Below are 114,368 nucleotides of genomic sequence, written 5' to 3' on the forward strand. Positions count from 1 at the left end.
AGCGCTCATAGGATGCGGTCGAACGTGGGCATAAGAACTTGGAGTTGCAGTGCAGGAGACTTCTGACATCGTGCAGCCGACTTCTGAAACTGACACCGGCGGCATTTCGGTGGGGTCGGGGGTATTCGGTGTAGCGGGATTGCTGGGCAATGCCATCGGGGGCTACCTGGGAGGACGTGCCGATACGTTCTGGGTGACCGTGCTTGCGGTGATCGCAATGTCGGCGGTGGCTGCGCTCGCGCTGTCCGAAGGGTCCGCGGCGGTGGTGTTTCCCGCGCTGGCCGTGTGGGGTGCTGCTCAGATGGCCGCGCTTCCGATCGTGACCACTGCTTTGGTCGCACTGGGCGGGGGGTTCGCTGCGACACTCAACGTCGCACTGGTCAACCTCGCCATCGCTGCAGGCGGATTCGTCGGTGGTGCCTTCGCCGAGTCCGCGATCGATCTGTTGCCCTGGCTGAGTGTCGGTGGCTTCGTCCTGCTTGCGGCGACACTGGCGGCTCGGCATCTGAGGGCATCAGACGCGCCGGCCGATCGCCAAGAAATTGTTTAGCGATCAAAACGGGCTGACGGTATGGTTGATCGATTGACGATCGACGTGCCCGTCGGGCCGGTAGATTGACGGGCGATATCCTCATCGGACCGGTTCCGAGCACAGGATCTGCCCTGCAACTTCTCTACGGAGTGTGAATGTCGTTCGAGATCGTCGACCTCCCCGAAACGTGGGTCGCCGGTCTTCCAGTCCGGAGCCCCAAACGAGCACTGGGCCGGATCAACGACCCCGCTTTGGATCAAGCGTGGTCTGCTGTGCTCAACCAAGATACTTCCGGACCGTTGGCTTCGATTTATACCGACTTCGCCCCTGGTATCGGTTCGTACAACACACAGATAGTCGGTTATGTGTGTTCCTCGCTCTCTCAGGTTGCGCGCGGGCATCTTGTCGCAAAAGTCCCTGCTGCGAAATATGCACGATTTTCCGCAGTGGGTTCTTTCCCCGAAGTTCTCACTCGGCTGTGGATTCAGATAGATCATGCGGAGGAGCAGGGTGAGATAGTGCGATCGTTCACGGGCGATTACGAGTTCTATCCGCACGCGTACAAGATCGATCTCTATCTGGCAATCACTGTTCCAGGTGGTGCGTCATGACCTTCCGGGTGACTGCGCGCAGTGCCGAACTGTTCAGTGGATTGGTAGCCCCGAGAGTGGAACCCGGTGCGGAAGCGAGCGGGAGCGAGTGGATGCGCTTCTTGCGAGAACGTCTGCGCGAGAAGCACATCGGTGCGAGTCAAGTCAGCACGGTGTACGTGCCGGATCCCCACGGCACGGTCAATGCCGTTGTCGCTGTGTCGATCGATTCACCAGCCGACGTCGACATCGGTGATGTGTTCGTGTCGATACCTACCGGTGTGTTCGCCGTCTTCGTGCCCAGTGGTTCGTTGGCGGACCCGATCGAGGACGTATGGACTCAAGTCGACGAATGTGTGGCGTCCGGGGGTATTTTTCGTGCGTACAAAGAGGAAGTCGAAGTCGTTACAATTTCCGGAGAAGTGGAACTTTTCATTTCAATCGTTTTGTGAACCGAAGCGTCTTCATGTAATTGTCGCTTTCGAATCACAAAGTCGGCACGAAACCGGTTACCATTGCCGAGCGCAGCCAGCCCGCTGGGCGTCGTGAATTCGCACATCACGTCGTCCGGTCGACGGCCGGGCGGCGTGTCCAGGGCGTCGATGTCATCGCAAGGTCGACAGAGCAGGGGTGCAGCAACATGGTGAGACAACTCAGAGCAGAAGCAACGCGCGCGGCCGCGCTACGCGCCGCGGCAGACCTCTTTCTCGAGGTGGGGCATGCCAATGCCACGCTCAGTCAGGTTTCCGCGCAGTCCGGCGTCACCAAGGGTGCGTTGTACTTCCACTTCGCGTCCAAGGAAGAACTGGCCCGCGCCATCGTCGACGAAGGCCACGAGCGGGTATCCACTGCGTGTGCAGGCCTGGTCGACAGCCGAAGCCCGGCGCTCGAATCGGTCATCGGAATCTCGTACTCGGTACTCGAGCTCGCGGCCTCGGATCCACTGGTTCGAGTCATGTACCGGTTGCAGATGGAGATCGACGGTTCGGACACCGCACGCGGCAGTGTCTTCGGCACTTGGGGAAACATCTTCGAGCACCTCTTCGAGCGAGCGATCGAGCACGGCGACGTCGCCGATCATCTCGATGCCGGGAACGCAGCGCTGCTGGTGTGCGAGATGCTCGCCGGCGTTCTGATGGTGTCCGAAGCCCAGTCTCGTCTCGAAGATGCGCCCTCGCGCATGGAGAAGGTGTGGAACACCGTGCTTCCCTCACTCGTGCCCGCCGACAAGCTTGCCTACTTCCGCGAATTCGCGGCTCGCAGCCTGTCCAGCTTTGTGCGCGAGAACATCTCCTCGGCTTCGGTCAACGTCTGAAACTCGTGATCGGGTAGGCCTTGTCGAGGTCCTCGATGCCGGGGCACACTTGTGATATGGAACACACTGCTCAGAAGTCGAGAATGTCGGACAACGAACTTCGCAAGGCGATCGGCACCTTGCAGCAGCGTGCGGACGACGCACGCAAGCGTGGCGCGGAAGACGACGCCACTCGCATCGAGCGCACGGTCGCCGATTACCGAGACGAGATGTCGCAAAGATTGTGACAACCCTCTCGGGTGTCACCGCGTAGGGTCGAAAACGACCTGAACGTGGCGACCGGTGGGGGATACAGGCTTCGATGGCTACTTACGATCTACGCGGCAAGAAGACGTTGATCACGGGCGCGGGAAGCGGAATCGGCCGGGCGACGGCCATCGCTGCCGCAGAAGTGGGCGCGGAGCTCTTCCTCACCGATATCAACGTCCAGGGGTTGGCCGAGACCGTGGACATGGTCGGCCGCGCGGGCGGTACCGTCAGCCACTCTCTGCCCTTCGATGTGTCCGATTTCGAAGCAGTCACCGCGTTCGCGGACGACATTCACGCCGAATTCGGCAGCCTCGACGTGGTGATGAACATCGCCGGCATCTCGGCGTGGGGAACCGTCGAGAACCTCGAGCACCGACACTGGAAGTCGATGGTCGATGTCAACCTCATGGGCCCCATTCACATCATCGAGAAGTTCTTGCCTCCCATGGTCGACGCCGGACGCGGTGGCCACCTGGTCAACGTCTCCTCCGCGGCCGGTTTGATCCCGCTGCCGTGGCACGCTGCCTACAGTGCCAGCAAGTACGGTTTGCGCGGTGTGTCGGAAGTGCTGAAGTACGACCTCAAGCGCCACGGGATCGGCGTCAGCCTGGTGGTGCCGGGCGGCGTGAAAACCGGTCTGGTGCAGACACTTCAGATTGCCGGCGTCGATCGGGACGATCCGCGTGTGCAGAAATTGCAGCACCGATTCGAAAAGCGTGCCGTCGAACCGTCCGTGGTCGCCGACGCCATTCTCACCGGTATCGCCAAGCGCAAGTACCTGGTCTACTCGTCCAACGACATCAGGTTCGGTTACTGGGTGTCTCGGAAGTTCGCGCCGCCCTACGAGTTCGTCCTGCAGAAGGCAAACGATCAGTTCTCCAAACTGCTCGAGCCGCGTCGGGTCGGGGGTTCGTCCACATCGACGTCCAGTCTGCGTGCACCCGGACCTGAGTGAGACAACTCGTCGTGCGGATTGGCCAGAGCGCAGCCGGCGAGAGACAGACAGCCACAACCGATACATCCGGTCAGGTTGTCGCGCAGCCTGGTCAATTGCTCTATCCGAGAGTCCAATTCGCGGTGCCAGCGCGTCGAGAGGCGAGCCCAGTCCTCGCGCGTCGGCGTCCGTTCGTTCGGAAGCTCGCTCAATGCCTGCCGAATGTCGGCCAGTGGAATCCCGACTTTCTGCGAAATACGAACGAAGGCCACCCGCCGCAGCGTCTCGCGGTGAAATCTGCGTTGATTGCCGGAAGTTCGGCGGCTGGTGATCAGCCCTTGTTTCTCGTAGAAGTGCAATGCGGAGACGGCCACTCCACTGCGCTCGGAGAGTTGGCCGGGAGTCAGCTCACGGACGTTCCACTCGGGCATCGGCACGACCTCGACATTACTTCAGGTCTTGGATTTCGGCGGTGCGCGACGAATGGGTTTACCGTTCGTTCATGACTGTCGATGCGGCCCCGGGCCCGTTGGGTGCCAACTCCGAGGTCGGGCAGCTCCGAACCGTGATGCTGCACCGGCCGGGCGACGAGCTACGACGCCTCACTCCTCGCAACAATGATCAACTATTGTTCGACGGTCTGCCGTGGGTCGACAGGGCGCAGGACGAGCACGACGCGTTCGCCGAACTGCTCCGCAGCCGCGGCGTCACGGTATTGCTGCTCGGCGAGTTGCTCACCGAGGCCATGACGGCCAGTGGCGCGGCACGAATGCAGGGGATTTCCGCTGCCGTCGATGCCCGACGCCTCGGCCGGGCGCTGGCCGAAGATCTGGCCCAGCATCTGCGGAGAGTGCCGGCCGCAGATCTCGCGCAGATCCTCATGGCCGGAATGACCTTCGACGAACTGCTGGAGGCGGAAACGGGGGAGCCGCGACTGAGCGGTGCGTCGTTGGTCCGGCGGATGCACCACGGCGGCGACTTCGTCATAGATCCGTTGCCGAATCTGTTGTTCACTCGGGATTCGTCGTTCTGGATCGACGATCGCGTCGCCATCACCTCGCTCGCGCTGCCTGCGCGGGTTCGCGAGACGTCACTCACCGACCTGATCTACGCGTTCCATCCGATGTTCAGAGGGGCGCGACGGGCGTACGAGTCGCGTATCGCTCCGGTCGAGGGCGGTGACGTATTGCTTCTCGCTCCGGGCGTGGTGGCCGTCGGTGTAGGAGAGCGCACCACCCCCGCAGGTGCAGAAGCGTTGGCGCGCAGCCTCTTCGAGGACGACCTTGCACACACAGTGTTGGTGGCACCCATAGCGCAGGAGCGGGCGTCGATGCATCTGGACACGGTGTGCACCATGGTCGATACCGATGCGGTGGTGATGTACCCGGCCATTGCAGACACGTTGTCCGCGTTCACCATTCGCCGTGAGGACAACGGAGTCACCATTCGCGGCGCGGACCCGTTTCTCGAGGCCGCGGCCGAGGCGATGGGAATCGGCAAACTGCGACTGATCGATACCGGACTCGACCACGTCACTGCCGAGCGTGAACAATGGGACGACGGGAACAACACGCTGGCCATCTCGCCGGGGGTCGTCGTCGCGTACGAGCGCAATGTCGAGACGAATGCCCGGCTCGAGGCGTCGGGCATAGAAGTACTGCGGATCTCCGGATCGGAGCTGGGTTCGGGGCGGGGCGGTCCGCGCTGTATGTCGTGCCCGGTGTCCCGGGAAAGGCTGTAGCGCGCTACAGGACCGAGTGCACCTTCTCGGCCGGCCGGGCGAGCACGGTGCCCTTGTCGGTGACCACGATCGGGCGTTCGATGAGAATCGGGTGTTCGATCATCGCTGCGATCAGCGTGTCGGCGTCCGCGTCGGCGAGTCCCAGCTCCTTGTAGATGCTCTCGCGTGTTCGGATGGCCTGACGTGGTTCGAGTCCCGCGTCGGCCAGGAGCGTACGGAGCTCGTCCTCGGTGGGAGGCGTCTCGAGATACCGGATGACGCGCGGCACCACACCGGATTCCTCGATTGTCTTCAGGACCGTGCGAGAGGTGTTGCACCGGGGATTGTGGTAGATCGTCGCGGTGGTGGTCATGTTTGCAATCTTCCCACGCGGGTAGCCAACCCCACAGATTTCATGTAACGAACGGGAGTGTCTTTATGACCGACAAGCGGATTGTCATTGCAGGTGGGCACGGCAAGATCGCCCAACACCTGACGCAGGTGTTGACGGCGCACGGTGATCGCGCGGTGTCGCTGATTCGCAACGAAGACCACGTCGACGCCGTTACTGCTCTCGGTGCGTTGCCGCAGGTGATCGACCTCGAATCTGCGTCTGTGGACGAGCTGGCGGCCGTGCTCGAAGGTGCCGATGGCGTGGTGTTCGCTGCAGGTGCCGGACCCGACAGTGGCCCCGAGCGCAAGGACACCGTCGACCGCGCGGGTGCCGTTCTGCTGGCCGATGCGGCCGAGAAAGCCGGCGTTCGACGCTATGTGTTGATCAGCTCGTTCGGTGCGGGGGAACCGGTCGCCGACGATCTGGACGACGGATGGAAGGCGTACATCAACGCCAAAACTGCTGCGGAAGACGATGTTTCGGCCCGAAGCGGCTTGGACTGGACGATTCTGCGACCGGGCAAGCTGACGGACGAGGATGCCAGCGATTCCGTGTCGCTCACCGAACCTCCGCTCGAGCCCGGTGAGGTGACGCGAGCAGACGTAGCAGCCGTCATCGCGCAACTACTCGATTCCGGCGCAGCGGTGCGCAAGACTCTGATGCTGACATCGGGGTCGACTTCTATCGTCGACGCTGTCGACGCGCTGGGATAAGGCACGTCCTGTGCGCGTTCATATCGACTCGTCGAACACGACTCCGGTGTTCGAGCAACTGAGGATGCAGATCCTCGGGCTGGTGCGATCGGGCGATCTGATTGCCGGTACCAAGATTCCGACGGTGCGAGGCCTTGCGGAAGAGCTGAAGATCGCACCCAATACGGTTGCGAAGACGTATCGAGAGCTCGAGCAGCAAGGGGTGATCGAGACACGCGGACGATCGGGTTCGTTCGTCGCCTCGGGCGGCGACCCTTCCCGTGACATCGCGGCGCGGGCTGCAACGGAGTTCGTGAAGACAGTCCGGTCCATCGGTTTGGACGACGACAATGCGCGGTCGTTTCTCGAAGCTGCCCTGAGGGGAGCCGCGAATGCCGGGAACAAGGGCGATGAAAGTGACAAGGGTGGCCGCCATCGGCTGAGTTGACGCTTCAACTTACTTCTGACATCGTAATGCGGCCCATGTAGTCGTGTCAGAAGGATCATCCATGAACTCCACCCTTGTCCGCGACGCTGTCGCACTCGTCGCCCGTATCGGTTTGGGAGTCGTCTTCATCGCTCACGGCTGGCAGAAACTGAACACTTTCGGTCTCGACGGTGCAGCGGCGAGCTTCGAGATGATGAACGTTCCGCTCCCCACCGCTTCCGCCTACTTCGCCACATTCGTCGAACTCATCGGTGGCGGAGCATTGATCTTGGGGATCTTCACACCGGTGGCCGGTCTGCTGCTCTTCCTGAACATGCTCGGTGCAGCAATCTTCGTCCACTTCGAGAACGGCGTCTTCGTCACCGACAACGGCTACGAACTGGTCGTCGCACTCGGCGTCGGCGCTCTGCTCCTCGCCGCTTTCGGTGCCGGACGCATCAGCATCGACGGACTCACCAAAGGCAAGACAGCACTGCTTTCCTAGGTCATTCCGCAGGCTGCACTCCTGCCTTGCCTAGGTCAACGCCAGCTCGGCAGCCACAGCTGTTGCTGCCACATCTCCGGCGTGATCGGCATGGCTGTGAGGATCGGCCACAGCCAGACGAAATTCGCGATCACCACGGCGAGGTACACCGCTACCAGCAGTAGCCCTGTACCTCGTCGTTCCGCCGACGCGGTTGCCTTGCCGACGATGTCGCCCAGAACCAACGCGAAACCCATCACCATGAACGGCGCGAGCGCCACCGCGTAGAAGTAGTACATCTGCCGGTCCAGAGTGGTGAACCACGGCAGCAACGCGGCGGAATAGCCCACCAGCACAGCGGCATAACGCCAGTCGCGCCGCACCAACACCGACCAGATCACCCAGGCCAGCATCGGCAACGCCAACCACCACATGGCGGGTGTCCCGATGAGCATGATCGCCTTCACACACGAGGATGCCGAGCATCCGGACACGCTCTCGCCGTCGGCAAAGTAGTAGAGCATCGGGCGCAGGCCCATCGGCCACGTCCACGGCTTCGATTCCCACGGGTGCCGGTTGCCGGCCGAATTGGTCAGTCCCTCATGGAATTGCAACACGCTGCTGCTGTAGAACCAGAGGGACCGCAATGCGTCGGGCACGAACGAGAACGGACCTCCCACGCCGACGCCGTCGCCCACCTCGTGCCGGTAGACACCGGTCTCGGAGGTGAACCATGCCCACCACGTCATCAGATACACCGCGATCGGAACGACCACCAGGGCGTAGAGCGCAGGCCCGATATCGCGCAATGCGGCTCCCCGCCAGGGTCGCTCGACGCCGTACGAGCGACGTGCGGCCACATCGAATGCCACACTCAGCAAGCCGAAGAACGCGATGAAGTACAAGCCCGACCACTTGGTTCCACAGGCGAGGCCCAGCATGACGCCGGCTCCGAATCGCCACCATCGCACACCCATTCGCGGCCCGAGCGCACTCGCGTGGATCCTGCCCTCGTCGCGCACTTTCGAAAGCCGTTGTCGCATGTCGTCCCGGTCGACGATCAGGCAGCCCAGGGCGGCGGTGACGAACAACGCGAGAAAGATGTCCAACATGCCGATGCGACTGCTGACGAAGGTCACCCCGTCGACGATGAGCAGAATGCCGGCGATCGCACCCACCAGTGTCGAGCGTGCGAGGCGTCGAACGATTCGAATCACCAACAGCACCAACAGGGTTCCGGCCACTGCCGACGAGAAGCGCCAGCCCCAGCCGTTGTAACCGAACAGTGCTTCCCCGACGGCGATCAGTTGTTTGCCGACCGGTGGATGCACCACCAGGCCGTACGCCGGATTGTCCTCGATCCCTCCGCCGGTGAGAACTTGATAGCCCTGCGGGGCGTAATGCTTCTCGTCGAATACCGGGGTTCCCGCATCGGTGGGATAACGCAGCATCGTGAATCGCGTGATCGCACAGATTGCCGTGATGACGAGAGTGACGATCCACCCGCGCCTGGCATCGGTGTCGTGGAACCAGTCGCGCGCGGCAACGGTGGGCCCGGGACTGACCATCGACCGGTCGCCGGAGCGCACAGAGGTCAACAAGGTCACGTACCGATCGTAGGCGTTGATCAACGGTGCGTGACGGGCCGCGCCGCCGCATGCGGGACACTGGAGGCATGCTCATCCTTGCCGCCACCCCGATGGGCGACGTCGGTGATGCCTCGCAGCGCCTGCGTGACGCCCTCGGCAGTGCCGATGTCGTCGCTGCCGAGGACACCCGGCGCACCAAACAGCTCGCATCCTCGCTCGGGGTGGTGATTGCGGGCAGGGTGGTCAGTTTCTACGATCAGGTCGAGACCGCCCGCCTTCCGGCGCTGGTCGAGGCCGTGGCCGACGGCAAGACGGTGCTGTTGGTCACCGATGCCGGAATGCCGTCGGTGAGCGATCCCGGCTACCGTCTCGTGGCCGCCTGCGTCGACGCGGATCTGCCGGTGACCTGTCTGCCCGGTCCGTCGGCGGTGACGACCGCGCTCGCGTTGTCCGGTCTACCGGTCGAGCGGTTCTGCTTCGACGGGTTCGCGCCGCGCAAGCAGGGACAGCGACGCACGTACTTTCAGTCGGTACTCGCCGAACCACGTGCCATCGTCTTCTTCGAGGCCCCTCATCGGCTCGTCGCGTGCCTCGACGACGCCGTACACGTACTCGGTCCCGATCGCCGCGCCGCTGTGTGCCGAGAGCTCACCAAAACCTACGAGGAGGTCCGACGTGGGGGCCTGGGGGAGTTACTCGACTGGGCGAGGGGCGGGGTACGCGGTGAGATCACCGTCGTACTCGAAGGAGCGATCGCCGTCGCCGAGGAACCCGAGGACCTCGTTGCCGAGGTGGAAACGCTGGTGGCGTCGGGCATGCGCTTGAAAGACGCCTGCGCCCAGGTGGCGGTCGACGGCGTCTCCAAACGAGCGGTCTACGAAGCTGTCCTGGCGGCCCGGCAGGCGGAGTAGCTGCTCAGCCCGTCACTTGTTGACGAAGTCCCTCGGTGGCCGCTTCGAGAATCGTCTTGGTGCCCTTCTTGACCAGGAAGCCGGGCAGTGGAACCTTGGGGTCGACCGTCAGCTCGAACTCGACGTGGGTGCTGTTTCCCTTGGGCGTCAACGTGTATCGGCCTTCTTGGGCCTTCTGCTGGGTGCTCTCCACCAGGCTCCACGACACTTCGTTCTCGCTCCAGGTGTATTCGACCAACTGCTCGTCGTTGACACCGATGATCGAGACGTTCATCTTGACGTGGTTCGGCCTACCGTCCTCGAAGCGATCGACCACCTCGCACTTCTTGTGCACCGGAGACCACGAAGGGATGCCTTCGACGTCTGCGAGGACGTCGAGAATTGTCGCTGCGTCGGCGTCGATGTCGACGGACTTGTTCACTGTGACTGCCATGGGGAGAAGGTATCTCAGCTTTCTGTACTGGGGCTGACGTTACGGGCGAACTCGCCGATGGCGCGCAGCGCGCGGCGGGCTTCGGGGACGAAATCGGCCGCCTGAAACACGTGGACCTGATCCTCGTACACCTGGAGTTCGCAGTCGACGCCGGCAACCGCAAGGCGCTGAGCCATGAGTTCTGCGTCGGCATAGACCATTTCGGTGGAACCGACCTGAATCAATACCGGCGGCAGGCCGGTGAGGTCGCCGTCGACGGGGGAGACCCGCGGCCCTCGTTGGCCTTCGACGACGATGCGGGCATCGACGCGATCGGCCAGTGCCGTCAGTGCGGGAACAGCGGTGGACGGAAAGACCGAACACTTCGACGCGTTCTCGTGCTCGAGTTTGCGAGCGGGGTCCATATCGGTCAGGGGAGACATGGTGAAGATTCCCGCGGGTGCGGGCAGGCCTACGGTGCGCAGCGCCAGGGTGACCATGAACGCGAGATATCCGCCGGCCGAGTCGCCGCCCAGGACGATCTGCTCCGGGCGATAACCGGAATCGAGCAGGAAGCGGTAGGCGTCGACGCCGTCCTCCACGGCATGGTTGATCGGATTGCGCGGCATCATGCGGTAGTTCACCGACAGCACGGAGCCGTCGATCTGTTTCGACACTCGCGAGGTCATTCTGCGGTGGGTGCGCAGGCCGCAGCAGACGAATGCGCCGCCGTGCAGATACAGGACCACCCGATCGGTTCCGGTGCCCTCGGCGCGAATCCACTCGGCCTCGCACTCGGCGAGCATGACGCGACTGCGCGTGGTGCCGCTGATCTGCGGTACGAGCAGCCCCGCGTAATCGACCAGCCCCATCGGCCACGGAAGAGAAGGAGCCTGCGCCCACACCGTCAGGAACGGACGCACCGTGAACTGCAGGTATTTGGACAGAATCTGCGACTGCAGGCTTGCTCCGCGGATATCACTGCGGCGCGCGGTGGCTGCCGAGTCGGTCGTTTTCACTACGGTGAGCGCCGGATTCATAGCCGTCGCCTCCATCCCCGTTGGCGGTGCTCGGCGCGTCTGCGCCGTGCGTCGAGATCCCCGTTCTATTTGGAACCCCTGGTAACGGACAATAGCGGGTGGGTTTTCACGTCCGCACGTAAGGTCGTGTTCTGAGTCACATTCGGTGCCGTACCGTGACACAAAACAAATGGAAAAGGGACAGCTCATGGCACTCATGCCCATCACCGAATCGATGTTTCTGATCGCCGAGTCACGGGAGCACCCGATGCACGTGGGCGGTCTGGAGTTGTTCGTTCCGCCGGGCGATCCGCACGACTTCGCCGACGAAGTGCACCGCAAGTTCACCACCGGCGAGGTGCACGAGCTCTTCCGCAAGCGGCCGTCGCGTCCGGTACAGATCATGGGCAATCTCGCCTGGGCCTTCGATCAGGACGTCGATTTCGAGTACCACGTTCGTCGCACGGTGCTGCCTGCACCCGGGCGAATTCGCGAACTGTTCCAGTTCCTCTCCCTCAACCACAGCGCACCGCTGGACCGCTACCGACCGATGTGGGAGCTGCACATCATCGAGGGGTTGGCCGACGGTCGGGTCGCGCTGTACACCAAGGTGCATCACTCACTGGTCGACGGCGTGAGCGCCTTGAAGTTGATGCAACGAACCCTCAGTACCGACCCGGAGGATCGAAGCGGAGTCGCCACCTGGGATCCCTCGTTGTTCCGCAAGCGCAAGAAGCAGGCCGCCGAGGGGCAGTCCGGGCGATTGGCGCAGCTGGGCGGTGGGCTTTCGCTGGGGCGCAAGATCGTCGGAGACCTGGTCGACTTCGCACCCGCGACGGCTCGAATCGGGCTGCGCGCGTTGAAGAAAGAAGGGGCGCAGCTGCCGTTGCAAGCGCCGAGGACGATGTTCAACGTGCCCATCGGTGGGGCGCGCCGATTCGCTGCGGAGAGCTGGTCGATCGAGCGCATCCGCGCGGTCGGTACGGCGCTCGATGCCACGCTCAACGACATGGTGCTCGCCATGTGCGCCGGCGCTCTGCGCGCGTACCTGATCGATCAGAACGCGTTGCCCGAGGAGCCTTTGATCGCGATGGTCCCGGTCTCGCTGCGCAAGGAGGGGGACGACAAGGACTCGGGTAACTCGGTGACGACCATCCTGTGCAATCTGGGCACCGACGAATCCGACCCGTTGCTTCGTCTCGAACGCATCAAGGAGTCCACTGTTCGGGGCAAGCAGATGATGGGTGAGCTCAATACCCTCGAGGCGCTCGCCGTCGGCGCAATCACCATGGCCCCGTTGCTCTTCGGTCCGGTCCCGGGATTCGTCGACTACACCCCGCCGCCGTTCAATGTGATCATCTCGAACGTGCCGGGTTCCAAGGAGGATCTGTACTGGAACGGCGCGAAACTGGACGGCATCTACCCGGCGTCCATCGTGTGCGACGGTCAGGCCCTCAACATCACTGTCGCCAGCAACGGCGATTCGTTGAACTTCGGGCTCATCGGGTGCCGGCGAAGTGTGCCGCGCCTGCAGCGCATGCTGACGCATCTGGAGAACACGCTGGAGGAGCTCGAGAAAGCGGCGTAGCCGCAGTGGTGCGGTCAAGTGCCCTGGGCGGGACACAACCGCACCACTGCCGCAGGCACTACTCGTACTTCGGGAACACCGGCGTCGGGGTCGGTAGCGCTGTGCCGGGCACCGAACGTGTTGCGATGTCGGTGAATTCGCGGTTCGACGCGCCGAGCAGGTCGAGGATGCGCGACGCGGAATCGGGCATGACGGGCTGCGCCAGAATGCTCACGATGCGCAGTACCTCGATCGTCACGTACAGCACGGTGGCCATGCGATCGGGATCGGTCTTACGCAACACCCACGGCTGCTGCAACGAGAAGTAGCGGTTCGTCTCGCCGAGTACCGACCAGATCGCTTCGAGCGCGGAATGAAGTGCCTGCACATCGAATTCGCGTCGACAGATGTCGAGCAGTGCATCCGCCCGGGCGAGCATCGCCTCGTCCTCGGCGGTGAACTCGCCCGGTGTCGGGAGTGCTCCGTCGAGATTCTTGGCCACCATGGTCAGCGATCGCTGCGCGAGGTTGCCGAGTTCGTTGGACAGATCGGCGTTGACGCGGGCGACGATGGCCTCGTGGCTGTAGCTGCCGTCCTGGCCGAACGAGACCTCGCGCAGGAAGAAGAAGCGCACCGGATCGAGACCGTAGTTCTCCACCAGAGACTGCGGGTCCAGGACGTTGCCGAGGGACTTGGACATCTTCTCGCCCTTGACGTTCAGGAAACCGTGCACGAACACCCGCTTGGGTAGCTCGATGCCTGCGGACATCAAGAAAGCGGGCCAGTAGACGGTGTGGAACCGCGTGATGTCCTTGCCGACGATGTGCAGATCGGCCGGCCAGAACTTTCGATACGACTCCGATTCGGTGTCGGGATAGCCGGCACCGGTGAGGTAGTTGGTCAGGGCGTCGACCCAGACGTACATCACGTGCGCGGGGTCGCCGGGTACCGGCACACCCCAGTCGAACGTCGTGCGGGAAATCGACAGGTCGCGCAAGCCGCCCTTGACGAAATTCACGATCTCGTTGCGACGGGTGTTGGGCGCAATGAAATCCGGTGCAGCGTCGTACAGCTCGAGCAGTTTGTCCTGGTACTGCGACAACTTGAAAAAGTACGACGGTTCCTCGGTCCATTCGACGGGAGTGTTGGTCTCGGTCGCGACGCGGGCCCCGTCCTCCATCAGGGTGGTCTCGGCCTCGGTGTAGAACGCTTCGTCCCGTACCGAGTACCAGCCGGAGAACGCGTCGAGATAGATGTCACCGTTCGCTTCCATCCGTCGCCACAGTTCCTGGCTCGCGGCGTGGTGGTCGGCGTCGGTGGTGCGAATGAAGCGTTCGTACGAGATCTTCAGCAGGTCCTGCGCGGTCTGGAACGCGTTGGAATTGCGTGCCGCGAGCTCACGAACGTCGATGCCCTCGGTCTGCGCGGTCTGCTGCATCTTCAAGCCGTGCTCGTCGGTTCCCGTCAGGAATCGCACGTCGTAGCCGTCGAGGCGCTTGAAGCGCGCGATGGCGTCGGTGGCGATGTACTCGTAGGCGTGCCCGATGTGGGGGGCACCGTTGGGATACGCGATGGCGGTGGTGACGTAGAAGGATGGCCGTGAGGCTTCAGCTGGCGCAGTCATGGTGCGCCTACTCTATCCAGCGTGAGCAAAGACCGTCCCGCACCACCGTTGCCCGAGTCCGTCGGCGCCCTCGTCGATGCGCACACTCACCTCGATGCCTGCGGTGCCACCGACGCGGCGAGTGTGGCCGCAATCGTCGATCGGGCCGAATCCGTCGGCGTCACGCGTGTGGTGACGATCGCCGACGATCTCAAGGCCGCTCGCTTCGCCGTCGACGCGGCGTCCTGGGATCCGCGGGTGTGGGCCGCGGTGGCCATCCACCCCACTCGCGCCAACGTGCTCGACGACGCTGCCAAGAGCGAGATCGAGCGATTGGCGTCCGATCCCCGCGTGGTTGCCGTCGGAGAGACCGGGCTGGACTATTACTGGCCCGGGAAGCTCGACGGTTGCGCGACGGTGGCCGAGCAGCACGACGGCTTTCGGTGGCACATCGATCTGGCGAAACGTCTGGACAAGCCGTTGATGATTCACAATCGCGAGGCCGACGAGGACCTGCTGGCCGTTCTCGTCGCAGAGGGTGCTCCGGAAACGGTGATCTTCCACTGCTTCTCCGGCGGTCCCGAGACCGCGAGGGCGTGCGTCGACGCCGGCTACGTCCTCAGTTTCTCCGGGACGGTCAGCTTCAAGAACGCGCACGCACTGCGCGAGGCCGCGCTCCTCGTGCCCGACGAGTTGGTGCTGGTGGAGACGGACGCACCGTTCCTGACTCCACATCCGTACCGCGGCGCGCCCAACGAGCCGTATTGCCTGCCATACACCGCCAGGGCGCTGGCCGAGGTTCGAGGTCAGGATCCTGCCGAGCTGGCGGCGCACGCGACTGCCAATGCCGAGCGGGTCTACGGCCTGTAGCTGCTGAAGTTGCGACCCAGGTACTAATTCGTTACCGTACCGTGACCGAACTCGGCGTTTCGCGTGCCGGGTCACGCTCGCAACTGCCAGGAAACACGAAACTTTGTCGACTATCAGACGCCTCAACTCCGCTCGTTCGACCACGCTCTACCTGGTCGTCGCGGCCCTGTTGATGACTCTCGTTGCCGGTGGTGTGATGGCCGTGAGCCGTCACAAGACCGTGACCATCGACGTCGACGGCGACATGATCTCGTTGAGCACGATGAAGACCGACGTCAACAGCGCTCTCGTCGACGCCGGCTACACCCCGTCGGACAAGGATCTCGTCGTTCCCGCGCCGGACTCAGATCTGAGCGACGGCGACACCGTCGTACTGCGTCGAGCCCGTGAGCTCACGTTGAACGTCGACGGCAAGCCCGAGAACATCTGGACCACTGCTCTGACTGTCGACGAAGCCCTCCAGCAGACGGGCCTGGCCGAGGACGTGCATGTGTCGGCGTCTCGCTCCGAGCGGTTGCCTCTCGACGGCACCGAGCTCGATGTGGCGCTGCCCAAGGAGGTCTCCCTGGTCGATGGAGGCAGTCCGGCAACGCCGCTCACGCTCGCGGCACCGACCGTGCGCGAGTTCCTCGAAGAGGCCGGCAAGCCGCTCGAGGAGGCGGATACCGTCACCCCCGATCCGGACGCCACCGTCACCGACGGTGTCGAGATCGTCGTCACGCGCGACCGCACCATCACCAAGACCGAGACCACCGACGTCGATGCCCCGGAAGAGCGCATCGAGGATCCGACGATGAACATGAGCAAGACCGTCGTCGAGAACCCCGGAGCTCCCGGTATCTCCGACATCACGTGGAAGATCAACATGGTCAACGGGGTCGAGGCCGGACGCGAGAAAGTGGACGAACTGGTCAAGGTGCCCGCGCAGCCGAAGACCGTTCGCGTCGGAGCCAAGCCCGGCACCGAGGTGCCCCCGGTGGAGAACGGTGCGATCTGGGACGCACTCGCGCAGTGCGAGGCAACCGGCAACTGGGCCATCAATACCGGCAACGGTTACTACGGCGGCGTGCAGTTCGACCAGAACACCTGGGAACGCCAGGGTGGCCTCAAGTACGCACCTCGCGCCGACCTCGCCACCCGCGAGGAGCAGATCGCGATCGCGTCGGTGACCCAGAAGTCCCAGGGCTGGGGCGCATGGCCTTCCTGCACCTCGCGCCTGGGCTTACGCTAGCTCACGTAGAGTTTCGCCCCGTGTCCGAACATGTGAGGGGAGCTGCGGCTCTGCTCGGCCCCGCCGAGGTCCGCTCTCTCGCCGCCGAGCTCGACGTTCGGCCCACCAAGCAACTCGGGCAGAACTTCGTGCACGACGCCAACACAGTGCGACGCATCGTCGCCTCCGCCGGTGTCGGTCCGCAGGACACGGTCCTCGAAGTCGGTCCCGGACTCGGGTCGTTGACTCTCGCGCTGCTCGACGTGGCCGACGCCGTCATCGCGGTCGAGATCGACCCCAAGCTGGCCACCCGATTGCCCACGACAGTGGCCGACCGGGCCCCGACGCTGGCAGACAGATTGACGGTGATCGAGGCCGACGCCCTGCGCATTCGCGCCGCGGACATCGCCGGTGAGCCGACTGCCCTGGTGGCGAACCTGCCGTACAACGTCGCGGTTCCGGTCCTGATCCATCTGTTCTCGGAATTGCCGAGTCTTCGTGTCGCGGTGGTGATGGTCCAGGCCGAGGTGGCCGATCGTCTTGCCGCAGTACCGGGGAGCAAGATCTACGGCATTCCCAGCGTCAAGGCCAGGTTCTTCGGCGACGTCAAAAGGGCGGGCGCAGTGGGCCGTTCGGTGTTCTGGCCGGTGCCCAAGGTCGAGTCGGGTCTCGTTCGCATCGATCGTTACGCCGAGCCGCCCTGGCCGATCGATATGGCACATCGCAAGGCTGTCTTCGCGGTGATCGACGCAGCATTCGCGCAGCGGCGCAAGACGTTACGGGCAGCACTGTCGGGATGGGCCGGCTCTCCGGTGGCCGCTGAACGACGCCTGCGCGAGGCCGGGATCGATCCGACGGCTCGGGGTGAAACCATCGACGCCGCAGCTTTCGTCCGGTTGGCGGCCACCGAAGCCTGAGGCTCTACAGGTGGATGTCCTCGAGCGCAGTCAGCTCGGTCCACGTCGACGCCCCTTCCCGGGCTGCAGCGACGGGAGCGTAGCGATCTGCGTCGATCAGTGTGCCCAGCTCCAGCCCGGTCATCGATCCGATGTCGGCCACCGGAACCTGGTACGTCCGATACGGGCCGAGAGGCGGGGGATCGGTCTCGAGTCGTAGCGGCTTGTCGAGTATCGGGTCGAGGGAAGGCGACTGGTCCAGCACGTAGCCGGTGCACGCCGAACTCGAATTCTGCGACCACACCGCGATTTTGAAGAACTGCCGCGGAATGGCGACGCTTCGGTAGAGGGGGTCGTCGTCGGCGAAGATGCAGCCACTGAACACCGAAAGCCGTCGACCGTATTGCTCGGCGTAGCCCAGTACGTAATCCTCGAGCCCCAGCCACAGTGTCTTGGACTGATTCAGCGTGGCCGTCTGCGGCGCGCACACCGTGTAGTGAAAGGTGTCCTCGTTGGCGCGCCTGGCCACCGACAGCTCGCCCCACACCGGATCTCGCCTGCGCACCAGATGCCCGCGGTCGAGGTCGTTGTTCTTGTACAACTCGTTGCCAGCCTGCTGTGACGCCGGGAGCCGATCGTCGAGTCGCCAATTGTCTCCGCGCCCCACATCCTGCAGGCTCGCGCCGTCGATGTTGACGCCGGTGACCGCGGCGAGGCGTCGAGCAGGATCCATGGACACCGAGAAGTGGGTGTACGGCAGCACCACCAGGCCGGTGCGATCGGGCAACGGGACGTCGATGTCGGCCAGGAAGGTCGGGTCGAAACCGAGTGGTGTGGTCATCGGCTCATTGATTCACGTCTCGGTTACCGGTGAGTGAACCGCGGCGAGGTAGCGCCGATTGAGCCTCGCATGTCGCTCGGCCACGACGCGGCACTCCTCGAGTAGCTCGGCAGGGCCGAGCACGGTGAAGTCGGTGTCGAACGCCGCCAACCATCGCGCAATCGAGGGTAGTGTATCGCCCGACAGCACAACCGCACAGGTGAGCTCGTCGATGGATTCGATTGCGCCCCATTGCTCGTCGACCATCGGTGCGATCGTTTCGATCGGGGCGTGAAAGGCAATCCTCGCCTGTACCTGCGTGAACGCGCGATCGATGCCCTTGGATACGAACGCCGCCGCCCCACCCTCCGGTAGGTCGCGCGGAGTGAACCGGGGGCCGGTCGGGATCTTCGGGATCATTCGATCCACCCGATACGACCGCCAATCCTCCCGCAGCACATCCCACCCCAGCAGATACCACCGCGCTCCCGCCCGCACCAGGCTGTACGGCTCCACCTCACGTCTGGATTCGGAACCGTCGTGCTTGCGGTAATCGAAACGGAGCCGCTCGTGCCGATGGCACACCGCCGCCACCGTGGACAGCACCGACGCATCCACGGCCGAGCGCGGCGTGCTCTCCACCACGTCTATCCGCAACGCGTCCAGCCGATGCTGGATGCGCGACGGCATCACCTGACGCAACTTCGTCAACGCTCGCAACGACGCCTCGCCGATACCTGCCACCGACCCTCCGGCAGCCGATTGCAACCCGAACGCGACCGCGAGCGCCTCGTCGTCGTCGAGCAGCAGCGGCGGCATTTCGGCACCGGGGCCGAGCTGATAGCCGCCGCCGACTCCCGGCGTCGCATTGACCGGATAACCGATATCTCGCAGCTTGTCCACATCTCGCCGCAGCGTTCGCGGAGTGACAGCGAGCCGCTCTGCCAGCTCCGCACCTGCCCAATCGCGACGGGTCTGCAGCAGCGACAGCAGCCGCAACAGCCGAGCCGACGTTTCCTTCATGAGGCCACGATGCCACGCAATGCGGACATATTCGGTCCGCTTTCCCGATCCGACACCGCCACCCAAGTCCACCAAATGTGACATCGACCCCCACAAAGGCCACTGAACGTCACATCGACTCCTCTCGGGCGCTACGTCGCGTACCCCGAGCTGGACCGTCTGGTGGTGAACTCGGCCGCTGTTTCTCCACTACTGTGGTTACTCGTGCTGTCTGTCGTTCCTACACCCGTTGTCGTTCGGGCCCCGTCGAAGGTGAATTTGCACCTCGCGGTCGGTGACCTGCGTCCCGACGGTTTTCACGAGCTGACGACGGTGTTTCAGGCGCTCTCGCTGTCGGACGAGCTGTCGGTGATTCCGGCCCCGTCGCTCTCGGTTCGGGTGCGCGGGGACGACGCGAAGGTGGTTCCCACGGACTCGCGAAATTTGGTCTGGAAAGCTGCAGTGTTGCTGGGGCGTCGAGTCGGCCGTGAGCCGTCGGTGGAGATCACCATCGACAAGGGCATTCCGGTGGCCGGGGGCATGGCGGGCGGGAGTGCCGATGCAGCCGCGACGCTGGTGGCGCTCAATGCAATGTGGCATCTCGAGCTCTCTCGTGACGAGCTGGACGAGGTCGCGGCAGAACTGGGTAGCGACGTGCCGTTCTCGTTGCACGGCGGCACGGCGGTGGGAACCGGGCGCGGTGAGAAGTTGCTACCGGTGCTCTCGCGCAACAGCTTTCATTGGGTGCTGGCGTTGGCCAAGGGCGGTCTGCAGACACCGGCGGTGTACAACGAGCTCGACGAGTTGCGTGCCAAAGGGAGTCCGCCTCGTCTCGGCGGTACGGAAGACCTGATGCATGCGCTCGCGTCCGGCGATGCTCGAGCACTCGCACCGCTGCTCGGCAACGATCTGCAGGCCGCTGCGGTGTCGCTGATGCCGCAACTGCGTCGCACCCTCCGCGCGGGGGTTACCGCCGGCGCGTTGGCAGGCATCGTCTCGGGCTCGGGCCCCACCTGTGCGTTCCTGTGCGCCGACGCCGACGCGGCGGTGTCGGTGAGTGCTGAATTGTCCGGTGCCGGCGTGTGCCGCACCGTCCGTGTTGCGAGCGGACCGGTTCCCGGTGCTCGTGTTGTCACTAATGAATCGATTGGTTTTTCCTGATGGTCAATCTCGTCAATCTCGAAAACGTCAGCAAGTCCTTCGGCGTCAAACCCCTGCTCGACGGCGTCTCGCTCGGCGTGCAGGAAGGCGAACGCATCGGCATGGTCGGCCTCAACGGAGGCGGTAAGACCACCACCCTCGAGGTTCTCGCGGGCATCGAGCCGCCCGATTCGGGTCGCGTCAGCCGGGTGAACGGCCTGCGGATGGCCGTCGTCACCCAGCGCGGGGTGTTGCCCCCCGGGTCCACTGTCGGTCAGGTCGTTCTCGATCCACTGGGCATGGCCGAGCACGAGTGGGCCGGCGATTCTCGGGTGCGCAACATCCTGACCGGTATCGGCATCGCCGATCTCGGACCGGCGGGCAGTTCGGGACTCGACGCGCCGATCGACAACCTGTCCGGTGGTGAGCGTCGACGAGTCGCGTTGGCAGCGGCCCTCGTTCAGGATCTGGATCTGCTGGTGCTCGACGAGCCCACCAACCACCTCGATGTCGAGGGCGTGCAGTGGCTGGCCGCTCATCTGGTCAGCCGCCGCAGTGCGTTGGTGGTCGTCACCCACGATCGCTGGTTCCTCGACACCGTCGCCAATCGCACGTGGGAAGTGGTCGGCGGAGGCGTCGAGGCCTACGAGGGTGGCTACAACGACTGGGTGTTCGCCCGCGCCGAGCGGACTCGCCAGGCCGATGCGTCCGAGGAGCGTCGACGCAACCTCGCCCGTAAGGAACTGGCCTGGCTGCGCCGCGGCGCACCCGCCCGTACCTCCAAGCCGAAGTACCGCATCGAGGCGGCCGAGGCACTGATCGCCGACGTACCGGCCCCGCGTGACTCCGTCGCGTTGTCTTCCTTCGCTCAGCGCCGTCTCGGCAAGGTCGTCATCGAACTCGAGGACGCGCGCCTCGAGACCCCCGACGGCCGGGAACTGGTCAAGGACTTCACCTGGCGTCTGGCTCCCGGGGAGCGCGTCGGTCTCGTCGGCGTCAACGGCTCGGGCAAGACGACGATGCTCCGCACGCTCGCCGGTGAACTGCAGCCCGCTGCGGGTAAGCGCATCCAGGGCCAGACCGTCAAGATCGGGTGGCTGAAGCAGGAACTGGACGATCTCCCCAAGAAGCTGCGGGTTCTCGACGCAGTCAAGGAGGTGGCCGAGCGCATCACGCTGGGCGACCGTGAAATATCCGCCGGGCAGCTCGCGGAGCGCCTCGGCTTCACCCCGGCGCGGCAGCGCACCCCCGTCGGCGATCTTTCCGGTGGAGAGCGGCGTCGTCTGCAGCTCACGCGAGTGTTGATGGCCGAGCCGAACGTGCTGTTGCTCGACGAGCCCACCAACGACCTCGACATCGACACCCTCCAGCAGCTCGAGGACATCCTCGACGGCTGGGCGGGCACTCTCGTCGTCATCAGTCACGACCGCTATCTGATCGAGCGCATCTGTGATTCGACCTGGGCACTGTTCGGCGACGGCAAGCTCACCAACCTGCCCGGCGGCATCGACGAGTATCTGCGTCGCCGCGCGGTTCTTGCGGCCGAGGCCACACCGGATTCGTTGACCACGGGCGCTGTGCCGCGCAAGGCGACCCGTGACGCAGCCTCGGAGCGCGCGGCCCGCAAGGAGCTCAGCAAACTCGAGAAGCTCGTGATCCGGCTCTCCAAGCGGGAGACCGAATTGCACGCCGAGCTCTCCGAAGCAGCTACGGCGCCGGACAAGCTCGTTGCGCTCGACACCGAACTCAAGCAGGTTCTCGCCGACAAGGACGTCGCCGAGGAACGATGGATGGAATTGGCTGCCGAATTGGAGTAGAGCCTGCGGCATGTGACTGGCTGCATAATGGGTCGTTCCGCAGGTTCCACTCCTGATCCGCAGTCTGCTACGAAGTTTCGCTCACGTGCGCGCAGCGCATACTGGACACATGGCATCGGTGGTCGCGGAAGTACTCGGTTCGGATTTTTCCCGTCTTCATCCCAAGGTTCAGTGGCGCTTCGGATTGCAATCCTCGGACCATCTTGCCCAGTTCGGGGTGGGCGTGATGGAGGAGATGACGCACTCTCGGTTGGTGCCGCCGCCGTTGCTGTGGGCCGGACGCAAGCGCGGACTCTTTCCTGCGGGTGTCGGTACGGACGTGCCGTTCACCATCGCCAATTACGCGTATGTGGACGAATTGGGCCGCGAGACAATGTCTTTCGTGCGCCGCTTCGCCTTCGCCGGCCGTCCGCAGGGGATGAACTCGGTGATGGTGTCCTCGGCCGAGTCCAACGACTATGCCCTGGACTACCTGGGATTTTCGTCGGACATGGTGGTGCACACCCGCTGCGAGGTCGACGACGACGGCGGACTGATTCTCGAGAGCGAAGTGCCGAGATTCCTGCTCGGCCCTTTGGCACCGAAATTGCCGAAGGTGGCGTCGGCGGTGACGATCGGTCGGGAGTGGTGGGACGCGGCGGAAGAACGCCACCGCATCGAAATCCAGGTCGAGAGCCCGGTGCTCGGCCAGCTGTTTCTGTATCGCGGATGGTTCACCGCAGAAGAGCGTCCGTGTCGACCTGCCGACATCCCCGGTGACGCGCGTCCGCGATCGGTCGAGTCTCGCGAGTAGCGCGCTACTGTTACGCGTCGAACGATCCGCGTGCGAAGGAGTCAACAGTGGCCGTTGTCGAAGCCGAGGTTTCCGGCGGTGTCGGGCACATCGTTCTCAATCGGCCGGAGGCCTTGAACTCGTTGAACGGTGCCATGATCGACGGTATTCGGGCCGCTCTCGATGCATGGCGCGACGACCCTGCGGTCACCTCGGTTCTGGTCACCAGTAGTTCACCGCGCGCGTTCTGCGCGGGTGGAGATATCAAGGCGATTCGGCAGGCCGTCGTCGAGGGCGACAACGATGCCGGTCCGCAGTACTTCGCCGCTGAATACGATCTCGACGAACTGATCGCCGACTACCCCAAGCCGTACATCGCCGTCATCGAGGCAGCGGCCTTCGGCGGAGGTCTGGGTATTTCGATCCACGGCAGCATTCGCGTCGTCACCGAGAACGCGGTACTGGCGATGCCGGAGACCGCGATCGGGTTCGTGCCCGATGTGGGATCGAGCTTCTTTCTGTCGAGGCTGCCCGGTCGTGTCGGGCGCTATCTTGCGTTGACGGGTACGCGTATCACCGGACCCGATGCGCTTGCGCTCGGACTGGCAACGCACTTCTGCCCGAGCGAGGTAGTGGACAAGCTGAAAGCCGATATTCTCGCCGGCATCGATATCGAGGACGCGCTGGAGCGTCACACCACGGCACCGTCGACGACGGAGCTGTCGTTCGACGCGGACGCGGTGGCAGCGGTGTTCGAGAAGGAGTCTCTCGTCGACATCATCGACGCGTTGCACTGTGACACACCGTGGTCGCGAACCACCAAGACTCAACTGGCGACGTTGTCGCCGACGTCGTTGATGGCCACCGACGCGTTGATCGGAGCGGGAGCCGACAGCACGTTACGTGAGTGTTTGGATCGGGAGTTGCGGGTAGCAACCTGGATCATCACCGAGCCGGACTTCGCCGAGGGTGTGCGTGCGGTGCTGGTCGACAAGGACCGTGCGCCGCAGTGGAAGCCTCTGGTGCTCGAGATGGTGCGACCAGAGGCCTTCCAACAGCTGTTGTGACCGACTGGGGTCAGCGGTAACCCTTGGCGGGGTTCTGCAGGTCCAGCACGATGGTCTGGCCGTTGGAACGCACGTGGATCTCGGGGTTCTGCAGGCCGCCCGAGACGAGGTACTCACCGAGAAGCTGCAGCAACTCGTCGGGGCCGACGGAGGTGTCGGGGGTGCGGATGTCGCCGGTGCGGCTGCCGAGCTCGTTCTGGGTCAACCGGCCTGCGATGCGCACCGAGGCGACGCCCATGGCCGTGCGACGGTCGGGTGCCTGGCCGCGGCCGAGCGACGGCGTGGAGCCGGCGGTCGATCCGTGCGACGTGGAGCGCCCGTTGGTGGGCAGGCCGTGTTCTGAGATCTGATCGCTTGTAGTCACTTCAACCTCGTTCGATTCCGTGGCGGGCTTCTCTGGACGACGTCGATCGCCGCGGGCGGGCGTTGAATCCGTGACGGACGACGTTGTTGGTGCAGGCGTTGTTGCGGACGCCTTCTCGGTGGGCGTGGACGCTACGGCCGATTTCTCGGTGGTGACGACCTCGACCGCCTTCTCGGCGGGCGCTGCCGCCGAAGAATCGGTGCGGGCACTGGTGGACGACGTGGAGTCGGACTTCGGCGGCGTCGCCAAACGATGCGCAGGAGCGCCACCGACCTTGATCCCGGCCAGTGGGTAGTTCGTTCCCTTTGTCATGTCGTCTTCCACTTCATCGTGTTCCCAGGTGGTTCCGCGCCGAGATGTCACGATCGGATATCGATCAGGACGCGTAACTCGGCGTAGAGCACGTCAAAACGTACTCTAAGTTTGTTCGGACCCTGCGAGAGTAGCATCACGATTGTTTAAGATGCCATTTTTTGACCGATGTATTTGTTTTGGATCCTTAACCACACGGCGAATCCCCAGGCCACGAACGCGGCATACACCAGGTAGAGAGCCGCGGATGGATAGAAGCCGGCCACGATGAGCAGCGGCACACCGACCACGTCCACCGCGATCCAGATCAGCCAGAACTCGGTGAGGCCGCGCGCCATCCCGAAGGTGGCGAGCATCGATCCGGTGAAGATCCACGCATCGGCCCACTTGCCGAACGAGCCCAGGTAGCCGAAGAGTTGCGCGAACACCACCGTGCCGACGACCGCGACCACGAGCATCGCAGCGCGCTCTCGGGCAGTGCCCCATCGCGGAAGCACCGCGTCCCCCGATCGCTGGGAATCTCGCATCCAGCGCACCAGCCCGTAGACACTCACGGCGATGAACATCAGCTGGCGTCCGGCCTGACCGTAGAGATCGAGTGCCTGCGGAGTGTGGAACACGCCTCCCATGAAGACGGTGAACAGCAACGCATTTCCGATGATGCCCACCGGCCACGCCCATACGACGCGTCGCATCCCGCCTATCGCCGACAGCAACCCGAAGCCGTTGCCGACCACTTCGCGCCACAGCACGGGCTGGCCGAACACACTCAATTCGGCATCGAGCAGCTCGATCAGCACCGGGACAGGAGTGGAGCCTGCGGAATGACCGACAGCACTACTGATCGCCCGCTGCGACGAGCGGCTCGAGGGTCAGCTCGGGCATTTCCTTCTGGAGGTACTGCAGTCGCCACTTGTCGCTGACCAAGGCCAACAGTGCGCCGTCGGTGCGGGTGAATATCTCGACCCCACGCTGACGACCCAGCTCGACGGCGGATGCCGCGTCGGTCCGCCTGGCCAAGGAGTAGCCGAGAGGTTCCATCCGGGCGTCGACGCCGAACTCGGTCTTCATGCGCGCGGTGACCACCTCGAACTGCATCGGTCCGACGGCGGCAAGCACCGGCGATGCGTCGCCGCGAATGTCGTTGCGCAGCACCTGAACCACGCCCTCGGAATCGAGTTGCTCGACTGCACGGCGGAACTTCTTGTACTTGTCCGCGCTGTCGACGCGCAGGGCCGAGAAATGCTCGGGTGCGAACGACGGGATCGGCGGAAACTCGACCTTCTTGTCGGAGTACAGGGTGTGGCCGGGGGCGAGTGCGGTCGCGTTGACGAGGCCGACGATGTCTCCGGGGTAGGCGTTCTCCACCGTCGTGCGGTCGCGGCCGAATACCGTCAGGGCGTACTTGGTGGTGAACGGCTTCTTGGTCTGGGCGTGCGTGACCACCATTCCGCGCTCGAAGACGCCCGACACCACGCGCATGAAGGCAAGTCGATCTCGATGAGCGGTGTCCATGCCCGCCTGCACCTTGAACACCACGGCGCTGAACGGATCGGTCACCTTGCGCACGCCGCCCGTGGCGTCTTCACGGGGTCCCGGCGCGGGGGCCAGGGCCACCAGGGTGTCGAGAATCTGCCGGACACCGAAGTTCAACATCGCCGAGCCGAAGATCACCGGCGATGTCTGACCGGCCAGGAACATCTCCTGATCGTGCTGCTGACCGCTCGAGATCAGCAGATCGCTCTCCTCGACGGCGGTGTCCCAGTCGACGCCCTCGCGTTCGGCGGCGGCCTCGGCCGACATGAATTCCTCCGGCGCGATGGTCGCGCCGCCCGCGGTGCGGGTGAATCGGATGTAGCTGCCGTCCTGCACGTCGAGCAACCCGCGGAAGTCGCCGGCGATGCCGACAGGCCAGTACAACGGCGTCGGGGTGAGGCCGATCCGCGATTCGATCTCGTCGAGCAGTTCCAGTGGTGACTGGCCCGGCCGGTCCCACTTGTTGATGACGGTGATGACCGGGATGCCGAACTGCCGGCATACCTGGAACAACTTGAGGGTCTGCGGTTCGAGGCCCTTCGCGGCGTCGATGAGCATCACTGCCGCGTCGACGGCGGTGAGCACGCGGTAGGTGTCCTCGGAGAAGTCGGCGTGGCCGGGGGTGTCGACGAGGTTGATGACGTTGGTGATCTCGGCATCGGGGGTTGTGTGGTAATTGAACTGCAGTGCAGTGGAACTCACCGAAATGCCGCGCGCCTTCTCCATCTCCATCCAGTCCGAGACGGTGGAGCGGCGGCCGGCCTTACCGTGGATGGCTCCGGCCTCGGAGATGACACGGGCATGGAGTGCGAGTGCCTCGGTGAGCGTCGACTTACCGGCGTCGGGGTGCGAGATCACCGCGAATGTTCGACGCCTCGCGACCTCGGTCTCGAGTTCCTTGGCCGGGCTGCGAGAGGGTCCGGATTCGTCAGGCACTGCCGGTCCGGACCCTTCGAGCGCTACATCGACGTCGGGGGTGCTGGACGGGGTACTCACGAAAACCTCATTCTTCTGGCAAGGGGCACCGGGCATGGTTGCCGGGAGTTCTCAGGATACGCGGCCTGTTGTGCCTCGCGGGCAGGGCAGGACTGCCTACTGTGTTCGGTGGGGCGGGACTACCTCACGAGGAGACGTGCGTTGAGCAAGTTCACCGAAGAGATGTTCGAGACGGCGAGCACCAGCAAGCGAGGTCTGGTCACCGGCGAGCCCGACGAGGCGCTCCGACAGTCCTGGGGCGAAATCCACGAGCAGGCGCGTCGGATGGCAGGCGCATTGGCCGACGCGGGCGTCGTACACGGAGATGCGATCGGCATCCTGGCCGGTCAGCCGGTGGACATCGCACCGGCGTGCCAGGCGACGTGGATGCGCGGGGCCTCGGTGACGATGTTGCATCAGCCGACTCCGCGGACCGATCTTGCAGTGTGGGGCGAGGACACCGAGACCGTCGTGCGGATGATCGATGCCAGGGCCGTCATCCTGGGAGCCCCGTTCGACATCGCCGCTCCGGTGCTCGAGGAGCGCGGCATCACCGTGTTGAAGATCGAGGACATGAAGACCGGTCGCGATATCGATCCGGTGCCGACGGCGGAGTCCGATATCGCGTTGCAGCAGCTCACATCGGGTTCGACCGGTTCACCGAAAGCAGTGCGGATCACGCACGAGAACTTCTATGTCAATGCGTACGCGATGATCGACCGTATCGAGTTCGACGTCGAGACCGACGTGATGGTCAGTTGGCTGCCGCTGTTCCACGACATGGGGATGGTGGGCTTTCTGTCGGTGCCGATGCAGGTCGGTGCCGAGGTCGTCAGCATCACTCCGCTGGACTTCCTTCGTTCACCGCTGTTGTGGGCCAAGCTCATTCACAAGTACCGCGGCACCGTCACGGCAGCACCGAATTTCGCGTACTCACTGCTCGCTCGTCGCTTACGCCAGGCCGAGGACGATCTGGACCTGGATCTGTCGACCCTGCGCTACGCCTGGAACGGAGCCGAGCCGGTCGATCCGGACACGATGATCGCCCTCGCAGAGGCAGGTGCCCGGTACAAACTGAACCCGTCGGCGCTCGCCCCGGTGTACGGAATGGCGGAAACGACTCTGGCAGTGTCGATTCCGGATCCCGATCGCGGTCAGGTGATCGACGTCGTCGACGCGGACCTGCTCGAGACTCTGGGTCGCGCGGTTCCGGCCAGCCGTGGCAACACCCGATCGCTGGCCACGCTCGGCAAGTTCGTCCCCGGGCTCGAAGGGCGTGTCGTCGACAAGGAGGGGCAGGTGCTCACCGCCCGCGGTGTCGGCATCATCGAGGTGCGCGGCAAGGCCGTCACCCCCGGGTACATCACCGTCGAGGGGCCGGTCTCGCCGCTCGACGCCGACGGCTGGCTCGACACGGGCGACGTCGGCTACATCACCGAGGAAGACCTGGTGGTGGTCTGCGGACGCATCAAGGACGTCATCATCATGGGCGGCCGCAACATCTATCCCACCGACATCGAGCGGGCGGCGGGAACCGTCGCAGGGGTGCGGCCGGGCAATGCCGTCGCCATCCGGCTCGATGCAGGAGACAAGCGTGAAAGCTTCGCTGTGGCAGTCGAAACCAACGATATCGACAAGCCGGACGAGGTCAAACGCATCGAACGCGAGGTGATCCACGCCGTGCATTCGGAGGTGGGGGTGCGGCCGCGGACCGTTGCGGTACTGGGACCTGGCAGCATTCCGAAGACGTCGAGCGGCAAGTTGCGGCGGGCCAATTCGGCGTCGCTGCTGAGCTGAGCGGGGCTGGGACCCCACACCCTTTTTGTGGGGTGCGCGCATGCTCTCGGAGACGAGAACAGGCGCGCACCTCGCACTGGGGGCGCTCGGTTCAGCGCGGGTGCACCCGGTTCTGCGCGGCTTCGAGTCCGGCGGAGAGCACGAGTTCAGCGGCGTCCGCTGCTTCTTCGACGACGACGCCGAGGTCTTTGCGCTCGACGGCCGAGAACGGCTTGAGCACGAACGACGCCGGATCCATTCGTCCGGGTGGGCGCCCGACGCCGACGCGCACCCGCAGGTAGTCCTTGGTGCTCAGATGCTGCGAGATCGAGCGCAGTCCGTTGTGGCCGCCCTCGCCGCCGCCGAGTTTGAGTCGTAGAGCGCCGAAATCGATGTCCAGTTCGTCGTGCACCACCACGATGTTCGCCGCGTCGATGGAGAAGAACCGAGCCAATGCCGCCACCGGTTGCCCCGAGAGGTTCATGAACGTGCGCGGTTTGGCGATCACCACCGAGCGTCGACCCAGACGTGCCTGCACGACGTCGGAATTGGACTTCTTGTGCGAGGAGAACGCCCCGCCGATGCGTCCGGCAAGAGCCTCCGCGACCATGAAACCGACGTTGTGGCGGGTCTTTTCGTACTGCGGGCCGGGATTGCCGAGGCCGACGATCAGGGCCGGCGCTTCGGGGTCAACACTCACGGTCGCCATTGTCTCATCACGCCCTTCGAAACGAACGACGCGCTGCTCCCGGTGTGGGAGCAGCGCGTCGTCGAGCGTGCAGGTGCGGGGATCAGCTCTCGTCGGAGCTTTCCTCGTGGCTCTCGGCCTCTTCCTGAGTCTCGGCTTCGCCTTCCTCGGAGATCGGCTCGGTGCCTTCGCCTTCGGCCTCGAGGTCTTCCTCGGACGGTGCCTCGGTGACGTTGACGAGCAGCTGCTCGGGGTCGGAGATCAGGGTGACGCCGTCAGGCAGCTCGACGTCCTTTGCGTAGTACTGCGTGTCGATCTGGTTGTCCTCGACGGAGATGACGAAGTTCTCCGGGATCTCGAGAGCGTCGGCCTCGATCTCGATGTACGTCGAGTCGGTGACGACGAGGGTGCCGGGAGCGGCATCGCCTTCGACGATGATGTTGACCTCGACGGTGACGCGCTCGCCCTTGTTCAGGACGAGGAGGTCGGCGTGCTCGATGCTGCGACGGATCGGGTGCACGACGATCGACTTGGTCAGTGCCAGCTGCGACTTGCCGGCGATGTCGAGGGTCAGCACGGCGTTGGTGCCGTCGTTACGCAGCACGGCTGCGAACGCGCGAGCGTCGATCGCGAGGTGCTGAGGATCGGTGCCGTGGCCGTAGAGAACAGCCGGAACCAGGCCGTCGCGGCGGGTACGGCGAGCTGCGCCCTTGCCGAATTCGGTGCGGACCTGCGCGGTGAGATTGTTTACCTTCGATGCCATGGTGCTCGATGCTCCTGAAATTTGATCTGTGGTTCGTGCGGCGTACTTCGTCGGGCGGTCAAGCTCGTCGGGGCGGACACGAACGAGCGCGGCCAACGGGGCCGAGCCGCGTCGATAACGGTGGATCCGGAAATCGTGGATCTACCCTCGCCGAGACAACCTGGAAGACAATACACGATGCTCCGCAGTGGCTTGATTATGTGCCCCCTGGGGCGCTCACCCGCACCACTGCGAGCGCAGCGAGCAACTCGGCAGCAACACCACGCGCCACCGAAATCGCATCATCGCGGCCACCTGCTGTTCCCATCACCACCGCGCCCTCGTGCAGCAGTGACAAACGCGTTCCCAGTTGTTCGGCTTCGGCGTATCCGGCTTCGGCGGCCAGACGTGCGAACAACGATCTGGTCCACGCCTTTTCGGCCTCGATGATCTCGAGTACCGGGCTGTCGGTGCCGCCGAACTCGGCGAACGCGTTGACGAATCCGCAGCCACGATGGTTGTCGCGCATCCACAGGTCGAGGGCGTCGTACACCCCGAGGATGCGCCCGTCACCGGGTTCTATGGCGTCGACGTACCGGGTGACGTGGTCGCACCACAGACCGAAACGGCGGGTGAGGTATCGCTGCACCAGACCGTCCTTGGAGCCGAAGCGGTCGTACAGGGTCTTCTTGGTGGTGCCGGCTTCCTCGGCGATGAGGTCCACTCCGACGGCACGAATTCCACGTGCGTAGAACAGCTCGCTGGCCACGGTCAGGATGCGTTCTCCGGCGGGGGTGAGTGGCTTGTCGAGCATGGTTACCTTCCGAAAGTGCTGGTGAGAAGCAGGTGCACTGCGAGTATACAGACCTGTGTGTTTACATCGCTCCATGAAGACAAATGTCGATGCCGTCGCAGGTACGGCCCTGGTGGTGCTGTGGAGTTCGGGATTCATCGGAGGCGAACTCGGTACCGCAGAAGCGCCCGCGCATACCCTGTTGGCCTGGCGCTACCTTGCCGCTGCAGTGCTGCTGATCGTCTGGTGCGGATACCGGCACCTGATGCCTACCTGGCATGCGGTCCGCATTCACGCGGTCATCGGCCTGTTCTGTCAGTTCCTCTACCTCGGTGCCACCATTACCGGCATCGGGATGGGCGTACCACCGGGAGTCGCCGCGTTGATCGCCGCACTGCAGCCGCTGGTGGTCGCGATTGCGTCGAGCAGGCTTTTCGGCGAACGCATCGGCGGCCGGCAGACGCTGGGACTCGTCGTCGGGATTGCGGGTGTCTCGCTGGTGGTGGTCGGAGACATGTCCGGTGCCGATCTCGCGTGGCCGGTCTACCTACTCCCCGCCGCGGGGATGCTGGCGCTGTCGATAGGCACGATCGGCCAACGGGTACTGGCACCGAAGGAGCCGATCGCGCTGGCGATGGCCATCCAATGTTCTGTCAGCGCAGCCGGTTTCATGACGTGGAGCGTGCTGGCCGGTGACGCGGCACCGCCGACGACCGCGGGCTTCGGGGCGGCAATCGCCTGGACGGTCGTGCTCTCCACGTTCGGGGCATACAGCGCGTACTTGTTCGTCGTGCGTCGCAACGGACCGACTCGCGCCAGCGTGCTGCTCTACCTGACCCCGCCGACGACCATGCTGTGGGCATTCCTGATGTTCGGCGACGCGATCACGTGGCTCGGAATCGGTGGACTCGTCGTCTCGGGGGCAGGGGTGGCTCTCTACCTCTGCGGAACCCATGTGAGCAGAACTTCGCCCCCTGCTACGAAGTTTCATGCACGTGCGAGCGCAGCGAGCATCGTGTCCAACTCCGCGAAGGTCACGAAATAGTGCGGAGACGCCCGGACGACGGCGTCGAGTCCACGGCCCGTCATGTCCACTCGCGTCGAACTGCGGGGGCTGACGGTCACCGTCACGTTCTCGGCGGCGAGTCGGTCACGTACGGCCACGGGATCTCGGCCGTCGACGGTGAACGAGACGATGCCGCTCCTGCGATCGCCGAGATCCTGCACCGTCACGCCGGGGATATCTCCGAGCCCGGCGCGCAAGTATTCGGCTCGTTCGACAACGGCGTCTTCGACCCGGTCGATACCGAGCGCCAGTAAGTAGTCGACGGCAGCGCCGAGTGCGAGCCGGGCCGCGACGTCACACTCCCAGAACTCGAAGCGCGTGGCGTCGTCGGCCATCCGGTAAGTATTTCGATCGACCCACTGAGCGCTGTGCAGATCCAAAGCAGGCGGATGCAACGTCGACGCCAATTCTGGACGCAGGTACATGAATCCGGTTCCGCGCGGTCCGCGGAGCCACTTTCGGCCGGTGGCCGAGAGGGCGTCGACACCGAGTTCGTCGACGTCCACGCGCATCTGCCCGACGGATTGGCAGGCGTCGAGCAACACCAGAGCGCCGTGGCGGTGAGCGAGATCGGCAACGGCTCGGGCCGGATTGATCAGACCGCCGTTGGTGGGTGCATGCACCACCGAGACCAGCTTCACTCGATCATCGAGCATCTGCTCGAGCGCATCGACGTCGATCCGGCCCGACTCGTCGCTCGGAATCACCTCGACAATCGCACCGGTGGTCTCGGCGCGGTGCAGGGCGCAGATCGCGTTGCTGGCGTATTCGGCTTCGCACAGCAGTATTCGATCTCCGGGGGAGAGCGGCACCGAGTAGAAGAAGTCGGTCCAGGCACGGGTCGCAGAATCGCTCAGTGCGATGCTCGACGCCGAAGCCCCGATCAATGTTCCGATCGATGTCTTCACCGCGGTGATGTCGCCCGATCGCTCGTGGGCGGCCCGGTAGCCACCGATTTCGGCTTCCCGGCGCAGGTGCGCGATCGCAGTGTCGAGGACGACGGTTGGCGGCAACGAGGATCCGGCGCTGTCGAGAAATACTCGACCCGACGCCCCAGGTGTGTCTCGGCGGATGCGGTCCTGATCGAGCATCGGTCGTCCTTCCTGTCACGAACTCTCGGCATCAGGGTTGCACAATCGGTAGCCTCGATACGACGCGGGATCACGGCGTTTTCGATCCCCGCAGCTGGGTACGTTCGGTAGCGAAGAACGTGGTGAGTGCGGAAAGAAGGAAAAGTGTCGTCCAACGAGAAGTCCCTCGAGCTGAGCACGCGCCCAGCGGCCGAGGCGTACGTGTCGAAAGTGTGTTTCAAGCTTGGTCCACCGGCGCTGATCGGTGCCGAACTCGAGTGGCTCACCGCCCTCGACGACGGATCGCGTCCTAGTCTCTCTTTGCTGGCCACTGCGCTCGGTGATCACTCCCCGCGCAGTATCTCTCCAGATTCACCCGCCCTGACGTTGCCGGGCGGAAGTGCCGTCACCGTCGAACCCGGCGGTCAAGTCGAATTGTCCAGTTCGCCTTGTACATCCGTTTCCGATCTCGCAACCGTGCTCGACTCCGATGCCCGGACGCTGCGTGGGATGCTCGAAGGCTCCGGCATCAGCATCCTCGCTGTTCCTGCCGATACTGCGCGAGATCCTGAACGTCTCCTCCTGCTGCCGAGATACTGCGCGATGGAGAACCGGTTCACCACCATCGGGCCCTACGGCAAATTGATGATGTGTAACACCGCTGCCGCTCAGGTGAGCGTCGACGCCGGTCGTGATCGCGGCGAGGTTGCTGCGCGCTGGCGAATGCTGCACGCCATCGGCCCGGCCTTCGTGGCGGCCTTCGCTCGATCTCCAGAGCTCGCGGGAGCCCCCGAGGGCGTGTGGGCGTCGCAAAGAATGCGAACGTGGCTCGAACTCGACTCCAGCAGAACCGATTCCAGTAGAACTACCTATCCCGATACCGGCGATCCGGTTGCCGACTACGCACGGTGGGCTCTCGACGTTCCGCTACTCTGCATTCAGGGTTCCGCCGAGAATTGGGAAGCACCGGCGGGCACGACGTTCGCGCAGTGGCTCGGCGATCCTGACCTCGTCGGCCGTGCGCCTACGTACGCCGATCTCGACTATCACCTGACCACCTTGTTCCCTCGGGTTCGGGCGTGCGGTCACCTCGAGATCCGTTATCTCGACGCCCAACCGGAGGGCCAGTGGGTCATTCCCGCGGCGGCGTTCGAGGCGCTGTTGTCGACACCCGAGTTGGTGGCGCGCGCTACCGAGATCGCGGCAGGGACGGCCGGGCGCTGGCTCGAGGCGGCGCGACTCGGGCTCGGTGACCGTGATCTCCGCTCGGCGGCAGTCGAATTGCTTCTCCTCGCAGCCGAGTGCGGCGGTGAGTATGCCGACTACCTGTCTGCAGGTGCCCGCCGATGTCGAGCCGGTGAGCCCCCCAGTGAGTTCGATACGGCGTCCCCGGATTTTCGAAATCGAAAGGAATCGGTGTGAGCGCCGAACAGCTCAGGAACAAGATCGAAACAGTCCTCACCCGCAGTCGCGCCCGCAGTGCAGCGCTCACCGACTGCGTGGACGAAACCGAACTGATGGCGCAGCATTCGCCGTTGATGAGCCCGTTGGTCTGGGATCTCGCGCACATCGGAAGTCAGGAAGAACTCTGGCTGGTTCGCGACGTGGGGGGTCGTGAACCGGTGCGTCCCGACATCGACGAGCTGTACGACGCGTTCAAACACACCCGGTCGTCGCGCACCTCACTTCCGTTGCTCACCCCGGAGGAAGCGCGCGTCTATGTGCAGACCGTCCGCGATAAGGCCTGGGATGTGCTGGACCGCAGTACGTTCGAGGGCAGGCCGGTCGAGAAGCACGGATTCGCTTTCGGCATGATCGCGCAGCACGAGCAGCAACACGACGAGACGATGCTCGCGACACACCAGTTACGCTCCGGACCGGCCGTTCTCGCGGCCCCCGCACCTCCTACCTCGTCGGCGCACATTTCGGGTGAGGCCATCATTGCCGGTGGATCTTTCTCGATGGGCACCTCGCTGGACCCGTGGGCACTGGACAACGAGAGGCCGGCCCATCCGGTGCACGTGCCGACATTCGCGATCGACCGAGCCCCGATCACCAACGCGCAGTTCATCGATTTCATCACCGACGGTGGTTACGAGCGTCCGGAGTTGTGGACCGAGAAGGGGTGGGCGCATCGCGTCGACGCCCAGCTCACCGCCCCTCAATTCTGGGAACGCGACTCCGACGGGACGTGGTGGCGTCGGAGCTTCGGGGTTCGCCGACCGGTGCGTCCGCAGCAACCCGTGGTGCACGTGTGCTGGTTCGAGGCCGACGCCTACGCCCGCTGGGCGGGAAAGCGTCTGCCGACGGAGGCGGAGTGGGAGAAGGCCGCGCGCGTCGATGCCGAGACCGGTACCAGCCGCGCCTATCCGTGGGGCGACACCGAACCCACTGCAGCGCACGCCAATCTGAACCAGCGGCACCTCGAACCGGCAGATGTCGGTGCATATCCGCAAGGGGCGTCCCCGGCCGGGGTGCATCAGCTGATCGGAGACGTCTGGGAGTGGACGTCCTCGGACTTCGAGGCGTACCCGGGCTTCGAGGCATTTCCGTACGCCGAGTACTCCGAGGTCTTCCTACGCGGCGATTACAAGGTGTTGCGCGGCGGCTCGTTCGGTACGGACGAGGTGGCGTGTCGGGGTACGTTCCGCAACTGGGACCATCCGATTCGCCGACAGATCTTCAGTGGATTCCGGTTGGCTCGCGATGTCGAGTCCGACTGAATGTGCCGACATCTGGGATATCTCGGATCGTCCACCTCGGTCGGGTCACTGCTGACTCGGGGGACCAATTCGCTGCGAAACCAATCGTTCGCGCCCACCGATATGCGCGGCGGGGGCACCATCAACGCCGACGGCTTCGGGGTTGCGTGGTGGGACGAGCAGACCGTTCGCAGCTACCGCAACCCGATGCCCATCTGGACCGACCCCGCTGTCGATGATGCTTTGCCGCAGTCGAAGTCGACATCGGTGATCGCGGCTGTGCGATCGGCCACCGTGGGAATGCCGGTCGAGCGCAGTGCCTGCGCTCCGTTCACCGACGAGCGCTGGGCGTTCAGTCACAACGGCGTCGTGTTCGGTTGGCCGGACACGGTGGCCGATCTGTGGTCCAGGGTGTCGCCGGTCGACGCCCTGATGCTGCCGGCCCCGACCGATGCGGCAGCGCTGTGGATCGTGTTGCGGCACCTGCTCCGTACGCTGGATCCGGAGTCGGCACTACGAACGCTCGTGAGCGAGGTTCTCGCTACCTCGCCCAAGGCGCGGCTGAACTTCCTGCTCTCGGACGGCACCAGCATGTATGCCACTGCAGTGCATCACTCGCTGTCGGTACTTCAGACCGAGGATTCGGTCATGATCGCGTCCGAACCCACCGATGACGACCCCGACTGGACGCCCATCGACGACCGAACTCTGGTCGTCGCCACGGCGTCGGAATTCACCGTTTCCCATCTCGACGAACAGGAGCACACATGAGCACGGTCGAGGTACACCTCGCAGACACGGCACTGGTGGACGAACTACGCAAGGACGTGCGGGATGGATTGACGTCCACTCCGAAGTGGCTCTCGCCCAAGTACTTCTACGACGCGCTGGGCAGCGAGCTGTTCGAGCAGATCACCGTGCTGCCGGAGTACTACCCCACTCGCACCGAGCGGGCGCTCCTGGAAGAACATGCTCTCGATATTGCCGAGGCAACGGAATCGACGATGTTGATCGAGCTGGGCTCGGGTTCGTCGGAGAAGACGAAGATCCTGCTCTCCGCCGGGGTGAAGTACGGTTCGCTGAAGAGCTATGTGCCGCAAGATGTATCCGTCACGGCGCTCGAGGGTGCCATCGAGCAGATCACACAGGAGTTCCCGGCCCTCGAGGTGCGCGGCATCGTCAGCGATTTCACCGATACGCTGCACAACCTCCCCAGCGATCAGGCACGCACGATTGCGTTCCTCGGCGGAACTCTCGGCAATTTGATCCCCGAGGAACGCAGGGAATTTCTCGGAGCCATCGCCGCCGCCCTCGATACCGGTGAGCACTTGCTGCTCGGCGTCGGACTCGTGATCGACCCGGACGTGCTGGTACCGGCGTACGACGACGCGGCCGGCGTGACAGCGCAGTTCAACCGAAACGTGTTGGCAGTGATCAACTCTCGCCTGGGTGGCAATTTCGATATCGAATCGTTCGAGCACGTCGCCCTGTGGAACGCCGAGCAGGAGTGGATCGAGATGCGGCTGCGGGCGACGTCGCCGCAGGAGGTGTACCTCGCCGATCTCGATCTGCACGTCCAGTTCGACGCCGGTGAAGACCTGCGCACCGAAATCTCCGCCAAATTCCGACCGGAGGGAATCACCGAAGAACTGGCCGCAGTGGGATTCGACGTCGAGCATCTGTGGTCCGACGCGGAGTCTCGTTTCGCGCTCATCCTGGCCCGCAAGGTCGGATAGCTCGCACTGCGCGGGCACCACTGCACGCAACGACCGCCGATCGACGGGTGTCCGTCGATCGGCGTCGATAGTGCGCAACCCTGCCCGCCGCAGCTGGTCATTCACGGCAGCCGAGAGCCCGTTGCCGCAATCGACTTCCGGCGACGCCGCACCACGGTGATGATCTCATCCACGACGCGATCGAGGTCCGCGAGCGCCGTTGCTGCCGAATATCGGAGCACCAACCATCCATCGAGTACCAACTCGTTCTGCCGTCTGCGATCGTTGTTGAACGTGGCGGGATCGCTGTGGAACTCTCGGCCGTCGATTTCTACGATGACTTGGGCCCTGTAGTCGACCAGGTCGCCGTAGAATTTGCCGACGCGTGCGTTGATCTCCATCGCGAAGTGACGAGCTGCCAGTGCGCGTGCCACCACCCGTTCCGGCTCGGATAGGGTTCGCGGGCAACATGTTCGGAGCTGTGTGCGAACAGCAGCCTTACCGTGCATTCCCTTCGACGTGCTGCACAATTCGGTGACCCGTCGCCACGGCAGGTGATGGTCGATGGCGTTGTCGAAGAATTTCTCGAGATTGGGCGTCGACAACGAGGTCGCGACGTCGACGAAGGTCTGTTCCAGTGATACGACTCGTAGGCCTCGGTGAAGCTGGACCTCCACGAGGCGTCGGCGATGAACTCGAACCCATGGCACCGACCTCGACTGGACGTTCGGGGCCACCGTGACGTCGACCAGACGCGGTTCGTACTCGATCAATCCCCACAACCACGCTGCACTTTCGTGACTCAGTACGGCCTGCGATTTCCACAGAGTCACGCCGGTGCACAGTCCGAAGTAGTCGGGTTTCTCCGTCGCGTAGACCTTCGGCAGTAGGCGCACGAGCTCACCCGACTGCGATCGCCTCGAAATCGTGCTCGTACTGATTCCTTGCGCCACCAATTGCTGCGCTGTGTATACCCCCATCGCTACACCGTTGCCGTTGCTCCGCCCACGCAACAGTGGCAATTTCGTAACTGTGGACAAGTCGATGCGTTATCCACAGGCCGGCCGGAAACAATGTGCACCGTTGCACACTACGACCGCCGATCGACGGGATCCCGTCGATCGGCGTCGGTAGCGTGCACACCTGCCCGCGCCAAGCCTCGGGATCAGGCGTCTGCCAACGCGAGTACCGGCGAAATTCGATTCGCACGTCGCGCCGGGGCCAACGAGGCACCGAGGGCGAGGAGTCCACCGCACAGCACTGTTCCGGCGATGACGGCCCACGGGAGGGTAGGGGCGGTGAGCCCGCGGGTATCGAGTGAGCCCAGCAGCGATTGTGCTGCAGCCCAACCGTATCCGATGCCGAGGACCAGTCCGAAGCCCATCGACGCGACGACCATCTGAGTGCTTTCGGACACGATCATGGACCGAATCTGCTTGCGTGTGAATCCGAGTGCGCGCAGCAGGCCGATCTCCCGGGTGCGCTGCAGAATGCTCAGCAGCAGGTTGTTCGCCATGCCGACCGCCGCGATGACGGCCGAGAAGCCGATCAGTCCGGTCATGATGCCTACCGTCACGGTGAGGACCTGGCCGACGGTGGCTTCGTCGTATTCGTTGACGAGCATCGTCCGGTAGCTGTACATCGCGACCGCGAATGTGGTCACCAACGTCACCCCGATCAGCAGTCCCACCGCGGTGCGGGTACTACGATCCGGGTAGCGAATTGCGTTGGCGGAGGCCAACCGTGCTGCGGGGCCGCGGCCCGACATCTTCCCCACAAGCCGTAGTGTCGCGGGCAGAATGCGGTACGCCCCGACCATTATTCCGGTGAACGACGCGACACCGCCGAGGAACGCCACCATGACGCCGCTGGGGTCGACCATCCCGATCAGGACCCCGAGACCGAGCAGAATCACCCCGCCGGCGACGAGCACGATCGAGAGAGCGGTGCGGACACGACGCGAGCGCGGGGCCTCCACTCCCGTGTCGACGGCACCTCCCGTTGCCTGAACGGGCGTGACATCGAGGACCTTTCGAGACCCCACGTACGACGCGACGGTCGTAGTCAGCACCACGATCACCACCGGCAGAACCACCAATGGCTGCACGACGGTGTACTGCACATCCGGCAACTGACCGGCCGAGACCGCAACGGCCCGGGCCAGGTGACTTGCGCCGATGCCGAGCACCATACCGACTGCGCCACCGAACAATCCGACGACGAAGCCCTCACGCGCCACCGATCGACGCAGGTCACGCGAGCGGGCACCCAGCAGACGCAGGAGGGCGATGGTGCGGGTGCGTCCCGCGACGATTGTCGCGAACGTGTTCGAGGTGACCACCGCCGCCACGTACAACGAGACGCCGATGAACACCAGCGCAACTGCGTACAGCGAGGTCATTGCCGCACTGTCGGTGCCGTCGTCGAAGATGTCGACGAGAAACGCCGTGGCTTGAATCAATACGACACCGAAGAACGACGCGAGCGACGTCACCAGGACGCTGGCACCGTGCTCTTTCGATGCCTGTGCAGAAGTCAATGCACTCATCGGACTGCACCTTCCATTCCCAGCATGTAGCTCGAAATCTGCTCCGGGCTCGAACGCCCCAGTTCGTTCACGATGCGGCCGTCGGCGAGGAAGACGATGCGATCGGCGTACCCGGCTGCGATGGGATCGTGGGTGACCATGACGATCGACTGACCGTACTCGCGCACCGCTGCGGCGAGGAGCCCGAGAACCTCACGGCCGGAGCGGGAATCGAGGTTTCCGGTGGGCTCGTCGGCGAAGATGAGGTGCGGCCGGGTGCCCAACGCTCGGGCGATGGCGACTCGCTGCTGCTGCCCGCCCGACAGCTGATGTGGACGGTGATTCACCCGGCCACGCAGTCCGAGGGTGTCGATCAGCTGATCGATCCAGGCCGACTCCTGCTCGCTGGGTGCGCGGCCGTCGAGCTCGAAGGGCAACAGGATGTTGCCACGAACATCGAGGGTGGGAACAAGATTGAAGGACTGGAAGATGAAGCCGACCTGCTTGCGCCGCAACGTCGTCAGAGCGTCGTCGTTCGCCGAGGTGATGTCTGCACCGGCCAGCATCAGGTGGCCCGAGCTGGCGCTGTCCAATCCCGCCATCACGTGCATGAGCGTCGATTTGCCGGAACCGGACGGGCCCATGATGGCGGTGAATTGGCCGCCGTGAATGTCGAGGGATACGTTGTCGAGCGCGCTCACCGGATTGGACGAGTCGCCGAAATGCTTGCTGACCTGGTGTGCCCTGGCAACCAGGGGAACTGTTGTCGTCATGCCCACAACGCTATGAACCTGCCGAGTCGAAGTAGTCAGGCGCGAGTCTTCGCCTCGTACATCTGCAGGATGACTTCGGCGTCAGTCTCCAGTGAGCCCATGCTCGAAGGCGTAGACCACCAGCTGCACCCGATCACGCAGGTGCAGCTTGGCGAAGATGCGGCTGATGTGTGTTTTCACCGTGGCCTCGCTCAGAAACTCCAGCTCGGCGATCTCGGAGTTGCTCAGCCCGCGGGCGGTGAGCCGGAACAGCTCCTTCTCCCGCGCAGTGAGGGTTTCGAAGGCTGCCGGGACCGTCCGAACTGGGGGCGTCGGAGTGAAATGCGCGAGCAGACCGGTCGTCGCGGATGCGGCGATCACCGAGTTGCCGGCATGAACCGTGCGAATCGCGGCGAGCAGGAATTCCGGGTCGGCGTCCTTGAGCACGAATCCGCTTGCACCGGAACGAATGGCCCGAGCAGCGCTCTCGTCCAGGTCGAACGTCGTCAGTACCAGAATGCGCGGAGGATTCTCGGAGGCCGCCACAATTTGCTCGGTCGCGGCGATACCGTCGAGCACCGGCATTCGGATGTCCATGAGCATCACGTCGGGAGTAGCCGACGCGGCGAGGTCGACGGCTTCTCGTCCGTTACCCGCCTCCCCGACGAATTCCAGATCGGTCTGCGAGGAGATGAGCATGCGAATGCCCGCTCGGAACAGCTGCTGATCGTCCACCAGCGCAACTGTGATGCGATCGGAGTTCACGTGGTGCCCTTCGTCGAGGGGGTGGTGGCAGGCAACCACGCCGATACGGTCCACGAGGAGCCGTCGCTGGTTGTGGTGCACGTGCCGCCGGAGAGACCGGCGCGTTCCTTCATGCCGGCCACTCCGTGACCGGAAGATTCCGCAGCGGGAGGTCCGGGGACCACGCTGTTGCGTACAGTCAGTTCGACGCCGGCAGCATCCGACGAGATGGCGACGGTTACCGGCTCGTTCGGATTGCCATGGCGCAGCGCGTTGGTCAACGACTCCTGCGCGATGCGATACAGCGCCAAATACGCTCCGGCACCCAACGACATCTCACCGGTGCCGATCGAGGAATCGATGCTCAGGCCGGCGGCGCGCATCTGGTCGAACAGGCGCTCGAGATCACCCGGGCCGGGGGTCGGTAGATCGCCTTGGCTGTGGCGAAGTTGCCCCAACAGCACTCGAACGTCGGAGAGCGCCTCGCGGGCAGTGTCGGAGATCGTCGTCAGTGCGGTGTCCACGGCGGCTGGGTCCACGGCACGCACGTAGCGCGCCCCGTCGGCCTGAGCGATCACCACGGCGAGGGAATGCGCCACGATGTCGTGCATGTCCCGGGCAATTCGGTTGCGCTCCTGCTCGATTGCCACTTCCTGCTCGGCTCGCGCCTGATGCACCTCGGCGAGCTCGCGCGCATGGGCCGACTCGATGGCCGAGCGGCGCGCGTAGGCGAGACGGCCGAGCGCCCAGGACAGTCCGAGCATGGCCCAGAGGCCGGCGAGGAGTAGGGCGAACTGTGCCAGGCGTGGTTCCTGGAATCCTTCTTCGGTCGGCTCTCCGAAAGGGTTGCCGTTCACGTAGGCCAGGTACAGCGCCGCAATCACCCCGCCGACGACGGCAGACAACAAGCCGAGGCGTCGAACCACATTGTCGCCGTAGGCAGCCGAGCAGTACAGAATCGCGAAGATCGCGGTATCGGCCGACAGGGGGAGCACCCCGCCGACCATCTGTAAGACGGCCAGCACCCAGGCGAGCGCCAAGGACCATCGTGGTGAACGGCGCCGGATGGCCAAGGCAACGCCGAACCCGACCAGAACACCCACACCCGCGGGACCGGCTACTCCGTTCAGGGTGGACGCGAGCAGCAGCAGAACGAAGACGACCGCATAGGCGACATCGAGCACCAGTCGTGACATCGAACGCTTGCGCAGCACTCGATCAGACTACGTGGATCAGTTGGTGCGGCGACGAGCCTTCTCGAGCGCGGCCAACGTCGTCAGCACGGTGGTCCGCTGACGTTCCAGATCCTTCATGCGTGCGCGTGCCGGTAGGCCCTGCGCACCGTCGAGCGCAGTGATCTGTTCGTCCACGGCGGTGAGCTGAGTCAGCAGCTTCTCCACGCGGGACTGCAATTCGATCGCGTCGATTCCGGTGACACCGGCCTGCGACTTCTTCGTCGGTGCCTTCGCCGGGGCGGAGGTCGACGACGGTGAGGCCGGCGCGTTCACCGCGGCAGCGGCCCTGGGACGCAACGCCTTGCGCACAGCGGCCGGATCGGGGAGCTTCTCGAGGCGAATGCGGTTGAGTACCTCGCGGGCATCGCGAGCGGTGACGCGGTACTCGCGCTCTTCCTCGTCCTCGGATGCGAGGGTGCCGCCCAGAGGCCGCAGACCGTACATACCGATGAAGTGCTTGGCGTCGTCGATGACGGCTTCCTTCTCGCGGCACAGGCCACAGCGGGGCTCGTTGCGGAAGGTTTCGACACTGTCGGTGCTACCGCACCAGACGCACCCGCCCGGCGTCCATCGAGCAATTCTGACGGTAGTAGTTCCAGCCGGGCCGTTGAGAGAGTGCGCGTCGATCACGACGAGTCATCTTAGGTGACAACGAAACCCGCCCCACACACCCCCGTCTCGCGAGCTGCATATTCCGGCCACGGACGTGACGTAGTTCATGCAGTGCGGGTGGGGAGCGGGTGGAGCGGGCTTCGTATCGAGCAAAACAGACTTGTGGGTCGGGAGCGCAGGCTGCGGAATGACCCAGAGGTACTACGCGCTGCCGTTGAACAAGCTTGTGACGGAGCCGTTTTCGAAGACCTCGCGGATGGTGCGAGCCAGCAGGGGTGCGATCGAGAGTTCGGTGAGCGTGTCGAAGCGCTTCTCGTCGCTGATGGGCAGGGTGTTGGTCACGACGACTTCCTTGGCACCGCAGTTGGCGAGGCGCTCGGCAGCCGGGTCGGACAGAACACCGTGAGTGGCGGCGATGACGACGTCGCCCGCTCCGGCTTCCTTGAGGACCTTCACCGCTCCCGCGATGGTGCCACCGGTGTCGATCATGTCGTCGATGAGGATGCAGGTGCGGCCCTCGACCTCGCCGACAACGCGGTTGGACTTGACCTGGTTCGGCACCAAGGGATCACGCGTCTTGTGGATGAAGGCCAGCGGTGCGCCGCCGAAAGAGTCCGCCCACTTCTCGGCGACGCGGACGCGGCCGGAGTCGGGGGAGACGACGGTGATGTGTTCGAGGCTGTACTTGCCGCGGATGTGATCGGCGAGCTGGCTGTGCGCGTGCATGTGATCGACGGGGCCGTCGAAGAAGCCCTGAATCTGATCGGTGTGCAGGTCGACGGTGATGATGCGGTCGGCACCTGCGGTCTTGAGCAGATCGGCGACGAGGCGCGCGGAGATGGGCTCGCGGCCGCGGTGCTTCTTGTCCTGGCGGGCGTACGGGTAGAACGGGAGGATTGCGGTGATGCGCTTGGCTGATCCACGCTTGAGGGCGTCGATCATGATGAGCTGTTCCATCAGCCAGGTGTTGAGCGGGAACGGGTGCGACTGCAGCACGAATGCGTCCGATCCGCGGACCGACTCCTCGAAGCGCACGAAGATCTCGCCGTTGGCGAAGTCACGTGCCGTCTGCGGGGTGATCTCGATTCCGAGCTCCTTGGCGACCTGCTCGGCCAACTCCGGATGTGCTCGACCAGAGAACAACATCAAGTTCTTCTGGTTGTCGATCCAATTGGGGGTGCTCACTACTGTTCGCCGTCCTTTTGTTCGTGCTGATCACGATCTGCGAGCGCCGCTGCCTGCGCAGCTTCGGTTCCGGGCCTGTTGTCGATGACCCAGCCTTCGATATTGCGTTGCTTACCACCGGAGACGGCCAGTGCGCCGGGAGGAACATCGTCCCGAACCACTGTTCCTGCACCGGTGTAAGCGCCGTCGCCCACGTGAACGGGAGCGACGAACGTCGAGTCGGAACCGGTCCGCACATGGGACCCGATTTCCGTGCGGCTCTTGTTGACGCCGTCGTAGTTGGCGAAGACGTTGGAGCAACCGATGTTGCTGTATTCGCCGATCGTGGCATCGCCGACGTACGTGAGGTGCGGAACCTTGGTGTAGTTGCCGATCGTGGCGTTCTTCGTCTCGACGTAGGCACCGAGCTTGCCGCCGGTGCCCAGGACGGTGCCGGGACGCAGATAGGTGAACGGCCCGACCGTCGCATCGGGTCCGATGACGGTCTGCTCGGCGTGAGTGCGGACCACCGACGCGCGTTCGCCGATCTCGACGTCACGCAGGGTCGAGTCGGGTCCGACGACCGCGTCGTCGGCAACGTGTGTCTTGCCGTGGAGCTGAACGCCGGGTTCGATGCGTACGTCTGCGCCGAGGGTGACGTCGATGTCGATCCAAGTGGTCGCCGGGTCCACGACAGTGACGCCTGCACGCATGTGCCGCTCGATGATGTGGCGATTGAGCACGGACGTGACGTGCGCCAGCTGAACGCGATCGTTGACCCCCACCACCAGATCTGGATCGGCGAGCTGGGTGCCGTACACGGCTCGGCCGTCGGCCTTGCTGATCTTGACCACGTCCGTCAGGTACAGCTCGTGTTGGGCATTGGCAGTGCTGAGCTTGCCCAGTGCCGTGCGTAGTGCGACGGCGTCGAACGCGTAGACGCCGGAGTTGACCTCGCCGATCAGGACCTGCTCGGGGGTTGCGTCTGCGTGTTCGACGATTTCGGCCACTTCGCCGTCGTCGGTGCGCACGATGCGGCCGTATCCGTTGGCGTCCGCGGGAAGGAAGGTCAGTACCGTCGCCGCCGCAGGACGGGGAGCACTGAGGTGCTCGTCGAGCAGTGCCTTGAGGGTGTGTCCGTCGAGCAGTGGGACGTCGGCCGCGGTGACGAGGATGGTGCCCTCGAAGTCGTCCGGAAGCGCAGCCAATCCGCACTGCACCGCATGTCCGGTACCCAACTGCCGATCCTGAACGGCGGTATGGATGGTGCGGCCGAGGGTGGCAGCGAGATCGTGCACGGCGGAGGACACTCGTTCACGATCGTGTCCGACGACGGTCACCAGGTGGTCGGGGCCCAGATCGGCGGCGGCGTGCAACGCATGGGCCAGCATCGTGCGACCGGCCAGAGGGTGCAGAACCTTCGGAGTCTTGGACCGCATTCGGGTACCTGCACCCGCAGCGAGAACGACCACGGCGGTCTGCACAGGCATTGAGCTCCTCGGGGCGATGACGCGAAACGGTTATGCACGAATGGTGTTGCTCGCTCCGCCGCCAGGACTCGAACCTGAACTATCTGAACCAAAATCAGAGGTGCTGCCATTACACCACGGCGGATAATCGACCAGCAGTGACGACAGTGGCCGACGAATCGAACGACGCCTTCGTTAGCCGCTGCGCTCCCACTGAGCGCAACGATCCTCGCATGAGAGGTGGTGGTGAGTCGAACCGCGACATATAACAGACCATCTCGGTCGTTTCCGCCGGACCCGCTCCCGCCACGGGAACCGGATGAAACGGCCATCGCTAGGGTGAGGTCGACGCCGATGTCGGCGTTCGTACGTGCACGGTCGGTAACGGAAGCGGTGTCCATGTCAGGCGCAGTCTCGGAGCCAGAACGCACACCCCGGGTTCGGATGACCGGGACCCAGCGGCGTGAGCAGTTGATCGAGGTGGGGCGGACACTCTTCGCCGAACGTGGTTACGAGGCCGCGTCGGTCGAGGAGATCGCCGGACGCGCCAACGTGTCCAAACCGGTCGTCTACGAGCATTTCGGCGGAAAAGAAGGCCTCTACGCGGTCATCGTCGACCGGGAGATGTCGACGCTGTTGGGAATGATCACCAAATCACTCGATCTCAATCGGTCGCGCATTCGCGTCGAACGTGTCGCACTCGCTCTGCTGACCTACATCGAGGACCGGACCGATGGCTTCCGCATCCTCGTTCGAGACTCACCGGCCTCTGCCGAGGACGGCAAGTACTCGTCACTGCTCAACGAGGCCATCGGACGCGTCGGCCACATGCTGGCAGGAGACTTCTCGCGCCGTGGTCTCGATCCCGAGTTCGCCCCGATGTACGCCCAGGCTCTGGTGGGAATGGTGTCGATGACGGCGCAGTGGTGGCTGGACGTGCGCACGCCGTCGAAAGAAGTGGTGGCGGCACATGTGGTCAACCTGTGCTGGAACGGGTTGACGAATCTGGAAGCGGACCCCCGACTGACCGAGGAATGAGTACAGCGTTCGGTCTCTTCGGGACGAAAGAGGGAGTATCGTCCACTTTGTCGGCCATGAGAGCTCCGTCACTCGGGGCGTGGTACTCAACCGGACCGATGCATGTTGGCAGGAGACGTAAAGCCACTCAGTGGTACCGTTCGGGCGTAATTTGCGCGGTGGCAGTACAGAATTGCGAAGGCGGATCCCATGGTCAGGCAGGCGCGCGCTGAAATAACTCGCGACACCGTGCTCGCGGGCGCAGCGAATGTTTTTCTGCGCCTCGGGTACGCGAACGCGAGCCTCAGCGAGATCATTTCTCAATCCCAGGTCACCAAAGGTGCGTTGTACTTCCATTTCGGTTCCAAGGAAGAACTGGCACGTGCGGTCATCGACGAGGGCAACGCACGCTTGACCACTGCCTGCTCACAGTTCAACGACGGCCGAATTCCCGCACTCGAGGCGGCGATCGGTATTTCCTACATCGTTGTCGACCTCTCGGTCAGCGATCCCATGGTCTCGGCGATGCTCCGCTTGAGCCATCAGATCGGCGATTACCGCGGCACCGAGGGCAACGTCATGGCCGGGTGGAGCGAATCGTTCGATCGACTCGCCGCCAAAGCCATCGCGCAGGGCGATATCGACCCCAACTCCGACTCGAAGACCATCGGATCCCTCGTACTCGAAATCCTCACCGGCGTGCACATGGTCGCGGTCGCCACCTCCACCACCGAGGAACTGCCCTCGCGCATGGAGCGCCTCTGGTACTACCTGCTGCCGGCCCTGGTGCCTACCAACAAATTGGACTACTTCCGCGAATTCGCTGCGCGTCGCGTCATTCGTTTCGGACCGTAGATCACGAGTTCTTCGCAACGAAGTCCGCAATGTCGTCCCGAAGTCGATCCGGGTACTCGCCGTTGATCGCATGTGAGGCATCGGGATAGAGCCGTACGGTCCCGTCTGGAACAGTTCTTTCCGCGGTGGCGACGGCAGCTGCTGCGTCGTGCATCACCGACCTGCCCGCGATCACGGCCAGCACCGGGACGTCGAGCGTCGCGAGCCGGTCCTCGGTGATTCGCGTCGGCTGCGGCAGTTTCAGCGAGTACCCCTGCATCCCGGCCTCGATCATGTTTGCGACGGGCACGTCCTGCACCGCCGCGCCACCTGCCGTGTAGAAGTTGAAACTGTCTCGCCACGACTTGGGCAGCCATGGGAGGGCGGCAGGGAGGGCCCGAATCGCGGTGCCCCACGGAATGTCGGCGAACGTCCGGGCCGGGTCGATCAGCGTGAGTGTGGCGAGATGCGTGCTGTCGTGCAGCGCCAGGTTCGTTGCGGTCCACCCACCGATCGACAGTCCGACGAGATGGACTTTGTCGGTCGGCAGAGCGTCGAGTGTCTGATCGAGCCACGCGGCGTGGTCCTCGTCGCTGGTGATCGGCCGTTCCTGGATGCTGCGTCCCGGCTCGCCGAGCAGGTCGACGGTGTAGACGTCGCCGATCGTCAACAAGCCGGGGAGGTTGGCGGCCCAGACCGGAGTTGCAGAGGAACGGCCGGGAAGCAGCAGCAACGGGTGCGCGGACGTTCCGGTGCCGTCGAACCGATAGACGCGGACGACGCCGTAGTCGGTTCTGATGTCGAGTGTCTCCGCCGGATCCGGCAGATCCTCGAACGCGCGGTTGTAGGCGGCGAGAAAACGGTCCTCGCTCGCCGCGCTGTTCCAGTGGCCGACCGGCGACGGCGAGCGCAGTGCGAACGCGAGGACCAGCGCGCCGACGGTCAACGCCCCAGCGGCGATCTTCGAGTATCGACGCCGTTTGTCGGTTGTTCGGTCGTTCATCCCCAGGCTCCTAACCGATCGGTAAGTAAATCAACCGTACGGTAGGCTGGCGTTCGTGGCAACGAAGGAACCGAGCTTCATCGAGCGGACTCGACGTGCGCAGCTGATCGACGTCACGATCGATGCGGTAGCCCGGCACGGCTACGCAAAGGTCTCGCTCGCTCGCATCGCAGACAATGCCGGCATCACCAAAGCGGCTGTGCTGTACCACTTTCGGACCAAGGACGCGGTGGTGGAAGCGGCGTATCGATTCGTCCTCGATGCGCTCGTCGAAGACGTGGCGGTGGCCGTCGAGGCAGTCGATGTCCAGGAACGACCCCAGGCGTATGTACGCGCGATGCTCGGACACCTCCGTGCTCATCGCGGCCACACGCGGATGCTGATCGAGAGGCTGGGAAACATCGCGCCCGAGCACACCCCGGAGCAGCGGTGGCGTCCACTGGCCGACCTCATCGACGCGTCCGTCCGTGCACGCGGGACGGACGGCGTCGATTCACGAACGCTTGCCATCATCACCGGCGGCGCGATCGACGCGATCGTCACCGAACGTCTGCACGACTCGGAGTACGACTCGGCTGCTGCTGGTGAGTCACTCACGACGATGCTCGACGCGGCTATGGGCTGAGCCTGCCCGTCTCCCGCTCGCCTTGCTCCCATAGACTCGCTTATGACTGTGCATGCGCAGCCGTCGCCTCGACTCGCTTGTAGGAGCATTGCTGTTGTCTTCCGATTCTCTGCCTGCCATCTCTCCATCCGGGCCGGCCCCGATCGTTCCCGACGCGGCGCTGCAACTCTCGGGTCTGGCCAGCGTCGCGCTGACCGATTCGGCCATGATGGCCGTCGCCGACGCGATCGGAACCGCCGAGCACACCCTCATCGGTCCGCACTCGGTTCGCCCGTTCGTCGCGGCTGCCATCGCGCAGCACACTCAGCTGTTGATCGTCACCGCCACCGGGCGTGAAGCGGACGATCTCACCGACGAACTCCGTCAGATCCTCGGCGGTGGCGTCGTGATGTTCCCGTCGTGGGAGACGCTGCCGCACGAGCGACTCTCGCCGAGTGCCGACACGGTCGGCAAGCGACTCGACGTGCTCCGCCGGCTCGCGCGCCCGGGCGACGCCGATTACGGCGATCCGCTGCGCGTCATCGTCACCACGGTCCGCTCGCTTGTGCAGCCCATGGCACCCGGTCTCGGCGAGATCGAGCCCGTGACCTTGAAGGTCGGTCTGGACATCGACTTCGACGGCCTGATCCACCGACTCGTCGAGTTCGGCTACCTCCGTGTGGACATGGTGGGCAAGCGCGGCGAGTTCGCCGTCCGCGGCGGCATCCTCGACCTCTTCTCGCCGACGGCAGACCACCCGGTGCGCGTGGAATTCTGGGGCGACGAGATCACCGAACTCCGTGCGTTTGCCGTCTCCGACCAGCGATCCCTGCCCGATCACGAAGTCGATCTCGTCATTGCTCCTCCGTGCCGCGAACTGCTGCTCACCCAGGAGGTCCGCGACCGTGCTGCGGTTCTCGCAGCCGACAACGCCGGCGACACCGCGTTGGTCGAGATGCTGGACAAGCTGTCGGCCGGCGTTCCGGTGGAAGGCATGGAGGCGTTGCTGCCGCTGCTGCAGCCGGGTGAGTTGCAATTGCTCGCCGATACCCTCCCGGCGGGAACACACGTTCTGCTCTGCGACCCCGAGCGAATCCGCACGCGTGCAACAGATCTGGTGCGCACAGGCCAGGAGTTCCTCGAAGCCTCCTGGACGGCAGCCTCGATCGGCGGAGCCGCGCCGCTCGATACCTCCACCCTCGATACCTCCAGCCTGGAAGGTGCCTCTCTCGATCTGGGTGCTTCGGCGTACCGTTCGCTGCGGCAGGTTCGCGAATCTGCGCAGGTGCACGGTCGGCCGTGGTGGACCATCAGCCCGTTGGCGTCCGGCAACGGCGAGGAAGTCGAGCTCGCGGTCGATTCGGTGCCCGAGGTTCGCGGGTCCGAGGAGGCGCTGACGGCTCTCTTCGCCACGTTGCGGGCGCACATCGCCACCGGTGGCCGCGCAGTCATCTCCGTTGCGGGCGCAGGTACCGCCACCCGCATCATCGAGCGTCTCGCCGAGGCCGAAGTGCCTGCAGCGCACCTCGATTCCGGCGCCGTACCGGTACCGGACGTAGTCAACGTGCTCTGCGGATCGCTGCACGACGGCCTCGTGTTCCCCGACGCCAAGCTCGTCGTCGTCACCGAAAGCGATCTCACGGGCAACCGGGTGGCCGCGGCGGGGGAGGGCCGCAAGCTCCCGGCGAAGCGTCGCAATCAAGTAGATCCGCTCGCACTTGTCGCCGGCGACAGCGTCGTACACGATCAGCACGGCATCGGCCGCTTCGTCGAGATGGTCGAGCGCACCATCGGTGGTGCCCGACGTGAATACCTCGTCGTCGAGTACGCACCCAGCAAGCGGGGTCACCCCGGAGACCGACTCTTCGTCCCGATGGATTCACTCGATCAGCTCTCGCGTTACGTCGGTGGTGAGTTGCCGGCACTGAGCAAGCTCGGCGGATCCGACTGGGCCAACACCAAACGCAAGGCGCGCAAGGCAGTTCGCGAGATCGCCGGAGAACTCGTTCAGCTGTACGCCGCTCGACAAGCGGCTCCCGGGCACGCGTTCGGACCCGACACTCCATGGCAGCTCGAGATGGAAGATGCCTTCGGATTCACCGAGACAGTCGACCAGATGACTGCCATCACCGACGTCAAGGCCGACATGGAGAAGGCGGTCCCGATGGACCGCGTCATCCTCGGCGACGTCGGGTACGGCAAGACCGAGATCGCGGTCCGCGCTGCGTTCAAAGCGGTGCAGGACGGCAAGCAGGTTGCCGTGCTGGTACCGACGACCCTTCTGGCGCAACAGCATCTGCAGACGTTCACCGCGCGGATGGCGTCGTTCCCGGTGACGGTGAAGGGCCTCTCCCGCTTCACCCACGGCTCCGATTCCAAAGAGGTGATGGCCGGTCTCGCCGATGGCACGGTCGACATCGTCGTCGGTACGCACCGTTTGCTGCAGACCGGCGTCGCCTGGAAGGACCTCGGCCTGGTCATCGTCGACGAGGAGCAGCGCTTCGGCGTCGAGCACAAGGAACACATCAAGTCGCTCCGAACTCACGTCGACGTGCTGACGATGTCCGCCACCCCGATTCCGCGAACGCTGGAGATGAGCCTGGCCGGAATCCGGGAGATGTCGACCATCCTCACCCCGCCCGAGGAGCGGCACCCCGTGCTCACCTACGTGGGCGCGTACAATGACAAGCAGGTCGCCGCGGCAATCCGGCGTGAGCTGTTGCGCGACGGCCAGGTGTTCTTCGTGCACAACCGAGTGAGCTCGATCGACAAGGCCGCCAAGAAGATTCGCGATCTGGTCCCGGAGGCGCGGGTGGCAACGGCGCACGGTCAGATGAACGAGGAAACCCTCGAACGCACGGTGCAGGGTTTCTGGCAACGTGAGACCGACGTGCTGGTGTGCACCACCATCATCGAGACCGGCCTCGACATCTCCAACGCCAACACACTCATCGTCGAGCGGTCCGATTCGCTCGGCCTGTCGCAGTTGCACCAGCTCCGTGGCCGAGTGGGCCGCAGCCGGGAGCGCGGGTACGCCTACTTCCTGTACCCGCCCGAGAAGCCGCTCACCGAGACCGCCTACGACCGGTTGGCGACCATCTCGCAGAACTCCGACCTGGGTGCCGGTATGGCCGTGGCGATGAAGGACCTCGAAATCCGCGGTGCCGGAAACGTTCTGGGCGCAGAGCAGTCCGGCCACGTCGCAGGCGTCGGATTCGACCTGTACGTGCGGCTCGTCGGGGAGGCGGTCGAGGCCTACCGCGCCGCTGCGGACGGCAAGCCCATCACCACCGACGAGGCTCCGAAGGAAGTACGCATCGACCTTCCCGTCGACGCCAACATCCCACCGGACTACGTCACCAGCGACCGCCTTCGGCTGGAGGGTTACCGGAAGCTGGCTGCTGCAGTCGATTCCGCGGGGATCGACGCCGTCATCGACGAACTCGTCGACCGCTACGGCCCGCTCCCCGAGGAAGTCGGCCGCCTGGTCTCCATCGCGAAGCTACGCCTGATCGCCAAGGAATACGGTTTGACCGACGTCAACGTCGCCGGAACTCAGGTGAAGTTGGCTCCGATGGACCTGCCCGATTCCAAGCAGATCAGGCTCAAGCGGCTGTACCCGAGCGCCACGTACCGTGCGACCACCGGGGTGGTGCAGTTGCCGCTGCCCCGCGTCGAAGGTGGCGGTGTGGGAGCGGCGCGCGTCCGCGATGTCGAATTGGTGCAGTTCATCGCCGATCTCATCCTATCCTTGGACGGGAAGCCATCTCGGTCCGTCCTGTTGGAGCAAACTGTGGGGGTGTAGCGGTGACGGTAGTTCTGCTCGACCCTGTTCGACCGACTCAGGTACCGGTGGATGCCGTCGAATTTCTCGGCGGCGCAGTGCAGTTCACCGAAGAGGTACCGGTGAAGGTGCGATGGCTGTTCTCCGGGACAGCTGCGCCCGACGCCATCGACCCCGTCCTGGTCAGTACCGACCGGGCCAACCCCGACGTTCAGGACCGGATTGCACGCGGAGAACGCGTCGTCGCCGCCGAGAAACTGGCCGGTGACGACATCATCGCGGCGGTGCACTTGATGGACCGTCTGCGCACCCTCGGCGGCTGGGAAGCTCAGCAGACTCACGAATCACTGCGCGGCTACCTGTTGGAAGAAACGTACGAGCTGCTCGACGCCATCGCCGCAGGAAACCTCGACGACCTTCGCGAGGAGCTCGGAGACCTGTTGCTGCAGGTGCTGTTTCATTCCAGGATTGCGCAGGACGCCGCCGAGGATGCATTCGATATCGACGACGTCGCAGCGGGACTCGTCGCCAAACTGACGCACCGCAGCCCGCATCTCGGTCGCCGGGATGCAGGACCGATCGACATCGCCGAACAAGAACGAGCCTGGGAAGAGAAGAAGGCGTCGGAGAAGGCGCGAGGATCCTGCATCGACGGCATCGCGCTGTCTCAACCGTCACTTGCCCTGGCGCAGAAGGTGATCGGACGAGCGACCAAGGCGGGCCTGCCGGACGAGCTCGTTCCGGAGGGCCTGCGCGTCGTGCACATCGGGATCGATCACTCACACGGCGGAGACAGTGCCGAGGACCTGCTGAGGCGTCGAGTGTTGGATTTCGCATCTCTGATTCGCAACGCGGAGGCGTCGGCCCGAAATGCGGGTATCGCGCCGGGTGAGATGTCTGCACTCGACTGGATCGAACACTGGGGTCTGCGGGGCTGACCCCTCATCTCTGCTTCCAGGCCCGTGAGGACAGTAGCCGCATACCGTTCAATGCCACGATGACAGTGGAGCTTTCGTGACCGGCTACGCCGATCGGCAACGGGAGTGTGCCGATCAGGTCCCACGCCACGAGCACCACGATGAACGAGGCCGCGATCACCAGATTCGCTACGACGATGCGATGGGCCCGCCTCGACAGAGCCACGACCGAGGCCAGGGCTCCGAGGTCGTCGCGGATCAGCACGGCATCGGCCGTGTCGAGTGCGAGATCGGATCCTCGGCTGCCCATGGCGACGCCGATGTCCGCCGTGGCCATCGCGGGAGCGTCGTTGACGCCGTCGCCGACCAACATCACTCGGTCGCGTCCGTCGTTCTGCAGTTGCGTGACCGCCTCGGCCTTGTTCTGTGGGAGCAGCCCTGCCCGCACGTCGACAATCCCGGCGCGCGCTGCCACTGCTCGTGCGACGCGGTCGTTGTCACCGGTGAGGAGCACCGCGCGGGTGCCGGCCAGTCGTTCGAGATCCGCGACCGTGGTGTCGGCTCCGGCGCGGACGATGTCGACGAGTCCGATCACCGCGATCGCTTCCTCGTCGACGTGCACGACGATCGCAGTCATTCCCTCAGCTTCTCGGCGGGCTGCAATTCGTCCGGCTGACGATTCCGTGTCATGCTGTGCTGCTTCGGGTTTGGTAACCGTGATGACTCGGCCGTCGACAGTCGCCGTGACTCCCACACCGGGGGCCGACTCGAAGCGCGTCGCCGTGGGTATCGAAATACCCTGCTGATCGGCGAACTCGACGACGGCAGTTCCGATCGGGTGCTCGCTTCGGCCCTCCGCTGCAGCCGCCCAGCGAAGTACCTCGTTCACCTCGAACGCCCCGAGGGTGTCGATGCACTCCACTCGCGGCGTTCCCACCGTGAGGGTTCCGGTCTTGTCGAAGGCCACCGTGTCGATCGATCGAAGTTGTTCCATGGCCACAGCGGATTTGACCAGCACACCGTTCCTGCCTGCGGTCGCCATGGCCGCGAGCAAGGGCGGCATCGTTGCCAGCACCACCGCACAGGGCGAGGCGACGATCATGAAGGTCATCGCGCGCAGCAGCGTCGATTGGAGGTCGTTGCCGAGCGCCATCGGCACTGCGAATATCAGTGCGGTGCATACGACAATGGTCTTGGAGTAGTACTGCTCGACCTTTTCGATGAAGAGTTGCTTCTTCGCCTTCGTCTCCGACGCATGTTCGACCATGGTGACGATGCGAGCGATGATCGTCTCGGACGGGTCGACGTCGATCCGAATCGTCAATGCGCCGGTGCCGTTGATGGTTCCGGCGAACACCTCGTCACCGGCGGACTTGGAGACGGGGATCGATTCCCCGGTGATCGAGGCCTGATCGATGTCGGAGGTGCCGTCGACGATGGTGCCCTCGCCCGAAATGCGTTCTCCGGGGCGCACGATCACGATGTCTCCCGGACGGAGATCGGACGCGTCGACCTGCTTTTCGTCACCGTTGTGGTCCAGCACCATTGCGGTTTCGGGTGTCAGATCGAGCAGACTTCGAATCGAATCCGCGGTGCGCCGAGTCAGGACCGCTTCGAGAGCGCCCGACGTCGCGAAGATGACGATCAGCAGTGCGCCGTCGAAGATCTGGCCGATCGCTGCCGCTCCGAGCGCGGCGACGATCATCAGCAGGTCGACGTCGAGGGTCCTCTCGCGGAGCGCTCTGAGTCCTTCGAGGGCCGGCTCCCACCCTCCCGTGACGTAGCAGGCGAGATAGAGCGCCCAGTACGTCCACACCGGTGCGTCCGCCAACTGCGCAACGAGGCCGAGGACGAAGAGTGCCGTGGCGGCCGACGCCCATCGGACTTCGGCGATATCGATGAGACGGGTTCGGCGGGAACCCGTCGATCTGCGTACGGAGGCCGGTGCCGGGGCGGTACTGATCGATGTCATGCGTCCTTCAATCGTTCGGAGGGTGCGCGCCTACCGTACAGGATTACATGAAGACCTTTACATGTGTACATAAACTATAGTTGTTCCATGGGCCACGGAGTCGAGGGACGCAGTACACCGCCTGCACAGCTCGATGCCGAATCGGCTGCCACGGTGGCCGCCACTCTTCAAGCCCTCGCGACACCGAGCAGGCTGCGCATTCTGACCCAGCTCCGCCAGGGGCCGAGCGGGGTCAACGATCTGGCCGAGGCCGTCGAGATGGAACAGTCGGCCGTATCGCATCAGCTCCGTCTGCTACGCGCCATGGGACTGGTCACCGGTACACGATCGGGCCGCAGTGTCATCTATCGGCTGTACGACAACCACGTCGCAATGCTGCTCGACGAGGCCGTCTATCACATCGAGCATCTCGGAATGTCGGCGTCGGATTTCCCTTCCGACGCCGATACCGCCTGACTCGCCGGTAATCTGCGCCAGAACAGGTGATGCGTGACGCCGCTGCTGCTGGGGATCGCCTCGTGCTCGAATCTGTCGTTCAACTCGTCGGGTGAATCCCACAGCTTCAGGCCCGCACCGAATTCGATGGGTGCGACGACGATGTGCATGGTGTCGACGAGGTCGGCGTCGAGGAATTCTCGAATACTGGTCACCCCGCCGCCGAGTCGCACGTCCTTACCGTCGGCCGCCTCCAGTGCCTGCTCCAGCACCTCAGCTGGCTCGCCGTGGACGAAGTGAAACGTGGTGTCGGAGAGAGTGATCGACGGCCGCTGGTGGTGGGTGAGTACGAAGACGGGGGTGTGAAACGGCGGCTCCTCGCCCCACCAGCCCTGCCATTCGTGGTCGGTCCACGGTCCGCGTTGGGGCCCGAACTTGTTTCGGCCCATGATTTCGGCACCGATGTTGTGGGAGAAGTCGCGCGCGAACTGGTCGTCGAGACCGCGGCTACCGCCCGAACCGGCGTTTCCCGGGAAGCTGGCGGTGCCGAAGTACCACTTCATCAGTGCCAGATGGTCGAGACCGAACGGACTCTCGACGCTCTGATCCGGCCCCGCAGCGATTCCGTCGCTCGAAATGGTGAAATTCTGTACCCGAACCAGCTGTCCCATGTGTGCTCCCGAAGTCGATGACGAAGATGTACGACGTATGGACCGAGCCGGGTTCGCACACTCACCGCCCGCCCGCGTCAATGGACCCTTGCATCGGTCAGACGTATGCAGTGCGCCATCCACGCGGGCCGCGCTTCCGCGTGGATGAACCATTGCACCGCCGAGACGTATGCAAGGGTCCATTCACGCGGACGGGGGGTGCGCGGACGGGGGACGGTCAGGCGGGCCTACTCGAACAGCGTCGAACCCCAGTATTCGGATTCTCCGACGCCCGGTGGGCAGGCGAATACCGCAGAACCCACGTGCTGGATGTATTCGTTCAGTGCATCCTTGCGGGAGAGTGCCAATTGCATCGGGACGAACTGTGTCAGTGGGTCGCGGCAGAAGGCGATGAAGAACAGTCCGGCGTCCAGGTGTCCGAAGCCGTCGGACCCGTCGGTGAAGTTGTAGCCCCGACGCAGGAGTTGGACGCCGCCGAGGTTTTCCTTCGACGCCAGACGCACGTGTGCGGTCTTGTCGATGAAGGTGCCCTCGGGCCCCTGGGATTCGAAGTCGAGTGCATCGAACTCGTCTTTCTGCCCCAGCGGCGCACCGGTTCCTTTGCTGCGCCCGATCACTCGCTCTTGTTCTTTCAGCGTGGTGCGGTCCCACGATTCGATCAACATGCGGATTCGACGGGCAACGAGGTAGGAGCCGCCGGCCATCCAGTCCTGATCGTCATCGGAAGCGACCCACACGTTCTCGTCCAGCAGCGACGGGTCCTCGGCCTTGAGGTTCGCCGTGCCGTCCTTGAACCCGAACAGGTTTCGCGGAGTCGCTTGGGTGGTCGAGGTGGACGACGTTCGACCGAAGCCGAGTTGCGACCACTTGACCGACACCGTGCCGAACCCGACGCGAGCGAGGTTGCGAATCGCATGTACGGCAACCTGGGGGTCGTCGGCGCAGGCCTGGATGCACAGGTCGCCGCCGGAACGTCGGGGATCGAGGTTGTCCGCCGGAAAATGCTGCAGATCGGCAAGCGATGCAGGTCTTTTCGAGGCCAGGTCGAATCGATCGAACATCGACGGTCCGAAACCGATCGTCAACGTCAACGACGACGCCGTCAGGCCGAGTGCTTCGCCGGTATCCGACGGCACGTTGTACTCGCCGCCGTCGATCGCGCCGCCGTCGAAGGTCTCTTCACCGCGCACCAAACGCTCGGCCATCAGGGTCCACTTCTTCAGCAGCGCAACGAAATCCTCGCGCGAATCGGTGGTGATGTCGAAGGCCACGAAGTGCATGCGATCCTGCGCCGGGGTGACGATTCCGGCCTGGTGGTCTCCGCGAAAATCGACGACGTCCGAAGTAGGTACCTCTGCTCCGGAGGCCGTCGCATGCCCTGCGAGGGCTCCGACTCCGACGAGCGCTGCACCGGTTCCGACGGCACCGAACAGGCGTCGCCGGGAGAAGTGCCCAGTCTTATTGTCCGGCAACGACACCCTGCACCTGACTCACTTCGGCGGACAATGCGTCGATCTTGTTCGACAGTTCCTGTCGCTGGGGTTCGGTCACGGTGTCGTAGAAGACGAAGCCGTCGCCGCTGCGGTACTTGGCCAGTTCGGCGTCGAGTTCTGCGAAGCGAGCATCGATCGCGGTACCGAGTTCGGCATTGCGCTCGTCGAGGATGGGACGTACCGCGGCGATGGCTGCCTGCGAGCCGTCGACGTTGGCCTGGAAGTCCCACAGGTCGGTGTGCGAGAAGAAGTCCTCTTCACCGCTGATCTTGGTCTTGGCGACCTCGTCGAGTAATCCTTGTGCGCCACCGGCAACTTGGATCGGGTCGATGGTGAAGTCTTCGGCCTTGATCTGCTCGGCCAGTTCGGTGATGTCGGCCTCGAGCTGATCGGCCATCGCGTTCGTGTCGGGCTGCAATCCCTGCGTCCACAGGTCCTTCTCGATGCGGTGGAAGCCGGTCCATTCCGCACCGGGCTCGACATCGGGCTCACGTAGGTCGATGCGCGGGTCGAGGTCGTCGGGGAAGCTCTCGGCCACGGGCTCGATACGCTCGTAATAGCTGCGCGTGATGGGGAATTGGGCCTTGGCCGCTTCGACGTCTCCGCTCTTGACGGCGGTCACGAACGAGGCCGTGGTGTCTTGCAATGCGTCGATCTGGCTGACGACGTAACGCTTGTAGCCGGCAGCAGCTTCGGTGAGGAGGCCGTCGTCGTCCGCTGTGCGAACCGAGTCGCCGGTGACGACGTAATCGGCGCGGATGCCGTCGCCGACCATGCCTGCCTTGCAGGCGGTTTGGTAGGTGCCGGGGTCGGGCAGAGCGACGATGAGCTGACGCGTCAGGCCGGGTCCGATGTTCTCGACCTCACCCATGACGCGATCGCCCTCACCGTAGACGTAGAACTCGGTGACTTTGCTGCCGTTGTTGGTGATCTGGAACGTCGAGTTACCGGTGGTGCCCTCGGATGCGCTCACCTCGCAGGACGAGTCGGCCGCTGTAACGGCGATATCGCCCGAAGCGGCTTCGGTGGAGGACTTTTCGGTGCATCCGGTAAGTACTACGGGTAGAACCGCGACCGCGGCGAGAGCGAAGGTGGAGCGACGCATGATGGTGGTGCCTTTCAGGAGTTCTGCAGTACAGGCTCGGGAGCCGCGGGAACGCGGACCGGGCGGAGGAAGAGGAACAACACGACGACGATGTAGAGCACCCACGCAATTGCCTGGAAGACAGTGGGTTCGGGCCGGAAGTTGAAGATGCCGGCTAGCACGGTGCCGTACCAGCTCGAGGCATCGAAATGATCGGTGATGTCGAACGCCACGGCGCTGCCGCCGGGGAACACTCCGCCGATCTGCAGGGCGCGGATTCCGTAGGCGAGGATGCCTGCGGCGACCACGATGAGGAAGATGCCGGTGTACTTGAAGAACACCGCGAAGTTGATGCGGACGGCCCCGAAGTACAGGAACACCGTCAGCACGGCCGCGACGACGATCCCGAGGAGCAGGCCGAGCAAGGGCCACAGGCTGCCGTTGGTGTTCTCGGCGTAGCCGACCATGAGCAATGCGGTTTCGACGCCCTCGCGGCCGACGGCGAAGAACGAGAGCGTCAGCACTGCGGCGGGCCCGACGGTCAACGCTTTCTCCATACTCGCGCGCAGCTCGCCGGAGATGTTCTTGGCGGCGGTCCGCATCCACAACACCATTGCGGTCACGATGACGACGGCGACCAGCGACGCCGCTCCCGCGATGATTTCGGCGGTGAGTCCGGTGACGGTCGACGTGCCGTAGTGGATGACGAAGAAGATCGCGGCGACCATCGCGACGGCCGCGCCGACGCCCAACCACACCCATTTGAGGGCGTCGCGGCGGTCTGCCTTGACGAGAAACGCGACGAGGATCATCACGACGATGCCCGTTTCGAGACCTTCGCGGAGGCCGATCAAGCCACTGCCGAACAACTGGGTGGTGATCGACGGCGCAGATCCTGCGGCGGCCAAGACAGACAAGGCTGATGCTCCTGAGATGCGTCGAACATTGGTTCGCCTTCCCTCTGGAAGGGTAGGCGACCCTCATGCGTGAAGGTTGACAGAAACATACACCCTGCAACCCGGTACGAACGCACGGAGAGCAGGGTTTTTATCGGTCTTTAGCTTTCTATTACCTAGCGTGTGCAGGATGGTGAGGTGATCTCCCGAATCTGCGTGCTTGCCACAGCGTCGGTCCTCCTCGCGCTCACGGCATGCGGTGGCGGTGAGCCGAAGCGTGAAATTCCCGAGGGCATCCCGCCCGGGCCCGGCACCGAGGTGCCCATCATCGAGTTCAACGCGCCCGGCCGGACGGCGGACCTTTTGCTCGCCTGGGCCGAACCGCAGACCGACGCGCTGGGCATCTCGGTGACGGCCCTCGCGTCATACGGGCACGCTGCCGCGATCATGACCGAGACCGACACCGACTGCGGAATCACCTGGACGACGCTGGCGGGCATCGGCTACATCGAAAGTCGGCACGGCACCTATCAGGGCTCGTCGGTGCAGCCCGACGGGCTCGTCTCGCCGCCGATTCGGGGAATCCCACTCGACGGAGGACCCGGCGTCGCCGAGATTCCGGACACCGACGGCGGAGTCATGGACGGAGACACCGAGTTCGACCGCGCGATGGGGCCCATGCAGTTCATTCCCGAGACGTGGAAGAAATGGGGAGTCGACGCCAACGGTGACGGCCGTGCCGATCCCGACAACATCGACGACGCGGCATTGACCGCGGCGCGTTATCTGTGTGCCCGCGGCGGTGATCTGCGGACCGCGCAGGGGTGGGAGACAGCGTTGATGGCCTACAACCTTTCGGGTCAGTATCTGCGCGACGTGCGCGATGGAGCGGCGGCGTACTCGGTGGGCACCAGGCCGTAGAAACTCCGTGCATCGCGGGCACCATGCAACAGCGGCTAGTCTTGCACCCGGCACAGTCCGCCGGTCCCCGTTACTAGGAGAAGCATTCGTGGCCATCATTGAGCAGGTCGGAGCTCGCGAGATCCTCGATTCCCGTGGCAACCCCACGGTTGAGGTCGAGGTCGCATTGGACGACGGGACATTGACCCGTGCGCAAGTTCCCTCCGGCGCATCCACCGGTGAGCACGAGGCCGTCGAGCTTCGTGACGGCGGAGACCGCTACGGCGGCAAGGGCGTCGAGAAGGCCGTGAACGCGGTCCTGGACGAGATCGCACCGGCAGTCATCGGTCTCGACGCCATCGAACAGCGCACCGTCGATCAGGCTCTGCTCGATCTCGACGGCACTCCCGACAAGTCTCGTCTCGGCGCGAACTCCCTGCTGGGTGTCTCGCTCGCCGTCGCCAAGGCCGCTGCCGAGTCCACGGGTCTGGAGCTGTTCCGTTACCTCGGCGGCCCGAACGCGCACATTCTTCCCGTGCCGATGATGAACATCATCAACGGTGGCGCACACGCGGACAGTGGCGTCGACGTGCAGGAATTCATGATCGCGCCCATCGGTGCGCCCACGTTCAAGGAGTCGCTGCGCTGGGGCGCGGAGGTCTACCACGCGCTCAAGTCCGTGCTCAAGGCCAAGGGCCTGTCCACCGGACTCGGCGACGAGGGTGGTTTTGCCCCCGACCTCGCCGGCACCAAAGCAGCCCTCGACTTGATCCTCGAGGCCATCGCCAAGACGGGTCTGAAGCCCGGCCAGGACGTGGCGCTCGCACTCGACGTGGCAGCCACCGAGTTCTACACCGCGGGTACCGGCTACGCATTCGAGCGTGAGACGAAGTCGGCCGAGGAGATGTCGGCGTTCTACGGCGAGCTCGTCGATGCCTACCCGCTCGTTTCCATCGAGGATCCGCTCGACGAGAACGACTGGGACGGCTGGGTTGCACTCACCGAGTCGATCGGCGACAAGGTTCAGCTCGTCGGCGACGACTTGTTCGTCACCAACCCCGAGCGTCTCGAAGACGGCATCGTCAAGGGTGCGGCCAATGCGCTTCTGGTGAAGGTCAACCAGATCGGCACGCTCACCGAGACCCTCGATGCAGTCGATCTCGCGCATCGCAACGGTTACAAGACGATGATGAGCCACCGGTCCGGTGAGACCGAGGACACCACCATCGCTGACCTGGCAGTTGCCGTTGGCAGCGGCCAGATCAAGACCGGTGCCCCGGCTCGAAGCGAGCGCGTGGCCAAGTACAACCAGTTGCTGCGTATCGAAGAAGCTCTGGGCGACGCGGCGCGTTACGCCGGCGAGTTGTCTTTCCCCCGGTTCAATTACGAGGGATAGCACGCAGGCACGTATCGCACGAAGTGGAGAACAATGATGGCACGGCGCGGAAGGTCCGGGACCAGTCCAGGTGGACGTGATCCCCGACCTCGCGGCCGGTCCTCCACCTCGGGTAGGCCGAAAGCCGGGGGCGTTTCTCGCGATGAGAACGCCTCCGGCCGGCAGGCCACTCCGCCGGAGCCTTCCGAGCAGGTGCGCGACGCAGTGGTCGGCGGCAAGGCTGCTCCCCGGCGCGTCGGTATTCGAAGGCCGACCATGCCCGAGCGGACATTCTTCGGACTGTCCACCGGACGAGCCGTCATTCTCGGCATCGTGGTGTGCGCGCTGGCGCTGACGCTGGCGGTACCACTGCGCACCTACTTCTCCCAGCGCAGCGAACTCGACTCGGTGCTTGCCGAGCGACGGGCCTTGGAGAACGACGTGAACAGGCTCCAGACCGAGAAGTCGCAACTCGACGAACCGTCCCGCATCGCAGCCGATGCGCGTGAGCGGCTTCGGTTCGTGATGCCGGGGGAGACGCCCTACCAGGTGCAGTTGCCCGGCGACTTCGGCAAGGTTCCAGAAGAACTCACACCCGACGCAGCGCCGACGGGCCCGTGGTACTCCGACCTGTGGAACACCGCGGTGCAGCCGCAGGGGTCGGACGAGCCGTCGGAGCCCACGTCCGCGCCGATGCCCGTCGTGCAGCCAGAACCCGCACCGGCACCGCCGCCGGTGCCACAACCAGAAGGAGGACCGGTCGGGTGAATTCCTCGGCAGTCTCGCAGGAAGATCTCGATGCGGTCGCATCGCAGCTCGGACGTGAACCGCGTGGCGTACTCGAGATCGCGTATCGATCTCCGGACGGAAGGCCGGGCGTGGTGAAAACTGCTCCCAAGCTGCCCGACGGTACGCCTTTTCCCACCCTGTTCTATCTGACGGACCCGCGGTTGACGGCCGAGGCCAGTCGTCAGGAATCGGCCGGCGTGATGCGAAAGATGACCGAGCGTCTCGGCACCGATCCCGAATTGGCTGCGGCATACCTGCGCGCACATCAGTCGTACCTGGCCGAGCGTGACGAGATCGAATCTCTTGGAACGGATTTCACCGGCGGCGGTATGCCCGATCGGGTCAAGTGCCTGCACGTGTTGATCGCACACTCGTTGGCCAAGGGCCCGGGCGTCAACCCGCTCGGCGACGAGTCGGTGGCCCTCGCCGCTGAGAACTCGTTGCGCGGCAAAGCAATTCCGGCCGATTGGCCGACCATCGAAGAACTACGTGCGGAGAAACAATGACCAGGGTTGCAGCAATAGATTGCGGCACCAACTCCATCCGCCTGCTCGTCGCCGACAACAACGGTAAGTCGCTCGCTGACGTCTCCCGTGAGATGCGAGTGGTGCGGCTCGGCCAAGGCGTCGACGCGACGGGAGCCTTCGTTCCCGAGGCTATCGAGCGCACGCGAGTGGCACTGGTCGAGTACGCGGAGATCATTCGCAAGACCGGGGCCACCGCAGTACGGATGGTTGCCACATCCGCCACGCGGGATGCGTCGAACCGCGAGGATTTTTTCTCGATGGTGCGTGAGGTGCTCGGCAAGGTCATTCCCGGTGCCGAGGCCGAGGTGATCACCGGCGACGAGGAAGCGCGGCTGTCCTTCGCCGGTGCTGTCGGCGAACTCGACTCTGCTGCAGGGCCTTTCCTGGTGGTCGACCTGGGTGGCGGTTCCACCGAGCTCGTGCTGGGCGACGCAAAAGGCGTGAAGGCGGCGTTCTCTGCGAACATCGGCTGCGTACGTTTGACGGAACGCTTTCTGCACTCGGACCCGCCCACCGCGGACGAGATCAACGGTGCGCGTGAGTACGCCCGCGAGAAGTTGGCGGAGGCGTTCGAGGAAGTGTCGATCGGTGACGCGTCGAGCTGGGTGGGCGTGGCCGGCACGATGACGACCATCGCGGCCATCGCCAAGGAACTACCCGAGTACGACGCGGATGCGGTGCATCTGTCGCGGGTGCCCTTCGATCAGCTCTTCGAGGTGTGCGAGCGACTCATCGGCATGACTCACACGCAGCGAAGTGCGTTGGGCCCCATGCATCCCGGACGGGTCGACGTCATCGGCGGCGGTGCAATTGTGTGCAGCGTGCTGGCCGAGGAATTCGAAAGACGCGGTGCCGTAAGCTCTCTGACGGTCAGTGAGCACGACATCCTCGACGGTATCGCGATGTCGATCAAGATTTAGGCAGTACGGCCCCTATAGCCCAATTGGCAGAGGCAGCGGACTTAAAATCCGCACAGTGTCGGTTCGAGTCCGACTGGGGGCACCAGAGTCCGTATGGATCCATTCTTGTCTGCGACACAGCGTATTTCGATGAGCTGCGAGGTACGGGGTGGACGCTCGCGGATGTACAACGGCCTCGCTGAGGTGCGGATCATGCGCGTTGTCACAAAAATCGTACGTCGAAAAGAATTTGTACTTTCAGAGCACGTTCATAGGAGTAAGGAACCCCTCGCGTGACATGGTTCTTCGTGACAAAATGTCACAGGTCATCACAAACTAGACGCATACGGCACAAGTCCATCAGTCCACGCGGATGGTTTTGCCGATGACCCGATCTGTCGCGGCAATGTCACCTGGTTTCGGCTCAGTTTTGCGCTCTAGTGCAGGCATTCGAAACGTTTCACGCGAAGTCGAAACCTGTTGCAAGGATGGATTTATCGCGATTCCTGAGGCTTGCCGGCGGACAGTGGTTTCTCGGACATGCAGGAGGTGCGGAGTTGCACCTTCCGTAGCGTCATGTGGTGCAGTGGACGTATCCCGCCCACCGAGGAAGGCTCCGCACATGTTCTCGTCCTTCACCCCGCCGCGCCACGTCACTATCGGGGGTGCAGCCGCCTTCGTGGGCGCCACGCCGCGAGCGATCCGCCACTACCATCAGATCGGCCTGTTGCCGGAACCGGAGCGGGGGAGCGACGATCGCCGGCGCTACGGCTATGACGAAATGATCCGGCTGTTGTGGATCCGACGGATGGCCGACGCCGGCATCGCCCTGGAAGATATCCGCAAGGCCTTCGCGGACGCGGCCGGAACGGCCGACGGCGACGTCGCGCGCATCCTCGAGTTGCTGGAGGGCTCCATCGCCGTTCGGCAGGCCGAACTCGCGCGGCAGCGGATCGCAGTGCAGCGTATGCGCGAAAAGGGAAGCAGGGTGGGCCTGCTCTCCGATATTGTCGGCGACCGCCTCGCAGACCTGCGTGAGGGGACCCTGCTGCGGCAGGACGACCTCGATACTCTGCTCGTGACCGAGCGAATCTTCGGCGCGCTCGGCGCGTCGGTACAGGCGTCACGATTCATCGCGCTGGCCGCCCGGCCGGACCTGCGAGAGCATTCCGACCGTGTCGATGCCGCCGAGGAGGCGCTCGACGACACGGTTGCCGTCGACGACCCGCGGGTAGCGGAGGTGGCGGCCGAACGGCACGCCTTCGAGACCACCCTCCGCGCGGTCATCGAGAGTTCCGAACTGGCGCAGGCCGACGACGCTCGGTTCGACACCTGGGACGAGGTGCACCCCGGTCCCTCGGACGGGCTTGCGTGCGGGTCGACGAGCCTCACCGATGCCGTCCAGATGATGCCGTACGACTTTTCTGCTGCGCGCCTGCGGTGCATGGAATTGGCACTGGAACTCGACGAGTCCGACGCGCTGTGAGTCACCGCAGTGTCGGATCGATCGAGTGCAGTTGTTCATTGTTCGCCTCAACCGAGGGCATTACGATACGGCCGGAAGAAGTCTCGTAGTTCCTGCGCGTACAGCTCCGGTTCCACGAACGGTGCGAAGTGTCCACCGCGCGGAAGTTCTTTTATACGAACGACGTTCGCGACGCGGTCGAGCCAGGCGCGGGGCGGTCGCGCGAAAAGGTCGCCCGAAAAGAACGAGAACCCTGATGGTACCTCGACGCGGCGGGCGTGCTGCTCCAACGGAATGGACGCGTTGGCGTTGTACATGCGCATCGACGATCCGATGGTTTCGGTGAGCCAGTAGAGGGTGACGTTCGTGAGGATCTCGTCTTTAGTGAAGCTGCGTTCGATGTGGCCGTCGGAGTCGGTCCACGCTCGGAGCTTCTCGACGATCCATGCGGCCAGCCCGGCCGGGGAATCGGTCAACCCGACGGCAGCGGTCTGCGGTTTCGTGCGGTGCATCGCAGCATATGCACCCTCGGTGCTGCCCCACGCGACGGACCTGTCGAGGAAGTCATGCTCCTGCGGTGAGAGGTCGGCGCGATCGCCGGTGAACACGGGCAGTCCGGCATCCATACGATGTACGGCTACGACGGACTGGGGGTCGTCGAGCGCCAGGTATCGACTGACGGCGCTGCCGATGTCGCCACCGGCGGCACCGTAACGGGAGTACCCGAGAATGCGCATCAGTTCCGCCCACAGGCCTGCGACGTCGATCGAACTCGAGGGCGGGCCTGTGGGTCGGTCGGAATAACCGTAGCCCGGCATGTCGGGCACGACGATATCGAAGGCATCGGCGGGGTCGGCTCCGTGTGCACCCGGATCGGTCAGCAGCGACACAACTTTCGAGTACCGCCAGAACGAGTCCGGCCACCCATGGCTGAGAACCACAGGAAGAACCGGGCCCACAGGTGACACAGCCCGTGCGTGCACGAAGTGAATGTTCACATCGCCGACCTCGACTCGAAATCGAGGATGTCTCGACAGAGCCGACTCCTGTGCTGCCCAGTCGAATTCGTCGGCCCAATAGTCGACGAGTTCGCGCAGATAGCCGACGTCGACACCGAGCGACCACCCGGCATCGGCGGGATCATCCGGCCAGCGTGTCGCGCGAAGTCGTGTTCTCAAATCGTTCAGCGCCGCAGCAGAAGTCGCTGAAACGAAGGGTTCGGGATGAGGTATAGAACGCGACATGGCTCATAATCTACGCGCGAGTCCAGTGGTCGTAGCGTTCAAGAACCGGTCAATGCCGCGACTATGACGTCGGTCAGTGCGTCGAGATACTTGTCGTCCACGTCGGCTCCCCGTACGGTCGAGCGCCAATACACCGGGCCGGCAATCAGGTCCAGAGCCAACTCGAAGTCGACGTGCTCGGGTATTTCTCCTCGTGCAACCGCACGTTCCAAGATCTGAACCGAACGCTCCCGCCTCGGCGTGCCGATCATTGCCTTGTGCAGTTCGCCCAGACGCGGGTTGCGGGCAGACTCGGCCACCAGGTCAGGCAGAATTCTGGAAAAGCGCGGGTCGTCGATCCAGTCGACGAACCGACCGAGCGTCGCCCGTAGATCACCTCGAAACGTGCCGGTATCCGGTGCGTCCGAAAGTCCGACGCTGAACTCGGACAGCACGGCAACCACCATCTCCTCCTTCGACGGCCATCGGCGATACAGAGCGCTCTTTCCGACCCGAGCTCGCTTCGCCACTCGCTCCATCGACAAACGGCCGTAACCTGCCTCGGAAAATTCGTCGAGCACTGCCTCGACGATCGAGCTTGCAGGCATCGCGCCCAAGACCGGAAACGCGTATTCGATGCGGTACGTCGCCATCATTACGACTGACGGCAGTCACATCCGACACTATCGCGACTACTGGAGTCCGTTGGCAGCCGCGGAAGCGATCGGCACGACGGCCGACCTCACCGCATTCGCCGGGGGCACGGCGTGATTCTCGTTCTGGGCTCGACCGGTACAACGGGAAGTCGCGTAGCTCGGGCGCTGGACGCGAGAGACGTCGGAACCCGCCTCGCCACAAGGAATCCTGTATTGCCGAACGACGTGTTCTTCGATTGGGCAGATGTCGAGAGTCACGCGCGGGCCCTACGCGGGGTCACCGGGGTGTACCTCGTCGCACCTGTTGGATCGGCCGACCCGATGACGGTCGTCGGGCCGTTCCTCGAACAGGCAGCGCAACAGGGTGTTCGACGAATCGTCGCATTGAGCTCGTCCGCATTGGACCGGGGCGCACCGGGCCTCGGCGAAATCCACGACGCGGTTGTCTCGACGGCCGCGGAATGGGCTGTCCTGCGGCCATCGTGGTTCATGCAGAACTTCATCGGCAATACCCCTCTTGCAAAGGGGGTTCGAGACGGAGAAATAGTCAGCGCAACCGGCGAGGGGCGAATTGCTTTCGTCGACGCGCTCGATATAGCCGCCGTCGCTGCACATTGTCTGACGGATCCCGAACCACACAACACCGACCACATAGTCACCGGGCCAACGGCTCTGAGTTACGGCAACGCGGCCGCAATCATCTCCGCCCAGACCGGTACCGACATCTCACATCGTTCGATCACCGTCGACCAATTGGCTCGATTGCACAGCGACCACGGCCTTCCGGTTGAGTTTGCACGGATTCTCGCCGCATTGGACGCCGACATCGCCCGAGGCACCGAGGATCGGACGACAGACGTCGTACAGCAGGTGACCGGGCACGCAGCGCGAACATTCGACGACTTCGCGAAAGCTCATTTTTCACGGATGTCGTCGGGGAAATGATGACGATCGGGGACTGGACGAACCCGCTTTCGGGTACCCGTCGGGGGCGGTAGCGGCGTTCAATCCTGGTGGACAGTTCTCCACCGCATGTATGCGGTGCGTGCACATTCTGTTGCACGCACACGGTTTTCCCCGTTTCCCACGAGCTGTGCGACCGCCATGGGGGCCAGCACGGACGTGACCGGGTCCTCGTGTCCATCGAAGTGTCCGCCTGCCTCGAGCGACACGAACCCGTGCACCAGACTCCACAACTGGGCCGCGATTTGCTCCGGGTCGTCGATGTCGATTCTTGCGGCAGTCTTCATTCGCTCGCAGGCACCCACCAGGACGCCGTATGCCTCGCGGAAGTGGTGTTGCGTGGGTGTCGGCGGCGTTGTCGCCCGATACGTTCCCCGTGTGGACAAGCCGAACATCATGTCGTAGAGGTGCGGATTGCTTCGAGCCATCTCGCGGGTGGCCAACGCCATCGCGAACAGCTGCACTCCTGGGTCGTCGTCGGAGGCTTCGGCGTCGAGCAGTGCGTCGCGGAGTGACGAGTATCCGCGAATCACCACTTCGTCGAGCAGGCCTCGTACACCGCCGAAGTGGTGGTAAACGGTGATGGTGGAAACACCGGCCTCTTCACTGATGCGTCGCACCTTCACCTCGGCGGGGCCGGATGCGGCCAGCACGCTGATTGCGGCGTCGACGAGGCGTTCGCGAGTGGGGCCGTCGGCGGGGTTTCGAGGAGTGCGCTGGGCCGCCATCTCGTCATGATCGCACAGTGATCACGGTGCCAAGCGCGAGCAGGACGATCTGTCGACCCTTGTGGGTTGACAGAACGGCTGCTATAACTTCGTTATGGTCCTGAACTTCGCTGCCCCTCCGCGCAACTCGAACAAAATGGCAATACTCGTCACACTGTGTGCTGCGGTGTTCGTCGTCAACGTCTCCACCACCATCGTCAACATCGCGCTGCCGACGCTGGTCGTAGATCTGGGCGCATCGACCCGTGACCTTCTGTGGGTGGTCGACGCGTTCAACCTGGCGTTCGCCGCGTTGGTTCTCGCCGGTGGTTCGCTGAGCGACCGATTCGGTCGTCGTCCGTTCTTGATTGCAGGATTGGCACTGTTCGCGTTCGCATCGTTGGGGGGAGCATTCAGCAGCGCACCGGATCAACTGATCGGATGGCGCGCCCTTGCCGGTATCGCCGCCGCTGTGGTCTACCCGGTGACGTTGTCGATCTTGACGAACGTCTTCGTCGAGCGGTCCGAGAGAGTAATGGCGATCGGAGTGTGGGGCGCGGCCACAGGGGTGTCGGTGGCAGTCGGCCCGGTCGTCGGAGGTGCCTTGATCGAGCACTACTGGTGGGGATCGATCCTGGTGTTCAACGGCGCGGTCGCGGTGCTCGCTCTCGTGCTGGCTTTCGCACTCGTTCCCAACTCGAGTGATCCGTCGACGCCCCCGCTCGACAAATCGGGCTTGTTGCTGTCGGTGCTGGCGCTCGGGTCCTTGGTTCACGCGATCATCGAAGGGCCCGATCGAGGATGGTCGTCTCCATCCACAGCGATCGGATTCGGTGTGGCTGCAATACTGTTGACCGTTTTCGTGATCAGGGAGTCGCAGGCGCGGCATCCGATGCTGGACGTGCGTTTGTTCAAGAACTTGCGCTTCACTGCGGCCAGCGGGGCAGTCACCAGTGCCTTCTTCGCGATGTTCGGGTTTATTTTCCTGGTGACTCAGTACTTCCAGGCGGTGCGTGAGTACGGAGCGCTCGAAACCGGTGTTCGTATGTTGCCGGTAGCTGGTTCTCTCGCCATTTTTTCCTTGGTCAGTCCGCGGCTGGCGGTGTGGATCGGAACCAAGCTCGTGGTGGCAAGCGGACTTCTGTCGTTGACGGCTGCGTTCACGTGGACGTCGACGGTCGATGTGAGCACCAGCTATATCCAGATTGCGGGCCAGATGGTTCTCCTCGGTGCAGGATTGGGTCTGATCAGCGCTCCTGCGACCGAGGCGATCATGGGGGTAGTTCCGACGGACAAGGCGGGCATGGGGTCTGCCGTGAACGACGCCACGCGTGAACTCGGCGGGACGCTCGGTGTCGCGGTGATCGGCTCGGTTGCCCTCTCCGTGTACCGGGAGGGTCTCGAGACCGCAGATCTTCCGGAGTTACTCATGGATCCGGCGCGCGAGTCGGTCGGTGCTGCACTGGAAGCCGCACGGCAGGCGGGAGAATCCTTCGGTAGTACTGGCGCGATCGCCGGTGCGCAGTTGTCCGAACTCGCGCGGGCCCAGTTCGTCGAAGGGTTCACAACCGGAAGCCTGGTTGCTGCTGCCATCACGGCTGTTGCAGCCATCCTGACGCTGGTGTTTCTTCCTGCTCACCCTGGCGACGAAACCCCTACCGACTGAGCCTCACAGCTCTGATCAGGCCACTGTGGGTTCTGTTTCGCCTTTCATGTCAACGTGATCAGGCCTGTCTGCTTGGCGTGGGCGACCAGGGCATTGGCGTGGCCGTGCCCTAAGCCGTGCTCGGTTTTGAGCCATGCAACCAGTTCGGAATGCTTCGTCAGCGGCGACGCGGCTATGGCATCGAGCCATTCGGACACGGGCCTGCCGTACTTCTTCTCGATGGAAGGGAAGTAGCTCTGTGGACCTCTGACATCGGACATTCGATGAACCAATCTTGTGGGGGACCATTGGCGTGCAATCGCTCAGACCTCGCGAAATCATCGAAGTCCGGGCTAGTGCAACGATAGGACAAGCTCAGCCACTTGCCATTCCGTCGGTCGGTAGACACCCGCCAGGGGCGCCCCATCACTCCGCGGCGCAGAGTCGATGAGCCGCGGCCTGCGTCCCGATCAGCACCTTGTGCGAGACGGAGCACCACCGCTTCCGCCCGATGCAGTCTGCCATCTCATTCCCCAGTGTCATGAAGTCTCGTGGCTGAGCGGGACCGAATCGAATTCAGTGACCTCGGAGCCCTCACACGGTTCTTCGAGTAAGAAGTCGGCTCGTCGTTGACTCGAGTCCCGTTGGAATGGCGCATCTTCCGAGGCTGTACTGCGAATTTGCCGATCGAGTTCGCGCTGACGCTTACCTCGAGGACGAATCCGTGTAGACGGTTTTGCCGTCGATCAAAGTGTGAAGTATCCGGCGGTCGAGTAGCGAAGCCACGTCTTCATCACTCGGCCATTCACCTTCCAACACGGCCAAGTCGGCGCGTTGACCGACGGCCAGTGTTCCGCGCCACAACTCTGCGCGATCCCGGATGGCGGCACCACTGGTCAACAGTGATAGAGCGTCCACGGAGGTAATGGCCTCCTGGTCTTCTGTTGGAACAGGGCCTTCCCAGCAGTGCGCGCGGGTAACAGCGTTGACTACCGCGGGACGCCAATCGGGCGGCACAACGGGTGCGTCCGACGTAATTCCTGGGCGAACTCCAGCGTGGAGAGTCGACTTGATCGGCTCAGTGCGCAAAATCCGTTCCGGTGCGAGGAATCGCACGAAGGTGCTCATGATCACGGGATTGAAACACGCGCCTATCCCGTTGGCAGCCAATGTTTCCCATCCACTGGGGTATAGCTCTGTGGTGTGGATGAGGTAGTGCCGCAATGGACTGTTCGGAGCAATCTCTGCGATCGTGTCGATGACTGTCTCGACTGTTTGATCCCCGATTGCGTGAATGGCTACCTGCAGTCCGGCGTCGTCGACGATCCTGATGATTTCGCGTAGTTCTGCGACCTTGTCGACGTCGGTGTCGCCGGTTACGACCATGTGTCCGCAGTGATGCCCGGGAGGGTTCTGATCGTGGACGGGGTCCTTGTGCCAGGTCGTACCATTTTGGGGTGTGCCGTCCGCGAAGACCTTGACGCCGGCAATTGCCAGCCTCTGTGGGTCGACGTCGCGATCGGCGTAGCGATCAGCAAGACCCGCATCCAAGTGAAACTTCACGTCGGCAGCGTTGGCTCCCCCCGTTCCGTTCGGCAGGACCAGGACCGAAATCCGCATTGTCAGATCGCCGGCTTCCGCGAGGTCTGCCAGCGCATCCAATGCCTCGACCGAACCCGAGCCGTCCAACAACGCCCGATGGCCAGGACCCAGACCAGGTTCGGTCAAAGCCGTTATTCCGAGAGCATGCAGATCCGCCTGTCCCGCGCGATAGGCGTCGAGTAGCTGTTCTCTCGGCACCGGTGGAACGACCGCGATCAACAATGAAATTGCTGAGTCGGTGAGAAACCCTTCCGGGTTCCCGTCAGCGTCGCGCTCGATGACACCACCGGCAGGGTCAGGGGTATCGGCGGTAATACCCGCAAGTGAGAGTGCAGTGCTGTTTGCTGTGAGCGAATGACCGCTCCAGTCGAAAAGTACGACGGGTGTGCCGGTGATGCCATTGACAGCGAGAGCATCATCGACATCGGCTGCGGTGAGCTTTCGTCCGATGATGAGCGCATCCCAACCGTGCCCACGGATCCAACCACTTTCGTCGATCCGGTCAGCGGTCAGAAAGCTGCTCAGCTGACCGACATCGGTAAAGATGTCGGTCCCCATTTTGACGTACGTGTGGCTGGTGACCGAATAAGCCGTGAAGTGCAAATGGCCGTCATTTATTCCAGGTATGACAGTGTTGCCGTCCAGTTCGACGATGTGAGTATCCGGCCCAATAAGATCTTCCGTGGCAGTTCCGAGCGCAACGATGTTGCCTTGCCTGATTGCAATTGCGCGAGGTCGGCTCCCTCGCCATTCCTCGGTCGCGTGATCACCAGGTCTCCAATCTGACAGATCGAGCACGGGACCACCCCGTAGCACGGTGTCGGCATAGGCAACTTCGTCAACGAGTGCAGTCATAGCTACATCGTGCGCTAGTCATCACCGGCGTCAAGCGCGAGTTTCACTGATCGAACCCTGTCGAGACGGTTCGTTCACCGAAACGATCAGGTCAGGATTTCGTGCGATCCGTGCAACGTAGCAGCGAGAAGTACCAGTGGATTCGATCGAAAAGCCGCGCGGTCGTGTCGAGTTCGATGGAAGTGGTTGGAGATGTCCGTCACGGACCGCAGTACGGTCTTACGTCGGCTCGACAGGCAACTGCCGAAACTGAGAGGAACGGGAGAGAATATATGTCCAAGGCTTACGTGAATGCGGCTTTATACACGGGGAAGTCGCCGGCGTCCTGGGCTTCGGTCATTGTCGAGAACGAGGGCAAGATATCGGCCGTCGGTGACGTGGCTTCACTCGCCGGAGACATAGCTGAGGCGGATGAAGTCATCGACCTGGGCGGGCACATGGTCATGCCAGGAATTCATGACGCTCATACCCATTTGGTCAGTGGCCTCAATCGCTGGGAAGTGGCACTGCCTCACGGCGCGGGAGAAGCCGAAATCCTGGATGCCCTGCGCAGCTGGGTTGGGCCGAGGCCCGTAGACCATCTCGGTAACCGTTGGCTGATCGGCGGACGCTATTGGCCCGACTCGTTCGGCAGTAAGGGGCCCGACCGGGCATTCCTCGACCGTGAGTTCCCTGATCAACCCGTCCTTCTACACGACAGATCGGCGCACAATGTCTTGGTCAACTCCTGTGCTCTGGAACTTGCAGGAATCGACGATGAAACACCGGATGTCGAGAATGGAAAAGTAATTCGAGATGCCACCGGGAGGGTGACCGGTGAACTCTACGAACAGGCGCGGTGGCCGGTGTTCCGCGCGCTTGGAATACACGCAGACAGTGTCATGGCACAGGCAATTCGCTACGCGCGCGATCTGAATCACAGATACGGTGTCACGTCTGTTCAGGACGCCTCGTCAACGGAGCAGCTGCTCAGGGTGATGGGCCAACTCGACGCTGCCGATGAACTACAGCTACACGTGGCGGCGCATCTGGTATGGCGGGAAGAGTCTTTCGGGATGGCCGGGCTGGATGCCCTGAATCATATGATCGAGCATCACGAGGACTACGCGTCGCACCACGTGGATACACGTTTCGTGAAGTTCTGGCTCGACGGGTCACCGATTCCGCCTTACTGGACCCATTCGTGCATCCATGACGATGGCACCGTCGACGAAGAAAACCTGCTCATACCGCAGGACGAAATGAATTCTGCCATGGTGCGCTTCGATGCTGCGGGTTTGATGGTGAAGGTCCACTGCGGCGGTGAGGGAGCAATCCGGCGAGCCTTGGATGCTGTGGAACACGCCCGTTCCGTCAATGGGCCTCATGGACCCCGGCACGAACTGGCGCACTGCTGTCTGGTCCACAAAGATGACTTCGAGCGTTTCGCGGCATTGCGGGTGGGTGCCGAGATGTCGCCCGCCGTGTGGCATCTCCCAGAACACGGGGTCAGTCACTTGTACGAATTCGACTCCGTGGCACGAGCTGGAGCAGAAATGACGTTCGGAACGGACTGGAGTATCGCCGACTCTCCGAATCTGTTCCCAGCGTTGCAGGGTGCCATCGAACACGGAGACCAATCGATCGACCTCGAGAGGGGGTTGGCGGCAATGACGATAAACGGGGCCCACGCCGTCGGGCAGAGCGACAAGCGCGGCACGATCGAAGTCGGCAAGGATGCTGACTTCATCGTGCTCGACCGGAACTTGTTCGATATCCCGACCGGCTCGATCGGCGAAACGCGGGTGCTTCGTACAGTCTTCGGTGGACGCACCGTGTACGAGGCCGAAATCTAGCTCGACGTCGTTGGCTCCCTTCGGGTTACCGAGTGCTTCGGTGTTCTCACGCAGTGACCGAACCGGGCAGGGACCATAGTGTCCATTGTTGGCTGTGCCGTTGAACTTTGCTGCGGACGAGGCAGAGGATGAGGCCACGGACGCGTAGCTTTCGGTGCCGCCGGATCGCCGGCCGGCAGCACCAGAGCAACAGGGTGTCTACCGCCGCCGTCCTAATATGGGCCAGGTAGAGCAGTGTGCAGTGCCGTCGCGGGCTCGGAAGTTCATGACGTCGGCCCCGAGACGTAATGCCCTCGAGAGCGATGGCTGTCTCGAAATCGATCGACCTGTTCGATGGGTTGCGAGGTCGCCCTCGATCATCCTGCGTTCCGTCCGCAGTAGTCGCATTCTCGGGACCCGACGACGTCTCGAGGTAGATCCGGGTCTCTGTTCCTGGTGGTTTCGGTCAGTGAAACATCGCCGTCTCCCGCTATCGAACACGTGTTGTACTCGGCACACCTCGACCGCAGATTTTTCGCTCAAAGTGGCTCGAAGACCACCGAAAAACGTTACGGCCCTATGGAGGATTCCACATGACCAAACCAGCCCGCTCTGTAGCCGCAATCGCGCCGCTCGTCCTTGCATCAGTGCTGACGTTGAGTGCCTGCGCGTCCGATTCCGGCCCGGAGGGCGACTCGGAATTCACCGTAGGGATCTCGAATCCGCAGGGCGCTCAACCTATCCTGAAGATGACTCAAGACACGTTCACCTCTGCTGCTGCACGCAACGGCATCGCGGTCAAGGCTCTCGATGCGCAGCTGGATCCCGCCAAGCAGGTAACCGACGTAGACCAGCTCGTGGCACAGCAAGTCGATCTGATCGTCGTTTATCCGCTGGACGCCAATTCGCTCAAGCCGGCTCTTCAGAGGGCGAATGCCGCAGGCATCAAAGTTGTCGGTTGGGCCGGTCTGGCGTCACCGGAATCCGATCCTGGAGTGCTTACGTCCAATGTGGACACCGGCGGCAGCTATCGCGGTTCCAAACTGCTGTCGGACTACGTCAAGGATCAACTGGGTGGCAGCGGAAATGTTCTGGGAGTCGGTCTCGGCGTGCCAGTTCCCATCCTCGAGACAATGATGTCCCAGTACGAAAAGAACACGACCGAAGGCAGCGCTATCGACTGGCTCGGACGTGTCGACGACCCCACCGATGATATTGCCGGCGGTCAGAAGGTCGTTGCGACCGCTCTTACCAAGTACCAGAACGACATTCAGGGAATCATGGCATACAACGATGCCGCCGCGATGGGAGCTTCCGTCGCAGTCAAGGCCGCAGGCCTCGAGGATGTTGTCATCGTGGGTCAAAACGGCGACGAGGATGGAATCGAAGCAGTCGAGGACGGCCGTCTCAGCGCGACGGTCGATCTTGTCCCGTGGCGCACCGGGTTGATACTCGAAGCGATCTCCCGCGCCATTCTGAACGGACAGGACGTACCTGCGTTCGTGGAAAGCCCAACCGAGCTCTACACCGCGGGCAACGCCGCTAATCGCGTGCCCTGGGCCGACGCGGCCGCAAAGATCGAGTCCGGCGAAATCACGTGTGCACAGGGCGGCGGTTGCCCAGAAAACGTTGCAAGCCTGGGCAACTGATCTCGAACGCGCACAGAGATGATTTCCGAGGAGGTACGGATGGAACCACCGCTCTTGCAGATGAAGTCTGTTCACAAACGATTCGGTCGAACTCACGCGCTGAAGGGGGTCGACTTCGAGATCCACGCTGGAGAAGCACACGCATTGTTGGGTGAGAACGGGTCCGGTAAGTCGACCTTGATGAAGATTGCCTACGGCGAAGTCACGGCCAGCAGCGGCCAGGTGTTGCTACGGGGAGAGCCCGTGAAGTTCGCCAACCCGCTTCAGGCCTCGCGAGCCGGCATCGCGATGGTCGCGCAGGAGGTGCCCGTCGTAGAAAGTCTGACAGTGGCGGAAAACATTGCTCTGGGGAACTTACCCGGCTCCCGATTCCGCATCGACTGGACCACAGCTCACCGGACCGCAACCGAGGCCTTGGGCGAGCTCGGTTCCGGAATTCGCGCTGACCGAATAGTAGGATCTCTTGGTCCGGGCGATCGTCAGGTCGTCGCCATTGCCAGGGCTGTTGCGTCGAAGGCTTCGGTTGTCATATTCGATGAACCCACGAGTTCGCTGACGGCCGAATTGACGGAATCGCTGTTCGACATCATTCGTAAAATGAAAAGCTTCGGCCTGGCAATTGCATTCATCTCTCAGCGTCTGCAAGATATCGAACCTGTGGCAGACCGCGTGACCGTGCTTCGTGACGGCGCACTGGTGAGGACGATGGACCTGGCCGAGGCCGATGAGGGCACAATAACTCGATTGATGGTCGGTAGGCCCCTCACGGACTACTTCCACCGAGAGATTGCCAAAACTCGGTCCACTTCGGACAAGCCGGCCCTGTCGGTCGGTCACCTGTCCTCTCCTGGCGTCATCGAGGATGTAGGTTTCGACGTCAGGCCCGGGGAAGTCGTGGGACTCGCCGGTCTGGTGGGTTGTGGGCGTGTCGAGGTTGTCCGTTCGATCTTCGGCGCAGATGCCGGTGTAGGCGAAGTGACGGTAGCGGGCAAGCCCTACACCCGTCGGACCCCACGCCGGTCCATTCAACGTGACCTGGCGTTCGTAACCGGCGACCGAAAAGGCGAAGGGCTGGTTCCGGCCGCAAGTGTTTTCCACAACCTGAGTCTCATCGCAAACAACAGGCTGAATCTGCTACCTATCAACAGGAGAAATCAGCGAACAGCCGCCTCCAGTGCCATGCAAGAACTCCAGGTGCGACCGGCTGACATGAGCCTGCCTGCGGGGAGCCTATCGGGCGGGAATCAGCAAAAGGTGGTCATAGGCCGATGGCTGTCGAGTGCTCCACAGGTCTTGCTGATGGACGAGCCCACGAGAGGGGTGGACGTGGGTGCCAAGTCCGAGATATATCGGCTCGTGAGGGAGCTTGCGTCGCAGGGCGTGGCTGTTCTCATAAGTTCTTCCGAAAATAGCGAGCTGCTCGGTGTGTGCGATCGCGTCATGGTGATGTTTCGAGGCCGAATTGTCGCTGACCGCCCATCCGATCAGCTCGACGAATTGACAATTGCTGAACTCGCCGCAGGAGTTATTGATGTCTGAACCAACAGTCGCCCCATCGAAAGATTCTTCCGAAGCGGAGATCGCTGAGTCCGAACGGACAGAGCGTCCGGGAATGTCGACATCCGCGGGTGCTGTGCTGAAGAACTTCCGCGGGTTCGGTGGAGCATTGGCTGCTCTTCTCATCATGGTTCTTTACCTTTCGGTGACGCAGGAGTTCTTCTTCACGAAGGCGAACATCCTGAATGTGCTGTCCGGCAACAGCGCCTTGATGATCACGGCTATCGGTCTTACCTTCGTAGTACTGTCGGCCGGTTTCGATCTTTCCGTTGGAGCAATCTATGCTGCGGCCGGGTACGTTGCATATCGGGCGCTGGAGTCCGGACTCCCAGAAATTGTCGCTCTCTTGTTGGGAGGCTTGACGGGGGTCCTGCTGGGTGGAGCCGTAAACGGAGTGCTTATCGGGCGTATTCGTCTCAACTTCTTCGTCGTCACCCTCGGCACCACATCCCTGTTCACCGGTGCGCTCAACGTCGTGACCAATGGCAAGACCAACACGATTCCCATCGAGGAGGGAAGCCTTCTTTACGCGCTCGGAAATGGCACTGTCATGACCATTCCCGTGCCGGTTGTCTTGAGTCTCACGGTTCTGTTGCTGAGTGGATACTTGCTCCGCTTCACCTCGTTCGGGCGCGCCGTCTATGCAGTGGGCGGGAATCCCGAAGCGGCACGACTGGCCGGCATCAACGTCTCGTGGGTGTACGTGTGTGTGTACGGTCTCGGAGGTCTCTTCGCCTCGGTGGCGGGCATGGTGGATGCAAGTCGACTCGCCTCGGCATCTCCGACCGCTGGTGCGAGTTTGGCTTTGACTGCTGGTGCCGCAGTTCTGCTCGGGGGCACAAGCTTCTACGGCGGTCTGGGAGGAGTTTTCGGGACGGTAGTAGGCGTGCTCCTCATTGCCGTCCTGCAAAACGGACTGGGTTTGATGGGAGTTTCCGCATTTTGGCAGGGCGTTGTCACCGGCACCGTTCTGGTCGTGGCTGTGCTGCTCGACAAACTGCAGTCTCGATCTACCTGAGGACGGCACGCCCATCCGCGGACAGTGAGGACATCCGCGATGGGCGTGCGTAGTCGGCGTGGTGGTGCACTGCATCAGCATCAGGGGTGTCGCTATGCCAGGATCGGGGCACCGATGATGCGTTCGGTTTCGTTCCACACGAACGCTCCGAGATCGGAATTGCGGCTCGAATGAACTGGTTCGGCGATCACCGGTGGGCCGGCAGCATTCCTTTGTGGCCCGATGTAGACCCCAATGAGCGGTAGATCGCGTGCCGCCATGGCCGCGACTGCGGGTGCAGCAGCGGAGTCCTTTCCCTGCACCATCGAGGAGAATGCAGGCCCGAGCACTCGGGCAGCTGCTCGCACGATGCCCGGCCGAGTATGGATCCCCGGCCGATCCGCGGTAAGGGCATCGATTGCCCCGCCTGGATGGACAACCACCGACTCGACCGAGGATTGGCCGCCCCGAAGTCTGCGGGAGAGTTCGAAGCCCAGAATCTCCGTCGCATGTTTGGACATGGCATACGCCACGCGTGGCCGGTAGGAGTCCTGAGACAACCAATTGTTCCGATCGAACGGAATGCGTTGCGTGAGTATGCTTCCCATGCTCACGACCCTGGCGGACGGTGCCCGTTCCAAGGACGGGAGAGCGAGACGGAGCAGTTCGACATGTGCAAGAACATTCGTGCCGACAGTCAGCTCCACCCCGTAAGGGCCTTGCTCGAACGATGTGGGTGCCGCAACCAAGCCTGCGTTCATCACCAGGCCGTCGAGCTCAGGGGTATCGCGCAACTCTGTGCCCGCCCGCCGAACGGATTCGACGTCCGCGAGATCCATCTCGACGACGCGGTGACGGCCGGAGTGGGGCAGGAGGCCGATGGCGTGTCGGCCTCGCTCTCCAGAACGCGCCACGACGATGATCTCGGCACCCAGTTCGGCCAACTGTTCGGCAACGAAATATCCGATGCCCGACGTAGCGCCGGTGACGGCTACCGTGCGCCCGTCGAGTCGATCGATTTCGAGCATGTGGATCTCCTTCAAGTCTTGAATTATCAAACTACTTCAAGACTTGAAATACTGCTAGCCTGCTCACGTGGACATTCTCGATGCGACTCTACGAATGCAGGAACTCGCTCTCCGGATCAACGATGATTTCTTGCCATTTGCCACACGGGAGGGCCTGACGCTCGTGACGGCGCATGCCCTGTGGAAAGTGCACCCGGAGCGAGCCGACCTGACAATGTCCGAAATGGCTGCGCAACTGGGATGCAACGCTTCCAACGCCACGTTCGTCGTCAAGCAGTTGGAGACGCGTGGTTTTGTCGAGAGGAGAGCCGACCCGGCGGACGGCAGACGCACGTTCATCGGGCTGACCGAAGACGGAGCGCGTGCCCGAAAGCGACTCGGCCGAGCGCTGACATCTGTCAGCCCCCTGAAGGCTCTGACCGAGGAGCAACGCGCTTCGTTCGTCAGCATTCTGGATGTCGTGAGCGATTGACGCCGACGCCGTCCATTTACGGGATCGTCGTGACCATGGAGTCAGTTGGTTCCGAGTAGCTCGGCCATTTTTGCGTAGAAGGTCGAGGGATCACCTGCGAGTGAGGATTTCACCATGGCGGTCCATTCGTCCACGATGATCTCGATGGAGCCGTTGATCAGGCCGTCCAGTGCTGCGCGAGGCACGGTGCGGGGGTCGATCTTCGGCCCGTCGTAGCCGGCGGCAATGTCTGTGTCGGCAGCGCCGAGAAGCACGCCCTGAACCAGAGTCCCCTGCGGGGCAAGTTCCAGGCGTACGCCGTTCGTCATGTTCCATTCGGCAGCCTTTGCGGCCGAGTAGGCACCGGATCCCGTTGTGGCGAACCAGGACAGCGCAGAGAGGATGTTGATTATCGAGCCACCACCGTGTGCCGCGAGTACTGGGGCGAAGGCGCGGATGACGTGCAGTGTGCCCCAGTAATGCGTGTCCATCTCTCGTCGAATTTCCGTCAGGTCGCCGGTGACGAGTGTGGCACCGGTCGAAATACCTGCATTGTTGACGAGCAGCGTGATATCCGACGCGAAAGACGCTGCAGCGACGACCGATTCGCTAGCGAGAAGGTCCAGTGCCACCGGCATCACCCGCTTGTCTTCGAAGTCGAGCGTCTCGGGTCTGCGAGCCGACGCGTACACCTTCTGCACGCCACGATCGAGTAGTTCCAGGACGAACTGACGGCCGATGCCGCGGTTGGCTCCAGTGACGAGGGCGACCTGGTTCGAGAAGTCCATGGGGGCCTTGCTTTCTTGTCGGGGTTCGTTCTTCGGTCCTGATCGGCCCGATATCGACAACGCTAGAACTTGACGCTAACGTCAAGGGCAAGTCCGAACCGCAGAATGTCGATCCGAGGGAGATGCGGGATGCGAATAGGCGAGGTCGCGCGCCTGGCGGGAGTGAGCACGCGGGCCCTGCGCTACTACGAAGAGCAGGGCCTACTGACGTCCGAACGTACCGTCAGCGAGCAGCGCATCTACCCCGAGTCTGCGGTCGAGCGCGTCAAGCTGCTCCAGCAATTGTTCTCGGCCGGTCTGTCGAGTCGAAAGATCCTGCAACTGCTGCCCTGTATCGACAGTGGCCAGAGTTCCCCCGAGGCCTTCGAGATCATGAGAGTCGAACGCGACCGCATCACCGCGGCGATGGCCGATTTGGTCGCCACTCGCGACGTCCTCGACCGAATGATCGATATTGCGCACAACCCGACACCTGAGCACTGTCCTGCCCTTCGAGACACCCCCTGGGCTCCGCTCGGGGCAGACGACTCTGTGGTTGCCTCGTAATCGAGATCTACCCGACAGTCGAACGGTACGGCCGGAAGAAGTCGCGTAGTTCCTGCGCGTACAGTTCCGGTTCCACGAACGGTGCGAAGTGTCCACCGCGCGGAAGTTCGCTTACACGAACGACGTTCGCGACGCGGTCCAACCACGCACGGGGCGGATTCGTGAAAAGGTCACCGGAAAAAAATGAGAACCCTGATGGCACCTCGACGCGGCGGGCGTGCTGCTGCGACGGGATCGACGCGTTGGCGTTGTACATACGCATCGACGATCCGATGGTTTCGGTGAGCCAGTAGAGGGTGACGTTGGTGAGAATGTCGTCTTTGCTGAACCTCCGCTCGATGTCCCCGTCGGAGTCGGTCCACGCTCGAAGCTTCTCGACGATCCACGCGGCCAGCCCGGCCGGGGAATCGGTCAACCCGACGGCAGCGGTCTGCGGCTTCGTGCGGTGCATCGCAGCATATGCGCCCTCTGTGCTGCCCCACGCGGCGGACGTGTCGAGGAAGCCCTGCTCCTGCCTTGTCAGTTCGGCGCGGTCGCCGGTGAACACGGGCAGTCCTGCATCCATACGGTGGACGGCCACGACGGACTCCGGGTGGTCCAGTGCCAGGTAACGACTCAGTGAGCTGCCGATGTCACCGCCGGTGGCACCGTAACGGGGATACCCCAGAATATTCATGAGCTCGGCCCAGAGGCCGGCCACTGCAATCGAATTCAGTGGGGGACCCGTGGGTGGATCGGAATATTCGTAGCCCGGCATGTCGGGCACGATGACATCGAAAGCATCCGCGGGGTCGGCTCCGTGTGCAGCCGGATCGGTCAGCAGTGACACCACTTTCGAGTAACGCCAGAACGAGTCCGGCCACCCATGGCTGAGGACCACTGGGAAAACAGGGCCCACAGGTGACACCGCCCGCGCATGCACGAAGTGAATACCCAAGTCGTTGATTTCGATCCGAAAACGAGGATGTCTCGACAGGGCCGACTCCTGCGCCGTCCAGTCGAATTCGTCGATCCAGTAATCGACGAGTTCACGCAGATACGTGACGTCGACGCCGAGTGACCACCCGGCATCGGCGGGACTGTCCGGCCATCGTGTAGCGCGAAGTCGCGTTCTCAGGTCATCCAGCGCTGCAGAAGAAGTCGTCGAAACGAAGGGTTCGGGACGAGGTCTGGAACGCGACATGAAGGGAGTCTAAGTCCGGATTGCGGCGACCGGCAGAATGACTGCTTCGCTTCCGCCAATTGCTACTGGCCGCCCATACGAGCAGGACTACATCTCACGCACTTGCTCCATGCGATACGTATTAATACGGATTTCCGAAGGAACGTCTGCATCCGACGCGATTCGAAGCGGACCCTGAAGTGAGCGAAGAGCAAAGGGGTAAATGGTGTGGTTTCGAAGGAAACAACCGAAATATTTGTCGGACGGCACGGGGGTGTCGATGACTGACGAGGGGAATCCGGCGACGCCGTTTCCCGCCAACTTGGCCCACGCAATCGCCTGGGGAGCGTCGCTGGAGTCGGTGGGGTACGAGTGGCCGCCCGAAGCTGACAGTCCGTCCGATGCCGGCGAGGTCGAAGACACTGCGCCGGAACAGTAAGAGCCCGTACAGCTGTCGATAGGTATGCGGAGCAAGTGATTCTGCGGTCGCACTTCGCTGCAGAATCCAAGAGCAGCTCCGCCGGCCTTGTGCTCCGGCAGCGAGTCGAAGGCCCCGGTGTCGGTGTAGTCGAAACAGCACCGACACCGAGAAAACCTCGTACTACCTCTACGAAGCTGTCGAACGGGATCCGTGCAGATCGATCCGCGTCATGATCCACTTCTCGAAGAATGCGAGAGCATTTTCGCTTTGCGGCAGCAGACGTCCGTATGCGACGGCCCCGGAGGTGAATCCGTGCTGTTGAAGTTCGACTGCGCCGGCATCCTCCTCCATCGTCTTCGTGTAGTAGATGGACACCCATTCCTCCAAGGCGTCTGCTGGCATCGACTCGTCCACATACATATCGGAAATGACGTCGCAGGTCGTGGGGCTCGTGGGCACCACTCGAAGAACGAACATCGCGAAGTCGTCGATTGCGACGAGCGAGTTCGGCGGCAGAAAGAGGAACTGGAAGCCGCCGGGTGAGCGTCCCTCGGGCAAGCTCTCCGATACGAGCTTGGCGGGACCGTACTGGGTATTGGCGTTTGCAAAGACACGGCTGTCGTATTCGCCGTTGCCTACCTGGAACGCTTTGGCAAAGGTCTCCGAATGGATCAGCGGGCAGTGATAGCACTCGAGGGCGTTCTCCACGAACAGTTTCCAGTTGCCGTTGATCGTCGTGGTCGTCTGCTCTCGGTACGTGAAGCGTCGGCCATTGTCGATCATCTGGTCCACGAAATCCCGACAATCCGCGATCAGGTCGACCAACGGCGCAGCGTTCACGTCCAGATTGGCAAAGACCCACGGACCCAGTGTTGTCACCGCTATCGGTAGCAGGCCGTGCTCAGACTTCTTCAACTGCAGCTCGTCACGACAGCGCGGCGCGTTCAGCAGCGAGCCGTCGAGACGGTAACTCCATCCGTGATAGCGACATTGGAGCATCTTGGACGACCCGTCCTCGAGCGCTACGGGGTGCAATCTGTGACGGCAGATGTTGACCATTCCTTTGAGTGCGCCGTCCGTGTCACGAGACACCACAACCGAGGTCCGGCCGAGCGCCGCGACGATATGGTCTCCAGGGTTGTTCAACTTCGCGAGAGGGCCGACGTACTGCCAGGTGTCCGAGAAGGCAGCGCCCATTTCATCTTCCATGAATGCGGGATCGACGTAGGCGGTTCGATGCATCGTATAACCGTCTGTCCGAGAATCGATTTCAGATATTGTCTGTGTATCGGATGTGGCGGTCATTGCAAGTTCTCCTTTGTTCGTGTGGCTTTGCTTTCCGGCGCAACGTTTCTCGGCCGGGTCGAAGTAGGTAGGAGGAATCCGACGGCCAATACCGCCGCGATGACGAGAGGAAGGTAGCTAGCCCAGCTGTCCGGCATTCCGGTTTGTAGATCCCAGTTCTTGAGAAGTAGGACAACGATCCAGGCGAGGCCCAAACCGCTCAGAGTAGGAGCTACCAGGGTCTTGAATCGGCTGTGGCCCCGTTTTTCGGTGCGGAAGAACTTTACGATCGCTGCCGAGGTGAACACCCAGATGACGATGATCCCAAGCGTCCCGATCGCCAGGAGTAGGGAGAAGAGGATGCTGATGGGGTCTTGCTTCGTCAGCCAGGCAACCAGTGTGACGCCGATTCCGATCGCGGATTGGATCAAAGAGGATCGGGTCGGTGACTTCCATTCGGGATGAGTCCTGGACAGCGCCTTCGGAAGCATGTGCTCACGGGCCAGAGAAAATTGGTATCGCGACACAGCGTTGTGTAACCCGAGGCAGGCCGCGAAAGTACTGGTGACGAAGAGTACCTTCATAGCGTCGACGAAGCTGTTTCCGAGGTAGTCCGCGCCAACCGCGAACACCATGTTCGAGGGATCGCTTTGCGCTGCGGACTGAACGTTGTCGACGCCGAAGGCCATCGCGAGTACCCAAGTGGTGACAATGTAGAAGACGCTGATCAGACCTACGCAAAGGTAGGTCGCAATGGGAATCGTTCGCTTGGGGTCCTTTGCTTCCTCGCTGTATATCGCAGTTCCCTCGAAGCCCAGAAAGACGGCAATACAAAACAACAAACCAGCACCGATGTTGCCATCGAGAGCAAGCGATGGATCGAACGGAGCCATCGACAAGCCCTCGGCACCGCCCTGGGTGATGACTGCCGCGTTCAGGACAAGAATGATCAGTATTTCGGCAATGGTAAGAAAGCCGAGTACGCGGGCGCTGACGTTGACGTCTCGGGAACCCAAGAACGCGACTATCAACTGACCGCCGAGCATGTAGTAGACCCAGGAGACATCCGGGCCGCCGAACTCCACCACGAACCGAGCGACGGTGACCGACACCAGTGCCCAGAGTGCGAGAACTACGCCGTAGTAGCTGAGTAGAGCGAGGTAGCCGGCTGCACGTTTGGCGCGGACACCGAAGGCTGCGCCGATGTACTCGTAGAAGCCGCCGGCGCTGACGACATGTTGTGACATCGCCACGAATCCGACAGCGAAGAAGAGCAGCAGGATTCCGGTAATCACGAAAAGGACTGGCACTGCCGCGCCAGGTCCATTTGCGAAGGCAAGTGAAACACCGCCGACAACGGCGGACATCGGTCCTATGCTCGCTATCACGAAGAAGGCAATTCCCATGACGCCGAGGGAGCCGGCTCTCAGGGAATGGGGGGCTGAATCGTTGCTCGAATGTGTCGAGTCGCTCTTGGTCATCGGGACCCCTTCTCGAGGGATGAGTGTGGTGAATGCGTATGGCCGCGTGACGGGCGGCCACGGTGAGTTCGTCCGGAATCGCCGGTGACATCGGGCTGCCGGGATGGGGGCGAATGTGTTCCACACAACAATGCCCCCGGGTGGTCTCCCCGTCGTCAGTAGTTTTACTGATGGTTGTCCACTCGGACCATCGGCGAACCCGTCCGGTGCCACAGCCGCTGCAAAAAAACACCCGTTCGAGGTCATGTGAAATCGGACGTCGGCTACGTAAAGTGTCTGTGGACCACGCGGCCTCGTAGGCCATATTCTTACGGAGGATCACCAATGTCGGCTGTCGTCCTGACGCGCCCACTTCGGTAATCCGGTGAACTGCGTCAGTGACCGGGCTGTCGAGGCTTCGGCAACTCGGGTTGGATGGCGAGGACGATGACGAATCCAGCGTCCTTTCCTCGCTTTTCGACGTCGTTCATCGGCCGTGAACGTGAGGCCGACGAGTTGGTGAACCGGCTCAGTGGCGGTCGTTTCGTAAGCCTGACCGGCCCGGGCGGGGTGGGAAAAACCCGTTTGATCGCGGAGTGTTTGCCGAGCTCGGTAACGCTGTTCGAGCACGGCGTCGTCACGGTCGACGCCGTGGGCATCGTCGCGTCGTCCGATCTGCGTGTGCGAGTTGCGGACGCGGTCGGTGTCCGCGACGCACAGGCGGCGAGTCCGGAGACGTTGACGAACGCGCTCCGCGGGCGTCGAATGCTACTCGTGCTCGACGGATGCGAAAGCTTCGACGACAGTGCCCGGTTGTTGGTCGAGGCGCTGCTCGAGTCGTCCGATACCTTGTCGGTACTGGCGACCACCCGACGTGCACTCCACGTAGACGGGGGCGCAATTCTGCACCTGGCGCCGCTGGCCCTCCCACCGCCCGACTACGAGCTGCCAGAAGCTTTCGGTGGGGTCGAGGACATTGCCCACTACGAAGCAGTGCGGCTGCTTATCGATCGAGCGCGGCTGGTCAAGCCACACTTCGAGTTGACATCGGCCAACGCTCGGTCGGTCGTGGCGCTCTGCCGAAGACTCGATGGACTGCCGTTGGCAATAGAGCTTGCGGCCTCCTGGGTCCGAGCGATGTCGGTCGACCAGATCATTCGACGGATGGAAACGTCTTTCGACTTCCCTCGGGCGGGTACGTCCAACATCGCGCCCAGACATCGCACACTCACGGCCTTGATCGCCGGCACTTTCGGGCTGTGCACGGATCGCGAACAGGCGTTGTGGGCGCGCATGTCCGTATTCTCGGAGTCTTTCGACCTATTCGCCGTCGAAGCTGTCTGCGGTGGCCCCCCATTGGAGAAGACAGATCTACTGGACACCATAGCGTCGCTGGTGGATCAGTCGGTCGTAGTTGTCGACGACACCCCGGGCGACAGCCGATACAGACTGTTGAGACTGACGCGCGAATATGGATCGTCGAAGCTCCTGGACGCTGACGAAACGCATGCGAGACACCGTGACCATTTCGACGAACTGATGGCCGACTACGTCGGCCGTTGGTCGGGTCCTGGTGAACTAGGGCTCTTGAGCAATCTGCGTGCTGACTACGCCAACATAACCGATGCCATCGAACTAGGGCTAGGCCGCGCAGAAACTGCCCAGGCAAGCGCGCGGATGGCGGCAGACCTGTGGGGATTCTGGTTTTCCACCGGCCGACTCACCGAAGGGCGCTCCATATTGGACCACGTCATCGAATCGCCCTTTTTGAGCACGCCATCGATCGAACGTATCCGCGCTTTGTATTCCAATGCGTATCTCAGTCTCCTACAGGACGATGCCGCCTGCGCACGTGAACTGCACAGCGCTGCATCGGCGTTGGATGATGGTCTGGGAAACGATGCACTCAACCGAGGTCTACGGCTGGAACTGGGAATGATGATAGGGCTCGCACTCGAAGAAGACTTGGATCCGACTGGCGATATGGCGGTGGCCATGTCGATTTTCGAGCAGGCCGACGATCCCCGCGCTCCGACAATGTTCATGGACGCGGTCAGTATCTCGGTGCTCTTCGCCGCACTCAGTGGTCGATCGGACTACGCACAGAAGTTGGGTTCCCGCGGACTTGCGGTGAGCAAGAGAAGAAGGGATGTGATCTGGCGGGCCTACATCGAGTATTCCCTGGGGGTGGACGCGTGGGTACAACAGTCTTTTCACGCCGCGCAAAAGCGAGCTCTGTTCGGACTGAGCACATCGCCCGATCAACTATTGGTCACGCACTGTATCGAGTTACTGGCATGGTGCGCATCCAGCCAGGCCAATTTTGCGCTTGCTGCTCGGCTGTTCGGTGCCGCAGATCGACGGTGGGATCAGGTCGGAGGGCAATTTTCGGGTTTCACTGGATTGTCACGAGTCCGAGACGAGTGTCTCACCCTGGTCAGACGCAGCCAGAATAGTGAGGAATTTTCTGCGGAGTACCGAACCGGCCATCGAATGACAGTCGACGATGTTGCGGCAATTGGCACCGAGGCATATTACAAGACCGACGCGATCCATCACCAGGACGAGCCGTCGCCGCTCACGAACCGGGAGGAAGAGGTGGCGAGGCTGATTGCCGAAGGACTCAGCAATCGCGAGATCGCGCGAACTCTGACGATTTCCCCCCGCACTGCAGAGAGCCATGTAGACCATATTCTCACCAAATTGAGTGTGTCGAGCCGTACTCAGATCGCCGCTTGGGTGCTGGGCCGTCGCTCTGCGGAGACCACTCGAAAATTGAGTACGCCCCGCAGTGGGTAGGAGTATCGATAGACGACGTCGAACCTTGCGCCCGTGGCGAAAACGCGAGAGCGGCCGTAGCTCTATCTGAGCTGCTACGAGGGGTGCCGACGAATCGACGCGAACAGAAACGTGTTTCACGGCCGTCCGCTATGCGCGGTGACGCCCAAATGTATATTCCGGCAAGGGTGCGGAAATATTCGGCTATCCGTCGTCATCGAGTCTGTATTGCGTTGGTCAGCAGGTACTTTCGGTATGTCTTCCGCCACCTTCACATGGTTACGGTCAAGCAGGTTTATCGACCGCGTGAGCCCTGCTGTGTTCCCGCAGCGTCCGGACGCGGTGAAAGTTGACCCGTTCGGGTGATGCGGAGTGATGGTCGCCACGCTTAGCGTCATCGACAACGCCGGTCACGGTGCGATCAGAGTGCAGCTGAGTCGAGGAGTTGAAGTGAGTTCCCTTGCTATAAGAAAAATTGTCGCTCATGTCGAGGAAATCCGTTCGGTCGCTGGACGATTTGATAGCGATGGACCGATTCGCAAGGTGGCTGTGTGTGCCGTCGTCAACAATCCGTATGCGGGTCAGGGCTACGTCGAGGACCTGAGCGACATCACCGACGCCTCCGCGGATATCGCGACCCAGATAGGCAAGTACGCAGTCGAGCTGCTCGGCAGCGAACCCCAGAGCTATGGCAAAGCGGGACTGGTCGGTTCCGCCGGCGAACAAGAGCACATCAACGCTGCAGTCACGTCGATATTCGGTAATGCCCTTCGCGATGCGATCGGCGGCGGACAAGCGTGGATCACGTCGGTCACCAAGCCTGCCGGTGTGGACGCGACAATCGATGTCCCGCTGGCTTTCAAGGACGAGATTTGGGTCCGAAGTCACTATGACGCCGTGACCGTGCAGGTTCCGGACGCGCCTCACGCAGACGAGCTCGTGATCATCGCGGCCGTCGCGAACCGCGGTCGGATCAATGCCCGCGTCGGCGGAATGACTCGCGCCGAGGCACTGAACAAGCAGGAGGCGTGATGACTGACCTCGCTATCGTCAACATCGGAACGGTCATTTCCGGAGACTTCGAGAACCCGCTGGTGGCCGGAGCGGACACCATCCTTGCTTCGGATGGAGTGATCACCGCGGTCGGCCGTCGTCAGGATTTGGAAGCGGAGGTGAATGCGGCCGCCGTCACCGTGGACGCAGTGGGAACCACTGTGGCCCCAGGCCTTATCGATTCTCACTGCCACGTCGTCCTCGGGGATTACACGCCCCGGCAGAAAACGGTGGACTTTCTGGCGAGCTATGTCCACGGGGGTATCACCAGCGTCGTCTCGCCCGGTGAAATCCACGCCCAGGGCCGACCGCACGACGCCGTCGGAGTGAAAGCTCTTGCTATCGCAGCAATGTCGTGCTTCCGGAACTTCCACCCCGGCGGAATGACGGTTCACGCCGGTGCCGTCGTACTCGAACCCTCGTTGACGAAACAGGATTTTGCCGACCTGCAGTCGGCCGGAGTGCGGCTGGCCAAGTTCGGGTTCGGACTGTACGAAGACCCGGCTGACGGTTACGACCAGGTGCGTTGGGCCAAGGAACACGGCATCAAGGTCATGTGCCACTCCGGTGGAGCGAGCATTCCCGGGAGCAAGCCGATCACCCCTGATCACCTGCTCTACCTGGCACCGCACGTCTGCGGGCACATCAACGGTGGACCCACGTCGCTCGACGCCGCTGGTGTCGACAAGATCATCGACGAGACCGAAATGGCGTTGCAGTTGGTGCAGGCCGGAAACCTGCAATCGTCACTCCGAATTCTCCACAAGGCGCACAGGGACGGAAAGTTCGGTCGCATCGTCATCGGCTCCGATACCCCGACGGGTACGGGCGTCATGCCTCTCGGTGTGATCAAGACCGTTGCCGAATTGTCTTCCTTCTCCGGGATCGATCCGGCGATGATCTGGGCGGCTGCTACGGGTAACAACGCTCGAACTTGGGATCTATCAGCAGGATTCGTTCGAGTCGGTGCAGCCGCTGATCTCGTGGTCATCGACGCGCCATGGGGATCTACCCGAGACGACGCACTGGGCGCGCTGAGCATCGGCGACATTCCCGGTATCACCGCGGTCATCACCGGTGGAGTGATCCGCAACCTGACCAGTCGTAACACCCCGCGCGCCGCACGGTTGCCGGTGATCAGCCCGGACATGCCGCACCTCGCGTCTGCCGGACACTGAAGCACTCGCACCCATCTACTCCAGAAAGGAACAGTGACATGGGCTTTCGAGTACAGCTCGACGTCGCTGATTGCCGGTTCGACAGCGACCTTCGGGCGGTGGCACACGCTTCGTGGATCTTCGACCGACTCAGCCACGGTGCCGACATCGACGACGTGTCATCGTGAAGCGCGTCGCGATCGTCGGTGCGTCGTTGGCCGGAGTCAACGCCATCGAAGCTCTTCGAGACCTCGATTACCGTGGAGAAATTCACCTGATCGGTGCGGAGCCCGACTTGCCGTACACACGTCCTCCGTTGTCCAAGGAAGCCTTGGCAGATGGCGAATTCGCATCGGACAGTCTTGCGCTGCGTGAACCGGGTTGGTACGCCGAGAAGGGCGTCGACCTTCACCTGGGTTCCCGAGTGACCTCGCTCGACACGAGCGAACGCGTGGTGCACGACGAGCATGGGGTGTCGCACTCCTACGACGGCCTCGTCATCGCAACCGGGAGCGGTGCACGGCAATTGCCGGCCTCCATGATCGCTCCAGCGGCACGTGACGACGTATTCACCTTGCGTACCCTCGCCGACGCTCGACGCATCACCGAGCGGCTCGATCGCGGCCGCAAATTGATCGTGATCGGCGGCGGTTTCGTGGGGATGGAGGTCGCGGCGACCGCAGCCAAGCTCGGCGTGGTCGTCACCGTGGTCGACGTCGCGGCGATGCCGATGAGCAGAGTCTTCGGTCCCACCATCGGCAAGTGGTTCAACGCCATGCACCGTCGCAACGGTGTCGACGTCCGATGCTCGACCAGCGTGGAACGAATCGAGAAGTCCGGAAGCGACGTCGTAGTAGTCCTGGTCGGAGGCGAACGGCTCGTCACCGACACTGTGCTCGTCGGCATCGGTGGCGTACCGACGGTCGATTGGCTGGCCGGTTCGGGTGTGGCCGTCGGCAACGGAGTGGAGTGCACTCCCGATCTAGGCACGTCGGTTCCCGACGTCGTCGCGGCCGGTGACGTCGCATCATGGCACAACGGCACCTTCGGCGAGGTCATGCGAGTCGAGCACTGGACCAATGCCGTCGAGCAGGGCCGACACGCCGCCGGCCGACTCCTCGGGGATGCCCCTAATTTCACGTCGGTGCCGTACTTCTGGACCGACCAATTCGATGCAAAGCTGCGTTTCTGCGGTCGAGCCAGCGCAGACGACGACATCTTCATCGAGTCCCAGAACGACAAGTCGCTGGTTGCGCTGTTCGGTCGAGCCGGAGTTCTCAGGGGAGTGGTGTGCATCAACGCTCCCCGAAAGCTCGCTCAGTACCGAACTGCGATAGGCGATTCCGAGATCTGGAACGACGTCGCGCGCAGCGCCTAGCCTTTCCATTTTCCTGTCAGTACAACTACGAAAGAACGGAAATTGCACATGAGCAATGTCAGTACCCCGACGAATGCCGATGCTCTCACGGTCATCGAACTCTTCCCGCAGGACGAGGACTGGTCCCTGCAGACGATGCGTCTGCTCGCCCAGGTTGCCGTCGGCGGGGCGGATCTCTTCGAGTGTGCGCGCACAGCAGCTCGAATCGGAAAGACCACCCAGGACAACGAGATCTGGCAACGTGAATGGAACCGGACGGCCGAAGAGGTTGCAGCGCAGGGTCGGGAAGCCCTCGAGGCCGGCGACAAGGTCACCGCTCGACGTGCGCTGTTCAGGTCGTGCAGCTACTACCGGCATTCGGAGTTCTTTTTGAGTTCCGACGATCCGCGACGCGATGCGGCGTACCGTGCGGGTACCAGCAACTGGGCACAGGCTGCCGAGCTCTCCGACGGACTCATCGAGCGCATCAGCGTTCCGTTCGAGGGCACCACGATGGACGGCTACTTCATTCGGCCGGACAACAGTGGCAAGGCCCGCGCCACAGTGCTTTTTCTGGGCGGTGCCGATTCATGGGCCGAGGAGCTGTACTTCCTCGGCGGCACCGAATTCCCGGCGCGGGACATGAACGTGGTCGTGATCGACACCCCCGGACGCGGCAGCTCGCTTCGATTCAAGAAGCTCTACAGCCGCCCGGACTACGAAGTTCCCGTCTCTGCGATCTTCGACGTACTCGAGAAGCGCGATGATGTCGACGCGGATCGTTTCGGTTTGGCCGGCGTCAGCTTCGGTGGTTACTACGCACCCAGGGCTGCCGCGTTCGAGCCCCGGGTCAAGGCGGTCGCTGCATGGTGTGGAACCTGGAGCATCCTCACCGACTTCTACGAGTGGTACCCGCCGCTCCAGGAGCAGCTGCAGTGGCTGTCGGGCTCGAAGGACGACACCGAGGCCCGAGAAAAGCTGGCCCAGTTCACCTTCGACGGAATTGCCGAGAAGCTTCAGATCCCTGTCTACGTCATGCACGGCACAGACGACATCATCATGGACATCAAGGGTGCTCACCGTTTCGTGGACGCTCTCACGAGCAACGACGTCACCTTCGATGTCTACGACGCTGCTGGGTCGCTCCACTGCAGCTACGACTACCTTTCGGTCGCAGCGGCGCGCTTGACGGACTGGTTCGTACACAAGCTCGGCGTCTAGTCGGAAACCACCCGGGTGGGTGACGGACACCGACTTCTCGCCGATCTACGGTGGAGTCAGTCGGAACGGCTTTCATCGAAGGCGTCACCTGTTCTCGTAAAACAAACCGACGAGGAGACTCATGTACGGCGTTCACAAATTGCTTTGGGATATTCGCCGAGACGGTGCCATCAAGAGCCTTTACACCGAAACTCCGGAGGTTGCTCTGGACAGTTACGGAATCGAAGGATCCTTTCGCACATTGATGGCGGATTTCGATATCAAAGGCCTCTACGAGGCGGGTGTAAATCCTTACCTGCTGTACTTCTGTGCCATTCAGCTCGAGGTCGACAGGGCCGACTATTACGCGAGGATACGAGGGGAGACGACACCATGACCAACGGCCGAATAGTCGGGGCGTTCACGGCTTCGCATTCACCCGGCATCACCGGCTGGCCGGAGCGTGCGGATCCAGAGAAGCGTCGTGCCGTCGAGAGTGGTTACGACGAAGCGCGGCAGCGAATTGCGGCGCTGCGGCCCGATGCCGTCATCGCAGTCTCCGTAGAGCACTTCACCAATTTCAATCTCGGTAATCTGCCGGCGTTTGCGGTCGCCACCGGTGACTCGTATCTGGGCCCGGTGACCGCCGAGATGGCGAAATTCGTACAGGTCGAACAGCACCAGTACCCGGGGGCCGCCGACCTCGGCAGGCACATCTACGATTTCGCGCTGCAGTCCGAATTCGATCCGTCACTGGTCGAAGGCGGAATGACGTTCGACGAGAACTTCTGTGTTCCGCTGAAGCATCTCGATCCGAGCAGCGAGTTTCCACTCGTTCCGATCATCGTCAACGGGGTCAACCCACCGTGGCCTTCGCCGAAGCGTTGCTATGACTTCGGCAAGATGCTGGCACGAGCGGTGGCTGCGCAGCAGCAGTACGAGCGAGTTGTCGTGATCGGCACCGGAGGGTTGTCCCATTGGGTCGGCCTGCCGGAGTCGGGCACCGTCAACGAAACGTTCGATCGGGATTTCCTACAGCGATTCGACAATGGCGATCCGGAACGCTTGACCGCGTACACCCAGGACGACATCGATGCAGCAGGAAACGGTGCCCACGAAATCCGTACGTGGCTCGTGGCAGCCGGTGCAGTCGAGGTCGGGTTCGACATCTTGGCCTACGAGCCGGTACCCGAGTGGCTCACCGGTACAGCTGTTGCCGCAGCGCGCATGTGAACCATTTCCATCAGTTTCAACCAACTCAACCAAGCAGGAGTAGATCAACATGAGCAAGTTGCCCAAGGTCAGCGGTAAGGATATGCGCGGCGTCATGGCGTATCCCCCCACCCCGGCGTTGCCCGGTGCCGAACGAGTCGACGCGACGAACACAGTCGATCTCGTGGAAACCGAGCGCATGATTCGCTCTTTGATCAGCGACGGCGTCGACGCCATCGCGCTGAACGGAACACTCGGCGAAATGGCCACTCTCACCATCGAGGAGTGGAAGGCATTCGCAACCTGCGCTGCCGAGACCGCACAGTCGATCGACCCGGATTTCCCGCTGTTCATCGGTGCAACCACCCTGAACACCCGCGACACGATCTCGCGTATGCGGTTTCTCGCGGACCTGGGCGTCACGGGCACGCTGCTGGGCCGCCCGATGTGGGGCGAGATGGTGGTATCGGTGATGGACAAGTTCTACCGCGACGTCGCCAACGCAGTTCCCGAGATGGCAATCGTGGTGTACGACAACACGGCAGCGTTCCGCGGCATCATTCCCCGCAGCGTGTACAAGACGCTGATCGAGCTGCCGCAGGTCGTGGCCGTGAAGTACGCCGGCGGTGCGTCGGTGGGCTTCCGCTACCACAACGACATGGCCCACACCGGAACCAGCTTCCCCCTCATGTCCATCGAGACGGACTGGTTCCCGGCATGGGAGATGTACGGCGAAGAGCTCGTCGGAATGGCGTGGTCCTCCACCACAGCCATGGGCCCCGGTCCAGTTCTGGAACTGCGCGATGCGCTCCAGCAGGGACGCTACGACGATGCCAAGTGGCTGACCGAGCGCCTGCGTTGGGCACACGAGCCCTTCCTCGTCGGGCAGGACTTCATGGAGTTCGCCAAGTACAACATCCCGCTCGAGAAGATGCGCGTCAACGAAGCCGGCTACATCAACGTCGGTAAGAGCCGCGTGCCGTACACCGAGGATCTCGTTCCCGAGGTGCACGCGCAGACCACGTCGGATCACGTGAAGCGCTACATGCAGATCCGCACCGAAATCGAAGCTCGTTTCGGCGTTCGCGCATCCAAACTGGCCGACAAGGTCTGAATCGATGACGACTGCTGAACCCTCTGATCTCGCGGATTGGGTACAGCGGACCAGGCAGGGAATCGCCGAAGGGCGATTCCCTGCCAGGGCCTTCAACGACCGGTCCGTCTATGACCTCGAGCAGAAGCGCCTCTTCTCGCGTGCCTGGTGCTTCTTGGCTCATGAATCCGAAATCCCCTCTGCGGGTGACTATGTCACTCGATTCATCGGAAACAACAGCATCATCGTCGCGCGGGGCGAAGATGGAACCATCCACGCCAACTTGAACATGTGCCGTCATCGCGGCAACGTCATGTGCAAGTCGGAGATGGGAAACTCTTCTCACTTCCGATGCTCGTTTCATGGATGGACGTACAAGAACACCGGCCAATTGATCGGTGTTCCGTACATGAAAGAGGGCTACGAAGGCCGTCTCAAGCGTAAGGACTGGGCCATGGTCCCGGTTCGCATAGACACTTACGAAGGTCTGATCTTCGGCACGCTCGATCCTGAATCGGAGTCCCTGGGCGACTATCTCGGCGATTTTCGTTTCTACCTGGACCTGTACCTCAAGCACGGGGAACAGGGCTGCGAAGTTCACGGTCCGCCCGACCATTGGTTGGCGAACACGGACTGGAAAATCTGTGCCGAGAATTTTGCAGGCGACGGCTATCACACTCCGGTTGCGCATCAGTGGGGCTTCCACCTCGGATACTTCCCGTCGTCCGGGTCGACACACAGCCAAGGTTGGGCTGCGAGTGTTCCGGGACGTGGACACGGGGTCGGCTTGGGGCACAGCCCCAACTTCCCGCCGTTCGGTGGGTTTCCGACGGAACTCGCGGAGGAGATGAAGTCGGTTTTCAGCGAAGAACAGACCGAGGTGTTCTCGAAGGTACGTACCGCCGTCGGAACGGTGTTCCCGAATCTGTCGTTCTTGATGCAGCCCTTCAGTTTGGTACCGGGTGAGCCGGGTGTGCGCTTCGTGACGATGCGTTTGTACCACCCGGTCGGACCAGGACAGATGGAAATGTACTCGTGGTGCCTCGTCCCGAAAGGCGCATCCAAGGAGTACAAGGACGCCGCATACCGGGCTTACACACTGGCTTTCGGTCAAGCAGGCACCTTCGAGCAGGACGATTTCGAGAATTGGGCCAAGGTGACCAGGTCTGCAGCGTCGACCATGGTTGTAGACGTCGACTTCCCGTACTCCATGGGCATGGACAGCGATCCGGATCCGGATTTCGCCGGCCCCGGCCACGTGGTGACCCCGTACGTGAACGACACGAATTTCCGTAATCTGTGGTCCCGGTGGGGCGATTACCTGGCAGACGAGGTGTGAGAACCATGCCTACGACAAAATCGGTATCGCGCGATATTCAATGGGATATTCAGGAGTTCCTGTACCGCGAAGCTTCAGCGCTCGACGAGCGCCGCTTCCGGGACTGGTTGGGTTATCTCAGTGATGATATTCGGTACGAGGTGCCGGTCAGAGTGACACGGGAAGCTCTGGCAGAGTGGGAGCTATCTCCGACGTCGAGAATATTCGACGACGACAGGGAGACGTTGGAAGTGCGAGTCCGACGACTCGAAACGGACTTCGCCTGGGCTGAGCAACCTCCGTCACGAACCCGCCACTACGTCACCAATATCCTTGTCGACCACACCGAGGTGCCGGACGAGTATCTGGTTTCGTCCAATTGCTTCATCTACCGCAGCCGCGGAGACGATCCGAATCCGAGCCTCTACTCGATGTTCCGGAAGGACACGGTTCGCCGCACCGAGGACGGTTGGCGTCTGGCACGCCGGTGGGCAGCGTTCGATCAGGCACTGATCAACGCACACAATCTCTCGATTTTCATCTGAAGCGGAGGGTTTCACGTGAACGACGACGCAGCCGAGCCGGTGTTCGAGAACCCCGAAATCGGGGAAGTATCGGACTATCCGATCGATGGCGGAAACGACGGGCCGATTGTCATCGCGAATGAGTTCGCTGACGTCGTCATCCGCAAGATATCGACGAGAAACGGCGTGCGATTGGATATTTGGTCACCGCGTCGTGGGTCCAGAGTGATGCTCGACGCTGTGGCACTGGACTGCCTGAGCTTCCAGGAGCCCGAGCTCATCACCGAACTACTCTCACGGAGGCCTGCGCCATGACCAGCGACACCCGTCTCGAGGGACTCAATGTTCTCGTTCTCGGAGGTGGCTCCGGCATCGGGCGAGGTGCCGCGTTGGCGTACCGAGAGTCGGGTGCTCGGGTCGTCGTCGTAGAACGATCCGCGGACAATGCGGCGTCATTGGCCGCCGAGCCCGGTATCGAGGTCATGGTCGGTGATGCCACCGACTCGGCGGTGATCTCCGAATCCATACACAGGGCGACAGCCGAAGGCGCAGCGCTCTCGAATGTGACGTGCTGCGTAGGAGTCTTCGACCATTACGCGTCGTTACGCACGTTGGACGAGAGCGACTTCGCTGCCGCAGCTCAGGAAATGTGGCGCTTGAACGTTCTCAGCGCGTTGTCGGCGGCGAGGTCGGCATGGCCGGCGTTACGGGATGCGCGTGGATCGCTGACTTTCACACTGTCCGAGTCGGCCTTCCACCCAGTCGGAGGCGGAGTGCTCTACGGAAGCTCGAAGTGGGCGCTGCGGGGCGTGATAGCTCACCTCTCTGCCGACTTCGCCCCCGAGGTGAGGGTCAACGGTGTTGCACCGGGAGGAACGTCGGGAACGTCGTTTTCCGGCCTGGCTGCGTTGTCTCAGGACACGTTGTCGGTCGCAGCCTCGGCAGGGCGTGACGAGCGAATTGCCAAGGGCACCTTGCTGAAGTCGACCCCCACGCCCCAGGACCACGGTAGCGCCTACGTCTACCTTGCCGACCCCATCGGTGCTCGGATCATCACCGGCACCGTCATAAATTCGGATGGTGGGCGCGCTCGCTGAAAAGCCGCGCTCACCATCCGCTCCATCCTTCAGCTCACTGTGGCTTCGGACGCTTGCCGATCCGCAGCCCAGATCAACTGGACAAGTTCCGCTCGTGAGCTGACACCCGCCTTCGCGTACACGCGCTTGAGGTGTTGTTTGACGGTGTTCTCGCTGATGAACGCTTTGTCCGCGATGTGGCGTGTCGAGAGCCCCTGACTGGCGAACTCGGCGATCTGTTGCTCACGGCGGGTGAGAACCGACCACACCGGCAGCTCCCTGGTAGCTCTGGAACGGGCGTGCAACGTTGTCAGGACTGCGTTCGTTCGTTCGGGCAGGCGCACCGAACGTGCAACGAACGACTTGCCGGCCGACTGGATGTCCTGGACGACAACGCGTTTCCTCTCGCTGGTGATCGACTCACATGCCTGACGGACGGCTTCTGTGACGCCGGCATCGATGGAATCAGTTCCGCCCGTAACTGTTACGGCGGTTTCGAGGTCGTTGTCGGCTGTCCGGTTGCTGTACTGCACGCGACCGTCGGTGTCGGTCAGCACCACACTGTCCGAGATACGATCCATGGCCGACTCGAACATGGCCGCCCGCTGTGCGAGCAGCGCAATGTGGTGTGCGCGTCGGAGCGCGAGTGCGAGGTGTTCCGCGATGAGCGAGGCAACCTCGAGATCGGACGCCTCGAAAGGGCGTAGGTTATCGGATCTCGCGAAATTTATCGTGCCGGTGACTGCGCCGGCGATCACTAAGGGCGCCTCGAGGGAGTGCTCGAACCCGCTGGCCTCGAGAACGGTATGCGCGCCTGATTCGCGCCACCGCGACGCGCAGATCTGCGAAGAATCGAACGGTCGGCGATGCTCGAGGACGTGAGCGAGAACCGGATCGTCGCGACGCCCTCTGTGCTCGTATTCGTGCAGCATGCTGTCGTCCACTGCCGCGTGTACGTCGAGAACGCGGCCGGACCCGGCCTGCAGTTGATAGAGCCCGATCCCGTCGGCGTCGATGATGTCGTGCACTGCCGTGAGGAATACCGAGGCGACATCGGAAAGTGACGTGGCCGACTGCATTGCGAGCGCGAAACGATGCGTTCGTAGAGCCGGGTGGTTGTGATCGTCGTCCATCTCGGTGTCCTGTCGCTGATGATGTACACCGATGGATGAGCCGACTACTTTCCCTGCTCGATCCAGTGGTGCGGTGATCGTTCGGCTACCGACAATGACATGGATCACAGCCGCCCTGCATCCGTAAATTTACCCAACCTGCTGGGAGCGATACCGAGACGGCGATGTCCGCCATGGATGGAGAGCGCTCGACCCCGAGCGGCTGCGCTCGGGTCGGATCACGCGTCGGGGACTGTTCCCACCTCAGAATCGTCCGCCGCTCATGCGAGGCGAGACTCTCCTGTCGGTGGACCGGGCGTCCATTCGACCGGCCGCCAGTACCGCATCGTCGAACTGTGCTTTCGAGACTCCGAAGCGGACGAAGATTTCCTCCTCGGGTACTCCGCCGAACGGTTGCCAGTTGTGGGCCAACTCGAGGTACTCATCGACTCTGGCTGTCGGAGACTCGGCGTCGAACGACGCGTGGGAAGTCCTCTTTCGTTCGGGTGCCCGCGTATCTCGGCTGTGCGAATTCAACACGTTTTCCTCTTTCGCGCGAATTGTTCGTCGATCTCGAACCTATGGACGCACCCGATGCGTGCGCCATCCCTGATCGGGTGGTTTCGGGGAAGGTCTCACGACCTCTGCTCGGTCACGCCGGCACTGTCCGAGGGGATCGCGGCCGGTGAGCCTGCGAGACGAGGCGGCGAGTGTCGTCTGACCACGAGAAGGAGTACGCCCGCAGCCAACCCGGCCACGGCGAGCAGGACGAACAATGCGCCACTACTGATTGCAAGGAGCGCCGCTCCAGCGAAGGACGCAGTGATGGCACCGAATCGTCCGACCGAAGCACTCATTCCGACGCCCGTCGACCTCACATTTGCCGGATATACGAATGCTGCCAATGTGTACAAGGTGCTTTGAAGTCCAGCGAAGAAGGCACCGAGAAGCAGTAGTTGCACTATCAGCGCAACCGACGACGTTTCTGGGTCGGGTCGTTGAACCGCAAGCCACAGTGCTGTGATGCCGGCTCCATAGGCGAGGACCGTCAATACCTTGCGCGATCCGAAACGTGTGATGGCGGCAGCTGCCGCGATGGTCATGACGATGCCGCCGAAGTTGTAGATGGAAATGGAGCGACTGGCAAATGCTGCGTCGAAACCGGCGTCTGCGAAGAGGGCTGGCCCCCAACTGAAGAAGGAGTAGACGCCGAGCATGCTGAGAAAGAAGACAGCCCACAGTGCAATCGAATCTCGTCTGACAGCGGGCTGGAGAAGCGCTGCGAACGACGCTCGTGCGATTGTGGAGTTCTCGCGCGCGTGCACCCGAGTGTTGTCGGTGAGGTGGTAGCCGACTTCCGCCAAACGAGCGCGGACCTGAGCCATGTCAGACCTCCGGCCGCGGTCAGCGAGAAAGAAGACCGATTCTCGCATGAACATGCCCACGACGACGGTGAACAGAAGTGGGACCGCACCGCCGACCAGGAAGAGGAAGCGCCACCCTTGAGTCGGTAGGATTTCTGCGGCGACAAGCCCTCCTGCCAGGCCACCGATGGGCACGCAGACCATGCTCGCAGCGACGGCGAGGCTTCGAGATTTCAGCGGTGACGTCTCGGCAACCAAAGCGGTGACCAATGGAAAAACCATACCGACACCCAGCCCGGAGATGGCGCGGAGCACGCCGATCGTCATCAAGTTCTGAGCTGTTGCCAGTAAGCACGTTGTGCCGGCAAAGATTACGATCGCCAGCATGGTGCACGGCTTTCTGCCGATGCGATCACCCAGCCACCCTCCGAGGCCTGCACCGATTGCCAGTCCCAGAAAACCGACCGCGAAAATCCACGAGAACGAACCGCGCGAGACATTCAGTTCTTCGGATATCTGTGGCAGAGACAACGCCAGTAGTTGATTGTCGAAGCCGTCGAGCACCACCACCACAGCTGCCAACACGATCGTCCACAAATTTCTGCGCGACAACGGCGCTCGGTCCACTGCGGACGTGAGATCGAAGTTCTCCGAGGCAACAGTCCCTGGGGGATCCGATTTCTTCATGATTTCTCCTGTGTCGTCGAGGGTGTGATTCGAGCGCTCCGAGGGATTCGCACCGTGTCGCTGGAAATAGAAGCGCGGTTCACAGGCCGGCCCAGTCGAGCGTTGGGGTAGTCAACCAAGACATTTGCACCATGGCACCGAAACGACGTCACCCGAATGGGTGGATTTTTCATACCTCGAAGTGAGTACCAAAACGAGCGGTCGGAATTCTTCAGGCAGTGGCCACCCGCGATTCGATTCCGCCGAGTGGGAGCGCCGTCGCGAAGCTACCCGATCGGGTGTTGTCCTACGCGGATCTGCACTGCGAAAGTAATGGAACCCGTTCTGCTGATCGACTGGGCAATGTCGTGCGAAAACATGGTTCGTGTTGTCCAATGAGGGCCAAAATGGAATCAGTCGGTATCTGCCTGCCGACCGAAATGCAAGGTACAGAGGCACCCACATGACCGACAGCACGCATTCACGAATGCCGCGGCATTCGACAACCTTCGTCGGCCGAACGAGTGAGCAGAACGCCTTGGAGGCAGCCCTGGCCACGAATCGGCTGACCTTCGTGATCGGGCCCGGAGGGGTGGGGAAGACCCGGCTGGTCACCTCGGTGCTGGCGAAGGGTTACGACAATACCGACACAGCGGCCGGTTCGACGTATTTCGCCGACCTTCGGCAGGTCACCGGTGTAGGCGAGTTCTGCGCTCGGATTGCCGAAGCGCTGGGGATGCGGGACGGTTCGGCCGCGGATTCAGTGTCCGTCATCGACTTCGCACGGGAGCTGAAAGGGTTGCTGCTGTTGGACAGTTGCGAGGGTATCGATCGGGAGTCCCAGCAATGTTTGCAGGAATTAGTCTGGGCTGCAACAGGACTCACGTTGGTGGCAACCAGTCGGAGGGTGCTGCGAGTCGACGGCGCGGAGTTGATGACGCTCAGTCCGCTCCCTGTGCCGTCTGCGGAGGGCGATGTCACCGCTGCGCAGGTCGACAACTTCGATGCCGCCAAGCTGTTCGCCGACCGAGCCCGCTTACTGAGTCCAACTTTCGAGATCGCCGATTCGAACGCGGCGGCACTGGCACGTCTTCTTCATGGTCTCGACGGCCTCCCGCTTGCCATCGAACTCGCGGCCGGTTGGGTACGTGCGCTGTCGTTGCAACAGATCATCGACAGAATGAATGCTCGCCCGGACTTTCCACGCGGAGACAGCACGAGCCTCCACCCGAGGCACAGGACGCTGCAAACGCTGACCGAAGGTAGCTTCCAACTGTCGACGGAAGCGGAGCAGCTGCTGTGGTGCCGACTTACCGTATTTGCCGGCACATTCGATCTCTCTGCCGTCGAAGCGGTGTGCAGCAGCGCGCCTTTGCGGGAAGCCGACCTTCTCGATCACATGGCATCGCTGGTGGATCAGTCGATAGTGATCGTCGACAATCAGGGAGCACACGCACGATATCGATTGCCGCGTCTGATCCGCGATTACGGTAACCAGCATCTGGACGAACGCGATGACCGCGATCAACTCGTCAGGCGGCATTTCGATCACTACGAGAACCGCGTCCAGCTCGCCGCTCACAGTTTCAGGGACTCCGGGCCAGAAGAGGGCACCGCGCAGTTGCTGATCGACTATGCCAACATCGCGGTCGCGATCGACTACGGCCTCACCGATTCCACCCTCCACGGCGTCAGCGCTCGGATGGCAACCGACCTGTGGCATTTTTGGTTCGCGACAGGTCAACTGACTCGAGGTCTCGAAGTGCTCGAACGCGTACTTGCGGCGACTTCAGGGCCGTCGGCCTACCGTGAGCTCGCCTATTGCGTTGCCGCTTATCTTTATCTGCTCCAGGACAATCTGCGGTACGCGGAGAGGCTCGTCGAACATGCCGCTGAGATACAGGCAGTCAGTCGGGATCCCCTCAACCGGGCTTTTGCTATGCAGCTCGCGGGCATGATCGCAATGGGTTACGGCCGCACTGTCGAGGCTTCGCCCCTCGTCGACGCGTCCGCGGAGCTGTATCGATCTCTCGAAGGTTCTTTTGCGAGAGAGCTGTATCTCGACACGACCGGCGTCGCAGTCATGTGCGCAGTATTCAACGGTGACACAGACCGCGCGACCGTCCTTGCCGAACACGGGCTGGCCATGTGCGAGGAATCGAAGGACTACTTCTGGCGTGGGTACATCGAGCTCGTTCTCGGGATAGCTAGTTGGGTGTCCGGGGACCACGAGGGCGCGCGGGGTGCCGCGATCCGCGCCATGGGGTACACAGCAGATCAGCTGCTGACAACCCACTGTGTGGAGCTGCTGGCGTGGTGCGCGCAGTCCGCGCGGACGTATATCCGTGCTGCCCGGCTGTTCGGCGGTGCCGATCGGATGTGGCAGTTCCTGGGCGGCAGCTTTTCCGGCTTTCGCATGGTCGTCGCGTACCGCGACGACAGCATCCGAGCTACTCGTGAACACGCGGGAGAACGACCGTTCCACGCCGCATACGAACTCGGTCGACACATGACACTGGCAGAGCTGGTCGCGTACGCAATCGAGACAGAGATGGAACCGGACGACAGCGGTTTGACGGTGTTGACTCGTCGCGAGCTCGAGGTAGCGAGGCTGGTTGCGGACGGACTCAGCAACCGAGACATCGCAGCCGACCTGACAATTTCCCAACGGACCGTCGAAACGCATGTCGAACACATCTTGTCGAAACTGGGATTGGAGAATCGCACCCGAGTGGCAGCGTGGATTCACGCCCGCACGCCGGCTACCGGTTGAGTCTCGCCCAGCAGCGACGGCCACATACTGAACTCGAAGTTACGTAGCAAAGTCCGTAGTCCTACGGACGCCCGAGGGATGTGATCCATGTCATTCTCGCCTGACGTCATGATCTGGATCTCATTTGGTCCCCGGAGCGAGCGAAGGCATACATGGACATCACGCAATTGGCCAAGCAGTACATCGGTGGAATATGGCGCGACGGTGCGGGAGACAAAGTTCTCGTCGACGCGAACCCTTACAACAAAGAAGCTTTGGCGGAGTTCCCGGTCGCGGATCGCGCTGACGTCGACGAGGCTTACAAGTCCGCCGCGCAGGTCCAGGTGGAATGGAACAAAGTCAACGCCTACGCGAAGCGGACAGTCTTCGAGAATGCCGCGCGAATCGTTGGAGAACGCGCTCAGGAGATCACCGAGCTGCTTGCTTCCGAGGTCGGAGGAACAGCCGTCAAGGCCGGCTTCGAGATCGGCATTGCGATCGACATGCTCAAAGAAGCAGCGACCTTGCCGCTGCGTATCGAAGGCAGCATTCTCCCGTCGCCGGTAGCCGACACCGAGAATTTCGTCTACCGCGAGCCCGTCGGTGTGGTCGGCGTGATCAGTCCGTTCAACTTCCCGTTCTTCCTTTCGCTGAAGTCCGTTGCGCCTGCACTGGCGACCGGAAACGGTGTTGTCATCAAACCCCACGAGGAGACGCCCATCACGGGTGGCACGCTCATCGCGTCGATCTTCGAGGAAGCCGGACTGCCGGCCGGACTTCTCAATGTCACAGTCACCGAAATTCCTGCCATCGGCGATTATTTTCTCGAGCACCCGATCCCCCGAGTGCTCGCCTTCACCGGCTCCACAGCAGTGGGCCGCCACGTCGGCGAGGTAGCAGCCCGACATTTCAAGAAGTCGATCCTCGAACTCGGCGGCAACAGTGCGTTCATCGTTCTCGACGACGCCGACCTGGACTACGCAGTGGATTCCGCAGTGTTCAGTCGCTTCACTCATCAGGGCCAGATCTGCATGTCCGCAAATCGAATTCTGGTGCATTCCGCCGTTGCGGCGGAGTTCCGCGACCGGTTCAGCGCCAAAGTAGCTGCCCTCCCCATGGGAGATCCTTCCGACCCGAGCACCGTCATCGGTCCGTTGATCAACGCCCGGCAACTCGCCGTTCTCGAAGAAAAGATCGACGGAGCCATTGCTGCGGGCGCGACTGCAGTTCTTCGAGGCGAAGCATCCGGAAACGTTCTGCCACCGGTCATCCTCGAGAACGTGACTGCGGGTTCCTCCATCGCTCACGACGAGTTGTTCGGACCGGTTGTGGTGCTGATCGAGTTCGATACGGACGAAGAAGCCATTGCGATCGCCAACGACACCGAATTCGGCCTCAGCGGTGCCGTTCACACCGGCAATCTGACCCGTGGAGTGCAGGTTGCCAAGCAGATTCACACCGGAATGATCCATGTCAACGACGCCACCATCGGCGACGAACCGATCGTGCCTTTCGGCGGTGAGAAGAGTTCCGGTATCGGCCGACTCAACGGACCGGCGAGCATCGACGAACTCACGACTCAGAAATGGATCTCGGTCAACCACGGTCGCAGGATCTACCCATACCAGTAGTAGATACCTGCTCGCGCGCAACGATATTCGATGCAAAAACCGGGCTCCGCGATCCCAGGACAATGGAAAGGACTTTTCAAGAATGACTACCGATTACGCAGTATCCACTTCCGGCCAATTGGTTGATAATTACGTGCCCTTCATCGTCGAAGGCAGTCCCACCGGCCAGTTTTCACAGTTGCACGGCCGAGACGGTGGCGATGTTCGGGCTGGACTCTTTCGGGTCCTCGAAGGCGAGTACCCCGACCGCGAACCGGTTCCGTACTACTTCGAGATGGACGAGTACATCTGGATTGCCGAAGGCGAGGTACACATCGAGACGGCCGCCGGCGAGACTCACGTTCTGCGCGAGGGAGATTGCGCTTACTTCCGCCAAGGTACGCAGTCCACGTGGACGTTCCACGCACCCTTCCGAAAGTTCTCGATCGAGATCAAGCAGGTGAACCAATGAGTGAGAAAATCTACGACGTCGCGGTCATCGGCGGTGGATTCGCGGGTGTGACCGCGGCACGAGAGGCCTCTCAGCTCGGTAAGTCGGTCGTGGTGATCGAGGCAACGAACCGTCTGGGCGGTCGTACCTGGACCGACGATCGACTCGGCACACGCATCGAGCTCGGTGGAACGGACGTGCATTGGTTGCAGCCGCATGTATGGGCCGAAATGTCGCGCTACAACCTCGCGATCGAGGAATTCACTCCTCCGACCGAGCTTCTGTACATCAGTGATGGGGAGGTTCATCAGGACTCGGACGAGTTCGTGTTCGGCCTCATGGACAAAGGTATGAGCGCCCTCGCCGAAGTGGCGCGTACCGCGTACGAGCGCCCCCACGATCCACACTTCTCCAACGCGGCTTTCGACTTCGACAAGCTCTCTGTCGGAGAGTTTCTCGATGGCGTGGACATGACGAAGCTCGAACGTGAAGTGACCTCATCGTTCTGGGCGGCGGCCTGTCAAGCACCGCTCGACAAAGCCGGTATCTCCATTGCGTTGCGTTGGCTCGCTCTGGCCGGCTGGGATTGGCAAGTGATGCTCGATGTGATTTCGCGGTACAAGATCGTCGGCGGAACCGGCCTTCTGATCGACGGAATCGTCTCCGACACCACGGCGGAATTCGTCATGAACGCCACGGTGACTGCGCTCGCCGAGTCCGAGAGCCTTGTCCGCATCGATCTTGCCGACGGTCGTACCGTGACATCGCGGACAGTGGTCTGCGCCGTGCCCGTCAACGTCCTGTCCGACATAGCGATAGAACCGAAGCAGCCGCATATTCAGCGGATTGCCGAGGCAGGCCAGATCTCCGGTGGTCAGAAGGTCGTGGTTCGGATCAAGGGTGACCGTGCCCCGTACATGGCGTTCGCCCCCGAGGGGCACCCGTTCGTCCTACTGCAGTACGACCGTTCGATCGACGGCGACCACATCGCAGTGGCGTTCGGCTCCGACGCCTCGGCCGTGAACGGTTCATCGCGTGAGGATGTCGAAGCCGTGTTGCGTACGTGGTTACCCGAGCTCGACGTTGTCGACGTTGCAACACACAATTGGACCGCCGACGGACTGTATCGGGGTACGTGGGCTGTGCCCGCACCAGGCCAGCTCCGAGACCAATTGGATGCGGTGCAGGCACGCAACAGCCGGATCCTGCTGGCGGGTGCAGACTTGGCGAGTGGCTCCTTCGGGTTGATCGACGGGGCAATTTTCACCGGAATGCGGGCGGGCCGTGACGCAGCACGAATGTCCGTATCGGGTAACTTCACAACGCGGTAACACAGCAGCCCTGAAGTCGGGCTCATCCGCGGCATTGCTTTCGAGCACGCCGTGGATGAGCCCGCCTTGCCGTGCATCGACGCCGATACTTTTGGACCATCCGACTGTTGCTGGACAAAGCAATTCAGAATGGGTCACGCACTACTCGTGCAAAAAGCCGGCCCGTCAACGTCGAACCGGTTGGAGATTCGGATCGAGGTGGACGGGCCTCTACGAATGAAAATATACGCGTCGAAGCAGTGTCGAGTCAGTCTTCGAGCAGCGAAATAGCCCGGGCCGGACAGCATCTCACCGATGCGTCCGCGACGACACGCAGATGCTCTCCCGGCTCACTGTTCTTGAGTGTGGCAATGTCGTTGTCCTCGTCGAAGTCCCAGATCTCTGGGGCCTCGATGAGACAGTTGGCGTATCCCTGGCACTTACCGGTGTCGAGAAGCAGTCGGTACGACATTGTGAACTCCTGTGTAGTCGAGAAGGGCGGTCACACCGCGGAACTCGCGGCTGCCGGCGGTATTTCGTCACGGCGATGTCCGTTGTGTCAATGCTAGGCATCGATGCGAGGTGATACGTCCCCCAAATGGGTGGTATCGAGTGACGCCGATCATAGAAGAGAAGAGCGCGAAGCTCGAAGTTCACAAGCGAACGAAAAGCTCATCGATGGTCAGCGATCGATACTGCTGCACCACTGTGTCGCCACTTGGCGCAATGTCGATCCGTGAGCGCACCTCACGAGAAACCTCGTCCGTTCGGTCCTTCACTACCGCGAGCCACCGGCGGAGGTCACCTGCCGAACTCGGACCGATGTCGAGTGCGTCGACGAGTTCGCGATCTTCGAGTCTCGAGTACTGGGCGTACGTGGCCTCCGGTGTCAGCGCCCACTGCGACATTCGCCGGAGCTCTTCGGCATCGGAGCGTATTTCTACGCTGGATTGGGCAAGGTAACCGGTTGCGCCGTACTCCCAGACGCTTTTGATTCTTTCGCGGGCGGCGGCGACATCCGACCATGCGCTGAATCCGTCGCCGATCCAATCAGTGCCCTGGGGCAGAGCCTCTGGAATCAGTAGACGAGTGATCGCTCGGTCGTTGACGGCGTCGAGCAGGTCCAACGGTGAGTTGCCCACGAAGATCTCCCGACGCGGTGGCCAGACGTCGAAAGCGCTGTGGTCACCGTGTTTTCCGCCTACGTGAAACGTGAAGATCTGAGGGTATTGCGCTCTCTCCATACTTCTTCGTTCGGGACGAACCTCGTAGTGAAGTAAGGCGCACGTCTGTATGAGCAAACTCGCCCCCAGTGACCCGAAGGGCTCTCTGATGACCACGCCCAGTCGGTCGTGTTCGGTCCAGTCCGGTAGCAGTGCGTGCGGGCCGACCATAGCTCCGCGGTCACGCCACTGAAACATTCGATGCTCGATATCTGTAGCGACGTGCATTTGTCCTCCTCGAAACTGCGAGCAGAAGGCTCGAACAGCCTGTCCGTGAGGCCAACTGGGGATCAGCCACCGACGGTCTGTCAACATTCACACACGGGCCCGGCCACACGCATCGGGAGAATTACGGACGCGCGGACCGAATCTGCAGCATGCGACTGCTGTGTGCGGACGACTGATCGACATGGGCTCGAGCAGGGGTGGAATATTCGCAATCCGTCCGGGATCGTCTTGTCCGATCGCCGAATGTACCCGTCTGGGTGACGTGAAAACGGTGAAGACCTTGCCAGCATTTAGGGCACTCGCGCTCAGTCGGTGCCGAGGATTACATCAGGCACACCGGTCCGTTGGGTCGACCCATCCGTGACACCCCAGCCCCGCCCCTATCGGGTCGCGAATCGACAACACCAACGACATCTGCCAGTGCCCAACCCAGAGGATGGCTCATGACCGAACAGCATTCAGAAGGTCACACCTTCAGAAAAACGCTTCGATGGTACGACGGATTCATGATGGCGTTGCCCATCGGAACGGGCCTTTTCGTCAGCGTCGGCTACATGATCGGCACGATTGGGATAATTCCGGCGGTGATTGCGTGCGCCCTGTTGTCGTTCGTCGCAATTTTGCAGAACAAGCTTTTCTCGGAAATGGCGGCAATGTTTCCCACCAAGGCAGGCGGTGTTGCGCTGTTCGCTGCCGAGGCGTGGAAGCGCTACTTTTCGCCGGTGGCTCCGGTAGCCGCCTTTGGTTACTGGTGCGGTTGGGGCCTGTCACTCGCTCTGACCGGGATCACCATCGGCTCGCTCGTCGGAGCGCAATGGTTCCCCGAAGCCACCGATGCGTACTTCACCGTCGCAGGCGTGGGCTTTGGTCCGGCGCAGGCCATCGGAGTCCTTGCGGTAGTGCTGTGCAGTGTGCTGAATATCGCGGGAATCCGGGTTGCTGTTCGAGTGAACCAAGTGATCGGGGCAGTGTTTGTCGTAGTCTTGGCGCTGTTGCTCGTACTTCCGCTCGCCAGCTCGTCGTGGTCGATCGAGAACTTGACCTCGGGCCCGGACACCGATTGGAAGACTTTCGCCGTCTGGCTCTTCGTGGTCGCGTGGGCAATTTACGGAACCGAGCTCTGCGCAATCTTCGCTCCTGAGTATGTCGACACCCCGAAAGACACCTCGCGCGCTCTGACGTCCGTCGCACTCTTCATGTTGATGGTGTACACCGTGATTCCGATAGGTACGGGCGGCCAGCTCGGTTCCGAAACCATTACCGCGAATCCCATCACCTACGGCGTGACGAGCATTCGTGAATTCTCACCGTTCTTGTCCGAAATCACTACTGCGGTGCTCTGTGGTGCGATCTTCTTGATAATGATCTCGTCGTCGGCCGATGCCGGCCGTGCGTTGTACGGCATCTCGAACGAGGGCATGTCACTACGCCAGCTGGATCTACTCAACAGCCGAGGTGTTCCCAGCCGGGCCATCTGGGTCACCATGGTGATCAACCTACTGATGATCGTTTTTGTCGGGAATCCCGTAGCGATTCTCATCGCGAGCAACATCGGCTACATATTGGCCGTCACCTTGGCCGTCTTCGGGTTCCTCTTGTTGCGCAAAGACAAGCCCGAGTTACCGCGACCTATCCGGCTCGGCAAGCCGTGGCTGTTCGTTGCCGGTGTGGTGGGTGCGTTCGACGCGTTCATCCTCGGCATGGGTGCGTTGAACCCCGACCTGAGTCATGCTGGCGGGTCCAAGGAAGTTCTCGTCGGCATCGGCATCTTGCTGATCGGATTCGTTCTCTTCGTGGTTCGGCGAGTGCTGCAAGACCGCCAACCCTTCACACTGCGTGAACGTGACGAGGAAGCGCCTGCTGAGGCCACCAACGCGTGAGCAGTCCGTCTCGCTCAGGCACAGTCGTCGGCGAATCGTAGCGACGATCGTCATCCGAAACATGCTGCCGCGTAACACGGCCTCCAACCCCAAGGAATTGGTATGACCGATATCGAGAAGAAGCTCCTCGACTCCGTCCCGAACGAGTTGTTCATTGGGGGTCACTGGCGCGCGGCGTCGTCGAACACAACTCTGGCGGTGCATGATCCGGCGACGGGGGAGGTTGTTCGTGTGATCGCGGACGCCACCGCGGAGGACGGGATGGCTGCCTTGGATGCTGCCGTTGCCGCGGCCGATTCGTGGGCGGCGACGCCGGCGCGGGAGCGAGCGGAAATTCTGCGGCGGGCTTTCGATCTGCTGCAGGAACGCAAGGAGGACTTTGCGCTTTTGATGACCATCGAGATGGGCAAACCGTTGGCCGAGGCCAGGGGAGAGGTGGCGTACGGGGGCGAGTTCTTGCGCTGGTTCAGTGAGGAGGCGACCCGCGTTCAGGGTCGGTACGGTGCGAATCCGGAGAACACCGGACGGATGTTCGTCACCCAGCATCCCGTCGGTCCGTGCTTTCTCATCACTCCGTGGAACTTCCCTCTGGCCATGGCAACTCGCAAGATTGCTCCGGCGCTGGCGGCGGGTTGCACGGTGGTGGTCAAGCCGGCTGCGCTGACTCCGTTGACGACGTTGCTGCTGGTGAAGGTTTTGCAGGAGGCAGGTCTGCCGGACGGGGTCGTCAATGTGGTGACGACTTCGTCGTCGTCGGCGGTATCCGGGCCGATCATCGCTGATCCGAGGTTGAGGAAGCTCTCGTTCACCGGTTCGACCCCCGTCGGTCAGGCGTTGTTGCGTCAGGCCGCGGGCGGGGTTCTCCGGACGTCGATGGAGCTCGGTGGGAATGCTCCGTTCGTGGTGTTCGGTGATGCCGATCTGGGCAAGGCCGTCGACGGGGCCATTGCGGCGAAGTTCCGCAACATCGGTCAGGCCTGCACGGCGGCGAACCGTTTCATCGTGCACAGTTCGATCGCCGCGGAGTTCGGACGTCGGGTCACCGAACGAGTCGACGCTTTCGGTATCGGGCGTGGCACCGAGGACGGGGTGACGATCGGTCCGCTGATCGATGGCAAGGCGGTGGCGAAGGCGCAGGAGTTGGTGACCGATGCCGTGGAGCGCGGCGCGACGGTCACCACTGGTGGTGCAGCGATCGATCGGCCCGGGACCTTCTTTGCGCCGACGGTGCTGACCGGTGTGGCTCGGGGTAGCGAT

General features: G+C 62.7%; 109 protein-coding genes, 2 tRNA genes and 1 pseudogene (1 of these 112 running past the window's edge). 67 read left to right on the top strand and 45 right to left on the bottom strand.

The window, feature by feature from the left end:
• The first annotated feature begins 70 nt into the window (after positions 1-70).
• The 6 genes from ACIGGF_RS07270 to ACIGGF_RS07295 all read left to right on the top strand — a co-directional run bounded on the left by ACIGGF_RS07270 (position 71) and on the right by ACIGGF_RS07295 (position 3,641).
• Complete coding sequence (locus ACIGGF_RS07270) at positions 71-550, top strand: hypothetical protein (protein WP_397520719.1); 480 nt, start codon at positions 71-73, stop codon at positions 548-550.
• A gap of 137 nt (positions 551-687) precedes the next feature.
• Complete coding sequence (locus tag ACIGGF_RS07275; protein WP_397520720.1) at positions 688-1,143, top strand: GyrI-like domain-containing protein; 456 nt, start codon at positions 688-690, stop codon at positions 1,141-1,143.
• On the top strand, positions 1,140-1,574 hold the full coding sequence (locus tag ACIGGF_RS07280; protein WP_397520721.1) for an effector binding domain-containing protein: 435 nt from the start codon (positions 1,140-1,142) through the stop codon (positions 1,572-1,574). Before ACIGGF_RS07275 ends, ACIGGF_RS07280 begins: the two co-directional genes overlap by 4 nt.
• Positions 1,575-1,762: 188 nt before the next feature.
• Positions 1,763-2,437, top strand: a complete 675-nt coding sequence (locus tag ACIGGF_RS07285) for a ScbR family autoregulator-binding transcription factor (RefSeq protein ID WP_397520722.1) — start codon at positions 1,763-1,765, stop codon at positions 2,435-2,437.
• Between the two features lie 56 nt (positions 2,438-2,493).
• Complete coding sequence (locus ACIGGF_RS07290) at positions 2,494-2,664, top strand: hypothetical protein (protein ID WP_397520723.1); 171 nt, start codon at positions 2,494-2,496, stop codon at positions 2,662-2,664.
• A 74-nt stretch (positions 2,665-2,738) separates the two neighbouring features.
• Positions 2,739-3,641, top strand: coding sequence for an SDR family oxidoreductase (locus ACIGGF_RS07295; RefSeq protein ID WP_397520724.1), 903 nt, complete (start codon positions 2,739-2,741; stop codon positions 3,639-3,641).
• On the opposite strand, the gene soxR is transcribed toward ACIGGF_RS07295, so the two are convergent.
• Positions 3,557-4,057: a redox-sensitive transcriptional activator SoxR gene (gene soxR, locus ACIGGF_RS07300; protein WP_397520725.1), complete on the bottom strand. Its 501-nt coding sequence runs from the start codon at positions 4,055-4,057 to the stop codon at positions 3,557-3,559. The two genes, ACIGGF_RS07295 and soxR, sit on opposite strands and share 85 nt — an antisense overlap.
• A 65-nt stretch (positions 4,058-4,122) precedes the next feature.
• On the opposite strand from soxR, the gene ACIGGF_RS07305 reads away from it, so the two are divergent.
• Positions 4,123-5,361, top strand: a complete 1,239-nt coding sequence (locus ACIGGF_RS07305; RefSeq protein ID WP_397520726.1) for an arginine deiminase — start codon at positions 4,123-4,125, stop codon at positions 5,359-5,361.
• A 4-nt stretch (positions 5,362-5,365) separates the two neighbouring features.
• Here ACIGGF_RS07305 and arsC read toward each other — a convergent pair whose 3' ends face one another.
• Positions 5,366-5,713 (bottom strand): arsenate reductase (glutaredoxin), encoded by a 348-nt coding sequence (gene arsC / locus ACIGGF_RS07310; RefSeq protein ID WP_397520727.1) that lies wholly within the window; start codon positions 5,711-5,713, stop codon positions 5,366-5,368.
• 65 nt (positions 5,714-5,778) lie between these two features.
• Between arsC and ACIGGF_RS07315 the strand changes: the two genes are divergently transcribed.
• From ACIGGF_RS07315 to ACIGGF_RS07325, 3 genes are all read left to right on the top strand, one after another.
• Entirely contained in the window at positions 5,779-6,447 is a 669-nt protein-coding gene (locus tag ACIGGF_RS07315; protein WP_397520728.1) for an SDR family oxidoreductase, read from the top strand.
• Between the two features lie 10 nt (positions 6,448-6,457).
• Positions 6,458-6,874, top strand: coding sequence for a GntR family transcriptional regulator (locus tag ACIGGF_RS07320; protein ID WP_397520729.1), 417 nt, complete (start codon positions 6,458-6,460; stop codon positions 6,872-6,874).
• Between the two features lie 61 nt (positions 6,875-6,935).
• Positions 6,936-7,358: a DoxX family protein gene (locus tag ACIGGF_RS07325; protein ID WP_397520730.1), complete on the top strand. Its 423-nt coding sequence runs from the start codon at positions 6,936-6,938 to the stop codon at positions 7,356-7,358.
• Positions 7,359-7,393: 35 nt separating this feature from the next.
• Here the strand turns inward: ACIGGF_RS07325 and ACIGGF_RS07330 are convergent, their stop codons facing one another.
• A complete protein-coding gene (locus tag ACIGGF_RS07330; protein WP_397520896.1) occupies positions 7,394-8,905 on the bottom strand; it encodes a dolichyl-phosphate-mannose--protein mannosyltransferase in 1,512 nt (503 codons plus the stop codon).
• A gap of 107 nt (positions 8,906-9,012) precedes the next feature.
• Between ACIGGF_RS07330 and rsmI the strand changes: the two genes are divergently transcribed.
• Positions 9,013-9,837 carry a 16S rRNA (cytidine(1402)-2'-O)-methyltransferase gene (gene rsmI / locus ACIGGF_RS07335; protein WP_397520731.1) on the top strand — a complete coding sequence of 275 codons (825 nt, stop codon included), beginning with the start codon at positions 9,013-9,015 and terminating at the stop codon, positions 9,835-9,837.
• A gap of 4 nt (positions 9,838-9,841) precedes the next feature.
• On the opposite strand, the gene ACIGGF_RS07340 is transcribed toward rsmI, so the two are convergent.
• A complete protein-coding gene (locus tag ACIGGF_RS07340; RefSeq protein ID WP_397520732.1) occupies positions 9,842-10,270 on the bottom strand; it encodes an SRPBCC family protein in 429 nt (142 codons plus the stop codon).
• A gap of 14 nt (positions 10,271-10,284) precedes the next feature.
• Complete coding sequence (locus ACIGGF_RS07345; protein ID WP_397520733.1) at positions 10,285-11,289, bottom strand: alpha/beta hydrolase; 1,005 nt, start codon at positions 11,287-11,289, stop codon at positions 10,285-10,287.
• Positions 11,290-11,476: 187 nt separating this feature from the next.
• On the opposite strand from ACIGGF_RS07345, the gene ACIGGF_RS07350 reads away from it, so the two are divergent.
• Positions 11,477-12,856: a wax ester/triacylglycerol synthase family O-acyltransferase gene (locus ACIGGF_RS07350; protein ID WP_397520734.1), complete on the top strand. Its 1,380-nt coding sequence runs from the start codon at positions 11,477-11,479 to the stop codon at positions 12,854-12,856.
• A gap of 58 nt (positions 12,857-12,914) precedes the next feature.
• On the opposite strand, the gene metG is transcribed toward ACIGGF_RS07350, so the two are convergent.
• Complete coding sequence (metG, locus tag ACIGGF_RS07355; protein ID WP_397520735.1) at positions 12,915-14,459, bottom strand: methionine--tRNA ligase; 1,545 nt, start codon at positions 14,457-14,459, stop codon at positions 12,915-12,917.
• A 21-nt stretch (positions 14,460-14,480) separates the two neighbouring features.
• Here metG and ACIGGF_RS07360 point away from each other — a divergent pair, with 21 nt between their 5' ends.
• The 3 genes from ACIGGF_RS07360 (at position 14,481) to rsmA (ending at position 17,435) form a co-directional block, all read left to right on the top strand.
• Positions 14,481-15,308 carry a TatD family hydrolase gene (locus tag ACIGGF_RS07360; protein ID WP_397520736.1) on the top strand — a complete coding sequence of 276 codons (828 nt, stop codon included), beginning with the start codon at positions 14,481-14,483 and terminating at the stop codon, positions 15,306-15,308.
• Positions 15,309-15,411: 103 nt separating this feature from the next.
• A complete protein-coding gene (locus ACIGGF_RS07365) occupies positions 15,412-16,539 on the top strand; it encodes a transglycosylase family protein (RefSeq protein ID WP_397520737.1) in 1,128 nt (375 codons plus the stop codon).
• Between the two features lie 20 nt (positions 16,540-16,559).
• Entirely contained in the window at positions 16,560-17,435 is an 876-nt protein-coding gene (gene rsmA / locus ACIGGF_RS07370; protein ID WP_397520738.1) for a 16S rRNA (adenine(1518)-N(6)/adenine(1519)-N(6))-dimethyltransferase RsmA, read from the top strand.
• 4 nt (positions 17,436-17,439) lie between these two features.
• Here the strand turns inward: rsmA and ACIGGF_RS07375 are convergent, their stop codons facing one another.
• Together ACIGGF_RS07375 and ACIGGF_RS07380 are read right to left on the bottom strand one after the other, a co-directional pair.
• Complete coding sequence (locus tag ACIGGF_RS07375; protein ID WP_397520739.1) at positions 17,440-18,255, bottom strand: DNA/RNA non-specific endonuclease; 816 nt, start codon at positions 18,253-18,255, stop codon at positions 17,440-17,442.
• A 12-nt stretch (positions 18,256-18,267) separates the two neighbouring features.
• Positions 18,268-19,257 carry a helix-turn-helix transcriptional regulator gene (locus tag ACIGGF_RS07380; RefSeq protein WP_397520740.1) on the bottom strand — a complete coding sequence of 330 codons (990 nt, stop codon included), beginning with the start codon at positions 19,255-19,257 and terminating at the stop codon, positions 18,268-18,270.
• A 204-nt stretch (positions 19,258-19,461) separates the two neighbouring features.
• Between ACIGGF_RS07380 and ACIGGF_RS07385 the strand changes: the two genes are divergently transcribed.
• The 4 genes from ACIGGF_RS07385 to ACIGGF_RS07400 all read left to right on the top strand — a co-directional run bounded on the left by ACIGGF_RS07385 (position 19,462) and on the right by ACIGGF_RS07400 (position 24,032).
• Positions 19,462-20,397 carry a 4-(cytidine 5'-diphospho)-2-C-methyl-D-erythritol kinase gene (locus tag ACIGGF_RS07385; protein WP_397520741.1) on the top strand — a complete coding sequence of 312 codons (936 nt, stop codon included), beginning with the start codon at positions 19,462-19,464 and terminating at the stop codon, positions 20,395-20,397.
• Entirely contained in the window at positions 20,397-22,193 is a 1,797-nt protein-coding gene (locus tag ACIGGF_RS07390; protein ID WP_397520742.1) for an ABC-F family ATP-binding cassette domain-containing protein, read from the top strand. Before ACIGGF_RS07385 ends, ACIGGF_RS07390 begins: the two co-directional genes overlap by 1 nt.
• 109 nt (positions 22,194-22,302) lie before the next feature.
• Positions 22,303-22,986 carry a DUF4166 domain-containing protein gene (locus ACIGGF_RS07395; protein WP_397520743.1) on the top strand — a complete coding sequence of 228 codons (684 nt, stop codon included), beginning with the start codon at positions 22,303-22,305 and terminating at the stop codon, positions 22,984-22,986.
• A 47-nt stretch (positions 22,987-23,033) separates the two neighbouring features.
• The gene (locus ACIGGF_RS07400; RefSeq protein ID WP_397520744.1) at positions 23,034-24,032 is read left to right on the top strand and encodes an enoyl-CoA hydratase/isomerase family protein; all 999 of its coding nucleotides are present in this window, start codon (positions 23,034-23,036) and stop codon (positions 24,030-24,032) included.
• A 10-nt stretch (positions 24,033-24,042) separates the two neighbouring features.
• Here the strand turns inward: ACIGGF_RS07400 and ACIGGF_RS07405 are convergent, their stop codons facing one another.
• Positions 24,043-24,396, bottom strand: coding sequence for a hypothetical protein (locus ACIGGF_RS07405; protein ID WP_397520745.1), 354 nt, complete (start codon positions 24,394-24,396; stop codon positions 24,043-24,045).
• 70 nt (positions 24,397-24,466) lie between these two features.
• Between ACIGGF_RS07405 and ACIGGF_RS07410 the strand changes: the two genes are divergently transcribed.
• Positions 24,467-24,691, top strand: coding sequence for a hypothetical protein (locus ACIGGF_RS07410; RefSeq protein ID WP_397520746.1), 225 nt, complete (start codon positions 24,467-24,469; stop codon positions 24,689-24,691).
• A gap of 163 nt (positions 24,692-24,854) precedes the next feature.
• Here the strand turns inward: ACIGGF_RS07410 and pnuC are convergent, their stop codons facing one another.
• The gene (gene pnuC, locus ACIGGF_RS07415) at positions 24,855-25,508 is read right to left on the bottom strand and encodes a nicotinamide riboside transporter PnuC (protein WP_397520747.1); all 654 of its coding nucleotides are present in this window, start codon (positions 25,506-25,508) and stop codon (positions 24,855-24,857) included.
• A gap of 37 nt (positions 25,509-25,545) precedes the next feature.
• On the bottom strand, positions 25,546-27,180 hold the full coding sequence (locus tag ACIGGF_RS07420; RefSeq protein ID WP_397520897.1) for a peptide chain release factor 3: 1,635 nt from the start codon (positions 27,178-27,180) through the stop codon (positions 25,546-25,548).
• Positions 27,181-27,381: 201 nt separating this feature from the next.
• On the opposite strand from ACIGGF_RS07420, the gene ACIGGF_RS07425 reads away from it, so the two are divergent.
• On the top strand, positions 27,382-29,016 hold the full coding sequence (locus ACIGGF_RS07425) for a fatty acyl-AMP ligase (RefSeq protein WP_397520748.1): 1,635 nt from the start codon (positions 27,382-27,384) through the stop codon (positions 29,014-29,016).
• 91 nt (positions 29,017-29,107) lie between these two features.
• Here the strand turns inward: ACIGGF_RS07425 and pth are convergent, their stop codons facing one another.
• The 3 genes from pth to ACIGGF_RS07440 all read right to left on the bottom strand — a co-directional run bounded on the left by pth (position 29,108) and on the right by ACIGGF_RS07440 (position 31,239).
• On the bottom strand, positions 29,108-29,695 hold the full coding sequence (gene pth / locus ACIGGF_RS07430; RefSeq protein WP_397520749.1) for an aminoacyl-tRNA hydrolase: 588 nt from the start codon (positions 29,693-29,695) through the stop codon (positions 29,108-29,110).
• Positions 29,696-29,786: 91 nt separating this feature from the next.
• Entirely contained in the window at positions 29,787-30,446 is a 660-nt protein-coding gene (locus ACIGGF_RS07435; protein ID WP_397520750.1) for a 50S ribosomal protein L25/general stress protein Ctc, read from the bottom strand.
• A gap of 196 nt (positions 30,447-30,642) precedes the next feature.
• Positions 30,643-31,239, bottom strand: a complete 597-nt coding sequence (locus ACIGGF_RS07440) for a TetR/AcrR family transcriptional regulator (protein ID WP_397520751.1) — start codon at positions 31,237-31,239, stop codon at positions 30,643-30,645.
• Between the two features lie 73 nt (positions 31,240-31,312).
• On the opposite strand from ACIGGF_RS07440, the gene ACIGGF_RS07445 reads away from it, so the two are divergent.
• Positions 31,313-32,263: a DMT family transporter gene (locus tag ACIGGF_RS07445; protein ID WP_397520752.1), complete on the top strand. Its 951-nt coding sequence runs from the start codon at positions 31,313-31,315 to the stop codon at positions 32,261-32,263.
• On the opposite strand, the gene ACIGGF_RS07450 is transcribed toward ACIGGF_RS07445, so the two are convergent.
• On the bottom strand, positions 32,206-33,375 hold the full coding sequence (locus ACIGGF_RS07450) for an aminotransferase class V-fold PLP-dependent enzyme (RefSeq protein ID WP_397520753.1): 1,170 nt from the start codon (positions 33,373-33,375) through the stop codon (positions 32,206-32,208). The genes ACIGGF_RS07445 and ACIGGF_RS07450 overlap by 58 nt on opposite strands.
• 144 nt (positions 33,376-33,519) lie before the next feature.
• Between ACIGGF_RS07450 and egtA the strand changes: the two genes are divergently transcribed.
• The 4 genes from egtA to egtD are packed head-to-tail and all read left to right on the top strand — an operon-like array spanning position 33,520 to position 37,792.
• A complete protein-coding gene (gene egtA, locus ACIGGF_RS07455; RefSeq protein WP_222092406.1) occupies positions 33,520-34,776 on the top strand; it encodes an ergothioneine biosynthesis glutamate--cysteine ligase EgtA in 1,257 nt (418 codons plus the stop codon).
• A complete protein-coding gene (egtB, locus tag ACIGGF_RS07460; protein WP_397520754.1) occupies positions 34,773-36,077 on the top strand; it encodes an ergothioneine biosynthesis protein EgtB in 1,305 nt (434 codons plus the stop codon). Before egtA ends, egtB begins: the two co-directional genes overlap by 4 nt.
• Positions 36,078-36,827 (top strand): ergothioneine biosynthesis protein EgtC, encoded by a 750-nt coding sequence (gene egtC, locus ACIGGF_RS07465; RefSeq protein WP_397520755.1) that lies wholly within the window; start codon positions 36,078-36,080, stop codon positions 36,825-36,827.
• Complete coding sequence (egtD, locus tag ACIGGF_RS07470; protein WP_397520756.1) at positions 36,824-37,792, top strand: L-histidine N(alpha)-methyltransferase; 969 nt, start codon at positions 36,824-36,826, stop codon at positions 37,790-37,792. The genes egtC and egtD overlap by 4 nt, the downstream gene beginning before the upstream one ends.
• Positions 37,793-37,893: 101 nt before the next feature.
• Here egtD and ACIGGF_RS07475 read toward each other — a convergent pair whose 3' ends face one another.
• The 9 genes from ACIGGF_RS07475 to ACIGGF_RS07515 form a co-directional block, all read right to left on the bottom strand.
• Complete coding sequence (locus ACIGGF_RS07475; RefSeq protein WP_397520757.1) at positions 37,894-38,751, bottom strand: DUF559 domain-containing protein; 858 nt, start codon at positions 38,749-38,751, stop codon at positions 37,894-37,896.
• Between the two features lie 185 nt (positions 38,752-38,936).
• Positions 38,937-40,319 (bottom strand): FtsX-like permease family protein, encoded by a 1,383-nt coding sequence (locus ACIGGF_RS07480; protein WP_397520758.1) that lies wholly within the window; start codon positions 40,317-40,319, stop codon positions 38,937-38,939.
• Positions 40,316-41,071 (bottom strand): ABC transporter ATP-binding protein, encoded by a 756-nt coding sequence (locus ACIGGF_RS07485; protein ID WP_397520759.1) that lies wholly within the window; start codon positions 41,069-41,071, stop codon positions 40,316-40,318. Before ACIGGF_RS07485 ends, ACIGGF_RS07480 begins: the two co-directional genes overlap by 4 nt.
• Positions 41,072-41,152: 81 nt before the next feature.
• Positions 41,153-41,749 carry a response regulator gene (locus tag ACIGGF_RS07490; protein WP_397520898.1) on the bottom strand — a complete coding sequence of 199 codons (597 nt, stop codon included), beginning with the start codon at positions 41,747-41,749 and terminating at the stop codon, positions 41,153-41,155.
• Between the two features lie 62 nt (positions 41,750-41,811).
• Positions 41,812-43,008: a sensor histidine kinase gene (locus tag ACIGGF_RS07495; protein WP_397520760.1), complete on the bottom strand. Its 1,197-nt coding sequence runs from the start codon at positions 43,006-43,008 to the stop codon at positions 41,812-41,814.
• A gap of 18 nt (positions 43,009-43,026) precedes the next feature.
• Positions 43,027-43,659 (bottom strand): hypothetical protein, encoded by a 633-nt coding sequence (locus ACIGGF_RS07500; protein ID WP_397520761.1) that lies wholly within the window; start codon positions 43,657-43,659, stop codon positions 43,027-43,029.
• 183 nt (positions 43,660-43,842) lie between these two features.
• Positions 43,843-44,826, bottom strand: a complete 984-nt coding sequence (locus ACIGGF_RS07505) for a ribose-phosphate diphosphokinase (protein ID WP_222092415.1) — start codon at positions 44,824-44,826, stop codon at positions 43,843-43,845.
• Positions 44,826-46,295 carry a bifunctional UDP-N-acetylglucosamine diphosphorylase/glucosamine-1-phosphate N-acetyltransferase GlmU gene (gene glmU, locus ACIGGF_RS07510; protein WP_397520762.1) on the bottom strand — a complete coding sequence of 490 codons (1,470 nt, stop codon included), beginning with the start codon at positions 46,293-46,295 and terminating at the stop codon, positions 44,826-44,828. The genes ACIGGF_RS07505 and glmU overlap by 1 nt, the downstream gene beginning before the upstream one ends.
• Before the next feature lie 53 nt (positions 46,296-46,348).
• Positions 46,349-46,419 (bottom strand) — tRNA-Gln (locus ACIGGF_RS07515).
• A 254-nt stretch (positions 46,420-46,673) separates the two neighbouring features.
• Here ACIGGF_RS07515 and ACIGGF_RS07520 point away from each other — a divergent pair.
• Together ACIGGF_RS07520 and ACIGGF_RS07525 are read left to right on the top strand one after the other, a co-directional pair.
• The gene (locus ACIGGF_RS07520) at positions 46,674-47,312 is read left to right on the top strand and encodes a TetR/AcrR family transcriptional regulator (protein WP_397520763.1); all 639 of its coding nucleotides are present in this window, start codon (positions 46,674-46,676) and stop codon (positions 47,310-47,312) included.
• A gap of 189 nt (positions 47,313-47,501) precedes the next feature.
• Positions 47,502-48,146, top strand: coding sequence for a ScbR family autoregulator-binding transcription factor (locus ACIGGF_RS07525; protein ID WP_397520764.1), 645 nt, complete (start codon positions 47,502-47,504; stop codon positions 48,144-48,146).
• A gap of 1 nt (position 48,147) precedes the next feature.
• On the opposite strand, the gene ACIGGF_RS07530 is transcribed toward ACIGGF_RS07525, so the two are convergent.
• Positions 48,148-49,128, bottom strand: coding sequence for an alpha/beta fold hydrolase (locus ACIGGF_RS07530; protein ID WP_397520765.1), 981 nt, complete (start codon positions 49,126-49,128; stop codon positions 48,148-48,150).
• Between the two features lie 55 nt (positions 49,129-49,183).
• Here ACIGGF_RS07530 and ACIGGF_RS07535 point away from each other — a divergent pair, with 55 nt between their 5' ends.
• The 3 genes from ACIGGF_RS07535 to ACIGGF_RS07545 all read left to right on the top strand — a co-directional run bounded on the left by ACIGGF_RS07535 (position 49,184) and on the right by ACIGGF_RS07545 (position 54,454).
• A complete protein-coding gene (locus ACIGGF_RS07535) occupies positions 49,184-49,753 on the top strand; it encodes a TetR/AcrR family transcriptional regulator (RefSeq protein WP_397520766.1) in 570 nt (189 codons plus the stop codon).
• Positions 49,754-49,958: 205 nt separating this feature from the next.
• A complete protein-coding gene (gene mfd, locus ACIGGF_RS07540; RefSeq protein ID WP_397520899.1) occupies positions 49,959-53,537 on the top strand; it encodes a transcription-repair coupling factor in 3,579 nt (1,192 codons plus the stop codon).
• A 2-nt stretch (positions 53,538-53,539) separates the two neighbouring features.
• Positions 53,540-54,454, top strand: a complete 915-nt coding sequence (locus ACIGGF_RS07545) for a MazG family protein (RefSeq protein WP_397520767.1) — start codon at positions 53,540-53,542, stop codon at positions 54,452-54,454.
• A gap of 4 nt (positions 54,455-54,458) precedes the next feature.
• Here ACIGGF_RS07545 and ACIGGF_RS07550 read toward each other — a convergent pair whose 3' ends face one another.
• Entirely contained in the window at positions 54,459-56,405 is a 1,947-nt protein-coding gene (locus tag ACIGGF_RS07550; protein ID WP_397520768.1) for a heavy metal translocating P-type ATPase, read from the bottom strand.
• 87 nt (positions 56,406-56,492) lie between these two features.
• On the opposite strand from ACIGGF_RS07550, the gene ACIGGF_RS07555 reads away from it, so the two are divergent.
• Positions 56,493-56,861, top strand: a complete 369-nt coding sequence (locus ACIGGF_RS07555; RefSeq protein WP_397520769.1) for an ArsR/SmtB family transcription factor — start codon at positions 56,493-56,495, stop codon at positions 56,859-56,861.
• Here the strand turns inward: ACIGGF_RS07555 and ACIGGF_RS07560 are convergent.
• The 4 genes from ACIGGF_RS07560 to efeU all read right to left on the bottom strand — a co-directional run bounded on the left by ACIGGF_RS07560 (position 56,801) and on the right by efeU (position 61,005).
• Positions 56,801-57,511, bottom strand: a complete 711-nt coding sequence (locus ACIGGF_RS07560; RefSeq protein ID WP_397520770.1) for a dihydrofolate reductase family protein — start codon at positions 57,509-57,511, stop codon at positions 56,801-56,803. The genes ACIGGF_RS07555 and ACIGGF_RS07560 overlap by 61 nt on opposite strands.
• 227 nt (positions 57,512-57,738) lie before the next feature.
• Positions 57,739-58,989, bottom strand: coding sequence for an iron uptake transporter deferrochelatase/peroxidase subunit (gene efeB / locus ACIGGF_RS07565; RefSeq protein WP_397520771.1), 1,251 nt, complete (start codon positions 58,987-58,989; stop codon positions 57,739-57,741).
• Positions 58,970-60,109, bottom strand: a complete 1,140-nt coding sequence (gene efeO, locus ACIGGF_RS07570; protein ID WP_397520772.1) for an iron uptake system protein EfeO — start codon at positions 60,107-60,109, stop codon at positions 58,970-58,972. The genes efeB and efeO overlap by 20 nt, the downstream gene beginning before the upstream one ends.
• 14 nt (positions 60,110-60,123) lie before the next feature.
• Positions 60,124-61,005, bottom strand: a complete 882-nt coding sequence (efeU, locus tag ACIGGF_RS07575) for an iron uptake transporter permease EfeU (RefSeq protein ID WP_397520773.1) — start codon at positions 61,003-61,005, stop codon at positions 60,124-60,126.
• Between the two features lie 177 nt (positions 61,006-61,182).
• Between efeU and ACIGGF_RS07580 the strand changes: the two genes are divergently transcribed.
• The 7 genes from ACIGGF_RS07580 to ACIGGF_RS07610 all read left to right on the top strand — a co-directional run bounded on the left by ACIGGF_RS07580 (position 61,183) and on the right by ACIGGF_RS07610 (position 66,960).
• Positions 61,183-61,905: a lytic transglycosylase domain-containing protein gene (locus ACIGGF_RS07580; protein WP_397520774.1), complete on the top strand. Its 723-nt coding sequence runs from the start codon at positions 61,183-61,185 to the stop codon at positions 61,903-61,905.
• A gap of 88 nt (positions 61,906-61,993) precedes the next feature.
• Positions 61,994-63,280, top strand: coding sequence for a phosphopyruvate hydratase (gene eno, locus ACIGGF_RS07585; RefSeq protein ID WP_397520775.1), 1,287 nt, complete (start codon positions 61,994-61,996; stop codon positions 63,278-63,280).
• A gap of 192 nt (positions 63,281-63,472) precedes the next feature.
• Positions 63,473-64,027, top strand: a complete 555-nt coding sequence (locus ACIGGF_RS07590) for a septum formation initiator family protein (RefSeq protein ID WP_397520776.1) — start codon at positions 63,473-63,475, stop codon at positions 64,025-64,027.
• Positions 64,024-64,554, top strand: coding sequence for a DUF501 domain-containing protein (locus tag ACIGGF_RS07595; protein WP_397520777.1), 531 nt, complete (start codon positions 64,024-64,026; stop codon positions 64,552-64,554). Before ACIGGF_RS07590 ends, ACIGGF_RS07595 begins: the two co-directional genes overlap by 4 nt.
• The gene (locus ACIGGF_RS07600) at positions 64,551-65,495 is read left to right on the top strand and encodes an exopolyphosphatase (protein WP_397520778.1); all 945 of its coding nucleotides are present in this window, start codon (positions 64,551-64,553) and stop codon (positions 65,493-65,495) included. Before ACIGGF_RS07595 ends, ACIGGF_RS07600 begins: the two co-directional genes overlap by 4 nt.
• 8 nt (positions 65,496-65,503) lie before the next feature.
• A tRNA-Leu gene (locus ACIGGF_RS07605) sits at positions 65,504-65,580 on the top strand.
• 516 nt (positions 65,581-66,096) lie between these two features.
• Positions 66,097-66,960 carry a MerR family transcriptional regulator gene (locus ACIGGF_RS07610; protein WP_397520779.1) on the top strand — a complete coding sequence of 288 codons (864 nt, stop codon included), beginning with the start codon at positions 66,097-66,099 and terminating at the stop codon, positions 66,958-66,960.
• Positions 66,961-67,007: 47 nt separating this feature from the next.
• On the opposite strand, the gene ACIGGF_RS07615 is transcribed toward ACIGGF_RS07610, so the two are convergent.
• Together ACIGGF_RS07615 and ACIGGF_RS07620 are read right to left on the bottom strand one after the other, a co-directional pair.
• Complete coding sequence (locus ACIGGF_RS07615; RefSeq protein WP_397520780.1) at positions 67,008-68,183, bottom strand: epoxide hydrolase family protein; 1,176 nt, start codon at positions 68,181-68,183, stop codon at positions 67,008-67,010.
• 38 nt (positions 68,184-68,221) lie between these two features.
• A complete protein-coding gene (locus ACIGGF_RS07620; protein WP_397520781.1) occupies positions 68,222-68,818 on the bottom strand; it encodes a TetR/AcrR family transcriptional regulator in 597 nt (198 codons plus the stop codon).
• Between the two features lie 111 nt (positions 68,819-68,929).
• On the opposite strand from ACIGGF_RS07620, the gene ACIGGF_RS07625 reads away from it, so the two are divergent.
• On the top strand, positions 68,930-69,763 hold the full coding sequence (locus ACIGGF_RS07625) for an NAD(P)H-binding protein (protein WP_397520782.1): 834 nt from the start codon (positions 68,930-68,932) through the stop codon (positions 69,761-69,763).
• Positions 69,764-69,822: 59 nt separating this feature from the next.
• Here ACIGGF_RS07625 and ACIGGF_RS07630 read toward each other — a convergent pair whose 3' ends face one another.
• On the bottom strand, positions 69,823-70,509 hold the full coding sequence (locus ACIGGF_RS07630; protein WP_397520783.1) for a TetR/AcrR family transcriptional regulator: 687 nt from the start codon (positions 70,507-70,509) through the stop codon (positions 69,823-69,825).
• Positions 70,510-70,603: 94 nt separating this feature from the next.
• Here ACIGGF_RS07630 and ACIGGF_RS07635 point away from each other — a divergent pair, with 94 nt between their 5' ends.
• Positions 70,604-72,154 (top strand): MFS transporter, encoded by a 1,551-nt coding sequence (locus ACIGGF_RS07635; protein ID WP_397520784.1) that lies wholly within the window; start codon positions 70,604-70,606, stop codon positions 72,152-72,154.
• Positions 72,155-72,198: 44 nt separating this feature from the next.
• Here ACIGGF_RS07635 and ACIGGF_RS07640 read toward each other — a convergent pair whose 3' ends face one another.
• Both ACIGGF_RS07640 and ACIGGF_RS07645 read right to left on the bottom strand, forming a co-directional pair.
• Positions 72,199-72,414 (bottom strand): DUF4287 domain-containing protein, encoded by a 216-nt coding sequence (locus ACIGGF_RS07640; RefSeq protein WP_397520785.1) that lies wholly within the window; start codon positions 72,412-72,414, stop codon positions 72,199-72,201.
• Positions 72,415-72,838: 424 nt separating this feature from the next.
• Complete coding sequence (locus tag ACIGGF_RS07645) at positions 72,839-74,590, bottom strand: amidohydrolase (protein ID WP_397520786.1); 1,752 nt, start codon at positions 74,588-74,590, stop codon at positions 72,839-72,841.
• 272 nt (positions 74,591-74,862) lie between these two features.
• On the opposite strand from ACIGGF_RS07645, the gene ACIGGF_RS07650 reads away from it, so the two are divergent.
• The 4 genes from ACIGGF_RS07650 to ACIGGF_RS07665 all read left to right on the top strand — a co-directional run bounded on the left by ACIGGF_RS07650 (position 74,863) and on the right by ACIGGF_RS07665 (position 80,628).
• Positions 74,863-76,425 carry an amidohydrolase gene (locus ACIGGF_RS07650; protein ID WP_397520787.1) on the top strand — a complete coding sequence of 521 codons (1,563 nt, stop codon included), beginning with the start codon at positions 74,863-74,865 and terminating at the stop codon, positions 76,423-76,425.
• A gap of 572 nt (positions 76,426-76,997) precedes the next feature.
• Positions 76,998-78,053 (top strand): sugar ABC transporter substrate-binding protein, encoded by a 1,056-nt coding sequence (locus tag ACIGGF_RS07655; RefSeq protein WP_397520788.1) that lies wholly within the window; start codon positions 76,998-77,000, stop codon positions 78,051-78,053.
• 60 nt (positions 78,054-78,113) lie between these two features.
• Complete coding sequence (locus tag ACIGGF_RS07660) at positions 78,114-79,592, top strand: sugar ABC transporter ATP-binding protein (RefSeq protein WP_397520900.1); 1,479 nt, start codon at positions 78,114-78,116, stop codon at positions 79,590-79,592.
• Positions 79,558-80,628 carry an ABC transporter permease gene (locus ACIGGF_RS07665; protein ID WP_397520789.1) on the top strand — a complete coding sequence of 357 codons (1,071 nt, stop codon included), beginning with the start codon at positions 79,558-79,560 and terminating at the stop codon, positions 80,626-80,628. Before ACIGGF_RS07660 ends, ACIGGF_RS07665 begins: the two co-directional genes overlap by 35 nt.
• Before the next feature lie 92 nt (positions 80,629-80,720).
• Here the strand turns inward: ACIGGF_RS07665 and ACIGGF_RS07670 are convergent, their stop codons facing one another.
• Positions 80,721-81,635, bottom strand: a complete 915-nt coding sequence (locus ACIGGF_RS07670; RefSeq protein WP_397520790.1) for an SDR family NAD(P)-dependent oxidoreductase — start codon at positions 81,633-81,635, stop codon at positions 80,721-80,723.
• A gap of 67 nt (positions 81,636-81,702) precedes the next feature.
• Between ACIGGF_RS07670 and ACIGGF_RS07675 the strand changes: the two genes are divergently transcribed.
• Positions 81,703-82,107 carry a MarR family winged helix-turn-helix transcriptional regulator gene (locus ACIGGF_RS07675; RefSeq protein WP_397520791.1) on the top strand — a complete coding sequence of 135 codons (405 nt, stop codon included), beginning with the start codon at positions 81,703-81,705 and terminating at the stop codon, positions 82,105-82,107.
• 41 nt (positions 82,108-82,148) lie between these two features.
• On the opposite strand, the gene ACIGGF_RS07680 is transcribed toward ACIGGF_RS07675, so the two are convergent.
• Positions 82,149-82,874, bottom strand: a complete 726-nt coding sequence (locus tag ACIGGF_RS07680) for an SDR family oxidoreductase (protein ID WP_397520792.1) — start codon at positions 82,872-82,874, stop codon at positions 82,149-82,151.
• 129 nt (positions 82,875-83,003) lie between these two features.
• Between ACIGGF_RS07680 and ACIGGF_RS07685 the strand changes: the two genes are divergently transcribed.
• Positions 83,004-83,420, top strand: a complete 417-nt coding sequence (locus ACIGGF_RS07685; protein ID WP_397520793.1) for a MerR family transcriptional regulator — start codon at positions 83,004-83,006, stop codon at positions 83,418-83,420.
• 7 nt (positions 83,421-83,427) lie between these two features.
• Here the strand turns inward: ACIGGF_RS07685 and ACIGGF_RS07690 are convergent, their stop codons facing one another.
• On the bottom strand, positions 83,428-84,603 hold the full coding sequence (locus tag ACIGGF_RS07690; RefSeq protein ID WP_397520794.1) for an epoxide hydrolase family protein: 1,176 nt from the start codon (positions 84,601-84,603) through the stop codon (positions 83,428-83,430).
• 259 nt (positions 84,604-84,862) lie between these two features.
• Here ACIGGF_RS07690 and ACIGGF_RS07695 point away from each other — a divergent pair, with 259 nt between their 5' ends.
• The gene (locus ACIGGF_RS07695) at positions 84,863-85,021 is read left to right on the top strand and encodes a hypothetical protein (protein ID WP_222092544.1); all 159 of its coding nucleotides are present in this window, start codon (positions 84,863-84,865) and stop codon (positions 85,019-85,021) included.
• Positions 85,022-85,189: 168 nt separating this feature from the next.
• On the opposite strand, the gene ACIGGF_RS07700 is transcribed toward ACIGGF_RS07695, so the two are convergent.
• Both ACIGGF_RS07700 and ACIGGF_RS07705 read right to left on the bottom strand, forming a co-directional pair.
• Positions 85,190-86,245 (bottom strand): SRPBCC family protein, encoded by a 1,056-nt coding sequence (locus ACIGGF_RS07700; RefSeq protein WP_397520795.1) that lies wholly within the window; start codon positions 86,243-86,245, stop codon positions 85,190-85,192.
• Positions 86,246-86,304: 59 nt separating this feature from the next.
• On the bottom strand, positions 86,305-88,014 hold the full coding sequence (locus tag ACIGGF_RS07705) for an APC family permease (protein WP_397520796.1): 1,710 nt from the start codon (positions 88,012-88,014) through the stop codon (positions 86,305-86,307).
• Between the two features lie 180 nt (positions 88,015-88,194).
• Here ACIGGF_RS07705 and ACIGGF_RS07710 point away from each other — a divergent pair.
• The 13 genes and pseudogenes from ACIGGF_RS07710 to ACIGGF_RS07770 all read left to right on the top strand — a co-directional run.
• Positions 88,195-88,611 (top strand): annotated as a pseudogene (locus tag ACIGGF_RS07710) (AAA family ATPase); the annotation flags it as partial.
• A gap of 372 nt (positions 88,612-88,983) precedes the next feature.
• A complete protein-coding gene (locus ACIGGF_RS07715) occupies positions 88,984-90,546 on the top strand; it encodes a LuxR C-terminal-related transcriptional regulator (RefSeq protein ID WP_397520901.1) in 1,563 nt (520 codons plus the stop codon).
• Between the two features lie 354 nt (positions 90,547-90,900).
• Positions 90,901-91,557 carry an amino acid synthesis family protein gene (locus ACIGGF_RS07720; protein ID WP_397520797.1) on the top strand — a complete coding sequence of 219 codons (657 nt, stop codon included), beginning with the start codon at positions 90,901-90,903 and terminating at the stop codon, positions 91,555-91,557.
• On the top strand, positions 91,557-92,756 hold the full coding sequence (locus tag ACIGGF_RS07725; protein WP_397520798.1) for an amidohydrolase family protein: 1,200 nt from the start codon (positions 91,557-91,559) through the stop codon (positions 92,754-92,756). Before ACIGGF_RS07720 ends, ACIGGF_RS07725 begins: the two co-directional genes overlap by 1 nt.
• A gap of 163 nt (positions 92,757-92,919) precedes the next feature.
• Positions 92,920-94,113, top strand: a complete 1,194-nt coding sequence (locus ACIGGF_RS07730; RefSeq protein WP_222092550.1) for an FAD-dependent oxidoreductase — start codon at positions 92,920-92,922, stop codon at positions 94,111-94,113.
• A 48-nt stretch (positions 94,114-94,161) separates the two neighbouring features.
• Positions 94,162-95,313 (top strand): alpha/beta hydrolase family protein, encoded by a 1,152-nt coding sequence (locus ACIGGF_RS07735; protein WP_397520799.1) that lies wholly within the window; start codon positions 94,162-94,164, stop codon positions 95,311-95,313.
• Positions 95,314-95,434: 121 nt separating this feature from the next.
• Positions 95,435-95,689 (top strand): hypothetical protein, encoded by a 255-nt coding sequence (locus tag ACIGGF_RS07740; protein WP_222092552.1) that lies wholly within the window; start codon positions 95,435-95,437, stop codon positions 95,687-95,689.
• On the top strand, positions 95,686-96,525 hold the full coding sequence (locus ACIGGF_RS07745; RefSeq protein ID WP_397520800.1) for a hypothetical protein: 840 nt from the start codon (positions 95,686-95,688) through the stop codon (positions 96,523-96,525). The genes ACIGGF_RS07740 and ACIGGF_RS07745 overlap by 4 nt, the downstream gene beginning before the upstream one ends.
• Before the next feature lie 49 nt (positions 96,526-96,574).
• Entirely contained in the window at positions 96,575-97,618 is a 1,044-nt protein-coding gene (locus tag ACIGGF_RS07750) for a dihydrodipicolinate synthase family protein (protein WP_222067401.1), read from the top strand.
• Positions 97,619-97,622: 4 nt separating this feature from the next.
• Positions 97,623-98,936: an aromatic ring-hydroxylating dioxygenase subunit alpha gene (locus tag ACIGGF_RS07755; protein WP_397520801.1), complete on the top strand. Its 1,314-nt coding sequence runs from the start codon at positions 97,623-97,625 to the stop codon at positions 98,934-98,936.
• Between the two features lie 5 nt (positions 98,937-98,941).
• Positions 98,942-99,460, top strand: coding sequence for a 3-phenylpropionate/cinnamic acid dioxygenase subunit beta (locus ACIGGF_RS07760; protein ID WP_397520802.1), 519 nt, complete (start codon positions 98,942-98,944; stop codon positions 99,458-99,460).
• Positions 99,461-99,475: 15 nt separating this feature from the next.
• Complete coding sequence (locus ACIGGF_RS07765) at positions 99,476-99,754, top strand: dihydrodiol dehydrogenase (protein WP_222092556.1); 279 nt, start codon at positions 99,476-99,478, stop codon at positions 99,752-99,754.
• The gene (locus ACIGGF_RS07770) at positions 99,751-100,536 is read left to right on the top strand and encodes an SDR family NAD(P)-dependent oxidoreductase (protein WP_397520803.1); all 786 of its coding nucleotides are present in this window, start codon (positions 99,751-99,753) and stop codon (positions 100,534-100,536) included. The genes ACIGGF_RS07765 and ACIGGF_RS07770 overlap by 4 nt, the downstream gene beginning before the upstream one ends.
• 29 nt (positions 100,537-100,565) lie before the next feature.
• On the opposite strand, the gene ACIGGF_RS07775 is transcribed toward ACIGGF_RS07770, so the two are convergent.
• The 3 genes from ACIGGF_RS07775 to ACIGGF_RS07785 form a co-directional block, all read right to left on the bottom strand.
• Complete coding sequence (locus ACIGGF_RS07775) at positions 100,566-101,648, bottom strand: LuxR C-terminal-related transcriptional regulator (protein WP_397520804.1); 1,083 nt, start codon at positions 101,646-101,648, stop codon at positions 100,566-100,568.
• A 243-nt stretch (positions 101,649-101,891) separates the two neighbouring features.
• Positions 101,892-102,167, bottom strand: coding sequence for a hypothetical protein (locus ACIGGF_RS07780; RefSeq protein WP_397520805.1), 276 nt, complete (start codon positions 102,165-102,167; stop codon positions 101,892-101,894).
• Between the two features lie 95 nt (positions 102,168-102,262).
• Positions 102,263-103,678 carry an MFS transporter gene (locus tag ACIGGF_RS07785; RefSeq protein ID WP_397520806.1) on the bottom strand — a complete coding sequence of 472 codons (1,416 nt, stop codon included), beginning with the start codon at positions 103,676-103,678 and terminating at the stop codon, positions 102,263-102,265.
• Positions 103,679-104,120: 442 nt separating this feature from the next.
• On the opposite strand from ACIGGF_RS07785, the gene ACIGGF_RS07790 reads away from it, so the two are divergent.
• The 4 genes from ACIGGF_RS07790 (at position 104,121) to ACIGGF_RS07805 (ending at position 109,801) form a co-directional block, all read left to right on the top strand.
• Entirely contained in the window at positions 104,121-106,430 is a 2,310-nt protein-coding gene (locus tag ACIGGF_RS07790) for an ATP-binding protein (protein WP_397520807.1), read from the top strand.
• 152 nt (positions 106,431-106,582) lie between these two features.
• On the top strand, positions 106,583-108,040 hold the full coding sequence (locus ACIGGF_RS07795; protein ID WP_397520808.1) for an aldehyde dehydrogenase family protein: 1,458 nt from the start codon (positions 106,583-106,585) through the stop codon (positions 108,038-108,040).
• A gap of 82 nt (positions 108,041-108,122) precedes the next feature.
• Positions 108,123-108,491, top strand: a complete 369-nt coding sequence (locus tag ACIGGF_RS07800) for a cupin domain-containing protein (RefSeq protein WP_397520809.1) — start codon at positions 108,123-108,125, stop codon at positions 108,489-108,491.
• Positions 108,488-109,801 (top strand): flavin monoamine oxidase family protein, encoded by a 1,314-nt coding sequence (locus tag ACIGGF_RS07805; protein WP_397520810.1) that lies wholly within the window; start codon positions 108,488-108,490, stop codon positions 109,799-109,801. The genes ACIGGF_RS07800 and ACIGGF_RS07805 overlap by 4 nt, the downstream gene beginning before the upstream one ends.
• A 247-nt stretch (positions 109,802-110,048) precedes the next feature.
• Here ACIGGF_RS07805 and ACIGGF_RS07810 read toward each other — a convergent pair whose 3' ends face one another.
• Complete coding sequence (locus tag ACIGGF_RS07810) at positions 110,049-110,252, bottom strand: ferredoxin (protein ID WP_397520811.1); 204 nt, start codon at positions 110,250-110,252, stop codon at positions 110,049-110,051.
• A 181-nt stretch (positions 110,253-110,433) separates the two neighbouring features.
• Positions 110,434-111,024: a hypothetical protein gene (locus tag ACIGGF_RS07815; protein ID WP_397520812.1), complete on the bottom strand. Its 591-nt coding sequence runs from the start codon at positions 111,022-111,024 to the stop codon at positions 110,434-110,436.
• Positions 111,025-111,674: 650 nt separating this feature from the next.
• Between ACIGGF_RS07815 and ACIGGF_RS07820 the strand changes: the two genes are divergently transcribed.
• Together ACIGGF_RS07820 and ACIGGF_RS07825 are read left to right on the top strand one after the other, a co-directional pair.
• On the top strand, positions 111,675-113,111 hold the full coding sequence (locus ACIGGF_RS07820) for an APC family permease (RefSeq protein WP_397520813.1): 1,437 nt from the start codon (positions 111,675-111,677) through the stop codon (positions 113,109-113,111).
• A 102-nt stretch (positions 113,112-113,213) separates the two neighbouring features.
• Positions 113,214-114,368, top strand: the 5' portion of a protein-coding gene (locus ACIGGF_RS07825; protein ID WP_397520814.1) for an NAD-dependent succinate-semialdehyde dehydrogenase. It continues 315 nt past the right edge of the window; 1,155 of the gene's 1,470 nt are visible here — the first part of the coding sequence; its start codon is at positions 113,214-113,216; the stop codon falls past the right edge of the window.

It is taken from the genome of Rhodococcus sp. NPDC078407 (assembly GCF_044542515.1).
Lineage (GTDB): Bacteria > Actinomycetota > Actinomycetes > Mycobacteriales > Mycobacteriaceae > Rhodococcoides.

Excerpts from the sequence above, each read along its gene's own strand:
- ACIGGF_RS07815 (WP_397520812.1), bottom strand. The coding sequence starts at position 111,024 with ATGGAGAGAGCGCAATACCCTCAGATCTTCACGTTTCACGTAGGCGGA.
- ACIGGF_RS07295 (WP_397520724.1), top strand. The coding sequence starts at position 2,739 with ATGGCTACTTACGATCTACGCGGCAAGAAGACGTTGATCACGGGCGCG.
- metG (WP_397520735.1), bottom strand. The coding sequence starts at position 14,459 with ATGACTGCGCCAGCTGAAGCCTCACGGCCATCCTTCTACGTCACCACC.
- ACIGGF_RS07745 (WP_397520800.1), top strand. The coding sequence starts at position 95,686 with ATGACCAACGGCCGAATAGTCGGGGCGTTCACGGCTTCGCATTCACCC.
- ACIGGF_RS07695 (WP_222092544.1), top strand. The coding sequence starts at position 84,863 with ATGACTGACGAGGGGAATCCGGCGACGCCGTTTCCCGCCAACTTGGCC.
- ACIGGF_RS07630 (WP_397520783.1), bottom strand. The coding sequence starts at position 70,509 with ATGGCGGCCCAGCGCACTCCTCGAAACCCCGCCGACGGCCCCACTCGC.
- ACIGGF_RS07340 (WP_397520732.1), bottom strand. The coding sequence starts at position 10,270 with ATGGCAGTCACAGTGAACAAGTCCGTCGACATCGACGCCGACGCAGCG.
- ACIGGF_RS07490 (WP_397520898.1), bottom strand. The coding sequence starts at position 41,749 with ATGCTCATCTCCTCGCAGACCGATCTGGAATTCGTCGGGGAGGCGGGT.
- ACIGGF_RS07800 (WP_397520809.1), top strand. The coding sequence starts at position 108,123 with ATGACTACCGATTACGCAGTATCCACTTCCGGCCAATTGGTTGATAAT.
- ACIGGF_RS07445 (WP_397520752.1), top strand. The coding sequence starts at position 31,313 with ATGAAGACAAATGTCGATGCCGTCGCAGGTACGGCCCTGGTGGTGCTG.
- ACIGGF_RS07440 (WP_397520751.1), bottom strand. The coding sequence starts at position 31,239 with ATGCTCGACAAGCCACTCACCCCCGCCGGAGAACGCATCCTGACCGTG.
- ACIGGF_RS07725 (WP_397520798.1), top strand. The coding sequence starts at position 91,557 with ATGACTGACCTCGCTATCGTCAACATCGGAACGGTCATTTCCGGAGAC.
- egtC (WP_397520755.1), top strand. The coding sequence starts at position 36,078 with ATGTGCCGACATCTGGGATATCTCGGATCGTCCACCTCGGTCGGGTCA.
- ACIGGF_RS07525 (WP_397520764.1), top strand. The coding sequence starts at position 47,502 with ATGGTCAGGCAGGCGCGCGCTGAAATAACTCGCGACACCGTGCTCGCG.
- mfd (WP_397520899.1), top strand. The coding sequence starts at position 49,959 with ATGATGGCCGTCGCCGACGCGATCGGAACCGCCGAGCACACCCTCATC.
- egtD (WP_397520756.1), top strand. The coding sequence starts at position 36,824 with ATGAGCACGGTCGAGGTACACCTCGCAGACACGGCACTGGTGGACGAA.
- ACIGGF_RS07615 (WP_397520780.1), bottom strand. The coding sequence starts at position 68,183 with ATGTCGCGTTCTATACCTCATCCCGAACCCTTCGTTTCAGCGACTTCT.
- ACIGGF_RS07280 (WP_397520721.1), top strand. The coding sequence starts at position 1,140 with ATGACCTTCCGGGTGACTGCGCGCAGTGCCGAACTGTTCAGTGGATTG.
- ACIGGF_RS07285 (WP_397520722.1), top strand. The coding sequence starts at position 1,763 with ATGGTGAGACAACTCAGAGCAGAAGCAACGCGCGCGGCCGCGCTACGC.
- ACIGGF_RS07640 (WP_397520785.1), bottom strand. The coding sequence starts at position 72,414 with ATGTCCGATGTCAGAGGTCCACAGAGCTACTTCCCTTCCATCGAGAAG.
- ACIGGF_RS07755 (WP_397520801.1), top strand. The coding sequence starts at position 97,623 with ATGACGACTGCTGAACCCTCTGATCTCGCGGATTGGGTACAGCGGACC.
- glmU (WP_397520762.1), bottom strand. The coding sequence starts at position 46,295 with ATGCCTGTGCAGACCGCCGTGGTCGTTCTCGCTGCGGGTGCAGGTACC.
- ACIGGF_RS07720 (WP_397520797.1), top strand. The coding sequence starts at position 90,901 with ATGGTCGCCACGCTTAGCGTCATCGACAACGCCGGTCACGGTGCGATC.
- ACIGGF_RS07750 (WP_222067401.1), top strand. The coding sequence starts at position 96,575 with ATGAGCAAGTTGCCCAAGGTCAGCGGTAAGGATATGCGCGGCGTCATG.
- ACIGGF_RS07645 (WP_397520786.1), bottom strand. The coding sequence starts at position 74,590 with ATGACTGCACTCGTTGACGAAGTTGCCTATGCCGACACCGTGCTACGG.
- ACIGGF_RS07435 (WP_397520750.1), bottom strand. The coding sequence starts at position 30,446 with ATGGCATCGAAGGTAAACAATCTCACCGCGCAGGTCCGCACCGAATTC.
- ACIGGF_RS07785 (WP_397520806.1), bottom strand. The coding sequence starts at position 103,678 with ATGAAGAAATCGGATCCCCCAGGGACTGTTGCCTCGGAGAACTTCGAT.
- ACIGGF_RS07450 (WP_397520753.1), bottom strand. The coding sequence starts at position 33,375 with ATGCTCGATCAGGACCGCATCCGCCGAGACACACCTGGGGCGTCGGGT.
- ACIGGF_RS07810 (WP_397520811.1), bottom strand. The coding sequence starts at position 110,252 with ATGTCGTACCGACTGCTTCTCGACACCGGTAAGTGCCAGGGATACGCC.
- ACIGGF_RS07305 (WP_397520726.1), top strand. The coding sequence starts at position 4,123 with ATGACTGTCGATGCGGCCCCGGGCCCGTTGGGTGCCAACTCCGAGGTC.
- ACIGGF_RS07520 (WP_397520763.1), top strand. The coding sequence starts at position 46,674 with ATGTCAGGCGCAGTCTCGGAGCCAGAACGCACACCCCGGGTTCGGATG.
- ACIGGF_RS07775 (WP_397520804.1), bottom strand. The coding sequence starts at position 101,648 with ATGGACGACGATCACAACCACCCGGCTCTACGAACGCATCGTTTCGCG.
- ACIGGF_RS07655 (WP_397520788.1), top strand. The coding sequence starts at position 76,998 with ATGACCAAACCAGCCCGCTCTGTAGCCGCAATCGCGCCGCTCGTCCTT.
- ACIGGF_RS07395 (WP_397520743.1), top strand. The coding sequence starts at position 22,303 with ATGGCATCGGTGGTCGCGGAAGTACTCGGTTCGGATTTTTCCCGTCTT.
- ACIGGF_RS07290 (WP_397520723.1), top strand. The coding sequence starts at position 2,494 with ATGGAACACACTGCTCAGAAGTCGAGAATGTCGGACAACGAACTTCGC.
- ACIGGF_RS07805 (WP_397520810.1), top strand. The coding sequence starts at position 108,488 with ATGAGTGAGAAAATCTACGACGTCGCGGTCATCGGCGGTGGATTCGCG.
- ACIGGF_RS07275 (WP_397520720.1), top strand. The coding sequence starts at position 688 with ATGTCGTTCGAGATCGTCGACCTCCCCGAAACGTGGGTCGCCGGTCTT.
- ACIGGF_RS07600 (WP_397520778.1), top strand. The coding sequence starts at position 64,551 with ATGACCAGGGTTGCAGCAATAGATTGCGGCACCAACTCCATCCGCCTG.
- ACIGGF_RS07700 (WP_397520795.1), bottom strand. The coding sequence starts at position 86,245 with ATGCATCGAACCGCCTACGTCGATCCCGCATTCATGGAAGATGAAATG.
- ACIGGF_RS07680 (WP_397520792.1), bottom strand. The coding sequence starts at position 82,874 with ATGGACTTCTCGAACCAGGTCGCCCTCGTCACTGGAGCCAACCGCGGC.
- ACIGGF_RS07635 (WP_397520784.1), top strand. The coding sequence starts at position 70,604 with ATGGTCCTGAACTTCGCTGCCCCTCCGCGCAACTCGAACAAAATGGCA.
- ACIGGF_RS07475 (WP_397520757.1), bottom strand. The coding sequence starts at position 38,751 with ATGGGGGTATACACAGCGCAGCAATTGGTGGCGCAAGGAATCAGTACG.
- ACIGGF_RS07740 (WP_222092552.1), top strand. The coding sequence starts at position 95,435 with ATGTACGGCGTTCACAAATTGCTTTGGGATATTCGCCGAGACGGTGCC.
- ACIGGF_RS07560 (WP_397520770.1), bottom strand. The coding sequence starts at position 57,511 with ATGGGACAGCTGGTTCGGGTACAGAATTTCACCATTTCGAGCGACGGA.
- ACIGGF_RS07485 (WP_397520759.1), bottom strand. The coding sequence starts at position 41,071 with ATGACGACAACAGTTCCCCTGGTTGCCAGGGCACACCAGGTCAGCAAG.
- ACIGGF_RS07330 (WP_397520896.1), bottom strand. The coding sequence starts at position 8,905 with ATGGTCAGTCCCGGGCCCACCGTTGCCGCGCGCGACTGGTTCCACGAC.
- ACIGGF_RS07670 (WP_397520790.1), bottom strand. The coding sequence starts at position 81,635 with ATGCTCGAAATCGATCGACTCGACGGGCGCACGGTAGCCGTCACCGGC.
- ACIGGF_RS07315 (WP_397520728.1), top strand. The coding sequence starts at position 5,779 with ATGACCGACAAGCGGATTGTCATTGCAGGTGGGCACGGCAAGATCGCC.
- ACIGGF_RS07795 (WP_397520808.1), top strand. The coding sequence starts at position 106,583 with ATGGACATCACGCAATTGGCCAAGCAGTACATCGGTGGAATATGGCGC.
- ACIGGF_RS07480 (WP_397520758.1), bottom strand. The coding sequence starts at position 40,319 with ATGAGTGCATTGACTTCTGCACAGGCATCGAAAGAGCACGGTGCCAGC.
- arsC (WP_397520727.1), bottom strand. The coding sequence starts at position 5,713 with ATGACCACCACCGCGACGATCTACCACAATCCCCGGTGCAACACCTCT.
- ACIGGF_RS07660 (WP_397520900.1), top strand. The coding sequence starts at position 78,114 with ATGAAGTCTGTTCACAAACGATTCGGTCGAACTCACGCGCTGAAGGGG.
- ACIGGF_RS07735 (WP_397520799.1), top strand. The coding sequence starts at position 94,162 with ATGAGCAATGTCAGTACCCCGACGAATGCCGATGCTCTCACGGTCATC.
- ACIGGF_RS07685 (WP_397520793.1), top strand. The coding sequence starts at position 83,004 with ATGCGAATAGGCGAGGTCGCGCGCCTGGCGGGAGTGAGCACGCGGGCC.
- ACIGGF_RS07790 (WP_397520807.1), top strand. The coding sequence starts at position 104,121 with ATGACCGACAGCACGCATTCACGAATGCCGCGGCATTCGACAACCTTC.
- ACIGGF_RS07530 (WP_397520765.1), bottom strand. The coding sequence starts at position 49,128 with ATGAACGACCGAACAACCGACAAACGGCGTCGATACTCGAAGATCGCC.
- ACIGGF_RS07325 (WP_397520730.1), top strand. The coding sequence starts at position 6,936 with ATGAACTCCACCCTTGTCCGCGACGCTGTCGCACTCGTCGCCCGTATC.
- ACIGGF_RS07390 (WP_397520742.1), top strand. The coding sequence starts at position 20,397 with ATGGTCAATCTCGTCAATCTCGAAAACGTCAGCAAGTCCTTCGGCGTC.
- ACIGGF_RS07760 (WP_397520802.1), top strand. The coding sequence starts at position 98,942 with ATGCCTACGACAAAATCGGTATCGCGCGATATTCAATGGGATATTCAG.
- ACIGGF_RS07550 (WP_397520768.1), bottom strand. The coding sequence starts at position 56,405 with ATGACATCGATCAGTACCGCCCCGGCACCGGCCTCCGTACGCAGATCG.
- ACIGGF_RS07705 (WP_397520796.1), bottom strand. The coding sequence starts at position 88,014 with ATGACCTCGAACGGGTGTTTTTTTGCAGCGGCTGTGGCACCGGACGGG.
- ACIGGF_RS07820 (WP_397520813.1), top strand. The coding sequence starts at position 111,675 with ATGACCGAACAGCATTCAGAAGGTCACACCTTCAGAAAAACGCTTCGA.
- ACIGGF_RS07555 (WP_397520769.1), top strand. The coding sequence starts at position 56,493 with ATGGGCCACGGAGTCGAGGGACGCAGTACACCGCCTGCACAGCTCGAT.
- ACIGGF_RS07345 (WP_397520733.1), bottom strand. The coding sequence starts at position 11,289 with ATGAATCCGGCGCTCACCGTAGTGAAAACGACCGACTCGGCAGCCACC.
- ACIGGF_RS07770 (WP_397520803.1), top strand. The coding sequence starts at position 99,751 with ATGACCAGCGACACCCGTCTCGAGGGACTCAATGTTCTCGTTCTCGGA.
- ACIGGF_RS07650 (WP_397520787.1), top strand. The coding sequence starts at position 74,863 with ATGTCCAAGGCTTACGTGAATGCGGCTTTATACACGGGGAAGTCGCCG.
- ACIGGF_RS07380 (WP_397520740.1), bottom strand. The coding sequence starts at position 19,257 with ATGAAGGAAACGTCGGCTCGGCTGTTGCGGCTGCTGTCGCTGCTGCAG.
- efeO (WP_397520772.1), bottom strand. The coding sequence starts at position 60,109 with ATGCGTCGCTCCACCTTCGCTCTCGCCGCGGTCGCGGTTCTACCCGTA.
- ACIGGF_RS07620 (WP_397520781.1), bottom strand. The coding sequence starts at position 68,818 with ATGATGGCGACGTACCGCATCGAATACGCGTTTCCGGTCTTGGGCGCG.
- rsmI (WP_397520731.1), top strand. The coding sequence starts at position 9,013 with ATGCTCATCCTTGCCGCCACCCCGATGGGCGACGTCGGTGATGCCTCG.
- ACIGGF_RS07610 (WP_397520779.1), top strand. The coding sequence starts at position 66,097 with ATGTTCTCGTCCTTCACCCCGCCGCGCCACGTCACTATCGGGGGTGCA.
- ACIGGF_RS07350 (WP_397520734.1), top strand. The coding sequence starts at position 11,477 with ATGGCACTCATGCCCATCACCGAATCGATGTTTCTGATCGCCGAGTCA.
- ACIGGF_RS07690 (WP_397520794.1), bottom strand. The coding sequence starts at position 84,603 with ATGTCGCGTTCCAGACCTCGTCCCGAACCCTTCGTTTCGACGACTTCT.
- ACIGGF_RS07375 (WP_397520739.1), bottom strand. The coding sequence starts at position 18,255 with ATGACCACACCACTCGGTTTCGACCCGACCTTCCTGGCCGACATCGAC.